Annotated in this window: 92 protein-coding genes, 2 tRNA genes and 1 pseudogene (1 of these 95 running past the window's edge); 47 read left to right on the forward strand and 48 right to left on the reverse strand. The window is 41.0% G+C overall.

Annotated features, from left to right (window positions below):
* From R2S08_RS25825 to R2S08_RS25850, 6 genes are all read right to left on the reverse strand, one after another.
* On the reverse strand, positions 1 to 1350 hold a 1350-nt coding region (locus R2S08_RS25825; protein WP_316837830.1), incomplete at its 3' end, for a RagB/SusD family nutrient uptake outer membrane protein.
* A 40-nt stretch (positions 1351 to 1390) separates the two neighbouring features.
* Complete coding sequence (locus R2S08_RS25830; protein ID WP_316837831.1) at positions 1391 to 4711, reverse strand: TonB-dependent receptor; 3321 nt, start codon at positions 4709 to 4711, stop codon at positions 1391 to 1393.
* Between the two features lie 175 nt (positions 4712 to 4886).
* Positions 4887 to 6017 (reverse strand): FecR family protein, encoded by a 1131-nt coding sequence (locus R2S08_RS25835; protein ID WP_316837832.1) that lies wholly within the window; start codon positions 6015 to 6017, stop codon positions 4887 to 4889.
* Between the two features lie 77 nt (positions 6018 to 6094).
* Positions 6095 to 6670 (reverse strand): RNA polymerase sigma-70 factor, encoded by a 576-nt coding sequence (locus R2S08_RS25840; RefSeq protein ID WP_316837833.1) that lies wholly within the window; start codon positions 6668 to 6670, stop codon positions 6095 to 6097.
* Between the two features lie 159 nt (positions 6671 to 6829).
* Positions 6830 to 7198, reverse strand: coding sequence for an STAS/SEC14 domain-containing protein (locus tag R2S08_RS25845; protein ID WP_108555331.1), 369 nt, complete (start codon positions 7196 to 7198; stop codon positions 6830 to 6832).
* 258 nt (positions 7199 to 7456) lie between these two features.
* The gene (locus tag R2S08_RS25850) at positions 7457 to 8587 is read right to left on the reverse strand and encodes an aldose epimerase family protein (protein WP_316837834.1); all 1131 of its coding nucleotides are present in this window, start codon (positions 8585 to 8587) and stop codon (positions 7457 to 7459) included.
* A gap of 279 nt (positions 8588 to 8866) precedes the next feature.
* On the opposite strand from R2S08_RS25850, the gene R2S08_RS25855 reads away from it, so the two are divergent.
* On the forward strand, positions 8867 to 9352 hold the full coding sequence (locus tag R2S08_RS25855) for an Lrp/AsnC family transcriptional regulator (protein WP_316837835.1): 486 nt from the start codon (positions 8867 to 8869) through the stop codon (positions 9350 to 9352).
* Here R2S08_RS25855 and R2S08_RS25860 read toward each other — a convergent pair.
* From R2S08_RS25860 to R2S08_RS25885, 6 genes are all read right to left on the reverse strand, one after another.
* Positions 9349 to 10854, reverse strand: coding sequence for a glycoside hydrolase family 10 protein (locus R2S08_RS25860; protein WP_316837836.1), 1506 nt, complete (start codon positions 10852 to 10854; stop codon positions 9349 to 9351). The genes R2S08_RS25855 and R2S08_RS25860 overlap by 4 nt on opposite strands.
* Before the next feature lie 103 nt (positions 10855 to 10957).
* Complete coding sequence (locus tag R2S08_RS25865; protein WP_316837837.1) at positions 10958 to 11404, reverse strand: KTSC domain-containing protein; 447 nt, start codon at positions 11402 to 11404, stop codon at positions 10958 to 10960.
* 164 nt (positions 11405 to 11568) lie between these two features.
* On the reverse strand, positions 11569 to 12705 hold the full coding sequence (locus tag R2S08_RS25870) for a redoxin domain-containing protein (RefSeq protein WP_316837838.1): 1137 nt from the start codon (positions 12703 to 12705) through the stop codon (positions 11569 to 11571).
* Positions 12706 to 12725: 20 nt separating this feature from the next.
* Positions 12726 to 14093 (reverse strand): RagB/SusD family nutrient uptake outer membrane protein, encoded by a 1368-nt coding sequence (locus R2S08_RS25875; RefSeq protein WP_316837839.1) that lies wholly within the window; start codon positions 14091 to 14093, stop codon positions 12726 to 12728.
* 13 nt (positions 14094 to 14106) lie between these two features.
* Positions 14107 to 17700, reverse strand: coding sequence for a SusC/RagA family TonB-linked outer membrane protein (locus tag R2S08_RS25880; protein WP_316837840.1), 3594 nt, complete (start codon positions 17698 to 17700; stop codon positions 14107 to 14109).
* A 145-nt stretch (positions 17701 to 17845) separates the two neighbouring features.
* Complete coding sequence (locus R2S08_RS25885) at positions 17846 to 19045, reverse strand: FecR family protein (RefSeq protein ID WP_316837841.1); 1200 nt, start codon at positions 19043 to 19045, stop codon at positions 17846 to 17848.
* Between the two features lie 190 nt (positions 19046 to 19235).
* On the opposite strand from R2S08_RS25885, the gene R2S08_RS25890 reads away from it, so the two are divergent.
* Positions 19236 to 19829, forward strand: coding sequence for an RNA polymerase sigma-70 factor (locus R2S08_RS25890; RefSeq protein WP_316837842.1), 594 nt, complete (start codon positions 19236 to 19238; stop codon positions 19827 to 19829).
* 2 nt (positions 19830 to 19831) lie between these two features.
* Here the strand turns inward: R2S08_RS25890 and R2S08_RS25895 are convergent, their stop codons facing one another.
* Positions 19832 to 22165 carry a family 20 glycosylhydrolase gene (locus R2S08_RS25895; RefSeq protein WP_316837843.1) on the reverse strand — a complete coding sequence of 778 codons (2334 nt, stop codon included), beginning with the start codon at positions 22163 to 22165 and terminating at the stop codon, positions 19832 to 19834.
* Positions 22166 to 22337: 172 nt separating this feature from the next.
* Between R2S08_RS25895 and R2S08_RS25900 the strand changes: the two genes are divergently transcribed.
* From R2S08_RS25900 to R2S08_RS25925, 6 genes are all read left to right on the forward strand, one after another.
* A complete protein-coding gene (locus R2S08_RS25900) occupies positions 22338 to 23018 on the forward strand; it encodes a response regulator transcription factor (RefSeq protein ID WP_133777822.1) in 681 nt (226 codons plus the stop codon).
* Positions 23015 to 24376: a HAMP domain-containing sensor histidine kinase gene (locus tag R2S08_RS25905; RefSeq protein WP_316837844.1), complete on the forward strand. Its 1362-nt coding sequence runs from the start codon at positions 23015 to 23017 to the stop codon at positions 24374 to 24376. Before R2S08_RS25900 ends, R2S08_RS25905 begins: the two co-directional genes overlap by 4 nt.
* A gap of 82 nt (positions 24377 to 24458) precedes the next feature.
* Positions 24459 to 25733 (forward strand): TolC family protein, encoded by a 1275-nt coding sequence (locus R2S08_RS25910; protein ID WP_316837845.1) that lies wholly within the window; start codon positions 24459 to 24461, stop codon positions 25731 to 25733.
* Positions 25734 to 25740: 7 nt separating this feature from the next.
* A complete protein-coding gene (locus R2S08_RS25915; protein WP_316837846.1) occupies positions 25741 to 26838 on the forward strand; it encodes an efflux RND transporter periplasmic adaptor subunit in 1098 nt (365 codons plus the stop codon).
* Between the two features lie 28 nt (positions 26839 to 26866).
* A complete protein-coding gene (locus tag R2S08_RS25920; RefSeq protein ID WP_316837847.1) occupies positions 26867 to 30007 on the forward strand; it encodes a CusA/CzcA family heavy metal efflux RND transporter in 3141 nt (1046 codons plus the stop codon).
* 158 nt (positions 30008 to 30165) lie between these two features.
* Positions 30166 to 30867, forward strand: a complete 702-nt coding sequence (locus R2S08_RS25925) for an SRPBCC family protein (protein WP_133777827.1) — start codon at positions 30166 to 30168, stop codon at positions 30865 to 30867.
* 56 nt (positions 30868 to 30923) lie between these two features.
* On the opposite strand, the gene R2S08_RS25930 is transcribed toward R2S08_RS25925, so the two are convergent.
* Positions 30924 to 31439 carry a DUF5362 family protein gene (locus R2S08_RS25930; protein ID WP_316837848.1) on the reverse strand — a complete coding sequence of 172 codons (516 nt, stop codon included), beginning with the start codon at positions 31437 to 31439 and terminating at the stop codon, positions 30924 to 30926.
* 127 nt (positions 31440 to 31566) lie between these two features.
* Between R2S08_RS25930 and ychF the strand changes: the two genes are divergently transcribed.
* Positions 31567 to 32661, forward strand: a complete 1095-nt coding sequence (gene ychF, locus R2S08_RS25935) for a redox-regulated ATPase YchF (RefSeq protein ID WP_316837849.1) — start codon at positions 31567 to 31569, stop codon at positions 32659 to 32661.
* A gap of 79 nt (positions 32662 to 32740) precedes the next feature.
* Here the strand turns inward: ychF and mgtE are convergent, their stop codons facing one another.
* Positions 32741 to 34114, reverse strand: a complete 1374-nt coding sequence (gene mgtE / locus R2S08_RS25940; protein ID WP_133777830.1) for a magnesium transporter — start codon at positions 34112 to 34114, stop codon at positions 32741 to 32743.
* 86 nt (positions 34115 to 34200) lie between these two features.
* Positions 34201 to 34353: a hypothetical protein gene (locus R2S08_RS25945; protein WP_316837850.1), complete on the reverse strand. Its 153-nt coding sequence runs from the start codon at positions 34351 to 34353 to the stop codon at positions 34201 to 34203.
* A 216-nt stretch (positions 34354 to 34569) separates the two neighbouring features.
* Here R2S08_RS25945 and R2S08_RS25950 point away from each other — a divergent pair.
* The 4 genes from R2S08_RS25950 to R2S08_RS25965 all read left to right on the forward strand — a co-directional run bounded on the left by R2S08_RS25950 (position 34570) and on the right by R2S08_RS25965 (position 38085).
* Positions 34570 to 34641 (forward strand) — tRNA-Arg (locus tag R2S08_RS25950).
* A gap of 66 nt (positions 34642 to 34707) precedes the next feature.
* Positions 34708 to 35196 carry a TspO/MBR family protein gene (locus R2S08_RS25955; RefSeq protein ID WP_316837851.1) on the forward strand — a complete coding sequence of 163 codons (489 nt, stop codon included), beginning with the start codon at positions 34708 to 34710 and terminating at the stop codon, positions 35194 to 35196.
* 64 nt (positions 35197 to 35260) lie between these two features.
* Positions 35261 to 37558, forward strand: coding sequence for a patatin-like phospholipase family protein (locus R2S08_RS25960; protein WP_316837852.1), 2298 nt, complete (start codon positions 35261 to 35263; stop codon positions 37556 to 37558).
* Positions 37555 to 38085: a hypothetical protein gene (locus tag R2S08_RS25965; RefSeq protein WP_108551817.1), complete on the forward strand. Its 531-nt coding sequence runs from the start codon at positions 37555 to 37557 to the stop codon at positions 38083 to 38085. Before R2S08_RS25960 ends, R2S08_RS25965 begins: the two co-directional genes overlap by 4 nt.
* On the opposite strand, the gene R2S08_RS25970 is transcribed toward R2S08_RS25965, so the two are convergent.
* On the reverse strand, positions 38082 to 40451 hold the full coding sequence (locus R2S08_RS25970) for a BamA/TamA family outer membrane protein (RefSeq protein ID WP_316837853.1): 2370 nt from the start codon (positions 40449 to 40451) through the stop codon (positions 38082 to 38084). The two genes, R2S08_RS25965 and R2S08_RS25970, sit on opposite strands and share 4 nt — an antisense overlap.
* On the opposite strand from R2S08_RS25970, the gene R2S08_RS25975 reads away from it, so the two are divergent.
* From R2S08_RS25975 to R2S08_RS25985, 3 genes are all read left to right on the forward strand, one after another.
* Positions 40442 to 41191, forward strand: a complete 750-nt coding sequence (locus R2S08_RS25975; protein ID WP_316837854.1) for an RNA methyltransferase — start codon at positions 40442 to 40444, stop codon at positions 41189 to 41191. The genes R2S08_RS25970 and R2S08_RS25975 overlap by 10 nt on opposite strands.
* A gap of 49 nt (positions 41192 to 41240) precedes the next feature.
* Positions 41241 to 41314 (forward strand) — tRNA-Cys (locus R2S08_RS25980).
* Positions 41315 to 41349: 35 nt separating this feature from the next.
* Entirely contained in the window at positions 41350 to 41526 is a 177-nt protein-coding gene (locus R2S08_RS25985; RefSeq protein ID WP_316837855.1) for a spore protein, read from the forward strand.
* A gap of 87 nt (positions 41527 to 41613) precedes the next feature.
* On the opposite strand, the gene R2S08_RS25990 is transcribed toward R2S08_RS25985, so the two are convergent.
* Complete coding sequence (locus tag R2S08_RS25990; protein ID WP_316837856.1) at positions 41614 to 42642, reverse strand: quinone-dependent dihydroorotate dehydrogenase; 1029 nt, start codon at positions 42640 to 42642, stop codon at positions 41614 to 41616.
* Positions 42643 to 42787: 145 nt separating this feature from the next.
* On the opposite strand from R2S08_RS25990, the gene R2S08_RS25995 reads away from it, so the two are divergent.
* Together R2S08_RS25995 and R2S08_RS26000 are read left to right on the forward strand one after the other, a co-directional pair.
* Positions 42788 to 44707, forward strand: coding sequence for an ABC-F family ATP-binding cassette domain-containing protein (locus R2S08_RS25995; RefSeq protein ID WP_316837857.1), 1920 nt, complete (start codon positions 42788 to 42790; stop codon positions 44705 to 44707).
* Positions 44704 to 45972, forward strand: coding sequence for a DUF5103 domain-containing protein (locus R2S08_RS26000; protein ID WP_316837858.1), 1269 nt, complete (start codon positions 44704 to 44706; stop codon positions 45970 to 45972). Before R2S08_RS25995 ends, R2S08_RS26000 begins: the two co-directional genes overlap by 4 nt.
* Here R2S08_RS26000 and R2S08_RS26005 read toward each other — a convergent pair.
* Positions 45969 to 47459 carry an alpha-amylase gene (locus tag R2S08_RS26005; RefSeq protein WP_316837859.1) on the reverse strand — a complete coding sequence of 497 codons (1491 nt, stop codon included), beginning with the start codon at positions 47457 to 47459 and terminating at the stop codon, positions 45969 to 45971. The genes R2S08_RS26000 and R2S08_RS26005 overlap by 4 nt on opposite strands.
* A gap of 80 nt (positions 47460 to 47539) precedes the next feature.
* On the opposite strand from R2S08_RS26005, the gene R2S08_RS26010 reads away from it, so the two are divergent.
* Positions 47540 to 48061 carry an acyl-CoA thioesterase gene (locus R2S08_RS26010; RefSeq protein WP_133778051.1) on the forward strand — a complete coding sequence of 174 codons (522 nt, stop codon included), beginning with the start codon at positions 47540 to 47542 and terminating at the stop codon, positions 48059 to 48061.
* A 16-nt stretch (positions 48062 to 48077) separates the two neighbouring features.
* Positions 48078 to 49265 carry a sodium:proton antiporter gene (locus R2S08_RS26015; RefSeq protein WP_316837860.1) on the forward strand — a complete coding sequence of 396 codons (1188 nt, stop codon included), beginning with the start codon at positions 48078 to 48080 and terminating at the stop codon, positions 49263 to 49265.
* Between the two features lie 3 nt (positions 49266 to 49268).
* On the opposite strand, the gene R2S08_RS26020 is transcribed toward R2S08_RS26015, so the two are convergent.
* The 4 genes from R2S08_RS26020 to holA form a co-directional block, all read right to left on the reverse strand.
* Positions 49269 to 49841 carry a hypothetical protein gene (locus tag R2S08_RS26020; RefSeq protein ID WP_316837861.1) on the reverse strand — a complete coding sequence of 191 codons (573 nt, stop codon included), beginning with the start codon at positions 49839 to 49841 and terminating at the stop codon, positions 49269 to 49271.
* Positions 49842 to 49921: 80 nt separating this feature from the next.
* Positions 49922 to 50326, reverse strand: a complete 405-nt coding sequence (locus tag R2S08_RS26025; protein WP_316837862.1) for an EVE domain-containing protein — start codon at positions 50324 to 50326, stop codon at positions 49922 to 49924.
* Positions 50327 to 50403: 77 nt separating this feature from the next.
* Positions 50404 to 52944, reverse strand: coding sequence for a zinc-dependent metalloprotease (locus R2S08_RS26030; protein ID WP_316837863.1), 2541 nt, complete (start codon positions 52942 to 52944; stop codon positions 50404 to 50406).
* A 101-nt stretch (positions 52945 to 53045) separates the two neighbouring features.
* Positions 53046 to 54071, reverse strand: coding sequence for a DNA polymerase III subunit delta (gene holA / locus R2S08_RS26035; RefSeq protein WP_316837864.1), 1026 nt, complete (start codon positions 54069 to 54071; stop codon positions 53046 to 53048).
* Between the two features lie 56 nt (positions 54072 to 54127).
* On the opposite strand from holA, the gene R2S08_RS26040 reads away from it, so the two are divergent.
* Positions 54128 to 54589, forward strand: coding sequence for a type I restriction enzyme HsdR N-terminal domain-containing protein (locus R2S08_RS26040; RefSeq protein ID WP_316837865.1), 462 nt, complete (start codon positions 54128 to 54130; stop codon positions 54587 to 54589).
* Between the two features lie 671 nt (positions 54590 to 55260).
* The gene (locus tag R2S08_RS26045) at positions 55261 to 55884 is read left to right on the forward strand and encodes a metalloregulator ArsR/SmtB family transcription factor (RefSeq protein ID WP_316837866.1); all 624 of its coding nucleotides are present in this window, start codon (positions 55261 to 55263) and stop codon (positions 55882 to 55884) included.
* A 46-nt stretch (positions 55885 to 55930) separates the two neighbouring features.
* On the opposite strand, the gene R2S08_RS26050 is transcribed toward R2S08_RS26045, so the two are convergent.
* Positions 55931 to 58597, reverse strand: a complete 2667-nt coding sequence (locus R2S08_RS26050) for a valine--tRNA ligase (RefSeq protein WP_316837867.1) — start codon at positions 58595 to 58597, stop codon at positions 55931 to 55933.
* Positions 58598 to 58719: 122 nt separating this feature from the next.
* The gene (locus tag R2S08_RS26055; RefSeq protein ID WP_316837868.1) at positions 58720 to 60873 is read right to left on the reverse strand and encodes a S9 family peptidase; all 2154 of its coding nucleotides are present in this window, start codon (positions 60871 to 60873) and stop codon (positions 58720 to 58722) included.
* 380 nt (positions 60874 to 61253) lie between these two features.
* On the opposite strand from R2S08_RS26055, the gene R2S08_RS26060 reads away from it, so the two are divergent.
* Positions 61254 to 63293 carry a M13 family metallopeptidase gene (locus tag R2S08_RS26060; protein WP_316837869.1) on the forward strand — a complete coding sequence of 680 codons (2040 nt, stop codon included), beginning with the start codon at positions 61254 to 61256 and terminating at the stop codon, positions 63291 to 63293.
* A 70-nt stretch (positions 63294 to 63363) separates the two neighbouring features.
* On the opposite strand, the gene R2S08_RS26065 is transcribed toward R2S08_RS26060, so the two are convergent.
* On the reverse strand, positions 63364 to 64059 hold the full coding sequence (locus tag R2S08_RS26065) for a LytTR family DNA-binding domain-containing protein (RefSeq protein WP_316837870.1): 696 nt from the start codon (positions 64057 to 64059) through the stop codon (positions 63364 to 63366).
* A 268-nt stretch (positions 64060 to 64327) separates the two neighbouring features.
* Here R2S08_RS26065 and R2S08_RS26070 point away from each other — a divergent pair, with 268 nt between their 5' ends.
* From R2S08_RS26070 to mazG, 5 genes are all read left to right on the forward strand, one after another.
* Positions 64328 to 64750 carry a hypothetical protein gene (locus tag R2S08_RS26070; protein ID WP_316837871.1) on the forward strand — a complete coding sequence of 141 codons (423 nt, stop codon included), beginning with the start codon at positions 64328 to 64330 and terminating at the stop codon, positions 64748 to 64750.
* 110 nt (positions 64751 to 64860) lie between these two features.
* Entirely contained in the window at positions 64861 to 65535 is a 675-nt protein-coding gene (gene mnmD, locus R2S08_RS26075; protein ID WP_316837872.1) for a tRNA (5-methylaminomethyl-2-thiouridine)(34)-methyltransferase MnmD, read from the forward strand.
* 81 nt (positions 65536 to 65616) lie between these two features.
* Positions 65617 to 66567 (forward strand): aldo/keto reductase, encoded by a 951-nt coding sequence (locus tag R2S08_RS26080; protein WP_316837873.1) that lies wholly within the window; start codon positions 65617 to 65619, stop codon positions 66565 to 66567.
* 88 nt (positions 66568 to 66655) lie between these two features.
* The gene (locus R2S08_RS26085; RefSeq protein ID WP_133777853.1) at positions 66656 to 67768 is read left to right on the forward strand and encodes an AI-2E family transporter; all 1113 of its coding nucleotides are present in this window, start codon (positions 66656 to 66658) and stop codon (positions 67766 to 67768) included.
* Between the two features lie 57 nt (positions 67769 to 67825).
* Entirely contained in the window at positions 67826 to 68632 is an 807-nt protein-coding gene (gene mazG, locus R2S08_RS26090) for a nucleoside triphosphate pyrophosphohydrolase (protein WP_133777854.1), read from the forward strand.
* Here mazG and R2S08_RS26095 read toward each other — a convergent pair whose 3' ends face one another.
* A complete protein-coding gene (locus tag R2S08_RS26095; protein ID WP_316837874.1) occupies positions 68633 to 69934 on the reverse strand; it encodes a DEAD/DEAH box helicase in 1302 nt (433 codons plus the stop codon).
* A 173-nt stretch (positions 69935 to 70107) separates the two neighbouring features.
* On the opposite strand from R2S08_RS26095, the gene R2S08_RS26100 reads away from it, so the two are divergent.
* Together R2S08_RS26100 and R2S08_RS26105 are read left to right on the forward strand one after the other, a co-directional pair.
* Positions 70108 to 70680: a zeta toxin family protein gene (locus R2S08_RS26100; protein WP_316837875.1), complete on the forward strand. Its 573-nt coding sequence runs from the start codon at positions 70108 to 70110 to the stop codon at positions 70678 to 70680.
* 2 nt (positions 70681 to 70682) lie between these two features.
* Positions 70683 to 70856, forward strand: coding sequence for a hypothetical protein (locus tag R2S08_RS26105; RefSeq protein WP_316837876.1), 174 nt, complete (start codon positions 70683 to 70685; stop codon positions 70854 to 70856).
* A gap of 2 nt (positions 70857 to 70858) precedes the next feature.
* Here the strand turns inward: R2S08_RS26105 and R2S08_RS26110 are convergent, their stop codons facing one another.
* Positions 70859 to 71101: a helix-turn-helix transcriptional regulator gene (locus R2S08_RS26110; RefSeq protein WP_316837877.1), complete on the reverse strand. Its 243-nt coding sequence runs from the start codon at positions 71099 to 71101 to the stop codon at positions 70859 to 70861.
* A gap of 681 nt (positions 71102 to 71782) precedes the next feature.
* Between R2S08_RS26110 and R2S08_RS26115 the strand changes: the two genes are divergently transcribed.
* The 5 genes from R2S08_RS26115 (at position 71783) to R2S08_RS26135 (ending at position 80032) form a co-directional block, all read left to right on the forward strand.
* Positions 71783 to 72355 carry an RNA polymerase sigma factor gene (locus R2S08_RS26115; protein ID WP_199079725.1) on the forward strand — a complete coding sequence of 191 codons (573 nt, stop codon included), beginning with the start codon at positions 71783 to 71785 and terminating at the stop codon, positions 72353 to 72355.
* Positions 72356 to 72488: 133 nt separating this feature from the next.
* A complete protein-coding gene (locus tag R2S08_RS26120; RefSeq protein WP_316837878.1) occupies positions 72489 to 73613 on the forward strand; it encodes a FecR domain-containing protein in 1125 nt (374 codons plus the stop codon).
* A gap of 264 nt (positions 73614 to 73877) precedes the next feature.
* Complete coding sequence (locus tag R2S08_RS26125; RefSeq protein ID WP_316837879.1) at positions 73878 to 77063, forward strand: SusC/RagA family TonB-linked outer membrane protein; 3186 nt, start codon at positions 73878 to 73880, stop codon at positions 77061 to 77063.
* A gap of 10 nt (positions 77064 to 77073) precedes the next feature.
* Positions 77074 to 78468, forward strand: a complete 1395-nt coding sequence (locus R2S08_RS26130) for a RagB/SusD family nutrient uptake outer membrane protein (RefSeq protein WP_316837880.1) — start codon at positions 77074 to 77076, stop codon at positions 78466 to 78468.
* 10 nt (positions 78469 to 78478) lie between these two features.
* Entirely contained in the window at positions 78479 to 80032 is a 1554-nt protein-coding gene (locus tag R2S08_RS26135) for a thioredoxin family protein (RefSeq protein ID WP_316837881.1), read from the forward strand.
* A gap of 24 nt (positions 80033 to 80056) precedes the next feature.
* Here the strand turns inward: R2S08_RS26135 and R2S08_RS26140 are convergent, their stop codons facing one another.
* The 5 genes from R2S08_RS26140 to R2S08_RS26160 form a co-directional block, all read right to left on the reverse strand.
* Positions 80057 to 81115 (reverse strand): hypothetical protein, encoded by a 1059-nt coding sequence (locus R2S08_RS26140; protein ID WP_316837882.1) that lies wholly within the window; start codon positions 81113 to 81115, stop codon positions 80057 to 80059.
* A gap of 55 nt (positions 81116 to 81170) precedes the next feature.
* Complete coding sequence (locus R2S08_RS26145; protein WP_316837883.1) at positions 81171 to 81401, reverse strand: hypothetical protein; 231 nt, start codon at positions 81399 to 81401, stop codon at positions 81171 to 81173.
* A 93-nt stretch (positions 81402 to 81494) separates the two neighbouring features.
* Positions 81495 to 81986: a MauE/DoxX family redox-associated membrane protein gene (locus tag R2S08_RS26150; protein WP_316837884.1), complete on the reverse strand. Its 492-nt coding sequence runs from the start codon at positions 81984 to 81986 to the stop codon at positions 81495 to 81497.
* Positions 81987 to 82149: 163 nt separating this feature from the next.
* Complete coding sequence (locus R2S08_RS26155) at positions 82150 to 82776, reverse strand: hypothetical protein (protein WP_316837885.1); 627 nt, start codon at positions 82774 to 82776, stop codon at positions 82150 to 82152.
* A gap of 119 nt (positions 82777 to 82895) precedes the next feature.
* Complete coding sequence (locus R2S08_RS26160; protein ID WP_316837886.1) at positions 82896 to 83420, reverse strand: MauE/DoxX family redox-associated membrane protein; 525 nt, start codon at positions 83418 to 83420, stop codon at positions 82896 to 82898.
* Between the two features lie 407 nt (positions 83421 to 83827).
* Between R2S08_RS26160 and R2S08_RS26165 the strand changes: the two genes are divergently transcribed.
* Positions 83828 to 84187, forward strand: a complete 360-nt coding sequence (locus R2S08_RS26165) for a hypothetical protein (protein ID WP_316837887.1) — start codon at positions 83828 to 83830, stop codon at positions 84185 to 84187.
* Positions 84188 to 84246: 59 nt separating this feature from the next.
* On the opposite strand, the gene R2S08_RS26170 is transcribed toward R2S08_RS26165, so the two are convergent.
* Positions 84247 to 85065, reverse strand: coding sequence for a hypothetical protein (locus R2S08_RS26170; RefSeq protein WP_316837888.1), 819 nt, complete (start codon positions 85063 to 85065; stop codon positions 84247 to 84249).
* 548 nt (positions 85066 to 85613) lie between these two features.
* On the opposite strand from R2S08_RS26170, the gene R2S08_RS26175 reads away from it, so the two are divergent.
* The 4 genes from R2S08_RS26175 to R2S08_RS26190 all read left to right on the forward strand — a co-directional run bounded on the left by R2S08_RS26175 (position 85614) and on the right by R2S08_RS26190 (position 91706).
* Positions 85614 to 87080 (forward strand): PLP-dependent aminotransferase family protein, encoded by a 1467-nt coding sequence (locus R2S08_RS26175; protein WP_316837889.1) that lies wholly within the window; start codon positions 85614 to 85616, stop codon positions 87078 to 87080.
* A gap of 54 nt (positions 87081 to 87134) precedes the next feature.
* Positions 87135 to 87581, forward strand: coding sequence for a DUF2059 domain-containing protein (locus tag R2S08_RS26180; RefSeq protein WP_316837890.1), 447 nt, complete (start codon positions 87135 to 87137; stop codon positions 87579 to 87581).
* 90 nt (positions 87582 to 87671) lie between these two features.
* Positions 87672 to 90080: an alpha/beta hydrolase family protein gene (locus R2S08_RS26185; protein WP_316837891.1), complete on the forward strand. Its 2409-nt coding sequence runs from the start codon at positions 87672 to 87674 to the stop codon at positions 90078 to 90080.
* Between the two features lie 108 nt (positions 90081 to 90188).
* On the forward strand, positions 90189 to 91706 hold the full coding sequence (locus R2S08_RS26190; RefSeq protein ID WP_316837892.1) for a glycosyltransferase family 39 protein: 1518 nt from the start codon (positions 90189 to 90191) through the stop codon (positions 91704 to 91706).
* Positions 91707 to 91708: 2 nt separating this feature from the next.
* Here the strand turns inward: R2S08_RS26190 and R2S08_RS26195 are convergent, their stop codons facing one another.
* From R2S08_RS26195 to R2S08_RS26215, 5 genes are all read right to left on the reverse strand, one after another.
* The gene (locus R2S08_RS26195; protein WP_316837893.1) at positions 91709 to 92929 is read right to left on the reverse strand and encodes an ABC transporter permease; all 1221 of its coding nucleotides are present in this window, start codon (positions 92927 to 92929) and stop codon (positions 91709 to 91711) included.
* 71 nt (positions 92930 to 93000) lie between these two features.
* The gene (locus R2S08_RS26200; protein ID WP_316837894.1) at positions 93001 to 93858 is read right to left on the reverse strand and encodes a hypothetical protein; all 858 of its coding nucleotides are present in this window, start codon (positions 93856 to 93858) and stop codon (positions 93001 to 93003) included.
* A gap of 56 nt (positions 93859 to 93914) precedes the next feature.
* Positions 93915 to 95603 (reverse strand): hypothetical protein, encoded by a 1689-nt coding sequence (locus R2S08_RS26205; RefSeq protein WP_316837895.1) that lies wholly within the window; start codon positions 95601 to 95603, stop codon positions 93915 to 93917.
* A gap of 11 nt (positions 95604 to 95614) precedes the next feature.
* The gene (locus tag R2S08_RS26210; RefSeq protein ID WP_316837896.1) at positions 95615 to 98494 is read right to left on the reverse strand and encodes a glycosyltransferase family 2 protein; all 2880 of its coding nucleotides are present in this window, start codon (positions 98492 to 98494) and stop codon (positions 95615 to 95617) included.
* Positions 98491 to 99816 (reverse strand): glycoside hydrolase family 2 TIM barrel-domain containing protein, encoded by a 1326-nt coding sequence (locus R2S08_RS26215; RefSeq protein WP_316837897.1) that lies wholly within the window; start codon positions 99814 to 99816, stop codon positions 98491 to 98493. The genes R2S08_RS26210 and R2S08_RS26215 overlap by 4 nt, the downstream gene beginning before the upstream one ends.
* Before the next feature lie 513 nt (positions 99817 to 100329).
* Between R2S08_RS26215 and R2S08_RS26220 the strand changes: the two genes are divergently transcribed.
* On the forward strand, positions 100330 to 101487 hold the full coding sequence (locus R2S08_RS26220; RefSeq protein ID WP_316837911.1) for a DUF1343 domain-containing protein: 1158 nt from the start codon (positions 100330 to 100332) through the stop codon (positions 101485 to 101487).
* A gap of 54 nt (positions 101488 to 101541) precedes the next feature.
* On the opposite strand, the gene R2S08_RS26225 is transcribed toward R2S08_RS26220, so the two are convergent.
* From R2S08_RS26225 to R2S08_RS26235, 3 genes are all read right to left on the reverse strand, one after another.
* Entirely contained in the window at positions 101542 to 101820 is a 279-nt protein-coding gene (locus R2S08_RS26225) for a hypothetical protein (protein ID WP_316837898.1), read from the reverse strand.
* Positions 101821 to 101856: 36 nt separating this feature from the next.
* Positions 101857 to 102126 carry a hypothetical protein gene (locus R2S08_RS26230; protein ID WP_316837899.1) on the reverse strand — a complete coding sequence of 90 codons (270 nt, stop codon included), beginning with the start codon at positions 102124 to 102126 and terminating at the stop codon, positions 101857 to 101859.
* A gap of 131 nt (positions 102127 to 102257) precedes the next feature.
* The gene (locus R2S08_RS26235; protein WP_316837900.1) at positions 102258 to 103298 is read right to left on the reverse strand and encodes a DNA topoisomerase IB; all 1041 of its coding nucleotides are present in this window, start codon (positions 103296 to 103298) and stop codon (positions 102258 to 102260) included.
* Between the two features lie 107 nt (positions 103299 to 103405).
* On the opposite strand from R2S08_RS26235, the gene fmt reads away from it, so the two are divergent.
* On the forward strand, positions 103406 to 104314 hold the full coding sequence (gene fmt / locus R2S08_RS26240) for a methionyl-tRNA formyltransferase (protein ID WP_316837901.1): 909 nt from the start codon (positions 103406 to 103408) through the stop codon (positions 104312 to 104314).
* Here the strand turns inward: fmt and R2S08_RS26245 are convergent.
* Complete coding sequence (locus R2S08_RS26245) at positions 104309 to 105148, reverse strand: aminotransferase class IV (protein WP_316837902.1); 840 nt, start codon at positions 105146 to 105148, stop codon at positions 104309 to 104311. The genes fmt and R2S08_RS26245 overlap by 6 nt on opposite strands.
* Before the next feature lie 3 nt (positions 105149 to 105151).
* Positions 105152 to 106183, reverse strand: a complete 1032-nt coding sequence (locus R2S08_RS26250; RefSeq protein WP_133777881.1) for an RluA family pseudouridine synthase — start codon at positions 106181 to 106183, stop codon at positions 105152 to 105154.
* A gap of 157 nt (positions 106184 to 106340) precedes the next feature.
* On the opposite strand from R2S08_RS26250, the gene R2S08_RS26255 reads away from it, so the two are divergent.
* Both R2S08_RS26255 and R2S08_RS26260 read left to right on the forward strand, forming a co-directional pair.
* Positions 106341 to 106517, forward strand: coding sequence for a hypothetical protein (locus R2S08_RS26255; RefSeq protein ID WP_316837903.1), 177 nt, complete (start codon positions 106341 to 106343; stop codon positions 106515 to 106517).
* A 38-nt stretch (positions 106518 to 106555) separates the two neighbouring features.
* Positions 106556 to 107443: a 1-aminocyclopropane-1-carboxylate deaminase/D-cysteine desulfhydrase gene (locus tag R2S08_RS26260; RefSeq protein WP_316837904.1), complete on the forward strand. Its 888-nt coding sequence runs from the start codon at positions 106556 to 106558 to the stop codon at positions 107441 to 107443.
* Here the strand turns inward: R2S08_RS26260 and R2S08_RS26265 are convergent.
* The 3 genes and pseudogenes from R2S08_RS26265 to R2S08_RS26275 form a co-directional block, all read right to left on the reverse strand.
* Positions 107440 to 107595: pseudogene (locus tag R2S08_RS26265) on the reverse strand (SDR family NAD(P)-dependent oxidoreductase); the annotation flags it as partial. The gene R2S08_RS26260 and the pseudogene R2S08_RS26265 sit on opposite strands and share 4 nt — an antisense overlap.
* Before the next feature lie 21 nt (positions 107596 to 107616).
* The gene (locus R2S08_RS26270; protein WP_316837905.1) at positions 107617 to 108651 is read right to left on the reverse strand and encodes a LacI family DNA-binding transcriptional regulator; all 1035 of its coding nucleotides are present in this window, start codon (positions 108649 to 108651) and stop codon (positions 107617 to 107619) included.
* Positions 108652 to 108735: 84 nt separating this feature from the next.
* Positions 108736 to 109785, reverse strand: a complete 1050-nt coding sequence (locus tag R2S08_RS26275) for a LacI family DNA-binding transcriptional regulator (RefSeq protein ID WP_316837906.1) — start codon at positions 109783 to 109785, stop codon at positions 108736 to 108738.
* A 111-nt stretch (positions 109786 to 109896) separates the two neighbouring features.
* Between R2S08_RS26275 and R2S08_RS26280 the strand changes: the two genes are divergently transcribed.
* The 3 genes from R2S08_RS26280 to R2S08_RS26290 are packed head-to-tail and all read left to right on the forward strand — an operon-like array spanning position 109897 to position 114424.
* Complete coding sequence (locus tag R2S08_RS26280) at positions 109897 to 111372, forward strand: xylulokinase (protein WP_316837907.1); 1476 nt, start codon at positions 109897 to 109899, stop codon at positions 111370 to 111372.
* Positions 111373 to 111394: 22 nt separating this feature from the next.
* Positions 111395 to 112726 carry a xylose isomerase gene (gene xylA / locus R2S08_RS26285; protein ID WP_316837908.1) on the forward strand — a complete coding sequence of 444 codons (1332 nt, stop codon included), beginning with the start codon at positions 111395 to 111397 and terminating at the stop codon, positions 112724 to 112726.
* Between the two features lie 9 nt (positions 112727 to 112735).
* Positions 112736 to 114424: a sodium/sugar symporter gene (locus tag R2S08_RS26290; RefSeq protein ID WP_316837909.1), complete on the forward strand. Its 1689-nt coding sequence runs from the start codon at positions 112736 to 112738 to the stop codon at positions 114422 to 114424.
* 652 nt (positions 114425 to 115076) lie between these two features.
* On the opposite strand, the gene R2S08_RS26295 is transcribed toward R2S08_RS26290, so the two are convergent.
* Positions 115077 to 115343, reverse strand: partial view of an alpha-N-acetylglucosaminidase gene (locus R2S08_RS26295; protein WP_316837910.1) — the 3' end only. It continues 1893 nt past the right edge of the window; 267 of the gene's 2160 nt are visible here — the last part of the coding sequence; its start codon lies beyond the right edge, outside the window; it ends in the stop codon at positions 115077 to 115079.

Consider the following 115343-nt stretch of genomic DNA (forward strand, 5'->3'; position numbering starts at 1 on the left):
GTAGCCTGGGTTTTGTAAAATAACACCTGCAGAAGCATCTACACTCACCTGTGGGATAGGCAGTATTAATTTATTTTCATCTTTCAGCGTAGCTTTAATGCTTTGTGCCTGTACATCCCCATTCTTGATATAACGGACAATATCAAACCAGTCTTCCCCAGATTCTGCACCAAGCTCCAGTTCCTTTTCCGTTCTGATCAGAGTCAGTAATTCCACTTTTCCAGAAGCTGAAACTATCGAAACACCACGTTTGATGCGCAAGGTATTTACTGCGCCAAGAGCATCTGTTAAATTTCCGCCATCTCTTCTGGCTTCTGCCTCAGCATAGATCAAATAGGCTTCTGCCAGTCTGAAATAGTATTCTGTATCGTTCCGGCTTCCATCTACACCTTTGCTAAACTTCCCATCTCCATGCCATTTTGTAGGGTCTGCAGGGTCTTTAGTCGTTTTAACAATGATGGCCTTTCTTGCATCATTGGCCAATAAAGTCGTATAACGATCTGAAAGGATGTAACCTCCCAGGGTATAATAATAGACCTTACCGTTTTCGTAATAGATATTGTTGTTATTGGCAAAAGTAATAGCGGCCAGGAGCACCTCATCAGAATGATATTTATCTATCTGGAACATATTCACAAAATTTGAGGTCAGTACAGCTGGTCCGGCCATCACTTCTTTCGCCAGTACCGCAGCACCTGAATAATCTTTTTTATACAAGAGCACCCTGGATTTTAAAGCCTTTGCAGCTAGCTTTGTCGCATAACCTTTATCTACTCCGACGGCATAATCCGGGCAATTTTTAATGGCCTCGTCCAAATCAGCCAGAATAAAATCGTAAGAAGTTTTCACGTCCGCCCGGGCTGTAATGGGAAGATTCGGCTTGTCTTTGATCTCTATTCCGAATTTGGAATTGATGTCCCAGAACTGCCCAAATAAGCGAAATGTATAAAAATGGCCCAGGGCTCTTAAAAACCGGGCTTCTGCTATAACCCCTGATTTTCGGGGATCATTGACCTTCAGCGCAGTTGTTCCTTCAATCACAAAGTTTGCGGTCTGGATCATGGCATAGGGACCAGCGTACAAATCACTGTTTAAAGTAGCGTTATTCGGTTTTACATCGTTATTGATGTAAGGAGCCCAACTTGGGGATATAGAAGTCAAATTTACGCCCATCAAACCTGCATAAGCGGGAAGATAAAAAGCCATTGGTTCATCTCTTAAACTATAATAAGTGCCGGCAAGCAATTTTTCAGCAGATGGAATATCGGTAACTACCGTAGATTCGTCCAGCTTATGGTCTGGTTTTAAATCCGTCACGTCTGTCAGTTTACAAGCTTGTATCATAACCATAAGGAAACAGGTTAAATATATGTAGGTCTTCTTCATGTCTTTAAAATTTTAAGTTCATACCAAAAGTGATACTTCTTGCCTGGGGATAAGTTGCGGTGTCCCTTCCATGGTCGGTAAATGAGTTTTCACTGTTCACTTCCGGGTCCAGCCCTTTATATTTTGTCCAGGTAACGAGGTTTGTCATCCCTGCAAATAGCCTCAATTGAGAAACATGCAGCTTTTTCAGCAACTCATTCTTCAGCAAATAACTGACCTGTACATTTTTTAAACGCAGGAAAGAAGTAGACTCTATGAACCTGTCGTTATTGGTATCTGAATTTTGTGCAGGTCCGTTAATGGCATTTCTGGGTTGATCTGTATTGGTATTCTGAGGTGTCCATGCATTCAGCACTGCTTCAGACACATTACTTTGATACCCCAGAAAAGAATCCGGATTTTGTTCTCTCTGCACTTTGCTGCCCACATCGAATTGAAACAAGCTACTCAACTCCAGGTTTTTATACCTTAATGTATTGCTCCAGCCGCCATAATATTTTGGGTTTTGGGCATAGCCTAGTATCACCCGGTCATTGCTGTTGATCACCCCATCACCATTCACATCTACATATTTTACATCGCCTGGCGAGGTTTGTGAATTTTGATAAAATGCATTTGGATTTCCGGTTTTAGCCCTCGCAGCGGCATTTAGCTGATCAATTTCTGCCTTCGTTTGATACAGTCCGTTGGTTCTGTATCCACGGATCCCATTCAAGGGTTCTCCTTCTGTGAGAAGTAGAGTACCGTAAAGTGCCGTTCCATAAGTTTTCTCTACCTTATTTTTGTTAAAGGTGATGTTAAAATTGGAACGCCAGGAGAAATCTTCACCATTAACTGGTGTTGCGCCCAATGTAATCTCCCAACCATGATTGCTTACATCTCCAAGATTTTTGGTCTGGAAAGTATAGCCTCCGGATACGGGGATACTTGGACCAGTGATCAGACCTTTGGTGTATTTCTTATAATAAGTTATACCTGCAGTTAACCTGGACTTTAAAAAACTCAATTCCAATGCAGCATCGATTTGCGTAGTGCTTTCCCAGTGAATGTCTGGGTTGGGCTGTCCGCTGTCGGGATTTGCCCTTAACCCATTAATACCATTGTAAAAATACCCGGTATTGAACAAGGTTAGGAAACCAAACCCTCCAAAAGCAGAAGTACCTGTTTTTCCAATGGTAAATCTCATTTTAGCGTCATCAATGAAGTCCAATCCTTTCATAAATTTTTCTTTGGAAAAACGCCAGGCTACACCCGCTGAAGGAAAATACCCCCACTGAAACTCTGGCCCGAATTTGGTTGAATTATCTGCTCTTCCACTTAGTGTGAAATAATATTTTTCATCATAATTGTAATTGGCCCGCATAAAATAGGACTCTAAGCCACTGCTTTCCGAATCACTGGAATAGCCGCTTATAGATCCTGCCGAGCCCAGGTTATTGAGGACATCATCATTCGGAAAATTGATGCTGCTTATATTGGTAAAATTGCTTTTATTTAAGGTCCAGGATGCCCCGGCAACTGCATCCAGGTGATGCCTGTTGAAGACCTTTGTATAGGTAAGTGTATTGTCAAAGACCCTGTTGGTGTACTTAAATATTCTATCCGTCCGGTTGCCCTTTTCACCATATTGAGATTCTTGCAGCATCCAGCTTGGTGTATATAGATACCCTGTATTGTCGTTAATATCATAGGACAGGGAAGACCTTGCTTTTAATCCGGATATAATTTCAAGTTCCGCATACAGCGTGGCCAGTAAACGCTGGCTCTGATTAACATCGGTGCTTTGTCTGGTGGCCAGCGGGTTATCAGACTGTCCGTCGTTTGCGTAACCTCCATCTGAATTAAAAATTGGCAGGTCTGGCCGATAGGTTGCTGTACCATAGTTGGCATAAATAATGGAAGAGCCTCCTGTTTGACGGATAGAGCTGTAATTCAAATTCGTCCCGACTTTAAAAATATCAAAGACTTTGGATTCTACATTAGCCCGTAAAGAGTATCGCTTAAACCCTGTATTCACTAAAATCCCCTTCTGATCTGTCAGGCCAGCAGAGAATCCATAATTCGTCCCGCCATCATTGGAAGCTCCAAGCAGACTCATATTTACATTTTGCACCACGCCGGTTTGGGTAACTGCTCTTTGCCAATCGGTGTTGCCTGTTCCAGGAAAAGTCTCATCATCGATGTTCTGACCTGCAGCCGCATACGTATCCTTCATGAATTTCACATAATCAGGGCCAGAAAGCACGTTGTAAAATTTATTTTGCTTGTCTATCGAGGCATCATAGTTGAAACTAAAAACAGGTTTCTGTCCTGCCTTTCCCCTTTTTGTAGTGACAATAATCACCCCGTTAGCCGCTCTTGAGCCATAGATCGCGGTTGCGGTGGCATCTTTAAGGATTTCTACGTTTTCGATATCGTTCATATCGATTCCAGCAAGCGGGTCCATCAATCCATTGGCTGGAGCAAATCGAAGCGCATCTGCCCCACCCCCATTATAGAGTTGCACAGGGATTCCATCAATAACAAATAAAGGATCGTTAACACCGGAAACGGTAGACATTCCCCTGATCCTAATGGAAGCGCCGGAACCTGGGATACCGTTGGGCCTGCTCACCTGTACACCCGCCGCCTGGCCGACAAGCCCCTGTGTAAAATTGGTCGCTACTTGTTTCCGCATTTCATCTGCATTTATGGTAGAAACAGATCCGACCAGATCCTTTCTTTTAGTCGTCCCATAACCAACAACAACAACATCCTCCAGTAAAGCGAGGTCTTCTGTGAGTGAAATGTTAAGATTGGTCTGGTTACTGACAGCCACTTCTCTGGTTTTGTAACCAAGAAAAGAAACCACCAAAACAGCATTATCCTCCAGGTCTTTAAATTCATATTGACCTTCGGCATTGGTTTTAACAACCCGATTTCCATTTTTAATTTTCAAGGTAGCACCCGGCAAAGGATTTCCTTTTCCGTCTGTAACCTTACCTTTTACATGTATCGTTTTAAAATAATCTAAAACAATACTTAGAATGCTTTTTTCTTTGACGCTGACCACAATAGTTTTATGGTCGATCACATAGGTATAATGATCGTGCAGTACCTGGTTCAATACCGTTTCCAGTGCTGCATTTTTAAAATCAGCATCTATAGCTTTAGCGCCTTTCAGTTTATCAGGCTGCCAAAGTACGTTGTAGTCGGTCTGGATTTTTATAACCCTAAATACCTCTTCCAGTGTGACATTTTTTTTACGCAGCGTAACCTGCTGCCCGTAACCGCTTGCACTGACCTGAAGTATAGTGGCGATGATCAAAAAGATGGTTAGTCTCATTACAAGCAGTATTTTTTTCACACAGCCATGCGGGCTGCATAAAACTCCATTATAAATTTTATACATTTGATTTTGGTGGTTGATTTAGTAGACAACATTAAATGAATTCGGCCAGACTGTTGACAAGCCCCGATCCCACTCGGGGTTTGTCTTTCCGGCGCATTTTTTTTTGCGCTTATTTCATAACAAAGATCCTCCTTCCTTCTATTTTGAATTTTACCGCGCGGGTAAAGCTCAGTTTCTTCAACACGTCACTGACCTGTTCAAATCTGGATATTCCTCCGCTGAATGTTTCCTGTTTCAATTCCGGATCCTCATATACGATTTCTACATCATACCATCTGCCTACCTTAAGCATGATGCTTTCCAGGCGATCATGATCGAATACAAACATAGAATTTTTCCAGGCCATAACGGCCTCCACATTGGCAGGAACCACATTGATCTGCTGATCTCTAAGTACAGATTCCTGTCCTGGTTTTAAGACCCTGCGTATACGGGCTGCAGAGATTTCCACACTTCCTTCCAGTAAAGTGGTTTTAATTTCTCCCTCATCTGCATAGCCATTGATGTTAAAATGGGTACCCAGCACCCTGATCTGCTGTTGCCTGTTCTTAACGATAAAAGGATGGGCCTGGTCTTTGGCTACTTCGAAATAGGCCTCTCCCAAGAGCTCTACAGTTCTGTTCTGATGACCTGCAAAGGAAACCGGGTAAGATAATTTAGACGCTGCATTGAGCCAGACATTGGTCCCGTCTGGTAAAGTAACCTGATATTGGCCGCCTTTGGGGGTTTCAATGCTATTGTATTGCCTGGATGAAATCCCTTTTGCATCTGAAACTTTATAAACCAGTTGTCCATCTGCAGTTTTATTAATCTCTACACCTGATTCCTTAACCAGGCGTCCATTAGCGGCTCCTGTCAATGCAAGTACAGCGCCATTGGCCAATGTGAGCATTGCACTGTTCTTTCCTGGTTTGATGTGGTTTTTTACAGCCTGTTCTTCCAGCGAAGATGCAGCGTTGGTTGCCCGGTAAATATACCATCCAGTACCTAAACAAAGGATCAGAACTGCAACAGCAGCAATACGTGGCCAAAGTACTGCGCGTTTCAATACAGGTTTGGTTTGTTTCATAACGCTCTCCCTCATCATGTCTTCAGCCTGTTGCAGATCGCTTTCACTTAAAGGATTAGGATTGTCCATATTCCAATTTGCATAGGCCGTTTCTATCCATAGGACTTCTTCGGGACTACACTGTCCCTCGCTATATTTTTTCAGAAGTTCTGATTCCTGTTCTTTGGTCATATTAAAACAAATCTCACTGACTTGCTTATTATATAACCGTTAACTTAAAGCCATCGGGGATAAGGAATTGAAAAAATTTAATGATGAAGTAAAAAAGCAAGAAAAGCAATCAGCCCGATGCGCAAACGGAGCGCCCTTAGGGACTTTTTAATCTGATCGGCCACCGTATGTTCTGAAAGTTGAAGTTGCTGTGCGATCTCCTTATTGCTAAGGTGCTGGTTCCTGCTGAGCTCGAATATTTCCCGCATCCGCGGCGGCAGGGCGGCAATTTCTGCTTCTATAATCTCCGTTAATTGCTTTTCTCTGATCAGATGGTCAGTTGCCCCGGTTTCTCCCGGCAGATATTTCTGAAGGTATTCGCTGTAATTGGAAACGATTTTGTTGTGGCTAAGCAGGTTGAGTATTTTATTCCGGACCATGGTAAACAGATAGCCTGAAAGATTGATGCCTTGGACTTCTCCATGCCTTTCCCAGAGTTTTACAAAAATATCCTGTACAATGTCTTGTGCTTCGTCTTCTTTGCGCAGTTTGTTATAGGCGTGGCTGTACAGCAGCTTATTGTAACGGTTAAATATTTCGCTGAAGGCCATATGGTCGCCTGCCCGTAAAAGTACAACGAGTTCCTGGTCGGTATGTGCTTGATATGGAGGCACGAAGGGTTGGTTTAGGATTGCTTGGTGAAAAGCCCAATAGTAACTAAATCTTTTCACATATGAAAATTTTGGATAGCTCCTCTGCGGCTACATATTCTCGCTGAAGGGCTCGAACACGTCAGGCCGCTCGGAGTATCCAAAATTTTCTGAGCATGGTGCTTAAGTTTTCGCACTAACCCAGGAAATGGCTTCGTCCAGTTCGGACAAAGAAAAACCTTTAGCTTCACCCGGACTTACGTAACTAAAAATATCTGTAAAACGTTCTACGCTTTTTTGGTCTGTTACGATGGCCATTTTTTTCCATCTGGTAAAATGCTTAATTCCAGCAATCATATCCTGGAGCCATGCTCCGGCAGTAAAATTTTCAATACGGGTCCGTAAGACCAGCAGATAGTAGATTTCTCCATATTTATCTACAAGTTTAGAGAGTCCTGGCAATAACGTGTTTTTTAAATCGCCTTCACTAACTTCTCCAGCTGCTTTCACGCCAAATACATGAGCTGGAAGGTTTTCGATAGGTGTTAACATGACAATTAGGTTTGATGTGTTCATATAACAACTCATCCATATGTATGTTTAAAGGAATTTACAGACTTTTTCCACAAAACATGTTTTTTAACAAGCTTGTAAATAAATAAGACATGGCTTCCCATCCAGGAACCGGCCATGTCTCTCACCTAAATTTAACATCTCCACAAATCCCCGAAGGGCGCTGCTTCAAATTGCTGGACAGTATGAATGCCCAGTATCTTTAACTCCAGTCCATTCCGGACAGGAATTTTATTTTTAATTAGAGAATTTATACACAGAGCTGCTTTGATAAGTTTGCCCGGCTTTCAACACAACAGAAGGGAAAGCAGGCTGGTTAGGGCTATCTGGAAAATGCTGGGTTTCCAGACAGAACGCTGTCCTGAAGTCATCATATTTACCACCTCTCATCTTATTTTTACTCTGCATAAAATTACCTCCATAAAACTGCAGTCCCGGCTCTGTCGTGTAGATCTGCATCACAATACCCGACTGATCTCCTTTAACTTTTGCTGCATACTTCCAGGACGCTTGATCACTCAGCACAAAGTTATGATCATATCCTTTCCCAAAACCTAGTTGCTCATTAGGCGTATTCAGGTCCTGGCCGATCGATTTAGTTTTGCGAAAATCAAATGGTGTACCTGTTACAGCCTCTATTTTTCCTGTCGGAATTAAAGTAGAATCTACTGGGGTGTATGCGTCGGCAAAAATCTGCAATTCATGCTTGTTAATGGTACCACTTCCTTCTCCATTCAGGTTAAAAAACGCATGATTGGTTAGATTTATAACCGTATTTTTGTCACTTTTGGCTTTATAGTCGAGCTTAAGTTCATTGTTTTGACTAAGGGTATAAGTGACCTGTGCTTCCAGCTTTCCAGGAAAACCTTCTTCACCATCTTTACAGGTATAATTTAATACAAGGCTGCTGTCACCTCTTTGCTGTGCACTAAAGAGTCTGTACTGGAATCCTTGCTTTCCTCCATGGAGCGTATTTGGCCCATTGTTCACGGAGAGTTGATAAGCTTTTCCGTCCAGACTGAATTTTCCTTTGGCTATTCTATTGCCATAGCGGCCAATAGTGGCACCGAAATATGGCTCTGTAGATTTTGTATAACCAGATACACTGTCAAATCCCAATACTACATTAGTTATTTTTCCTTGCTGGCCCGGAATTTCCAGGCGAACCAGTCTGCCACCGTAATTGGTGATTTCCGCACGCATTCCGTTTTTGTTTTTTAAAACATACAGATCTGAAATCTGACCATCAATACTTTCCTTAAAAGCATCGCTTTTTTGTTTTGTAGTGTTGTTCTGACAGGCAGCCAGCAAAAGCAGCAGAAGCAGCAGATTGGTCTGGAGCCATAGTTTTAAAGATAGCAGGTTCATTACAATGGTATTTGGTTGGTTTATTGGTTATGGTTTTCAATTTCCGGTTGCAAACATCATCTTTTTAAGGATAACCGTCAATCGTATGCCTCCAATTCCATAAGTTTTTAGTGTTTTCGACATCTTAACAAACTTATATTCGGAAATATAGATCAATTGAAACAAAAAATCAAATTTAATTTTGAACCCCTTGTTTATTAGCCCGACTTTAGTCTATATTTGTACTACCTGATTCCTTTATAATTGTAAATAAGTAAGCACGCCCTGCTAACTAATTTCATGTTTAAGATACCCGAATTAACTGCAACAGACATTCAGATATTAACCATTCTGCAAAGCAACGCAGAGTTACCACACAAACAGATTGCAAGACTGCTAAACAAGTCTGCCCCTGCCGTGTATGAACGGATTCGTATTCTCCGAAAAAAAGGATATATATGTAGTTCTGTTGCCCTTCTGAATTGCCAAAAGATTTCCAGCATGCTAACTGTATATACTCAGGTACAGCTCAAGGACCATTCAGCCGATTCACTGGGTTGTTTCCATCAGCAGGCAACCTTATTTGATGAAGTTATGGAATGTTACCATACTACTGGTCATTATGATTTCAACCTGAAAGTTGTCGTTCCGGATATGCCAGCCTACAAGAGTTTTATGCACAGGCTGGCCTTGATTCCCAATCTGAGTACGATGGCCAGTCATTTTGTAATTGCGGAACATAAACGGGATACGGCCTATAAACTGGAAAGTCCACCCGCGGATTAAAGCCCTGTCAGGATCTCTTTCAACGGGCTTTCGTTTCCTGTGCGGCCAATAGCTGTTACGGCAATCCTTTTCAGGCCAGCTTTAGGTTTAACCAGGAAACGATCATTCCTGTTAAGAATGGTATAGCCCCATTTTGTGCCATACTGGTAATAGACTACCCACTTGAAGATTTCCTTTTCTTTTGGATGCGTCCAGCTGATTTTCATTTGTGTTTGCTGAGATGTGGTTTCTATTATTGGAGGAGTGGGAACAGTCTGATCCAGCCACGGACTCGCAGGAACAAGTGCACCTTTCTGATAGGGACCATTAAAGATTCCATTGATGAGTTTTTCATTTTTGACCAGACTTCCGATGCTCCAGTGGGCAGCTCCGGTGCTCCTGGAAGGGGTTGCCCTGGTGATCATAATTTGGTTAATGATCTCGTCCGCCCCCAGGTCTACATTAATTCCCGGCCACAAATGACGGCTCTGGGTATTTTCTCCTGCCCACCAGTCCAGCAAAACGGGAAAACTATGTGGAATATCATTAATTCTCCAGTACAATTGCGGTGTAAAGTAATCCAGCCACCCCTTATTCAGCCAAAGTTTAGCATCTGCATATAATTTATCGTACTGGTCCATTCCTTGTATAGAAGCGGGAAAGCCTGGTCTCCAGATCCCAAAAGGACTGATGCCAAATTTCACATATTTCTTTTCTGCTTTGATTTCTTTGTATATCCTTTCTACAAAAGTATTTACGCCTTGCCGGCGCCAATCTGCACGTGATAGTTTTCCGCCACTTTTCTGATAGGCTGTCCAGCTCTCGTTGTCCGGAAAATCTGCTCCTCCATTATAAGACTCATATGGATAAAAGTAATCATCAAAATGAACCCCATCTATATCATAACGTTTTACGATGTCTTTAACTACAGCTGCAGAATAGTCCTGTGTCCCTTTTTTAGAGGGGTCCATCCAGTATTGTCCATCTTTGAGCTTAACAACCAGTTCGGGATGTTTCTTAACAACAGATTGATCACTAAGGCCTTTGGCCGAGGTATGATAAGCCCGGTAAGGATTAAGCCATACATGCAGCTCCAGACCTCGGTTGTGTGCAGCCTCGATCCAGAACTGAAGCGGGTCGTAGTAAGGGTAAGGTGCCTGTCCCTGCTTACCTGTCAGGAAATACGACCAGGGTTCAAGATCACTTTTGTACAAGGCATCGGCCTGAGGCCTAACCTGCAGGATCACAGCATTAAAATTATTCTTTTGTAGAAAATCAAGCAGGGCAATCGCTTCCTTCTGTTGTTGCTGGCTGGAGAGTCCGGGTTTTGAAGGCCAGTTGATATTAGCTACAGAGGCAACCCAGGCCGCACGGAATTCCCTTGTGGGGTGTATTGGTTGTTCGCCAGACACTACAACTGTTTTAGTGGCCTTCTTTTTTGTGCTGCAGGCAGCAAACAGGCAAAGCAATCCTAGGCTTAAAGCCAGTATGCTTCTATTAAAAGGAGAGGATAAAGATTTCAATTGTTCTGGTTTTGTTAATCTGATGCTAACAAAACTAGAACAATTAGATTTAAAAAAAGATTTTAGGATCAGATTAAACAGATCCATCTAAATAAGGATGTGCCTAGGCCGTTTCCTGCTTAGCTATATTCCGGTATGGAAATACGTTAAAAATGTGTCTGCGGGCAAATCTGCCTGGTGAATCAGCATTAACCAATTTAACATAAACTGCTCTTGGTACTTCAAAATATTCATATCCGCTTCCATCCAGGAAATAAACCTTTAATACCTGGCGTTCCCAGGTAAAATCAGCTATACCGCAGGAAGAAGTTGTTTGTGTATACTCTTCTAAAGAAAGTTGCAAAGTTTCCGGTGCAATACTTACTAAAAAATGATAGGCTTCAATAATATCCTTGCTTTTATTTTCGGCTTCTAATTTAGCCTCTTCGCTTTCCTGGAACTTATCCGGGTGCCAGTCTTTCATTAAATTCCGGTAAATGGTTTTTAATTCTTTTAGCTCGGCATCCTTCTGTACACCTAACAATTTTCTGTAATCGACGATCTTCTTCATAAAATTTGCGCAAAGGTACATACATTTTTTCGCTAATCATATTAAGTTTCAATTAATTATAAAATAACAATTGTATAAATGCAACGTAAAGACCACTAATCTTTTATAAACAAGGCCGGCATCCACCGGCCTTTGTTTTCTTATTATTCCCCTTTTGGTGAATTTTATTTCAGGACTTCAGCCAGCTTTTTCTCCAGCTCTTCTCCTCTTAAATTTTTAGCCAGAATCCTGCCCTGTGGATCGATCAAAAAGTTAGAAGGTATCGCCTTGATCGCATATAAGTTACCTGCCCCGTGTACATCGGTATGATTTGAATCGTTCAGTTGTGTCCAGGGCATCCCATCATCTTTAATCGCTTTCAACCATTTATCACGATCTTTTGCCTGATCAAGGGAAACTCCAAGAACCGTAAAGTTCTTATTCTTATAAGTATTATAAGCTTTGAGTACATTAGGATTTTCTGCCCTGCATGGTCCGCACCAGGAAGCCCAAAAATCCAGCAATACATATTTCCCCTTAAAGTCAGATAGTTTCACCGGCTGGCCATTGGTGTCATTATGAGCAAAGTCCGGGGCCATTTTCCCAGTGACCGTCGCCTTAGCCCCTGCAATAGATGCTGCCAACGCCAGGCCTTCTTTAGAATTCCGCAGCTGAGGAGATAAGCCCGCAAACAAGGGTTCTATTTTAGCCACATCAAAATAAGATCCGCCTATTTGCTGCAAAGCCATCAGGCTGAAATAAGATCCTGGATTTTTAACAACAAACTGACTCAGCACTTTCTGTTTCTCCATATCCGCTTTATCCATCTCTTTTTCCAGAACCTCAGTTACAGACTTGTCTTTCTTTTGCTCTGCCGAAAGTTTATAGTAAGCGCTTTTCAATTTTCCAATCGTTTTATCTGGTATTTCTATAACAGCTTTGTATTTCTTATAAGCAGTATTGATCGGAGACCCGCTGATCAGGGCGTTTTTTAGTGAGTCCTTAATACTAATGCTGATCAGGCCTTGATCAAGGTATAAAGAAAGTCCGTCATGCCCTTTTTTTTTCGCCAGTGTCTTCTCAGGTTTAAAATCCATCCATGCAGAGGTTGGCCCTTCCACACTACCCCTGATCTCAAATGCACCGTTCTTTAATTCAGTACTGTCCCGTTTGTTCTGCTGGTTCTCATAATAGCTCACATAGATTTTTCCCCGCGTTTGAGGGTCTGCGAATTTTCCTTTTAAGGTATAGCCTTGTTTTTGTGCGGCCGCCACTACCGGAACCAGCAATATGGCAGTGATATATAATTCTATTTTCATCATTATAAATTTAATTTTCCGAGTTAGTTTCTTTTGTTTGGTGTCAATTCCGGATTCAAATTGCTCAATTTTGGCGCAATAGGAAACAAATAGCAGTAATCATTGGGCTTCAATTCAAACTGCTGCCCGTTATAACTATGTGTAAGTGTTTTGGCAAAACGCGACTCCTTATTCAACCTTTTCAGATCAAACAAACGAAGTCCCCTGAAGCACAATTCTCTCCTTCTTTCGGCCAAAACCTTTAATAATGCGTCATCTGCAGAAGAGGCTGTTAAATCAGCATAACTAGCTTTAAGAATGCGCTTTTTACGCAACAGGTTAACATCCTGCATGGCTAGTCCTGGTTGATTGGTCCTGGCCTCACACTCCGCACGGATCAGGTACATTTCGGCAACTGTTGGTCCAACTGTTCGGGTATCGAAAGCTAGAAATTCGCCCATGTAATAAACATAACCAACAAAGGGTTCTTGAGTCGTACTAAACAAAATCTGAAAACGAAGGTCACCGGCTGAACTTGTAAATAGATTTTGTAAATCATGACTCATAGAAAACCATGAATATGAATTGGATACATTTTTCAACAACAAGGTTTCAGGATTATTCCTGCTCAGCGGAAAAGTACTGGCTGGAGATGAAGCATAATCATTATAATCTGCCAAAGCACCTTTAAGCTCCAAAGTTTTTGATGCATATTGCAGTGCATCCGGATATTTCCCGATCTGAAGACTAGCTCGCGCAAGCAAAGAATATGCAGCAGGAAGCGATGGCTCATAAGCAGAAGTACTTGTTACAGACAGCAGGGTTACGGCCTTGTTTAAATCTATAAATACCTGATCATATACGACCTGTACGCTTGCCCGGACCAACTGTGCACTGGTCGTTGCCTCCAACAACAATGGTACTCCAGGATCCGCACTTGCTGTAGAAGCATCGTATTGCGTCGCATACATATTAACCAGGGAAAAATAAGCAAAAGCACGATGGACCAATGCTTCACCGATCAATTGATTACGGTCTTTTTCCGAGCCACCTGTAGCCGTTTTCATGCCATCCAGAACTACATTGGACAGATAAATCTGTTTATACAAATTACTCCATTGTGAATCATTGTCTGTGCTTACATAAACATTGTTCTGCCAGGTATGCAGTTTATAGGTGGAATTATCCAGATAACCAAGTCCCTGAGTTTCGTAGAATTCTACATTGTCCGTAGCAAACTCATCTTGTCCATATGAGGCTGCCAGGCTATTTGTACCGTTCAGGAGCAGCCTGTAATCTTTGTACGTAGAAGGGATCACTTTCCCTTTTGGTTTAATATCGAGGTAATCCTTTTTGCAGCCGGAAACTAGGACTGCAAAGCATAAAAGATATAAATAAGTTTTTCTCATCATTCAAGATTTAAAATTAAAAGGAAGCCCTCAGTCCAAGCGCAAATGAAGCTGGGGTTGGCAGAATGGTATAGTAAGCCGAAGGCACAAAATCAGGATCAATTCCCTCCTTATTTTTAGCCCAGATCAATCCCAAATTACGGGCATAAGCCATTACAGACAATTGGCGCATATGCAATTGCTTGACCAGTGACGGTGCAAAGCTGTAAGAAAGAGAAACCTCTCTAAATCGAATATGAGACCCACTCTCGATCAACTGATTGGATGAGGTGTACCAGGTGGAATTATAGTTAACGCCACTGCTTGGCATTACGGGCACATTTGTTTTCGCCTCATCACCAGGTTGTCTCCAGCGCTGGCCAACATCACTATGTATGGTTTTTTGCGTGAAATAACTAAAGTAATCAATGGAAGGACGACGGAATACATAACCCAGTTTATAGGTAATCAGGAAAGACAAATCAAACTGTTTGTAGTGAAAAGTGTTCGTAAAGCCTCCAAAATACTTTGGAACAGTTGTTCCACTATACGTTAATGTAGAAAGGTCGTTTGAAATATCATTCTCAACAAACATTTGTTTTCCATCCCCTGTTAATACCGTTGGTCTTCCTTTACTGTCCAGGCCACCCCAATTGGTGCTGTAGATCCCATCAATAGACTTCCCTACAATTGGGTTATTTCCGGCGGGGCCACTGTTGAGATAATAACTTACATTATCACGCTGAAGGTTAGAAGAGACTACCTTATTCTCATTATAACCAAAATTCAATTGAGATTTCCATTGAAAATCACCATTCCTAAGTACATCTGCAGTAAGATTAAGATCTATTCCATGATTGTCGAGTCTTCCTGTGTTTACTTTAAGTGAGGTAAAACCATAGGTCGCATTAAATTCGGCTGGACCAAGCAAGTCATAGCTTCGTTTCTTATAGATATCAAGGCTAAGCTCTAACCTGTCTTTCAAAAGGGATACATCTGCACCTATATTGAAGGTTTTTGTTTTCTCCCAGCGAAGTAGGGGATTGGCAGGATTGGATATTACTGCGTAGTTTAAACCATTGTAAAAATCTGGAAATCCTGAAACTGTTGCGGTAAGAAATGGACTGGTTGTTTTATCGACATTTCCATTCACTCCATAAGTAACTCGCAGGTTTAGGCGATCGACAAAAGGCAGCTGAAGAAAATCTTCTTGCCCTAGTTTCCACATCCCACCTACTGACCATAGTGGTGTGGCCCGATATTCCTTACTAGCCCCAAATAGATTGGAATCATCTAATCTGGCACTTCCGGAAATCACATATTTTTCTTTAAAAGTATAGTTTGCATTGGTGTACCAGGACAAAAACCGGTCTCTCGTATCTGAAAGGCTATTCGGTAAAGCCGGCGTAGCCTTACTCCCTGTAACTGCCATGGAGTATTGCGTTGCGTAGTTTACAGGAAGAGAACTTAATGTCTGGTCATCATAACCGTACAACCTGTTGGTAGAGCCGGCTGTCCACAACTGCCTCATTTCTAAACCAGCTACTGCATCTACCCGGTGGTCACTGCCTAATTTCTTGTTCACAACCAACTGCCCACGTGCGTTATATTGTTCCATATCGGCATTGGCCAGGTCCAGAATTCCACCTACAGGCAATCCGTAAACTAATTTTGCAGGATTACTTCCAGCAAGTATAGAAGTCGCATTGTTAATTGTATTTCTTGCAGTATAGGAATCTGGGTTATAGTAATTTCGGCCGCGTTGAAAAGATCGCTCATACAAACCACTTACCTGAGCATTTACGCCCTCTATAATCTTATACTGCAAACTTCCATTTATCCTAAACTGACTGTATCTGATTGTGTTGTCTGCATTGGAATGCGCAGATAAATAATCATATCTCCATGGCAAATAGCCTTGTTTTTCTAAGGCATCCAGAGCAGGTCCATTAAATGCACGTGCGTATTGAACAGGTTTTCCATTATCGCTTACAATCCTATCGTAAGGCAAAATGGTACTTATTCCAGGCTGTAGCGGTGTTAAGCCCACTCCATTATTTTTGCTATTGTTCATGATGAGCATTAACCCAACGTTGGCCTCCAACCTTTTAGAAAGTTGGAAATTATTGTTAGAATTTAAAGTAAAACGCTCGGTCTGATCTCCTTTAGACACTGGTAATTCTTTACTATAGGAGCCTGAAATAAAATATTTTGCCAATTCATTTCCCCCGGAGGCAGACAAGTTGTATTGTTGAATCTGTTGTTTTTGCAGCAGGTAATCCGAGTATTGCGTTTTGTAATCGTAGCCGCTCAGTTGTTGTACCAAGGCATCACGTTGTGCAGCAGTGATCTCTCCACGCTTAAAGCGGTAGAAGATATCTGCACCCGATGATATTGCAGGCTGTGATTTGCCTTTGGGATCGGGGATAAGCGATTTATCTACAGCCTCTCTTTCGAAATCAAGGTAATCGGCAGAACTGGCTACCGGTCTGTAAGACAAATCTGGTTTTCCGCCAATCGTAAAACTGGTAGAGAAATTGATTTGGGATTTGCCCGCTTTACCATGCTTTGTTTCAACGACAACAACACCATTAGAAGCCCTCACGCCCCATATCGAGGCCGCTGCTGCATCTTTCAGAAAAGTGATTGTGGAAATATCTTCAGGATTGAGCAAGGACAAATCCGATTCATAAGGAAAGCCATCCACAATGATTAAAGGGTTTTGCGTTGCGCTGATTGTACTGCGTCCGCGAATGCTCAACAACGAATTTTTGGTTGGCCGGCCGCTCGCATCAGGAAGATTGCTTGTAAGGAGCAAACCACTGGCCATGCCTTCCATTTTATCAACCAGATTCAGGGTCAGCTTTCGCTCCATATCCTCTTGTTTGATCTGTGAAAAGGAGCCAGTTGCTCTGTCTTTGGCGATGGTTTGATATCCTGTAGATACCACCACCTGGTCCAACAGCTGCTGGTCCTCATCCAGTTTGATGACAAAAGATTCAAAATCAGATAAAAGGACCTCTTGTGTTTTATACCCCAGGAAACGGATAACCAAAATGGTACCACCCGTAGGCACATCCAGCGCAAACTTTCCATAATTATCTGTCTGAACCAGGGCTCTTGTACCTTTGATAACAACCGTTGCCCCCGGAATTGCTTTTCCATCTTTCCGGTCCAGTACCTGCCCTCTGATTCTTCTGTTCTGAACGGCACCAGCACGCTCTTTGATCACAATAGTTTTGTTCTGGATTTCAAAAGTAAAAGGCTGGTTGATGAAACACCGCTCCAGCACTTCCATTACAGAGGCATTTCTTGCCAGGATATCTACTTTTCTGGCCAGTTTAATTTGAGGCGTAGCATACACAAAATCATATCCACTCTGGATCCTGATCTCTTTGAACACTTCCGTTAAGGATATATTGTTTTTGGTTAAGTTGATCCTTTGGGCATATCCTGCAGCACTGACTTGCAGTAGGAAGGTGGTTAAAAGGATTACGGTTAAGTTGAATCGCATAATCAGTTTTCTTTTATCTGTCTTATGGATTTGTTCTAAAACCGAATCCATAACACGAACAAATGGTTGTGCCACACAGGCAAAATACCTGTGCTTAAATAGCGCATAAAAATTCATACATTTGGATTTAGCCCATGATAAAAATCATGGGGATGGTTTGGTTTAGTTAATTTAATTGTGCGAAGCATGCGAATTGATCACCAGACTACTATTCCAGGGGTGGTTCCAAGCACTCCTGGTTTTTCGTCTTTGTGAAGTAGAATTAATTCATAACGATTACCCTCCTTCCTTCAATAATAAAATGAACGGCCCCGGTTGTTTCCAGTACTTTCAATACTTCCGAGAGCTTTTTAGTTCTGGATATTTCACCACCAAAACCAAACTCAGGCACTTTCCCTTTATATTCCACCTCTATATCATACCAGCGGGAGAGTTTAAGCATGATGTTTTTAATGTTCTCGTCGTTAAAATAAAAATTCCCATTTTTCCAGTCCATAGCAGCTTCTATATCTGCATGATAGATTTGAAGACAACAATCTAAAACAGACTGCTGTCCTGGTTTAAGTATTCCTGATGTTCCAGTTCTTATTCCTGTAATTTTCACACTTCCCTCCATAAGTGTTGTTACAGTACGGCCTTGTTCAGGATAATTGTTTAAGTTAAAATGAGTTCCCAGCACTTCTGTTTCCTGCCCCTGACCAGAGCCGGAAGGCCCTGTAGAAACAATGAATGGTTTTGTTTTATCCTTGGCCACTTCGAAATAAGCCTCTCCGTTAAGCTCAACCCGGCGTTTAGCTGCATTCACAAAGCTTGCCGGAAACTTAAGCGAGGAAGCCGCATTGAGCCAGACTTTAGTACCATCAGGTAAATTAACCTGGTATTGCCCGCCTCTGGGAGTAGAAATCCTGTTAATAACGCTTGTTAGAACCTTATCTCCTTCATGTGGTGTCTGAGCGGTATAGATCAACTGACCATCTTTTGTTTTTGTAATGCTGACACCTGCCTGTTTGGCCAGAACACCCGGATCAGCATCGGTTAAGGAAACCTGGGACCCATCAGAAAGGGTGAGTACGGCTTTATTACTACCCGGTTGAACATCTTGTTTTTCGGCTGCCAAATGTTCTGAATTCCCTTTATTTGAAGGGCTAAAGAAAAGATAGCCAACCGAAAGTGTTATAAGAAGTGCTGCTGCCGCAGCGTATTTGAAAAATGCCGGACTTAACTTTCGTGATGGTTTGCTGAAACTACTATTCAGATAGATTTGCACCCGTTTAATACGTTCCTCAAGACGATCTTCATCCGTTTCTTCTACCGCTGGCGATTTAGCCAATGCTTCACGAATGGCTTGCTTTAACTCGGGACCTTGTTCTGCTGAAGAAAAATACCGCATCAGTACTTGAATTTCTTCTGTTGTACATTGATTCTGCAGGTAACGGTTAAAGAGTGTCCGGAGCTGATCCATAAATTAAGGCTTTTTATCAGAGATATATAAAAGCAATACGTAGCTGAACAGAAATACATTGATGCTAAAACAAGAAATACATACAACCAACTTATTTACAGTGAAATAAAATTTAAAAGCTGGATTTTGAAATAATTCACTGGATAAGATGATTTTTACTTAGTTTAGGCCCGATAAGGCCTAAACATACATGGATACTCTGAGCGAACCACAATTAAAAGCATTACTCCTGCAATTCAGACAGGGGGATGAACCTGCTTTTAATGCGCTCTATAGTACTTACGCCAAAGTGTTGTACCGAAAGATCAACAGCATCGTTAAAGATGATGATGTTGCAGAAGAACTTTTGCAAGATCTCTTTCTTAAAATATGGGACAAACGCCGGCTCATCAATATAGACCAGTCTTTTGTTGCTTTTCTGTATACTGTGGCCCAAAATCTGGTTTACGATTACCTGAGAAAGGTATCCAGAGACAAAAGGCTTCAGGCGAGTCTGCTGATCAATGCTGTTGATTATTATATGCAAACAGAAGAAGCTTTAATCGGAAAAGAAACTGCAGCGATCATTCAACAAGCAATCAATAAATTGTCTGAATCCAGAAAAAAGGTTTTCATACTCTGTAAAATAGAAGGAAAAACTTACCAGCAGGCAGCTGACGAACTTGGCATTTCTATAGCTACAGTGAACAGCCATATGGTGAAGTCAATCAGCTTTATTAAAGAATACTTATATAAGAATCCGGAAATTGGCCTGCTGCTTATTTTTGGAGTGATCTTATCCTAGATTTACATCGAACTGATTTCCTGATCCGTCAATACCTTGTTCCAGATTTGCAATTCATCCAGCTTACCTTTGAACCCTCCAACCTGCTGCAGTGGAAAGAATAAGGTTTCTACCTTACGTACCTTGTCCTTATCTGTAAATTGTATCCAGTTGTCGTACAATCGCTTTTGCAACTGACCATTAATATACAGACTAGTCCCTTTTGAAGTTCCTGAGATCACCACATGTGTCCAGGCATTTTCCGGAACGGCATAGTCAAAATCGTAGTCATACCCTTCCCTGGAGAAACCCAGTTTACCAGTATTGCCTTGTTTTAATTTAACCACGGAATTTGGTGATTTGAAAACAGGAACATTGTCCTCTGCATTACCTGAAGGATTAATCCAGAAAGAAACCGTGTAATCATAGCCAATCTCTTTATAAGGAAGTTCAGCAAAACTATTTTTCCCGGTAAAAGTTAAGGCTTTCCCTTTGGTCCCTTTTGAATATCCGGCCTGATGCAATACGATATTTTTACCCGGCTGATCAAAAGAATAAGAGGCCACTAATGCTTCTTTTATTTTTCCGATTTTGCCTCTCATATTTAAAAAAGGTCCCTCACCTATTTGTTTTCTTTTGGCATCAAAAACCTCAAAGGTATTTGTAGTTTGATCTCCGCCCCACATTTTTTCTGCCACCACCTGCATCGCCGGAAAAACACGGTCGTGTACGTCTTTTTCTGTAATTCCATTCCCCACAATATCGTTCCATTCTGCAAATGAACCGCCGATAATTCCCGGATCGCCTGCTGGAAAACGCACTTCACCAATCTGCAGTGGACTCCACTTCTCATAGATATTTTTATAGTCCAGATAGTCGTAATAATAACCTGCGGCAGGCACAATATACAACCATCCATCGGGTGTACTGATTTGTTTATAACCTAGCTTCTTCATATCCACAGGTTGAGCATAACCATTGTACCAGGTATTCATTGTGACATTTTTAACGGTTACAGGTGTTGTACCAGCGGCATGGGTCAATGCCCCCCATACCCTCACTTCTTTTCCATAGCCCTGGACGTATTTAATCATATGGTCTGTAAACGCACGGAAAGCTTCCGCTTCTTTTTTTGCGTATTCATCTGTTCCAATATGTACTTCATTCCCGGTAAACACGGGATGTTTCCCACCTAAATACTCTTTGAATACATTTTCAACCACTTCAACTGTTTTAGGGTTTTTCAGATCCAGATGATCCATCCCGTAAAGCTTGCTCCCTATTTCAGGAACAACTTTTGTAAAGGCAAGGGCATGTGCCGGGACATCTATTTCCGGTATAATGCGAAGATCATAATCTCTTGCCAGTTGCTGCAATTCAATAAATTCCTTTTTAGAATAAGATCCGTCTTTAGCCGTGAGGCCGGGATAGGTTGAATTTTCCAATCGAAAGGCGGAATAGGTATTGTCCCACTTATCCCCAAAATATTTCTTGAAACCATTGTCATTCAAATGGACCTGAAAATCATTCATCTTATAGTAAGACATGAGCTTTACATAATCCTGTAAAAACTGAAGACTAAAGAATTTACGGCCGGCATCCAGTACAAATCCTCTGACTTTAAATTCAGGATAATCTCTGGCCACACCTTTTGGAATATTTTTATCCTGTTCGAGTAGCTGAAGCAGTGTTCTTGTTCCCCAGAACAGCCCCTGATATTTTAACGCACTTATGCTTAGATAAGCATCAGATCTAAAGTAATACCCTTCATCTCCTATACTACGGTCTTTCTCTCCGAGGCTTAAATAAAGATCTCCTTTTTGAGGTTTGCCCGAGGTGATGTTTAAATTAAATCCGGTTTGTGCCTTCAATTCCTTTTTCAGGAGATCTGCCACTTTTTGCAAAGTATTTTTACTGCCTGGATCTAAAACAATCCGGCTGGAGGAATTCAGTATAAAGCTTCCCTGACCACCATGCCATTCGCGCAGTGCCGAGATGACAAAAGGTTGCGGATTGATACCCTTATCAGGGAATCGACCTGGAATCAGAACTTGTTTAGAAACATCATATTTGAGCGTATCAACAGCTGTACTGATCAACTGAAAGTAGAGATTTACTTTTGCATTAACCAATGGAGCCGTAATGGTGCCCATGCTATCGATCACAGGAGAACGGTCACTTCCGCGATAGATCAACTGATACCCCGCTGGTGCTGTTGGAAAAACAACTTTTTTATCCCCTGAATGAATGACACCGATTTCTGCAACCAAAGGCACATTTTGGTTGTTCTTTTGGGCAAATGCAGTTGCAGAAAGTAATAACAGGATACCAACAGGTATATTCTTTATTCTAATCATATATTAATTACTATTTTAATGTCAACAGATAGGAGTTTTCTTTCCATATTTGTTTCAATAACACAGTTTAAGGTAATTAATATCTGCACAATAAGAATAGGTTTCTTTGCGCAAACGATTGACCTGTTTAACTGTAGCAGATAAATCCGTAAATGATCTATATATTTGCGTTATGTTCAAAATTGGATTAGCAGAAGACGACATTAAAATTGCCAGCCTGATCAAAGCAGGTCTGGAAGAACATCAGTATAATGTAACGTCGATTGCCGATGGAACAGAGGCATTGATCGATTTTCAGGCCAACCCCTACGATCTGGTTATTCTGGACATTATGATGCCGGGTCTAAATGGTATCGAGGTATGTCGTCAGCTCAGAATAAACAACAAAGATCTCCCTATATTGATCCTTACTGCTCTGGGCTCTATTGAAGATAAAGTGATCGGGCTCAACTCAGGAGCAGATGATTACCTGCTTAAACCTTTTCATTTTAAAGAATTACTGGCCCGTTTGGAAGCTCTTTTAAGAAGAAGCCATAAAAATTTCGCTCCAAAAAACCAACTCAGTTTTGCTGATATTACAATTGATACGTATAGTAAAACTGTGGAAAGAGCTGGTAAACAGATTGAACTGACTGCCAAGGAATATACCTTGCTCGAATTGTTCCTCAAAAATCCAAACCGCCTCCTTTCCCGTCAGTATATTGCAGAAAATGCCTGGGATATTACTTTTGACACCGGAACCAATGTGATAGATGTCTATGTCAACTTCCTGAGAAAGAAAATAGACAAAGATTTTGACAAACGACTGATCCACACCAAGATCGGAATGGGCTACATTCTCAAAGAAGCATGAAGATAAAGGACCGTCTAGCCTTATATTTTACCTTAATCAGTACCTTGATTCTTCTTTGTGTATTGTTTGCAATCTATTTTACTTTCTTGAAATTTATGCAGGCGGAATTTTTTTCCAGGCTTACAGACCGTACCATGGTCACTGCGAAGCTCTATCTGGAAGCAGATGAGATTTCGAGTGACTCACTGAGCAGGGTTCGGGAGCAATACCTCGAAAAACTAAATGGCGAGGTGATCCGAATTTATAACGATAAAAATGATGCAACTTTTATCGGAGACGACCAGCAATACTGGAACATTGAAACCATTGAAAAAGTAAGGCATGCCAAAAAGCTGCAATTCAGAGAAGGCCTCAGACAGGTCGTTGGAATTTATTATAAGGACAACCAGGGAGACTTCGTGATCCTCGCCTCTGCTATAGATCAGAGCACCATCAACCGTGTAGAAAAACTATGGAAAATCATGGTGGTAACCTTTCTGACGATTTTTATTGGCTTGCTCCTTTCTGTGAGGTGGATCGCTAAAAGAATCCTCCTGCCATTAAATGAATTTATTGAACAGGTCAAACTCATTAAATCCAACAATCTGCACTTCAGAGTAAGCGAGGGCACCAATAAAGATGAGGTCCAACTGCTTGCTCAGAATTTCAACAATTTAATGGAGCACCTGGAACAATCCTTTATTTTACAGAAAACTTTTGTTGCCAATGCTTCTCATGAACTCAGAACCCCTATTACCAGGATGATTATTGGTGCAGAGATTTCCCTTTCCCAGGAAAGAAGCAAGGAAGATTACCAACGGGCTTTACATTCCGTTCTCGAAGATGCAGAAAAACTGGAAAATATCATCAGCAGCCTGCTCAATCTGGCGCAAACAGATCTGGAATATGGGGAAACCAATTGGGTTAAACTGAGGATAGATGAAATGATCTGGTCCATCCAGGAAGAATGGACTAAAAAACCGGGAAATTATCCGCTCCTGGTGGAGGTTAAAGACCTGCCAATGGAAGAGGAATTACTTACGGTAAACTGTAACCCCACCCTACTGCAGATCGCATTGGACAATATCATATCCAATGCCTTTAAGTTTTCCGACCAGCTTCCGGTAAAATGCATCCTGGAAATTAATGAAACCGGCATTCATATTTTTATTGTTGATCAGGGTGTGGGTATGGAGCCGCGGCAATTAGATCATATATTTAAACCATTCTATAGTTCTTCTTCTAAAACTGCACATGCGGGCAATGGAATGGGGCTATATATGGCTTATAAAATTGTGACTCTGTACAAGGGAAACATCACTGTAAAGTCACAAAAAGGTAAAGGAACCATCTTTGAGATCTCTTTTCCTAAATTTTAATTTCTTTTTAATTTCTCTTTAATTTCGCTTTAATACGCCCGGGGTAGGTTTGGTCAATAATTTTATAAATGACCAGATCCCAATGAAAATCTCAAAACTTTTAAGCTGCCTTGCACTGCTATGCCTGGCTGCAGGTGTATCGGCACAAAACACCGACTCGCTGAAATTAAGTTTGCCTGAGGCCGAAAAGCTCTTTGTCAAAAACAACTACCAGCTGATTGCTCAGCAATATCAGACCGACCAGGCCAAAGCTGATGTCATTACAGCCCGTTTGTTCGACAACCCTGAAATCAGCTATGAAAACCAGTTGTACAACCATGAAACCAAGAAGTTTCTACAGACCAACAGTACAACCGGAGAATACCAGGCTGCCCTGTCGCAGGTCATTAAACTTGCCGGTAAGCGCAATAAAAATATACAGCTGGCCACTGCAGGGGTAAAATTAAGCGAGTACCAATATTTCGACCTGATGCGGACGCTTCGCTTCAGCCTGACTTCTACCTTCTATAAAACTTACTATGACCAGCAATCTGCTAAAGTATACGAACAGCAGATCAATTCTTTAAAACTCCTGCTAACCGCAAATGAGCAGCAGTTAAAGATGGGAAATGTCGCTATGAAAGACATTATCCGGATAAAATCTCTATTATATAGTTTGCAGGGCGAATACAGCAGTCTGATGAATGATATTGAAGACCTGCAAACCCAAATTAAACTCCTGACCAATATCAAACCAGATGCAAAACTTGCCCTGGTCGTTTCCCCTGAAGAGGAAGAAAATGATCAGCTGGACAAACAGATCTATACCAACTTACTGGATTCAGCCCGCAACAACCGCGCTGATCTTCAGCTGGCAAAAACCGGGATTGTATATGCGGAGAACAATCTAAAACTTCAGAAAGCCAATGCCATACCTGATGTAGAACTTTCATTAACCTATGATCTTCAAGGCAGCTATCCAACAAAATATACCGGAATTGGCGTAAAATTACCCATTCCCTTATTCAACCGCAACCAAGGTGAAATTAAAAAAGCCAAAATTGCCATCGATGCAGGAAAGGCCAGCTTAAATCAGCAGGATGCCATTCTGGAGAATGAAGTGTACAACAGTTATGCATCAGCCTTGCGCACGGAAAATCTTTACCACGGTTTTGATAAGAATTTCAATGCGGATTTTGACAAACTGATCCGTGAGGTGATCAAGAACTTTAAAAACAGAAACATCAGTTTAATTGAATTCCTGGATTTCTATGATTCCTATAAGGCCAGTACACTGCAAATGAATACCCTGAAATACCAGCGTATGAACGCTAAAGAAGAAATCAATTTTGTGACCGGATCTAACATTTTCAAATAACGCACACATGCAAAAGATTATCCAAAACATCGGCGCACTGACTGCCATCTCCGCCGTCCTTATTTTATCTGCCTGTTCAGAACAGAAAAAAGAAGCGCCTAAAGAAGACAAGTTTGTTGTAACAGACTCTCTGATTAAAAGACTGGAAATTGACACCGTACAGGGAGCGAATAACCAGGCTGATTTGAATTTCTCCGCCAAGATCACGGCCAATGAAGAAAAAATGGCTAAAATCTATCCTATGGTGAGTGGACGCGTACAAAGTGCGACGGTAAAACTAGGAGATGCAGTGAGCAAAGGCCAGGTACTGGCCACGATGACCAGTGCAGAAATGGCAGGCTTTGATAAGGAAAGCATCAGTTCTTCTGCTGACTTGCGGAATGCACAGCGGAATGCAAAACTCACTGAAGATATGTATAAAAGTGGTCTGGCCTCTGCAAGAGATCTGGAACAGGCTAAAAATGACCTGATGGTTAAGCAGGCTGAAGAACGCCGTACCAGGTCTATCCTTTCCTTAAATGGCGGCAGCAAAAATGGCTCATATACTTTAAGATCTCCCATCTCAGGATTTGTGGTAGATAAAAATGTGACCACCAATATGCAGGTCAGACCAGATAATAGCCAGAATTTGTTTACCGTAGCGGATCTGTCGGATGTTTGGGCATTGATCAATATCTACGAATCGGACATTTCCAAAATCAAAGAGGGAGATGAAGTAAACATCTCCATTCTTTCCTATCCGGATAAATCATTTAAGGGTAAGATCAGCAAGATCTACAATGTAATGGACAATGACAGCAAAGTTATGAATGCCCGTGTGGTCATTAAAAACCCAGGGTATTTGTTGAAACCGGGAATGATGGCAACTGTGCAGATTGCCACAACGAACGGTGCTAGTTTGCCAGTGGTTAGCGCAGATTGCCTCATTTTCGACAACAACAAGTATTATGTGATGGTATTGGACCCGATAAAAAAAGTGCGTATACAGGAAGTTGAACTCGGTAGAAAGTTTGAAGATAAAGCCTACATCAGTAAAGGATTAAAAGCAGGAGACCGTGTAGTGGCTTCCAAGCAATTGTTCCTTTATGACAGCCTGAAACCTTAACCTTTCCTTATCACTTAATATTACTATAATGAATAAATTCATTAAGTCTATCATAAATTTTGCCCTGAAGAATAAGTATTTCATATTCTTTGCCACTTTCATTTTGGTTCTGGCCGGGTACCTGAGTTTTAAAAATACCACCATAGAGGCTTTTCCTGATGTAACCAATACAAATATCACGATCATTACCCAATGGCCCGGCCGCAGCGCCGAGGAGGTAGAAAAATTTGTAACCAGGCCACTGGAAATCGCCATGAACCCAACTGAGAGAAGGACCAGCATCCGCTCTTCTTCCCTTTTTGGTTTATCTGTAGTGAAAATTACATTTGAAGATAATGTAGATTACCAGTTTGCAAGAGTGCAGGTAAACAATCACCTCGATGAAGCTGATCTTCCTTCTGGCGCAAAACCAGAGGTTGAGCCTCCATACGGCCCTACAGGAGAGATCTTCCGTTACACCTTAAAGAGTGATAAAAAGTCGGTCAGAGAATTAAAAACACTTCAGGATTGGGTGGTGCAACGAGAGTTGCTTTCTGTTCCGGGAGTTGCAGATGTAGTGAGCTTTGGTGGTGAGGTAAAAACCTATCAGATCACTGTTGATCCTCAGAAATCTATACAATACGGTGTGACGGCAACCGAACTTTTTGATGCCGTATCCAAGAGTAATATTAATGTTGGCGGTGATGTCATTGAACAAAGTGGGCAAGCCTATGTGGTTCGCGGTATTGGTGTATTAAACAATATAGATAACATCAAAAACATTATTGTAGATAATTTTAATGGAACTCCTGTATATGTAAAAACCATTGCTGAGGTCACAGAATCAGCTTTACCAAGGCTTGGACAAGTTGGCCGTGACCGCGATCCTGACGTTGTGGAAGGTATAGTGGTGATGCGAAAAGGTGAAAACCCAAGCGAAGTGATCCATAATCTCAAGGAAAAAATCAAGGACGTGAACGATAACATCCTGCCGGGTGATGTGAAGATCAGTGCCTTCTATGACCGCGAGGACCTGGTAAACTTCGCTACGCACACCGTCATGCATAATATGCTGGAAGGGATCATCTTTGTAACACTGATCGTATTCCTGTTTATGGCAGATTGGAGAACAACCTTGATTGTATCCCTGATTATTCCTCTGGCCCTTCTTTTTGCCTTTATCTGCTTAAAACTAAAAGGAATGTCTGCCAACCTGTTGTCTATGGGCGCTATAGATTTCGGGATCATTATTGATGGTGCAGTTGTAATGGTGGAAGGGATCTTTGTGGCCCTTGATTACAATTCCCATAAGAATGGAATGGAGAAATTTAACCGGATGAGTAAACTTGGCATCATTAAAAAGGCCTGTCTGGAAAACGGAAAAGGAATCTTTTTTGCAAAACTGATCATTATTACCGGCCTAATGCCCATTTTCACTTTTGAGAAAGTAGAAGGTAAAATGTTTTCTCCACTGGCCTGGACGCTGAGTTTTGCTTTGCTGGGCGCCTTGTTACTTACTTTTACCCTGGTTCCGGCAATGGCCAGTGTACTGCTGAGAAAAAATGTAAAGGAAAAACACAACCTTTTTCTGGAATACCTTACCCGCGGTGTATTGCGCCTTTACAGCGCTTGCTTTAAAGCCCGTAAACTGGTGTTCTTTGGTGCGCTGATTGTTCTTGTTGTTGGCTTGTTTAGTTTTAAATTTCTTGGAACAGAATTTTTACCAACACTGGATGAAGGTTCCATTTATGTAAGAGCAAGTGCACCGCTAAGTGTTTCTTTAACAGAAACCAAGAAACTGGCCAATGAGATGCGAAAAATATTTTTGAGTTTTGAAGAAGTCAGACAAGTCATCTCTCAAACCGGGCGTCCAAATGATGGTACAGATGCTACAGGATTTTACAATATGGAGTTCCTGGTGGACATTTACCCAAAAACAGAATGGAAACGCAAGGAAACTAAAGAAGAGCTGATAGAGCGTATGCAGGAAAAACTGAAAGGTTATCCAGGCATTAGTTTAAACTTTTCCCAGCCCATTTCTGACAACGTAGAAGAAGCAGTTTCCGGGGTGAAAGGTTCTATTGTGGTGAAGATGTTTGGCAATGACTATGACTTCATTGAAAAACATGAGCAAAAAATATTTGACATCTTAAAAACAGTAAACGGAATTGAGGACTTAGGGATTTTAAAAAACTTAGGCCAGCCGGAATTACAGATCAAACTTGATCAGAGTAAAATGGCGCTGTACGGAGTAAGGACAGATGATGCCAACTCCATTATCGAAATGGCAATAGGCGGTAAAGCGGCTACTCAAATCTATGAAGGGGAACGTAAATTTGACCTGAGGATCCGGTACCCTGAAGATTTCAGGAAGGATGAGGCTTCCATTGGAGCCCTCCGTATCCCAACACTTTCGGGAGCAAAAGTACCGCTGAGTGAAATCTCTACCATCAGTAAAATTACTGGCCCCAGCATTATCTACCGTGACAGGCATCAAAGATATGGTGCCATCAAGTTCTCCATCAGGGGGCGTGACATGGGCAGCACAATTGCAGAAGCACAGGCCAAAGTAAATGCACAGATCAAACTTCCTAAAGAGTATAAACTGGAATGGGCGGGAGATTTTGAGAATCAGCAAAGGGCTACTGCCAGGTTATCCCAGGCTGTCCCTATCAGTTTACTCCTGATCTTTTTTATCCTGTTCGTATTATTTGGCAATATTAAAGACTCGTTACTCGTACTGAACAATGTACCATTTGCTTTGATTGGTGGTATTCTCGCACTATTAATTACACATGTAAACTTTAACATCTCTGCTGGGATAGGTTTTATTGCCTTGTTTGGTATTTGCGTACAGAATGGTGTAATCCTCATCACCAGGTTCAAGAGCAATATTACAGAACTCAAGCATCACCCAACCTGGACCTTTGCTGACGCCGTCAAAGATGGTGTAGCAGCAAGACTCAGACCTGTAATTATGACGGCTATGATGGCTGCCATCGGTTTGATGCCGGCAGCTCTGTCAACAGGAATCGGTTCTGAAGCTTCTAAACCCCTGGCTATTGTGGTGATAGGAGGTTTAATTACCAATACGATATTCTGTTTGTTTGTTTATCCAATAGTATTTTACTGGTCTTACCAGAAAAAAGTAAAAGAAACGATAAAGCCCATTGCTGAAGCAGGGGCATAAACGATAACCGGAGCGGGATCTCCGGTTGGTTAGGTCGTGTTTGCACAGGGGCGTTAAAGATTGGCAGGTCTTGACGCTCCCTGTCAAACACATTTTTTTTTAGGTGTTCAAACACAAATGCATTTTATCTGTTTATATCTCAATCAAACTATTCTGGTATGGCTGAGCTAAAACTTCACAACTTTAAACCCCGTTCGGGAAAATTTTCTATTGAAAAACAGCACTACGAGAACGTAGGAGCGAATGAGCGCCTGTTTTCTTTGTTACTTGGCGGCATCTTAATTGGAAGTACCCTCAAAAACCCTTTTAAATCCAGGATTCTGTATGGGGCTTATCTCGCCTATCGCGGCATCACCGGAAAATGTTTCTTTTACGATTACCTTGGCATAGACAGCAATAAACCCCATGCGGTAAATATTCGCGGAGAATTCGAAATTGATCTGCCGGCACAAGAGGTATATGCTCAATGGAGAAATTTAAACCATCTTCCTCACGGCATTAAACGTTTGCTTGATGTGAAAGTGGTAGACGAAAAACTCTCCACCTGGAAGTCCAATGTACTAGGCAACCTGTTTTCTGTAGAATGGAATGCAGAGATCGTTAAAGATGAGCCCGGACGTCTTATTGGATGGAGATCAGACCGTGGCTCTCTGTTCCAGCATGTGGGTCGGGTGGAGTTTGAGCCTTTAGCTGGCGGCCAGAATACCTTGTTAAAAATTGTACTCTCCTACCGCCCAATGGGTGGGGGACTTGGAATTGGATTGTCCAGGATACTTAATCCATATTTTGAGCACCTACTAAAAAAGGAAATTAAAAATTTCAAATATCATGTAGAAAACAGAACACCTGTTTTCATCTGATCAGCCATAAAAAAGGCCGGATAACCGGCCTTTTTTATCAAGACTATCTTCTTATTTTAATGCCCGCCCATAGCTGTGCCTGCAATACCAGCTATACCTGCAAAAACAAAAATCAGCACATACATAGCGATCAGCACAATCAGCAGGATACCCCAAAACTTAAAAAAAGACTTCAGATTGCTCATCGAAGTACTCAGACTAAGCTGATCACCAAATAAAACGGCTTTCTGAGCTGCGGTAGCATGCTTAAACAACATCAGGCTCGGATAGAAATATAAAAGTGCCAGGAATATAAAATACACCATAATAAATCCTGCACCTAAAGACCCCAACTGTGTTCCCGGACTGTATTTTGAAAGAACAGCAATAAAAGCAGTTGCTCCAAATGCAAACATCACCAGTAAGGCTGAAATAACAAATCCAAATATCCCCAGAAACTTGGTCCATTTTGCCATGTCATAAAGATAACTGCGAATATCTTCAGTTACAATGAGTTTGATCTCTGGCTGTTCAACAGGAGTTTCGTTCTCAGGCAATGCGTTCGTCTCTTCAGTTTCTTCGAAATTTTCCATAGTGATAATGTTAATTTATATTTTCAGTTTTATAAACATAATTATTATTTGCCTTCCCTGCAAGTTTATTCAGTGTCTGATTTCAAAAAAATTGGTACCTTTGCGCCAAATTAAGACAAAACTATTCATGGCATTACAATGTGGTATAGTAGGTTTACCGAATGTTGGGAAATCTACCTTATTTAACTGTTTATCGAACGCAAAAGCTCAGGCAGCAAACTTTCCTTTTTGTACTATAGAGCCTAATATTGGCGTAATCACTGTTCCCGACGACAGGCTAACCAAACTGGAAGAGCTGGTAAAGCCAAACCGTGTTGTTCCCAACACTATTGAAATCGTAGATATTGCCGGTTTGGTAAAAGGGGCATCCAAAGGCGAAGGTCTGGGCAACCAGTTTCTTGGAAATATTCGGGCAACCAATGCTATTATTCACGTGCTGCGTTGTTTTGATGATGGAAATGTGATCCACGTAGATGGTTCTGTTGACCCTATCCGTGATAAAGAGATTATCGATACTGAATTACAGTTGAAAGATCTGGACACCGTAACCAAACGTATACAGAAAGTGGAAAAGATGGCGAAAACGGATAAGGATGCCAAAAGAACTTTTGATGTACTGAGTATTATTAAAACCCATCTGGAATCTGGCAAATCTGTGCGTTCAGCAGCTGTTGATGCTGATGATTTTGAGTTTATTCAAGATCTGGGCCTATTGACACAAAAACCCGTAATGTACGTTTGTAATGTAGATGAGAGCTCTGTGATCAACGGAAATGCTTACGTAGACAGGGTTAAAGACGCCATAAAAGATGAAAATGCAGAAGTATTGGTCATCTCGGCTAAAATTGAATCTGAAATTGCCGAACTGGAAAGTTATGAAGAGCGTCAGGAATTCCTTGCAGATCTTGGATTAACAGAATCAGGTGTAAATAAATTGATCCGCGCAGCTTATCGCCTGCTGGACCTCTACACCTATTTCACCGCTGGTGTACAGGAAGTAAGAGCCTGGACCATTACCAAAGGTTTTACAGCTCCTCAGGCCGCAGGTGTGATCCATACAGACTTTGAAAAAGGGTTTATCCGTGCAGAGGTGATCAAATACAATGATTTTGTAACTCTGGGTTCTGAAAATGCTTGTAAAGATGCTGGTAAATTAGGCGTAGAAGGAAAAACTTATGTTGTGGAAGATGGTGATATCATGCACTTCCGTTTCAATGTTTAAAGCATAGAATTAAAACTTTATATACAAAAAAAGCAGTTCCGTATGGAACTGCTTTTTTTGTATATAATATCTCTGAAAATCAGAGCAGCACACCTTTTAAAAACATCACTGCAACAGAAAAATAAATGATCAGTCCGGTTACATCAACCAGTGTTGCCACAAACGGAGCAGAAGAAGTTGCCGGGTCGGCCCCAAGTTTCTTCAATAGCAAGGGTAACATGGAACCAGATAATGATCCCCACAGCACTACACCCACCAGGGCTACACCTACGGTACAACCAATTAAAATCCAGTGTGGTCCGTACATATCGGAGAACATGGTCCAGACAAAGATCCTTAAAAATCCAATTACACCCAATGCAATCCCCAGCATCAAACCGGAAAGGATTTCTCTTCTCATTACCCTCCACCAATCCGCTACCGTAATCTCACCAAGCGCCATAGCCTGAATAATCAATGTTGAAGCCTGAGAGCCACTATTCCCACCACTCGAGATAATGAGTGGCACAAACATAGCAAGCACAACTGCTTTCGCAATATCGGCTTCGAAATGTGCCATGGCTGTAGCAGTAAGCATTTCACCAAGAAATAAAATAACGAGCCAGCCAATCCTCTTCTTCACCAAACCAAAAAGAGGCATATCCAGGTAAGGTTCATCCAATGCCTCGGTACCCCCTATTTTATGCATATCCTCTGTATACTCTTCATTTGCAATCCATAGAATATCATCTACAGTTACAATACCAAGTAACACATCGTTATCGTCAACCACTGGTAAAGCCACGCGGTTGTTCATTCTGAAAACATTGATCGCTTCTTCCTGCGGATCGTTCACATTTAACGCAATAGAACGGTTATCCGCCAGATCTCCAATTTTTGCTTCCGGATCTGCCAGGAGAATCTCCCTGATCCGGATATCATCTAAAAGTACACCACCTTTATCAATAACGTAGATGACATCAATCGTTTCGGAATCTTTTCCAAAACGTCTGATATGTTCCAATACCCGGGTTACTGTCCAGTCTTTTTTTACAGCAACATAATCCGGTGTCATCAAACGACCCACACTGTCTTCTTTATAGCCCAACAGCGAAAGTGCCTCTACACGATCTTTCGCCGGAAGCAACTTAATCAGTTTCGCAACCGCATCACCCTTAAGTTCACTAAATAAGGCAGTCCGGTCATCCGGTGGCATCAGATTAATCAGTTCTGCCAGTTTAACACCAGAAAGTTTTTTAAGAATTCTTTCCTGTGTAGGAAAGTCCAGGATCCTGAAAACGTTTACCGCCCTTTTTATAGATAAAGTATCTATAAATTTTACTGCATGCTGGGGAAGCTCATCTATCAGATGTTCTACATCTGAAATGTTCAGATCATCCAAATAAACTTTTAATTGTGCATCGTCGCCCTTCTCAATCAGCTCAACTACTTCTTCAACAATTAATTCTTCCATAAAATAATTCGACTATTTTTTACATGCTTCTGTTGCTTTATCAGGATTGCAAAAGTGAGGTTTTATTTTCAATAATGCCATTTTTATTACCCAAAATTCATTCCAACCTTAAAGTTAATTATTAACAATTGCTGATAAAGGCCGCGAATTAAAACAGCACTGAACGCAAAAACGCCCAGGCCAACGGAAAACCAACTGCTTGCCCTGATCAGGTTGTCTATAAGTTTTTTTGACATCATAGGTTACAAATATAGAACGCTTTCCAAATATCCGAACTATCCGGCACTCTTCCAGGGCAACTCACCTTCAAACGGACAAAACAAACCCTGAAATCCTATATTCTTTGCAATTCCGCCTGGCAACAAAACGCAAAAACAGACAAAAAATGATTGTCTTTTACAATACTTTATAATTTAGATTTACAATTGTGTTTTTTTTATATCTTTGCGCAAATTGTCCCTGTAGTTCAATGGATAGAATTATGGTTTCCGGTACCATCGATGGGGGTTCGAATCCCTCCAGGGGCACATTTCTTACAAAAGCTGTCAATCCTGACAGCTTTTATTGATTATACAGGAATTAAACTTGTTTCCATGGCTGCACAGAACAAACCTTTTCATATAGGCGCTTTTCTTCTTAACCTGGCCATCCCCATTGCCATTGGCGCACTAGGTGGTTTATTGACAGCAACTTCTGTAAAAACGTGGTACCCCACATTAATTAAACCTTCGTTTAATCCACCCAATACCATCTTTCCACCGGTATGGACATCGCTCTTTATTCTGATGGGCATCTCAGCTTACCTGGTTTGGAGAAAAAGAGCGCAAATTGCACACTTCCCCCGCACTCTGGCCCTATATTTCATACAGCTGATCTTGAACTTAATGTGGTCTTTTATCTTTTTCTACGCCAGGGAAATAGGAATTGCACTGATTGAGATTTTCATTTTGCTGGCCGCCATCATCACCAACGCCAGGGTATTTTACAAGATCGATAAATTGGCCGGACTCCTTTTCATTCCTTATATACTATGGGTAAGTTTCGCAACACTCCTCACCTATAGCATCTATAGCTTAAATTAAAACAAATCAAGGATTTGATCATCGAAAATCCTATTTTTAGGATGTGATACCTTACAAATACCTCTTGCCCCTTTTATTCATTTTTTGTGCATTATATGGTCATGCGCAAAAAGTTGGTTTGGTATTGAGTGGTGGTGGCGCAAAAGGACTTGCCCATATAGGTACACTCAAAGCGCTGGAAGAGAACAATATCCCGATAGATTATATCACCGGAACCTCTATGGGAGGGATAGTGGGTGCCATGTATGCCGCAGGCTATACACCTGCACAAATGGAAAAAATAGCACTGAGCAAAGATTTTCAAGACTGGGTTAGCGGAAAATACACCAGCGATTACAGTCTCTTTTTCCAAAAAAACAATGTAAATGCCTCTGCCTTATCTGCAAAACTGAGTATAGACACCAGTCTGCGGATTAGCTTCAGGTCCAACCTTGTAAACGATATTCCTTTAAATTTTGCACTGCTCGAACTTTTTTCTCAGGCCTCGGCCGTTGCTAAAGATAATTTCGACAATTTATTTATTCCCTACCGTTGTATGGTTTCTGATGTACTGCTGCAAAACAGTATTACCCTCAAAAGCGGGAGTCTTGCCGAAGCGGTGAGGGCGACCATGACCGTTCCATTTGTGTACAGACCTATACGAGTAGACGGAAAATATGTTTTTGACGGAGGAATTTATAACAATTTTCCGGTAGACATTATGAAAAAGGAGTTTAAACCAGACTATGTTATCGGGGTAAACGTATCTTCTAAAACATTCAAGGAATACCCTAAAGACAATGGAGACCGCTTACTCAACCGGTCGCTGATCTATATGTTCCTGGCCAAATCTGATTCTACCATGATAGGAGAAAATGGAATTTATGTCCAGCCCAATCTTACTGACTACACCTCCACCAATTTTTATCCGGTAGCAGACCTGATCAAACAAGGTTATGATGCAGCAATGGCGAATATGGCCCAGATCAAAAAAGCCATAACCAGAAGAACAAAACCTGAAGATCTTAGCATCAAAAGAAACAACTTCAACAATAAAAAGCCAGACCTCTTTTTTAGCTCGATCAGCGTAAGCGGCGTCAATGATCAGCAAAAAAAATATATAGAGCGTTTGTTTAAGAAAGACAAAGCGACTTTTAATCTTTCCGACATTAAACAAGGCTATTACAAACTGGTTGCAGATGAAACTTTTGAAACCGTTTATCCGAAAATCTCCTATAACCAACCCTCAGACAGCTATACCTTTGAAATCGTAGCCAGGCCAAAAAGAAGCTTTAAAATAGACCTGGGAGGCAACATCTCCACCCGACCCATCAGCAATGTCTATTTAGGCGTACAATACAATTATCTCAACAGAAAAGCCTACACCTTTGGTGTAAATTTCTATTCGGGCAGGTTTTATGAGGCCGCCCAATTGAATGCCCGGGTCGATTTCCCAACCAGTTTACCTATGTTCCTGGCTGCTGAGATGACCTTTAACCACTTTAACTATTACAGCACCAGCTCTATTTTTATTGAAAATCCAAGCCCAACCTATATAGAACAAACCGACAGGAAAATAGATTTCAAATTTGGCATTCCTTTAAACAGAGGGACCAAAATAACACTAAGCGCTGCCGCATTCAATAATTCCGACCATTACAGCCCCACCAATACCTTTAATGTAGGCGATATACTTGACCGCACCACCTTTAATGGATTCAGACCGAACCTCACTTTTGAACAAAACACCTTTAACCGAAAGCAGTATCCCAACAAAGGGAGAAACTTCACTTTAAGTGTCAATTACTATACGGGTAAAGAGAATTATACCCCAGGAAATATCGCAAGGAATGCTTCTTTCTATGAGGAACTAGACGAACAGAGCCATAACAAAAACTGGGGCAGTGTTAAAATCAGTGATGAAAATTATTTTTTCCACAAGAACAACTATAGTCTTGGTTACCTGGCAGAAGCTGTGCTTTCCAATTTACCCTTATTTTCAAACTATTATTCCACATTACTGGTTGCCCCGGCTTTCTACCCATTGCAAGACAGCAGGTCGCTATTCCTGGAGAAATTCAGAGCGGCGAGCTATCTCGCCGGAGGGCTAAAAAATGTCTATACTTTAAAACGGAACCTTGACCTTAGGGTGGAAGCCTATGTATTTTTGCCCTACAAAGAAATACAGCAGGAAGGATTCCAGGACGTAGACAACAACAAAGCATTCAGCAAATGGCATTATGCAGGAACCGCAGGGCTTGTTTACCATACTCCAGTAGGGCCAATCAGCTTTAGCTATAATTTATACGATGACCGCACAAAAAGAAACGGCGTTTTATTACATTTGGGATATTTAATTTACAATAAACGATCATTAGAATGAGACCAGCTTACCTATTTTTCCTTTTGTTATTCCTGACCAGTACTGGTTTTGCACAACGTTCGGATATCAACAACTTTATTGTAAAAGAGAGTTTGCTGAAAAACAGCAAGCTGGCCATTATTGCTGCTGATTCCCTGGACAAGCCCCAGGAACAGATCAACGGGATCTATACCTTCAGCGTAAGTGGTTTTACCCAATCCTTAAAATTCAACGATGGTGTTGCCATATTGCCTCTTCAACTGGAACGTTCTTCTTTTGTCTACATTAAACACATCAATGATAAGGGTACGCACAGCAAACTGGTTTATGTCTATAAAAAAGACGGAGACCTGAGTCCTTATGCGTTTAATAGTATGTGGCTGGTCCTGATTCCGCTCATCATTGTCCTGCTGGCCTTTGCGTTCAGGAAATTCCTCATCTTTGCTGTCATTCTCCTGTTGATCTTCTTCTACTTTAACCACAGTAACGGTTTGAGCATACCAACTTTTTTTGAAACGGTATTTGATGGCCTGAAGAAGCTCTTTTAAAAAGGCATCCCTATCCCGAAATTATACTGCACAAAACGATAGGTATCGGGTGCATGGGTCGTATTATACTCATTCTTAAAGTCTTTTGCCCCACTCAGGTATTTGGCAATAACCCATTGGTCGGAGCCACTGAACTGAGGATCTTTAAGTTTTAATCCAATGTCAAATCTAAACACAAAATAATCGACATCATACCTTAAGCCCACACCCGTTCCGATAGCAATCTGATCGAATAACTTCTGAAACTTAAAATAAGTTTCCGCGGGTTGTCCAGATGAAACGTTCCATACGTTACCGGCGTCCAGAAAGACTGCTCCTTTGAGCTGTGCACCAAAAAACTTGTTGAGCATTTTATACCTGTACTCTAAATTGGTTTCAATATGCATATCACCCAATTGATCAAGTCCATACAAAATTGTACGCTGATCCTGGGTTAAAACAGCCCGGTTATAATTCCCTGGCCCTAATGTCCTGGCTTGCCACGCCCTTACCCCACTTGATCCTCCCGCAAAGAACTTCTTTTCAAAGGGTATTGCCGTAGAATTCCCATAAGCAACAGCAATCCCGGCGTTTATTCTTGCCACAAACTGCCTTACACCACCAAGGTTTTTATACCACCTCAAATCAATTTCCGGCCGCACATACTGATTATAAGGCAATCCGAGAATTTCAGAATAATCACCTTCTGAAGCATGATGTACACTTCCAAACAAGCGGGTTAGCCCCTGCAGCATATTTCCTGCAATATCAATGTTCCCCCTAAAGTAAACAAAGGTACCAGGAATCAACAGTTTGGCCTGATTCAGTGTATAGCTGTATTTCATTCCCAGAGTAATGTCCTTTCTGTTCAGCAACATCAGATTATAAGCATTGTCTTTGACCAGTGCAGCATTATCCGGGTTATTTACCGTATCCAGCAATAAGGAGCCCAGCCGGTATTCAAAGTTCAAAGGTGTAAAGGAATGCACTTTAAATTTGGTTTCATACCAATCGTAGGTGATAGAGGTCTGGAATACTTTTCTTGAAAAAACGTCTTTCTGAAGCCCATACACATAACTAATACCAAATGAAGTAAAAGGCATTCCATTTTTACCCATTATAGGAACATGAAAAGGAACCATAAGTCTTGGAACAGCCAAACTCGTACTTAAAGAAAAATCACGCTGATAAACGTCATTAAAAACAGATTTACCCTGCCCCAATCTTGATTGCAAGCCACCTTTAACCTGAAATTCAAAGCGTTCAGCCCCTCTAAACATATTGTTGTTAATGTAGGTGTTACTGAGCGTAAAACCAACCGTTCCCGCATTAAAAGGCAGCTCTCCCTCCACCCTGTTGCTCATCCGTTTTTGCGGTATTAACCGGATAACAGGATTTACCGTGTTCACACTATCAGCAGGCTTGATGTAATCAATCTTTACATTTTTAAAGACATTCAACTCATAAAGCCTATCATAGGTTAAGGTCTCGTTTTTATTGTCATACAACTCACCTTGTCTGATAAAATTATACCGCAAAATAGGATTGCGCCTGAAATGTCCGGACAGGTCTGTAAACCTTATCCCCCTAATAATTTTCGGATTAAACCGTATAGAATCAGGAAAACCATCAGTGCTTGGTGCAATAATGACATTAGTTTCTCCAATTTTGAATTGTGCATGTTCTGTTTTGCCTTCGGGATTGTCTACAATCAGCATCACCTTTGTCTGACCATGATTAGAATTCGAGTCCACTGTGAACTTAATATATGGCCTCGCAAAGTCAAAATAACCATGGTGCTTCATCAATTCATAGATCTGATCTCTTTCATAAGCAAGAGAGTCATCATCATATTGCATCCCTTCCCTTAAATGCGTAAATTTCTGTTTGCTGTTGAAATAGATATCTTTTATTTTGGCGTCTTCGATATCATAGCTTAATTTCTTAACAAAGAATGCCGGGCCAGGATTGGCTTTAAAATAGACTTTTGCCCGCTGCTTTTTTACCGTAATGTCTGAACTGACTTTCGCGTTAAAATAACCTTTACTATTTAAAAATTTCTCAATCTGATTACGGGAAATTTCTACCAGGGTGCTGTCCAGAAGAGGCGCCGGATTTCCAACAGACTTTGTTTTAAATAAAGTATAAAACAGATTGTATAAGCCAACATTAATGCCCAGTTTAGGCGCTGGCCTGATATCCTTTTGCACGTAACTGAAAGCTTCTTCCTGAAGTTTCGGAGGCAAACTATCTATATGCACCTCTTTTACAACGGATTGGTAATCCTGTATGTATTTTGTAGAAGAACATGCAGTAACAAAAAGAATAATAAATAGTAATATTGCAGGAAACTGGATCTTCGTTTTATAAATAGAGTATGCTTTCAAAATCACAGATAGGTTTTATTAAATCATTACATCAAAAAAAGTTCCGTAAAGAAAATGGAATTTTTATTATTGAAGGCATAAAATCAATAATAGAGTTCGTTCCATCCGCTTATCAAATACACAGCATTTATTATCTTGCTGAATATAAGTCTTTACTGCCCAATTTACCGTCAAATATAAAGTTATTTGAAGTAAACAATGCCGAACTGGACAAGATTAGTACTTTACAAGCCCCTCAAGGCATACTGGCACTGGTCCACATTCCCAAAAGTGTGCCAGTAAATGACAAAGTATTAAAAAATACATTTTCCATCCTCCTCGATGGCGTACAGGATCCCGGAAACCTGGGAACCATCATCAGAACCGCAGATTGGTTCGGTTTCAAAAATGTGATTTGTTCTTTAAATACAGTAGAAGTCTACAATCCGAAAACCATACAGGCAACGATGGGTTCACTCTGCCGGGTAAATATTTTTTATCAGGACGTTTCTGAGTTGCTGGAAAAGGTAAATATTCCTATATTTGGCGCATTACTGGAGGGTAAAAGCAGCTATGAGATGGAATGGGGAAACGAAGGAATTCTCATTTTAGGGAACGAAGGACAAGGAATTACAACGGAAGTGAAAAAATTTATTCAATTTCCTGTTACGATTCCAAGAGTGGGACTAGCTGAGTCTTTGAATGTTGCGATTTCTGCTGGGATTTTATGCTCAGATATTTCAAGAAATTTTAAGAAATAAATTGCATACTAACTTATAATTGCTATTTTTGCAACCTGAAATTTAACAGGGTCGAGTGGCCGAGTGGCTAGGCAGAGGTCTGCAAAACCTCGTACAGCGGTTCGAATCCGCTCTCGACCTCCAGATTTATTTAAATTAAAAACATAAAGGTTACAACCATGGCAGTTACAAGATTAAAAAGAAAAGACAGAAAAAATAAGACTACTTCACGTTTAGAAGTAAAACATTTGAAATTGGCTACAAATCTTGAATTAGGAAGCCGTTCAAAACAGTCTTCTAAAGATCAATTAGCAATCAACAATGCTGTTATCGCTAAACTTACTGCTCAGGCATAAGTAGATTCTTTAAGTCTTCTAAAGAAACAAAAAAGAGGCTGGATCATATGATCCAGCCTCTTTTTTGTTTAAGCCAATCGCTGTTGCTTACAAAAGGCCTTTACAAATTCTTTTAATGATTCCCGGGCCTTCATAAATAAAACCAGTATAAAGCTGGATCAGAGAAGCTCCTGCTTCCAGTTTTTCTTTTGCATCTTCCGGTGAATGTATCCCTCCCACTCCAATGATCGGAAATGAACCTTTAGATTGCTGCGAAAGATAACGAATCACTTCAGTAGAACGACTCGTTAAAGGCTTACCACTTAGACCTCCTGTTTCCTTGGTAATTGTTTCAGAAGTATATAACCCATTTCGGTCAATGGTGGTATTGGTTGCGATCACGCCGGCTATCCCAGTTGTCTGTACAATTTCAACAATATCGTTCAATTGGTCATTGGTCAGATCCGGAGCAATCTTTAATAAGATAGGTCGGCTCACCCCATTTTTTAAATTTCGGTCCTGTAAGGTCTTAAGCAAATTGGTTAAAGGCTCTTTTTCCTGGAGTTCCCTTAAACCTGGCGTATTAGGAGAACTCACATTCACCACAAAATAGTCAACTACATCAAAAAGACGGTCAAAGCATTTAATATAATCGTTAACCGCCTCTTCGTTAGGTGTTGTTTTATTCTTTCCTATATTTCCACCAATAACAATACTAGAATCTTTTTTCTTTAAAATCCTTAAGCGTTCGGCAAGGGTGTCTACACCTTTATTGTTAAAGCCCATTCGGTTAATGATCGCCTGATCTTCCTCCAGACGGAACATCCTTGGCTTATCATTACCTGGCTGAGGCATAGGCGTTACCGTTCCCACTTCAATAAATCCAAACCCAAGATTGCTCAAGGCCTCAATATATTCTCCATTTTTATCAAAACCAGCAGCCAGTCCAACAGGGTTTTTGAATTTGATTCCAAAAACCTCTCGTTCCAGGCCTTTTATATTCACATCAAAACTACTCCTCAGAATGGTTTTCCCCAGAGGGAAATAATCATTAAACCACTTTAGTCTTTTAACTACAAAGTGATGTACTTTTTCCGGATCAAACTGGAAGAAAACAGGTTTTATTATGCGATACATGCAGCGAAGATAGGAACGTTTTTACCGATCACAAAGCCATTCAGTTAACTTTTTAAAGAATCCACCAATAAAAAGCTATAAATAAGCATATTCTTACCTCTTCACAACAAATAAATGGAGGTAAAAATCGTATTTTTGCAGCCACATGATTTCGATAAACGACTTAACATTCCTTATAGGCTCCAGAGCTTTATATGATGAAGCAAACTGGCATATAAAACCCGGTGACAGAGTTGGCTTAATTGGCGCCAACGGAACCGGAAAATCTACCCTTTTAAAAATAATTGTTGGAGAATACGCACCTTCTTCAGGTTCGGTTTCCATGTCTAAAGATCTTAAAATAGGTTACCTGAACCAGGATCTTCTTTCTTACGATTCCCACCATAGCATTCTGCACGTGGCGATGGAAGCGTTTGAACGTCAAAACCAGCTTCATGATGAAATTGAAGCGCTGCTAAAAAAAATTGAAACAGACTATTCTGAAGAGGTCTTAAATAAATTGAGTGATAAACAACAGGAATTTGAAGCGCTGGACGGTTACAATATCGAATACAGAGCCAATGAAATCCTTGCCGGTCTTGGATTCAGTTCTGAAGATCAGCACAGACCACTAAACACTTTCTCCGGAGGATGGAGGATGCGTGTTATGCTGGCCAAGATCCTCTTGCAAACCCCAGACATCCTCTTGCTGGATGAGCCGACCAACCACATGGACTTACCTTCCATCAAATGGCTGGAGACCTATTTAATGAGTTTTGAAGGCGCTATTGTGATCGTTTCTCACGATAGATATTTCCTGGATAAAGTGGTCAACCGTACCGTAGAATCCCGCAAAGGAAAACTTACAGCATATGCCGGAAACTATTCGTTCTACCTGGAAGAAAAAGCACTGAGAGGGGAAATCCAAAAAGGAGAATATAAAAACCAACAAGCTAAAATCAAACAGGAAGAACGCCTGATCGAACGCTTTAGAGCCAAGGCAAGCAAAGCGAAAATGGCCCAGTCCCGTATGAAGGCCCTCGACAAAATGGAGCGTGTGGAAGATGTGGATGATGATAACCCAACGGTTAACTTCAGCTTCAAGTTTACCAAGCCTTCAGGCCGCCACGTCATTAGAATCGAAGAAGCGAATAAAAGCTATCCGAATGTACATATATTGGAAAATGCAGAAGGCGTAATCGAAAAAGGAGATAAAATTGCACTTATCGGAGCAAACGGTAAAGGTAAATCGACTTTATTAAGAATTATTGCCGGTGCAGAAGGCTTTGATGGTAAATGTGAAACTGGTCATAATGTAACCACCACTTTCTTTGCCCAGCACCAGTTGGAATCCCTGCACCTGGACAATACCATTCTGGAAGAACTGCAGGCCTTTGCTCCTAAACACACCGATACAGAACTCCGCTCTATATTAGGTTGTTTCCTGTTTACCGGTGATGATGTATTTAAAAAGATCCGGGTATTATCCGGAGGAGAAAAATCGAGGGTAGCTTTAGCCAAATCACTGACTACAGATTCCAACTTCCTGATCCTGGATGAGCCAACCAACCACCTGGATATCCAGTCTGTAAACATTCTGATCCAGGCCCTGACACAATATGAAGGGACTTTCATTGCCGTTTCCCACGACAGGTACTTCCTGGACAATGTAGCCAACAAAATATGGTTCATTGAAGACAGGGATATTAAAGAGTATCCTGGAACCTATGCAGAATACGAAGAATGGAATTCCAAAAGACCGCCTGCAGCCGCTACAAGCATCCCATATAAACAAGAGAAAGAAGCCAAACCAAAAGCTGAAGAAAAGAAGGCGGCGACACCAAATACACAACAGCAACTGAAGAAGCTGAATGATCAGCTTCAAAAAGCAGAAACTGAAATTGCAGTATTGGAAAAAAATGTAAAGAACATTGAAGAAGAACTAGCCAGCGACCAGGTTTACGGAGACCCGGTTAAATTAGCTGCAGCCAATAAAAAATATCTGGATGCCAAACACCTGCTCGACACTGCACAAAATGCATGGGAAGATCTGGCATCTGAAATTATGGAAATGGAAGGCAAATGATAAAAACAGGCAGATTGTTCTTTTTTTTAATGATCAGTGTCCAACTGGCTTTTGCACAGCAAACACTTGTCTATGATAACAAGGTTTATTTACCTCAAATTAAAACCGTACAGTGTTATAATAAACAAAAAGAACAATCTGCCCCTGTTATCGGCCTGAAATCTGGAGAGCAGCTCCTTTTTTCTTTTGACGACCTCAATGGAGGCAGCAAGAATTACTGGTATTCTGTTGAACATTGCAGCTCAGACTGGAAATCGTCCAGAATATCGACACTGGATTATGTAGAGTCCTTTGCTGAAGACCGGATTATAGATTACAAGTATTCCTTTGCAACATTGCAAAAATTTACGCATTACAATCTGAGTCTTCCAAACGACCAGATTAAATTGAAAATTTCCGGTAATTACCTGCTTAAGGTTTATGAAGATGGAGACCCGAAGAAGCTGGTGGTAACACAAAGGTTCTATGTCACAGATAACCGCGTAAATGCAGGAATTGAAATTACCCCCAGCCTGCAAATCCCAGAAAGACCTTATAATCAAAAGCTCAACCTGTCTATTTTCCATAAGGGACTGTCCGTACAAAACCCATACACAGATATTAAGGCAGTCGTTATGCAAAACCTGGATCCGGAAACGGCCATCATCAATACCAAACCCTCTTTTATCAAACCAGATAATTTGACCTATAATGACGTAACCACCAATGATTTTAAAGGTGGGAACGAATTCAGAAAGTTTGACCTCAGAAGCTTAAGGTATCCCGGAGAACATGTACAACAAATCGTTAAGGACAGCATCTACAATGCAGTTCTATTCCCGGATATCGTAGCCACTACCCAAAAGTACACCAGTCAGTTTGACGAAAACGGCAACTTCTTTATCAGGAACCAGGACGGAAGAGATGACAATACAGAAAGCGACTATGTTCAGGTACTGTTCACTTTAAATGTACAGCCTCCAAGTCCTAAAGGTGATGTTTATGTCGTTGGAAGATTCAACAACTATAACCTTCTTGAAGAAAATAAACTAAGCTATGATCCCGGAAAAAGAAGATATAATGGACATATCCTCGTCAAACAAGGTTTATACGACTTCAAATACATCTGGAAAGACCAGGAAACCGGTAAAATAAACAACACCGTTTTCGAGGGTTCTTTCTTTGAAACAGCAAACACTTATCAGGTATTTGTCTATTACCGCAGACCCGGCAGCCGCTGGGATGAACTCGTTGGCTATACCAATATCGATTCCGTAAAGCGTTAAACTTCTTTCCGTACCCAGACCGAGATATTTCCTGCTATACAGGCGAACTGTGCCCATCCTTCTTCATTGATCACCACCTCCTCTGCAATACGCCCCAATGCATCTATAAATACCTGGCCTGCATGCCTGGCACCAATCTCCATATCTTTAAATCCCTCGTTACTGTTGCTCATCACTACCGCAAAACCTGAGCCAGGCATTTCATCTGTCCCTTCCCTGGTCCAGCCAATACAACTTGGATAGTCAAAATAATCCCTTTGCAGACCAAAAGCCCGCGTTTTTCTGATCTGGCAAAGTACAGGCAGCTCTTCAAGGGCAACAAGCTCCACCTCCACATCCTCTCCCTCTTCATTCTTGTCCGTATATTTACACCCATACAGATCAGGATAAAATAAACAGGGAATCCCCTGTTCACGCAACAGGATCAGGGCATAAGCCATGGGCCTGAACCAAAAATCGACATAAGATTCCAATGCCTGAAGTGGTTGTGAATCATGATTATCTACAAAGGTGACCGATAATTCCGGGTGATAAGCCACCAATGTCCCCTCGAAGATTTTACTGAGGTCGTAATCTTCCCCCTCCTTACCAGCCAGATAAAGGTTATGGTGCAGAATAGAATCAAACAACTGCATCCTTCCGTCAGTACGCTGCAGGTAAACATCAAGCTCTTCCACATCCTCTATAATCCAGTTCTCTGCCACAACAAAGAACTCCCTTTCAAAGGTACTTTTCATATGGTCCAGCCATTCATTGAGAAAATCGGCGGATATGTGTTTTACCGCATCCAGCCTGAAGCCATCCATACCACAGGTCTTATAATACCATTCTCCCCAGCGCTTCAATTCCTCCCGCACCGCAGGATTCCTGAATTCAATATCATTGAACATCAGGTAATCATAATTACCATATTCTGTAGAGGGTACATCTTCCCAGCCCTCCCCATATTCATTCTGAATAGAGAAAATACCGTCTTCCGGCGGATTCTCTGAGCGGTCAATACCACTAAAACAACGATGATCCCAAACAAAATCAGAATACAAACCCTTTCTCCCCGGAAAAGTAAATTTCGTCCAGGCCTCGATATCCATCACATCAGAAATAAACTCCAAACGGTTATCAGGATCCACCTTCCTTACTTTTATGGTCTCCAACTCATCTGCACCCGCTTTATGGTTAAATACCACATCTGCTATCGTAGAAATCCCGGCATCCTTTAAGGCCTTGACCGCTTTAAGATAACTTGCTTTAGTGCCATATTTGGTGGGTATGCTGCCTTTCTGGTCAAATTCACCAAGATCAAACAGATCATAACAATCATAACCTACCGAATATCCACCTGATGTGGCCTTATAGGCAGGCGGCAGCCAGGCACCGGTTACACCAAGAGCGCTTAAATTTCCTGCTTCTTTCGCAGTCTTCTCCCAAAGTTGTTCATTTTCATTATAATACCAGTGAAAATACTGGATCAATAGTTGATTGGTCATGCTGTAATTGTGGTGCTTTTTTGATGCTTATGCAATACCATAACATGAAGTTGCACAATTTGTTTATTTTTGCAGAGATTATGAGTATAAAAGTTAAGACCCCTAAGGATTCATTCACCATTATGAATGAACTGGTATTGCCAAACGATACCAATACATTAAACAATCTGATGGGGGGAAGATTACTTCACTGGATGGATATTGCAGCAGCCATATCCGCACAAAAACATTGTAACCGGATCGTCGTGACCGCATCTGTAGACAATGTTTCTTTTAAACAGGCCATAAAACTTGGCGATGTGATTACGATTGAAGCGAAAGTGACCAGAGCTTTTAATACTTCTGTTGAAGTCCGCCTGGATGTGTGGGCCGAAAACATCCCTTCAGGAAGCCGCGTAAAATCTAATGAAGCCTATTACACCTTTGTCGCAGTAGATCAAAGTGGCAGAACAATTCCTGTACCGGAACTTGTTCCGGAAACCACAGACGAAATTGAATTATTTGAAGGTGCTTTAAGACGCAGGCAACTTCGTCTTATCCTTGGCGGAAAAATGAAAGCAAATGACGCCCTGGAACTCAAAGCCCTATTTTTTAAGGAATAACTAGCAGCACTTAATTATGACCACGTATACAACACTTATCATTTTAAGCGGACTGGTCATATTTTCATATCTGTTTGACCTGGTCGCGAGTAAAACAAAACTGCCCTCGGTTCTTTTACTGCTCCTTTTGGGGATTGGTTTAAGACTGCTGGTAGACAAACTGAATGTCCATCCCTATAACTTTATGGGCATCCTGCCGGCCCTGGGAACCGTTGGCTTGATTCTCATTGTATTTGAGGGCTCCCTGGAGCTTAAATATGACCGGCACAAAAACAAACTGATCAAAGGGGCTTTTCTCTCTGCTCTGATCATTCTCTTTGCCACAGTAAGCATCATTACCTTTATCATTTACCAGATCACCGGCAGGGAATTGTACGTTTGCTTTACCAACGCCATTCCTTTTAGTGTGATCAGCTCTGCCATAGCCATTCCTTCGGCAGCCGCGCTTACCGGTAAAGGAAAAGAATTCATTATTTATGAATCCTCCTTTTCAGACATTCTGGGTATTATCCTGTTCAACTTTGCCATTTCCAATCCCAACATCTCTATTTCTTCTTTTACAGGATTGGCCATGAATACCGCGCTGATCATTATCTTTTCAGCCATATCCTGTATACTACTGCTTTACCTGATGGGAAAACTATCTCATCACATCAAATTTTTCCTGATCATTTCTATCCTGATCCTGGTTTACGCCATCGGACAATCTTATCACCTCTCTTCCCTGGTGCTCATCTTATCCTTCGGATTGTTCCTGAACAATGCCGATGCCATAGAACACGCCTGGTTTAGAGGGATATTTATTTATAAGAACCTTTCAAATGATCTGACGCAACTCTATCAGCTCTCCGCAGAAAGTGCCTTCATTATCCGCACATTTTTCTTTGTGATCTTTGGGTTCACCATGAACATCTACGATCTGAACAATGTTGACATCATAGCCAATGGATTATTTATACTGGCTTCCATATTCGTAATCAGGTTTGTGTATTTAAAGCTGTTCAGGAAAGACAACAGCGGAGCAGAAGTATTTATAGCACCAAGAGGACTCATCAGTATCCTGCTTTATTTTAACCTGCCAGCATCCTTAAAAATGCCCCAGGTAGGACCCGCGTTCTTATTTATGGTTGTACTCGGATCAAGTTTAATCATGAGCATCGGCCTTCTTACCTCCAGGAAAAAGATAAAAACTATGGAGGAATAACCCTTAATTGTCTTTAATACTTACAGCAGCCCTAAGTTCCTCAGGTGCAGAAGCATTATGCTCCGGATCCAACTGGTAGGCCAGCGAACGATAGGTAAGGTCTTTGAATTCTTCTTTATAAATCCGTTCGTCGTAATTGATTTTAATATTAGCCAGACTTTTATTCATAAAGCCCCAGGAAGAGGTTAAGCCATTAAGTGCAGTATTGTAAAAGCTGGTGATGATCCTGCCGCTGAGTTCTTCTTCTATGGTTGGATCCTTTTCGCCCCATTTGCGAACCGGAACCATCTTGGTTGAAAATTTATCGTAACTTTTTGGTTCGTAGTTCAGGTATTTCTTATACTCAAAGCCTTTGATCTCTTTGAGTTTGATGTTTTTGATCTCTCCGGGTTTAAAAAAAACAAGCGAAGTATCTCCCTTGACGCCGATACTATCCGGAGTAACCTGATACAAAACACCTTTAAACACTTCTTTCCCGGTATTGATTAATGCCATGCAGGGCTTCACCTGTGCAGAGCTCTTTAATTTACTTACAATTAAAAGGCAAGTGAGAAGGGTACAGACATGTCTTTTCATAAGCAGCTATTTTATTCCAATTTAGGAAATAACCGCGGCAAAACAAATAAAGTTTGAAAATTGTCAAAAAAAAGTAATTTCTAACTTCCCATCTCCAGAATTTTGTCAAATTCTTCGGCCTTCAATTTCATCACAGACAATCTTCCCTGTTTAACCAGAGAAATCTCTTTTAAGCTTTCTTCAGCCTTGATCTGCTCCAGTGTAACCGGATGTTTTAAGGTTTCTACAGGCGCCAGATCCACGACTACCCAGTTGGCATCATCAGTAGTAGGATCCTGATAGAACTCTTTAACTACCTTAGCTACGCCTACCACATGCTTACCCTCATTACTGTGATAAAAAAGGACAAGATCACCTTCCTTCATTTCTTTGAGGTTGTTGCGCGCCTGGTAATTGCGTACACCGTCCCAAAAGGTGCGGCCATCCTGATTAAATTTTTCCCAGCTGTATTTGAAAGGTTCTGATTTAACTAAAAAGTAGTTCATGGAGCAAAAGTAAAAAATATGTTTAAAAAAAAGCATCCTGAAAAATCAGGATGCTTTTAAATCGGTATAAAAATAGATTAGCTTTTTGGATCCAACGCAGTATCTATCCGTTCAGAAAGATCCTGCAAATGGTACTTACTCAAACCAGATGCTTGTGCAGTTGCAGATTTTATTGCCGAATTCAACGATCTTAACTGGGCCTTAACCACAGAAACCACATCATTCCTTGAAGGACTCATTCTTCTGTCCATTCCTCCCATAGAAGATGGTCCGGAAGGCGCAGATGCAGGTGCAGGTTTCACTACCGCAATCAGGTTTTCTACATAGGCTTTCTGCAGGTTGCGGCGATAAACATCAATATTTCCGTTGCTTTGCAATTCAGTAAATACACTGCCCTGAAGGTCTGTAAACAGATCGGTAATCTTATAAGCAGACGCTCCATCCGCAGCTTCTGCCGAAATCAACTTTGATAAAGTTGCCGAACTCAATAACCTACCCAATACAGGTGCTTGCAACCTGTTGATCAATTCCACCGGATCTGCTCCTGTATTGTTCAGGATCTCCGGACTCAATAACCAGGAAGGGGTGCGGAACAAATTCTGATCTAAAAACACCATAGCTTCCTTCTGCATCGCTGCCGGGGTTCTTTCATAAACCGTTCCAACCTGCTCAACAGTTTTCGGAGTTTCATATATGCCTCCAATATTCTTCGCCACATGTCCCATATAGCGGCTAAACTGACCAGTCAGCTGACCATACATATTCTCCAGGTTGTCATAACCTTCATTCGAGCTTCTGGTCCATTCTGGTAATTTTGCCAGGATTACTTTCAGATTTTTAATCCCGTAAGTACTGGCGATCATTGCATTATCTCCTAAATCCTCATTTTGCGAACGCGGATCATCCGGATTCATTTCTGTACCAAACCACAAACGCTTATTTTTCAGTCGCTCCACCGCAATCTTATTCAGTACAGGAACTTCAGCTGACGGATTTTTAGCCTCAGGCAACAATTTATAACCCCATTCAATCGCCCATTTGTCATAGTCTCCTATCCTTGGATAGATTCCTTTAGGAGAAATTTTATCTTCAGGCTGTGCCACATAGTTAAAGCGGGCATAATCCATAATAGAAGGTGTATGTCCGTTGGCTTCCACAAAAGCTTTATCACGCAGTTTTTCCACCGGAACGGTAGAACTTGATCCGTAGTTATGACGCAAACCTAAGGTATGTCCCACTTCATGTGAAGACACAAAACGAATCAGGTCTCCCATCAATTCGTCGCTGAATTCCATTTTGCGTGCCCTTGGATCTATAGCTGCCGCCTGGATCATATACCAGTCATGCACCAGCTTCATTACATTGTGGTACCAGTTGATATGACTTTCTATAATCTCTCCACTTCTTGGATCTGCAATACTTGGCCCGCTGGCATTAGAGATTTCAGAAGGTTTATAAACAATTGCAGAGTGCGTTGCATCATCCAGGCTCCAGGTCGAATCCTGCTTGGCTGTAGGTGCCATTTTTGCCTGCACGGCGTTTTTAAAGCCAGCCTGTTCAAAAGCCTTCTTCCAGTCATTAACTCCAGCCATCAGGTAAGGCACCCATTTTTTTGGTGTGGCAGGATCGATATAGAAGACAATCGGTTTAACAGGCTCTACCAACTCCCCTCTTTTGTATTTGGCCATATCCGAAGGCTTAGGCTCCAATCTCCATCTTTTGATAATCTGAACTTCTTTTACCCCCTGAGGATTCAAATCAAAATCGGTATAACCTACCGCAAAATATCCCACTCTAGGATCAAAGTACCTTGCTTTCATAGGTACTTTAGGTAAGATCACCAGCGAAGTATTTAATTCCATTGTCGTAGAACCCGATGCCCCTCCTGAAGGTGCACCGCCAGGACCAGGTGCTGCCGCTAGAGAATAGGTTTTAACCGTACTGATCTCTACATTTCTTGGAAAACTGCGTACATTCTGGATATAACTTCTGTCTGCATTTGGCATTCCAATACGGAACTGGGTTTTAGCCTGTGCTGAACTAAAGTAAAAAATCTCATTATCACTGTTGATATAATCCGTCATATCAATAACACTTCCTTTCTTATCTGCTGTATAGGCTGCAATATTAAATGAAGCTGCAATCGCCTGGATATTGGAATTTTGCAGTGACTGGTACATCGCTGTTGTACTGTCCGGACCATAAGTCCTGAAAGACAGTTTACGCATAAAGATTTTGTTGTTAGGCCCTTTGTCAAAGCGGATCACGCTGCTACCAATTTGATCGCCTGCATATCCGGAGGCCGAACGCACTTCTGCACCTGCTTTTGAAATCCGGCTTACCACAAGAATTTCTCTTCCAAGCGTGGAATCTGCCAGTTCAAAGAAAAATTTATCGTCCAGTTTATGAACGGTGATCATCCCTTTACGGGTAACTGCCTTGTCGGTAATCACCGTGGCATAAGGTTTCGGTCCTGGTTTAGCTTTTGGATCGCCAAAAGCACCCGGGCCCTTTTTTGTAGAGTCTGTCACCGCCGGAGGTGTAACCGGCTTGGTTTGGGCATAAACAGAACATATACCGACCATTACCATGGCTGGTATTAATAAGGTTTTTTTCATGAATTCAGTTAGGTTTATTTGAATGTTCCCTGCAAAGATAAGCGGCCTGAATGGTATTTAGGCACACCTCTTCTATAACTTTACAGTTACAAAGCGATAAATTAATGAATCATTTTAAACAACAATTCTTTTAAGAGCTCCCCATCTGTTGTATTACCACTGCTGTCTACCCCCTTGCTTTTCAAATCATATTCCCTGAGCCAGGAAATAATATCAAAGGTTTTATTGAGGTTAAAGGTCCTGGCTGCAGTTTCGTAGTCTTTCACAAAGTAAGGATTTACCCCAAGTTCTTTAGCCGCATCATTCTTATTGGGCAAATAATGATATTTAAGGATTTTGGAAAAGTAAGAATTCAAATTGGCCATCACCATCACCATTGGATTAGCTTTTGGGTTATTGGCAAAATAATTTATAATCTGGTTGCATTTCAAAACATCTCTTACGGCCAGGGCTTTCTGCAGTTCAAACACGTTGTATTCTTTACTGATCCCGATGTTTCTTTGCACCAAATCGGTATCTATAGTAGTCTCCTTACTGATGTTGAGCATCAGTTTCTCGACCTCATTAGCGATCTTGGAAAGGTCTGTCCCCAGATATTCAGCCATTAAGGCCGCTGCCTGAGGCGCTATTTTATAGCCTTTTTCTTTAACCAGTTCCTCTATCCACTGCGCCAGTTTATAATCTCTTACCGGATCCGATTGAAAGACCAGGCCTGACTTCGATATTGATTTAAAAAGCTTTTTCCGTTTATCGAAATTGGCATATTTGTAGCCCAGCACCAGAATGGTTGAAGTCAGTGGCTTTTCAAAATAGCTTTGTACAAATTCTGCTTCTTTACTGCTGCCTTCAGTTTCTTTCCCCCATTTCAGGTCCTGTGCTTCCTTAATCACCACCAATTGGTAATCAGACATCATGGGATATCTCTTCGCTGCGTTCAGTATCGTAGCCATATCAGTATCTTTACCGTACAATACAGTCTGGTTGAAGCCTTTTTCCATATCATTCAGCACATGTTCTTCCATGTAATGAATAATCTGGTCTATATAATAGGGTTCTTCACCATGCAATAAATAAACAGGCTTAAACTTTTTGGCTTTGAGGTCTTTTATAATATCTGAAGCAGTCATATAATTATCCAAATGTAACGGCTAAAAACTAAATATTAAAGGTTATTTTTGCACAAATGGCATTTAACCCTATTCCGCTTAATCTTCCGGCCTATCCTTTCAAAATTACCAGGAAGGAAGAACAGCTCTATATTTTCGACGAAATCCGCAAAAAACATCTCGTCCTGACCCCAGAAGAATGGGTGCGCCAGCACTTTATCCAGTTCCTGATCCTGGAGAGAAAGTTCCCAAAATCACTCATCCAGATTGAAGGCGGCTTAACATTGAACAAACTCCAGAAAAGAACAGACATCGTGATCTACAACACCAGCGGCGAACGCATCATGATTATCGAGTGTAAAGCGCCCTCCGTTAAAATCTCCCAGTCCGTCTTTGACCAGGCCGCCAGATACAATTCCGTACACAAAGCCAAATGGCTTGTCGTCACCAATGGATTGAAGCATTGCTATGCGCTTATCAACCATCTGGAAAGCCGTTTTCTCTTTGTAGAAGAGTTGCCTTTGTATCCATCCCTGTAAACTGAATTTGCTTAAAAATATACTTGGCTTTGCTTAAAGCAATATACGTGCTTTGCTTAAAGAATAGAAAAAAAGAGGAATGCTGTTTCAAGGCTGCGCCGGCTTAGGCGCCCTGAAGAGGGCGCAAACCCGCCAAGGCCTCTCAACAGCATTCCTCTTTTTTTTGCAAAGTTTCATACCTGCAATTCGCAAACCCCATTCATACTAAAAACAGCACAAACACCTTTTCCTTCTCTGCACACTATCCAGATTTCACCTTCTTCTCTGCATCATACCCAGATCTCCCCCCTACTTATGGCGCGGTAACATAACACCCTCTGCATCATACCCGGATCTCCCCCCTGCTTATGGCGCAAGCAAAATCTACTGTGTCTGCGAAAAGGCCTTAGCGGGTTTGCGCCCCCTTCAGGGCGCCTAAGCCGGTGCAGCCTTAGAGTCAGACCAGCAGATTTTGCGGTAACATAACACCCCCTCTGCATCATACCCGGATCTCCCCCCTGCTTATGGCACAAGCAAAATCTACTGTGTCTGCGAAAAGGCATTGGCGGGTTTGCGCCCCCTTCTGGGTGCCTAAGCCGGCGCAGCCTTAGAGTCAGACCAGCAGATTTTGCGGTAACATACAACTTTAGTACTTTTGCTAATAAAACAACAACCACTTGTTTTATTAGATTATGAAGACAAACAAATTCTTAATGCTGCTGAAGACACGCGGTGCCTTAACTGCAGCTGAAATCGCCAAAGAACTGGGAATGACCAGTGAAGGCGCAAGATTACAGTTGTTAAAACTTACCGAAGAAGGACTGATACAGAGCCAGCATGAATCCCGGGGTGTAGGCAGACCAACACAATTCTTCACACTCACCGCCATGGGCAATGCTGGTTTTCCGGATACCCATGCCGAACTTACCGTTAAGCTGATCCAGCTCATCAAACAAAATCTGGGAGAAGAAGCACTTCAAAGCGTGATCAATGCCAATGAAATCAGCGGCAAAGAAAAATACCAACGCGAACTGGAGTCCCTAAGCGACCTGGAAACCCGAATTGGACGCCTTGCTGAGATCCGGACAAGAGAAGGCTATATGGCAGAGTACAGTAAAGACGAAGAAGGTTATTTACTCATAGAAAACCACTGCCCCATCTGCGCCGCTGCCCAGGTATGCCAGGGCTTTTGCAGCTCGGAACTCAATACCTTTAAATTTGTGTTGGGGAATACCGTAGACATCTCCAGGGTAAACCACATCATTGCAGGCGACAGAAGATGCGCCTACAGGATTACCCTAAAAAAAGCGAGCTAAAGACCCTCAAATCCTTAGCTCGCCGCTCTTTATTTATATATACCGTTTAGCTTACCAACGCAGAAAGACTTTCTTCAATAATCCTGATCTTGGATTCTGCATCCGCCTGCTTATTGCGTTCATTTTGAATAATCTCCGGTTTTGCATTCTGTACAAAACGCTCATTACCCAATTTCGCATTTACAGACTTCAGGAAGCCATGCAAATAAACCAGTTCCGCATTTAAACGTTCTCTTTCTGCATCCACGTCAATAGTCTCATTCAGCTGGATAAAGAACTCATCGTTCCCAACCATAAAGCTCGCAGCACCTGCAATCTTATCGTTTACAAACTCCACCTCATTGATATTCGCCAACTTGAAAACAATATTCAGCCATTTCTCATAATCCAGGGTAGAATTCACCTTAATATTCAAAGGCAAAGCCTCTTTAGGAGAGATCTGTTTTGTATTTCTGATGTTCCTGATCTCTGCAACCACCTGTTTAACAACCTCAACATCTTTTAAGATCTGACTTTCTGCAGTTGTAAAAGTTGGATAAGGCGCAACAATGATACAATCCAGTTCCCCTTTTTCACCAAACAGTTCATCATGCCATAATTCTTCCGTAAGGAAAGGCATAAACGGATGCAATAATTTTAAGATCCGCTCAAAGAAACCAATGGTCGCTTTCAAAGACTCTGCATCAATAGGATGCTGATACGCCGGCTTAACCATTTCCAGGTACCAGGCACAGAAATCATCCCAAACCAATTTATAGGTCGCCATTAAAGCTTCAGATAAACGGTATTGCTTAAAGTTGTCTTCAATTTCAGCTAAAGCCTCGTTGAAACGGTTTTCAAACCAGGAGATCGCCTGTGCATTTGGATTCTCCAGCTGATCGTTAACTTCCCAGCCTTTCACCAAACGGAAAGCATTCCAAATCTTGTTGGCAAAATTCCTTCCCTGCTCACAATAGCTTTCATCAAACATCAGGTCATTACCTGCAGGAGAACACAACAACATTCCTACCCTTACACCATCGGCACCATATTTTTCAATCAGGCCAATCGGATCCGGAGAATTTCCCAGAGATTTAGACATTTTACGGCCCAGTTTATCTCTAACAATGCCCGTCAGATACACATTGGTAAAAGGCTTTTTACCCATAAACTCATGGCCAGCCATAATCATACGCGCCACCCAGAAAAACAAAATTTCAGGTGCGGTAACCAGGTCATTCGTAGGATAATAATAGCTGATCTCTTTGTTTCCCGGATTCTTAAACCCATCAAACACAGAAATTGGCCACAACCAGGAAGAAAACCAGGTATCCATTACATCCGGATCCTGTTTTACAAAAGGCGACAACTGATTTTTATAACCCGCAGCCTCTTCTGCTGTAAAATCACCCGCTTTATCTTTTAATTTAAGAAATTCCTCTAATGCCTCTTCTTTAGTTTTGGCTACTACCCAATTGCCCTGGTGATCGTACCAGGCCGGGATTTGCTGCCCCCACCATAACTGACGGCTGATGTTCCAGTCGCGCACATTTTCCATCCAGTGACGGTAGGTGTTCACAAACTTTTCAGGAATCAGTTTAACATCTCCGTTCAGTACATCGTCTAAAGCCGGTTTAGCCATTTGATCCATCTTACAGAACCACTGCATAGACAGCTTTGGCTCAATCGCCGCATCCGTACGCTCAGAAAAACCAACCTGCGATTTATAATCTTCTACCTTATCCAAATGGCCTGCTTCATCCAGCAATACTGCAATTTTCTTTCTTGCAGCAAAGCGGTCTTCACCTACCAGAATAACAGCAAGCTCATTTAAAGTACCATCATCGTTCAGGATATCAATAACAGGCAATTTATGTTTAACACCCAGCTCATAATCATTCAAATCATGTGCAGGCGTTACCTTCAAACAACCCGTACCAAAGTCCATCGTTACATATTCATCTTCAATAACCGGGATTTCACGGTTAATTAAAGGTACAAATACCTTTTTACCCTTTAAATGGATATAGCGCTCATCATTAGGGTTGATACAGATCGCCGCATCGGCCATAATTGTTTCCGGACGTGTTGTAGCAATCGTAATAGAATCTTCAGAACCTGAAATGGTATATTTAATATAATACAACTTCTGGTTCACTTCCTTACGGATCACCTCTTCATCAGAAACCGCCGTTTTCCCTGCTGGATCCCAGTTCACCATACGGATCCCCCTGTAGATCCAACCTTTTTTATAGAGATGGATAAAACTGTCAATGACTGCAGCAGACATATCCTCTTCCATCGTAAAGCGCGTACGGTCCCAGTCGCAGCTGGCCCCCAGTTTTTTCAACTGATCAAGGATAATACCTCCGTACTTTTCTTTCCATTCCCAGGCATAAGTCATAAACTCTTCACGGGTAATGTTTTCTTTACTGATCCCTCTTTCCTTCAGCATTGCTACCACTTTTGCTTCTGTAGCAATAGAAGCATGATCTGTTCCAGGTACCCAGCAGGCATTTTTACCCTGCATACGCGCCTTACGGATCAATACGTCCTGAATGGTGTTGTTCAGCATGTGCCCCATGTGCAAGACCCCGGTGACATTTGGTGGAGGAATTACAATTGTATAAGGCTCACGTTCATCAGGCTCAGAGTGAAAAAACTTCTTTGAAAGCCAGTAACTATACCATTTGTCTTCGGTTGCTGCCGGATCGTATTTTGTAGAAATGCTCATTATATGCGAAAAAAATATCTGTATGAGTTGCAAAAATAAAGAAAAAAAGACAGATGACCGAAACAAAAAAAGGTCTGATGCACAAGTTGTACACCAGACCTTTTTCATCAACTAAAATACCTCTACTTTAAATTCTGCATAAAGTAATCGGTCACTTTCTGGTACAAATGCGCACGGTCTTTACCCAACACATTGTGTTCGTGTCCAGGATAAATCATATAATCTACCTGAACCCCTTTATCTACAGCGCTTTTCACTAAAGAAACCGTATTCTGCTGCAACACAACGGGATCCTGCATACCATGGATCAATAACAATTTACCTTTCAGGTTTCCAATTTTCTGCGTCAGATCTGTTGCAGCAAAACCTTCAGGATTTTCCTGAGGGGTATCCATATAACGTTCAGTATACATTACCTCATACAAGTTCCAGTTGATCACAGGTCCACCAGCAACTGCCGCTTTAAACACCCCTGGATGATTCAGCATAAAATCAACCGTATTGAAACCGCCAAAACTCCAGCCAAACAAACCCATCCGGTCTGCATCTACGTAAGGCAAAGCTTTCAGATAATCTACTCCGGTCATCATATCCTGCATCTGCACATCACCAACTCTGCGGAACATGGACTGCTCGAAAGCCTTACCCCTGTTGTCACTGCCATGCGTATCCATCACAAATACTACATAACCTTGTTCTGCCATATAACGGAACCAGTAATCACCAGCACCCGCATTCCAGCTGTTCAGGATCAGCTGCGCATGAGAGCCACCATACCAATACACCACTACAGGATATTTTTTACTGGCATCATAACCTACTGGCTTATATAAACTGCAGTACAAAGGATCTCCTCCGGCACTTTTAACTGTGAAGATCTCTGATGCTTTAGTATTGTAATCTGCCAAAGGATTTTTAGCCTGTAATAAAGTCTTTGAATGTCCGCCCGCAACTTCCGAAAGCAAGATTGTTCTTGGATCCTCTGGCGTACTGTAATTATCAATAATACTTTGTCCGGAAGTACTTACCTGCGTCACGTGCACGGCAAAACCACTGGTCAACCTTCTGGACTTAGCCGCTTTCACATTCAATGCATATAAATTCCTGGTAATTGGCGACTCCTCTGTAGAAACATAGAACAGGTTATCTCCTTGTTGGTCAAAGCCTTTTACTTCCAAGACTTCCCAGCTACCCTTGGTCAGTTGTTTCAGCAATTTGCCATTCACATCATACAGGTATAAATGATTCCAGCCATCGCGGTTGCTTTGCCAGATGAATTTTGAAGGATCATTTTTCAGGAATAGCATAGGCACCAAAGGCTCCACGTACTTCTCGTCTTTCTCTTCAAATAAGGTTTTTATAAAATCACCACTCACTGCATCATATTGATTCAGCTTCATATGGTTCTGGCCACGGTTCAATACAGCAATATAGATATATTTATCATCCGGGCTCCAGGCAATATTGGTCAGGTACTGTTCTGCCGGCTCCCCTGTTTTTAAATACACCACCGTTCCGGTTACCACATTATATACACCAACCGTAACATGATGACTCTTTTGTCCCGCCATCGGATACTTAATGTTTACATTTTTTGCAGGGATGCTTGTCCAGTCAATGATCGGATAATCGGCCACCATACTCTGATCCATTCTATAAAAAGCAAGCACTTTACCGCTATTGCTCCAGAATGTACCTTTAGAGATTCCAAATTCATCCCGGTGAACAGAAGAAGCATATACAATATCAGAACTGCCATCCTGAGTCACTTGCTTAGCATTTGCACCATTGGCAACAAATAGATTAAAATGATCCAGGTAAGCGGTATAGCCTGCTTTACTCTGCTCTACATTGCCTTTGGCCGTCGTTACTGCATCAATTAAAGTAGTAAAACTACCCGTAGCCGGATTATACGCTACCTTCTCTCCTTGAATATTTAAAATCCAGTCTGCCCCCTGGTTAAACTGAACCATAGGCATCGCTTTCAATTCTGTTCTGCCCGCAGCTTTCAGTTTTTGATTCAACTCCTCTAAAGTCAATAAGGTTTTTTCTTCCTTGCTTTTAAAATCCCCCGCAAGCCAGGTCACCTCGTTTCCCGAACGTTTTGCATACACATATTGTTCGGTTCCATAAACAAACTGGATCTGGGAGAGATTTTCAGGTGCCAGCGTTGTTCTTGCATTCAGCATTGCATCCTGCATTGTTAGGTTCTTATTTTGTGCACCCGCATAGAAAAACAGGCTCAAAAAAGGTAATACTAAAAGAAATTTCTTCATGCTTATAAATTAGTTGGCCAAATGTAGTGAATTTTAGAATGCCGGGGTAGAGCGCCCTGAGCGCCCATTCATATTAAATAAATTCAGATCTGCACAATAAATTATGTTAAAAAATGTTAATACTGTATAAATCACGAGATCATGAAGTCGCTTAAAGTATTTTCTTTTACAGGGCATATCATCAGAAAACTGGGCTTAACCAAACTCTATTATTGGTTCAACAAGTAAAATTTTCATTAGACAGGCTAATTGTTTAAATCTATTCCCTAATTTCAGTTTTTATTGTACCTCGTTGTACAAACTAACTTATAAATAAAGATTGACGTCAGGTTTTCACCTATTCCTGCCCCAGTCTTCTTTGAGACATAGATAAAACACGTATGAATTTACAAGAACTGAAAAGCTATTTTGCTATTTTGGGAATTGTGGCCGCCAGCTATTCTGCTTCCGCACAACAACATCCAGCTAAATTAATCGATCCGGCAAACATGAACCTGAGTGTAAAACCAGGAGATGATTTTTATGAATATGCCAGTGGCACCTGGATTAAGAACAACCCCGTTCCAGCCAAAGAAACCCGCTGGGGAAGTTTCAATGAACTCCGCGATTTCAATATCAATGCCGTAAAAGGTCTGGTACAGGACGCTGCCGCAGATCGATCTGCACCCGCAGGTTCTCCCAAAAGACGCGTTGGAGATTTCTATACTGCCGCAATGGACAGCCTGACCATTGAAAAATTAGGCTATACCCCCATCAAAGCAGACCTTGCCCGCATCAAAAAAATAAAAGACCTTCAAGGTGTGCTCCAGGAAACCATTACCATGCGCTCTGCAGGCATTGCCAGCCCGATGTTTGGCTTCTATGTTTCTCAAGACAGAAAGAATGTCAACAAATACCTGCCATCTTTGAGCCAGGGAGGCACTACACTTCCAGACCGCGATTATTATCTGAAAGACGATTCCCGTTCTGTAAAGATCAGAGAAGCCTACACAAAATATATGACCACCCTGTTTACCTTAACAGGAAGTTCTGAAGCAGAAGCTGCTCAAAAGGCCGCCACCGTAATGGCTATAGAGAAGCAACTTGCCCAGGCCCAAATGAGTCGCCTGGAGATGCGAGATCCTTATAAAACCTATAATAAATTTACGGTATCCGATCTCTCCAAAACGACCCCAGGTTTAGACTGGGCAGCCATTCTTCCAAAACTTAAAGTAACCGAACAAGATACCTTGCTGGTTTCAGCACCAAAATTCTTTACCAGCCTTGATGGCTTACTCAAAACCGTTTCCGTAGCAGACTGGAAAACCTATCTGGAATGGAACGTGTTAAAGAACAGCGCATCTTCCCTGAGTTCTCCCTTTGTAAACGCAAACTTTGCATTTACACAAGCACAAACCGGTCAGCGTGTACAAACACCAAGATGGCAAAGAATGTCTTCCTTAACCGATAACAATATCGGCGAACTCCTTGGACAGTTGTACGTAGCCAAATACTTTAAGCCTGAAGCCAAAGCCAGAATGGAAGAACTGATCAAAAACCTGCGTACCGCGTTTGAGATCAGAATTAAAAACCTGGAATGGATGAGCCCGGCAACCAAAGAAAAAGCGCTGGAAAAACTTCATGCGTTTACGCCAAAAATCGGTTATCCTGAACACTGGAAAACTTATGAAGGTTTAGTGATCACTCCAACTACCTATTTCCAAAACCTCCGCAATGCAGACGTATGGGCATATAACGATATGATCAGCCAATTGGGCAAACCAGTAGACCGTACCCGTTTCGGAATGACACCTCCAACCGTCAATGCCTACTACAGTCCAACCATGAATGAAATTGTATTCCCTGCCGGAATCCTGCAATTCCCATTTTTTGCCCCGGATGCAGATGACGCCGTAAATTACGGTGGAATCGGAGCCGTTATCGGCCATGAAATGTCTCACGGATTCGATGACAGCGGCAGCCAGTACGATAAAGACGGTAACCTGCGCAACTGGTGGACAGCAGACGACAAAGCCAAATTTGAAGCCAAGACCAAAGCACTCGGCGAACAGTTTGACAGCTATACTGTATTAGACACCATCCACGTTAACGGAAAACTGACCATGGGCGAAAACATCGGCGACCTGGGCGGCCTGAATGCAGCCTACACCGCTTTTAAACTGACCAAACAAGGACAGTCTGAAGAGAAAATTGATGGCTTTACTCCTGATCAGCGTTTCTTCCTTTCCTGGGCGCAGGTTTGGAGAGGAAATATCTTGCCGGAATCAGCTGCACAATTGATCAAAACAGATCCACATTCTCCAGGTCCTTACAGAACGATTGGCGCACCAGTAAATATGGATGCCTGGTACAAAGCATTTGATGTGAAACCAGGAGACAAACTGTATAAAAAACCGGAAGACCGCATCCGCATGTGGTAAGTAATAAATAAAAACAATGAAATAAAGGCATATAGATATCTATATGCCTTTATTTATTTAGTTATAAATATTATAGAATCTGCATTCGTTTATTTAATGCGGAACGGTAGGCATCAGAAACCGGAACCAGGCTTTTATTAATGATCAATGTTCCACCCTCCAGGGTATCTATCTTATTCACGTTGACGATAAAAGAGCGATGAACCCGCAGGAACATGCTTTGTGTAAGTTTTTGTTCTACTGATTTTAAAGAAGAGTGGATAGAATACACCTGATCCGGAACATAGATCTTCACATAGTCTCCCATGGCTTCCAGGTATAGAATATCTGCCGCTTTTAACCTTCTCACCACATTTGAATCCCGGATAAAAACAAACTCATCCTCTTTATGACCAATGGAGATACTTTTGGTCTTGTACAAATCCCTGGCCTTCTTAACCGCCTGCATAAAACGAACCGGAATAATAGGTTTGGTCAAAAAGTCCACCACATTCAAATCAAAAGCCTCCGCAGCATAATCTGTACGACCTGAGGTAAAAATAATCATCGGCCGTTTGTCACCAAGGTTTCGCACCAGTTCAATCCCTGTCATGCCAGGCATTTCAATATCCAGGAACAGGAGATCAATCTGGCCTTCCAGAACCTCTTTGCAGGCATCGATTGCATCTTCACATTCTTTAATGAGCGTTAAAGAAGAATCCATACTGATCATCTGCTTCAATGCAGTAAGTGCAATTTTGTTATCATCAACAATTAAGCAATTCATTAGGTATCAGATTTCTTTGTACTAAAATAATTACAATTACTAAGAAAAAGAAAACTAATCGACTTAAATAGCAAAGGAGCTTAAAAAATCTCAAAGCGTTTAATTCTTCATTCATCGTGCCTTTTTGCCTTTCTGCCTATCGCTTATATTATCCTATTCTCCGGCAAACTAATTTTGCTACCACAATAATAAACAAGTAAAAACATCTGGAAACGGCCATCAGTACATACGTGATCGCTTCCTAAAAAGATTCAACAATTTTTAATCTATGAGAACAATAAAAAACTTATTTCTAATCGTGATCAGCTTATTCGCAGCCCAATTTGCCCATGCCCAAACTGGCAGTATGAAAGATCCGGTAAGCTTCAAATTAAAAAACGGCTTAACCATTATCGTGGCTCAAAACACAGGAATTTCTAAAGTATATGCTAATTTCAAATCAGAAGATGATGCGGTTAAAGAAGCAGAACAAGAAGGCTTACAAAACCTGGTTACTGATCTTTTTAGTGCTTCTGAAAAAGAAACCAACGGCAAAATCAATGAAGTCAAAGCCTACAACAGCAATCAAATTGATTTGTCTAAAGCTTACCTCACCATTGCCGGAAATATTACCCCATCTGCCGCTAAAGCCATTGCGCAAAAAGCATTTGGCGACTGGAAAGGAAATACCACCACAGAATCCTCAAAATAAAGACCAAAGCGGTCACCTTCTCTGTACTCGCAGATAAGATGGCCGCTTTCTTACAACCGATAAGTAAAATATTCAGCAATTTAAACGGCTTTTCTGCTAATTTTGGAAAAATGAATACACTTATCCAAACCGCCGACGGCTCCAATACCCTGTATAATGAAACCATTGGAGAACATTATCACTCCAAACATGGCGCCGTACAAGAAAGCAAGCATGTATTTATAGATGCAGGCCTAAAATACGCAGAAGAAAAATTCCCTGGCAAAGCCTTGTCCATCCTGGAAATTGGCTTTGGTACCGGCTTGAACTTCCTGTTCACAGCAACATATGCTGCAGAAAAAAATCTAGACATTGATTATACAGGCATTGAAGCCTATCCCTTAAGCCAGGAACAACTCAGCAGCACAGGCTATGATCAATATGTTCCCGCTCCGGTTTGGGAAAGTTTGAGCAGCCATTATGAAGCTGCCCTGACAGCACCAGCCAGATTAAACCCTTTACTACAACTTTTCATTCCACATATCCAGCTGGAAAATTTCAAGGATACAAAATCCTACGACCTGATCTATTTTGACGCTTTTTCTGTACAGCACCAACCTGAAATGTGGTCGGATGAGATCATTGGCCATGTATGCTCCTTCTTAAAACCAGGAGGAATTTTTGTAACCTACGCCATCACCGGAAAGTTAAAACGTGCTCTAAAAAGCCATGGCCTGCAAATTCAAAAACTTCCAGGCGCTCCGGGTAAACGGGAAATGTTACGGGCTGTAAAAAACGAAGATTAATTCCTGATATTGACATATCCAGGACAGAATTTAAAACCTCCGGGCTATACATTTGTTATTCAATCTCGTTAATTATTGATCATGGATAAAAGAAAATTAGGTAATACAGACTTATTTGTTTCCCCAATTACCTTTGGGGGCAATGTTTTTGGATGGACCATAGACCAAAACAGATCCTTTGAGATCCTGGATGGCTTTGTAGAAGCCGGCTTTAATTTCATCGACACAGCCGATGTATATTCCAGATGGAACCCCGGAAACCAGGGCGGAGAATCAGAAACCATTATTGGAAACTGGCTAAAAGCCCGCAACAACCGCAAAGACGTGATCATTGCCACCAAAGTCGGCGCTGATATGGGAGAAGGCAAAAAACTCACCAAAAAATACATTACCGCAAGAGTAGAAGATTCTTTAAAAAGACTTCAAACAGATTATATAGACCTGTATCAGAGTCATTATGATGATCCTGAAACCCCAGTACTGGAAACACTTGAAACTTATGACGAACTGATCCGCGCCGGCAAAGTGCGCTGGATTGGCGCATCAAATTATTCTGCAGAACGTTTAAAAGAATCACTGGAAACCAGTAAAAAACACAGTCTGCCGGTCTATCAAACTTTCCAGCCAGAATATAACCTCTATGCCAGGGAACATTTTGAAAAAGAATACGAAGAACTTTGCCTGGAAAACCACCTGGGCGTGATCAACTATTACGCCTTGGCCAGCGGTTTTTTATCTGGAAAATACCGGTCAGAAGCCGACTTAAACAAAAGTAAAAGAGGTGGTGGTATAAAAAATTACCTCAATGAAAGAGGTTTCAGAATCCTGAAAGCACTAGACCAGGTATCGGAACAATACAACTCCAACCCGGCAAGTATTGCCCTGGCCTGGCTGATTGCCCGTCCATCTGTTACAGCCCCGATTGCAAGCGTAACCACAAAAGATCAGCTAAAAGATCTGATTAATGCAGCCGCTTTGAAACTAAACACAGAAGATATTGCTATATTAGATCAGGCAAGCGACTGGAAATAAAAAACAATTGATCATAAAAAGCGCCCTGCCAGAAAAAACTGGCAGGGCCTTTGTTTTAAAAGGCCTTTAACACATCAGGATATAACGCATGAAAAACATCTCTCTACCGTTCCACACCAAACTGGCCATGGTACTGGTCTCCATCATCAGTCTTATTTATATCGCTATTTTAGGAGAAACCATCCTTGCCCCATTTATGTTTTCTTTCCTGCTGGCCTTGCTCCTGCTTCCGCTGGCCAATTTCCTGGAAAAAAAACTCCGGTTTAAAAGAAGTCTTTCCTCCATCGTTTCTGTGGTGGTGATGCTGTTTGCCATTAGCAGTATCATGTATTTTTTCGCCAATCAGCTCAGCGATCTCTGGCAAGACTGGCCTTTGTTAAAAACACAAGTCACCAATACCTTTCATGAAGCACAGGAATGGATCAACCATACGTTCCACGTAGACGCAGAAAAGCAACTCAAATATATCAATGACACCGCTACCGGAGCACTGGCTAAGAGCGCTACGGTCTTAGGCACAACCTTGCTTACGGTATCGTCCACCATGCTGTTTCTCTCCTTTATCTTACTCTTCACCTTCTTCATTTTAAACTACAGAAGGATCCTGTTTACCTTTTTAACCTCTGTATTTAAAGAAGAACATGCAGATAAAGTAAAAGACATCATTGAGCAAATCCAGTACATCATCAAGAAATACATCACCGGGTTATTTCTGCAAATGGTGATTGTAACCATACTTATGGTGGGTATATTATCTCTTCTGGGTGTTAAATACGCCATATTATTAGGTCTGGTGGCCGGTATTTTTAACCTGATCCCTTACCTGGGTATCTTTACCGCCCTGGCCATTAGTGTACTGATTACTTTCGCTACCGCTGGTGGCGCCAAAGTATTGCTGGTGCTGATCACATTCATTGGCGTACATGCACTCGACGGTAATATTTTAATGCCCTTAGTGGTGGGCTCAAAAGTAAAAATCAATGCCCTTATTGCCTTTGTGGGGATTGTAGTGGGTGAAATGATCTGGGGTATCCCTGGTATGTTCCTTTGCATCCCCTATCTTGCCATGATGAAGATCATCTTTGAACGTGTTGATCCCTTAAAGCCCTGGGCTATCCTGCTAGGCGAAGAACAACATGAGAAGAAAAAGCGCCGGGTTTACCGGATCACCAAAAAGATAAAACTGGAAGAAAAAGACTAATAAAAGGATATTATCATAATGATGATTACCTTTAACGTCATTAAATTTTATAATAAAATGCCCAATAACATACCCCCAGTTACTGCAGCCGACCCTTCTTCCGCTTTTCAAAGACTATTAACCGTACTCGATACGTTAAGAACCCAATGCCCATGGGACAAAAAACAAACCATGGAAAGCCTCAGACATTTAACCATAGAAGAAACCTATGAATTGTCTGATGCCATTCTGGAAGGCGATCTGGAAGAAGTCAAAAAAGAACTTGGCGATGTTATGATGCACCTGGTTTTTTATGCCAGGATTGCTTCAGAAACCAATGATTTTAGCATTGTAGACGTACTCAACGGCGTTTGTGATAAACTGATCAGCAGACACCCGCATATCTATGGCGACGTAGTCGTACAGGACGAAGCCGATGTAAAACGTAACTGGGAGCAACTTAAACTAAAAGAAGGCAATAAATCAGTACTGGCCGGCGTACCTAAAGGCCTGCCCTCACTGGTTAAAGCCAGCCGTATCCAGGAAAAAGCAAAAGGCATAGGCTTTGACTGGGAAGATAAAACCCAAGTATGGGAAAAAGTAGAAGAAGAACTACAAGAATTTAAGGCAGAATTTAATGTCGTAGACAACAGCGCTATTGACATAGAAAAGGCAGAGGGTGAATTTGGAGACCTGCTGTTCTCGCTCATCAATTACGCACGTTTTATCAATATCAACCCTGAAAATGCACTGGAAAAAACCAATAAAAAGTTCATCAAAAGATTCCAGTACCTGGAAAGCAAGGCCAAAGAAAACGGCAAGGCCCTACAGGATATGACACTTGCCGAAATGGATGTTTATTGGAATGAAGCGAAACAGCTCTAATTAGCTGTGCTTCTTTTTCATGGTCATTTTAGCTTTCTGACCAATTCCATAGTTGTAATTTTTTGAATTGCTGTCTTTCTTCTGATGATAAGCACCTCCACCGCGGGGGTTCTCGTCTTCCTCTTCAGACAGATATTTATTCTTATCTGTTTTTTTAGATTTCGGAGGGGTAACAATCTGCACCTCTTGCGGAAGTTCCATCTGTTCAAACTTCTGTCCAATGGCCTGCTCCAATTTTCTAACCTGAGCCAGTTCCAGATCCGTTGAAAAAGTAATGGCCACCATTTCTTCCGTAGTTGGTCTTTTCAAAATGCGGTTAAGGAACACTTCCTTCGTTTCCGGCAGTTCAAAATGGAAAATAAAGGAAATACCTTCCAGATCCAATTCCGGACACCCCTCATTGGCGACCACCAATACACGGGCTTCAGGTACTTCTTTAAAATCACCAAAATCATCAAAGCCGCTCTCATCAAAGTGTAAAGGTTTCAGCATCGCATACTCCCCTTCTTTTTGACTTTCCAGACTTTTAACCAGTTTCTGTGCAGTTAATCTTGAATTCACAAAAACTACTACTTTATCAAATACCTCATCGTCCCTTAACAGGGTATGCAATAAATGAAGTTTTGTTTTATAATTTGGTACGTGATACAGCATTTGAGGAACAGTTTCCGCTTTATCACCAAAGTCTTCTACTTCAATCAATGCAGGGAAGTTCATAAACTGATCAATCATTTTATACAATTTATCGTGAACCACTTCCGTAAAGATCAGGTGCTGGCATTTACCAGCGCTTCTGGCCAGTTCTGCAACGGGCAGCTGCATGCCCTGACTTACAATCTGAGCCGCATCATCCACAATAAAAGTTTGCAGTTTACTTAAGTTCAAACCCAGTTTCAGGTATACCGCTCTGGCTCTTGTTGGTGTAGCCACTACGATATCTGTACCTAAAGCCAATTCATTTACATCAGATTCTAAACCTCCTGTGCCCAACAAGCCCATAATGTTCAGGTCACGGTTACGGCTTAGAGAAATGAACTGATCAATTACAGCATCGCCCCGCTCCTGATCAGCAACCAGGATCAAGACCTTAGGTGCATCATCTTTGGTGTATTTCAGTTTAGATAAAACAGCAAGTACATAGGTAGTTGTTTTACCTGCGCCTTCAGGGCCAACAGCAATAATATCTTGTCCACCAATAATTCTGGACATGGTTTTCAGCTGGATTTCTTTAGGGGTTAAGTATCCGGCATCAGTCATTGCTGTTACCAGACCTTTACTTAGTTTTAATTTATCTAACGACACAGTTTCTACATTTATAATAATTCTGCAAAGTTACGCAAAATAACCCTGTGATTTTTAAAGACTGTATCAACACATATTCACAGTAGTCGTAAACTGTTATTGTCCTATTATGATTATCTTTACAATTAAAGGCTATAAAGAACATCAGAAAACCCAATAATAAATAAAGTTAAATGCCTAATCTATATATAATAGCAGGGTGCAATGGTGCGGGTAAAACAACAGCAAGTTATACCATATTACCGGAGATCCTTAATTGCAAAGAATTTGTGAATGCTGACAGTATTGCAGCTGGCCTATCCCCTTTTAATCCTGAAAAAGTAGCGTTTGAGGCGGGTAGGATTATGTTGCATAGGATTAACCAATTGTTAGAAGAAGGAGAAGATTTCGCTTTTGAGACTACACTTTCTACCAGAAGTTACGTTTCTTTAATTAGAAAAGCCAGAACATTCAAATATAAAGTCACATTGATTTATTTTTGGTTGAGGTCGACTGAGGAAGCAAAAGCACGAGTTGCTATTAGAGTGAATAAAGGCGGTCACAATATTCCATCTAATGTAATTGAAAGAAGGTATTTTAGGGGAATTCATAATTTGTTTTCACTATATATACCCATATGCGATTTGTGGATGGTAGTTAATAATACTACTGAAAAACCTCAATTAATTGCGCGAGGCGAATATAACTCTTCAGAATTAATTTTTAATGACGATATTTGGAATACAATAAAAAAGCAAAGTATATGAATATGAAACCAGAAAATATTGAGCTTAGTGATAAAATCATGGCTGGTATACATAAAGCGGTACATGCCTTAGTTGTTAATAGTGCTAAAAAAAATGAGCATTTAGTTATCGCAGACAATGAAGGAAAGGTAAAATCTGTTCCTGCAAAGGAATTATTAAAAACATTGAACAAATAAAGTTACTCCTCCAGCTTACTGAAATCAATCAATTCATCCAAAGAAACCTCCAGACTCTCTGCAATCTGCATCAAACTATAAGCCGTAGGGTTCGCACCGTCCATTTCATACCGGTTCACCACTTGTTTATCCTTATACCCCATTCTTGAAGCCAATTGTTGCTGAGTAAGTCCTAGGCCGAGTCGCAATTGTTTTATGCGTTGACCAAGATTTTTCTTGAAATCAGGAACAGATATGTCATTCATCAACGCAAATTGAAGATTTAACCAAAAAATTGAGTCAACATATTTGTTGACTTTATAACATTTTCTACTATATTTGTCCAGACGCCTTAAATAATGTCAGTCAGCCTAAAGAGTTCATATCGCTCCGGCAAAAGATGCTGTAAAATCAAAACAGCCTTTGAACTCAGCTTTAACCAGTTGAATGAACAGAAACTCAAAACTATCCTTCCAAAATTTTGCATCCCTTTAAAAACCATGGAAAACGATTCATCGTATATACATTCAATAGCAGTTTCTAAAAATTTAAGTAGTTAAGAATGGTACATTACAACACCTTTCCTAATACTAAAAAGGGCCTTTCTCAGCCTCATTGGGATTGGCATGCCACTGCATTGACTACCCACCTGAACAAGGCCTGTTCACTTTATTCATATTATCTTACAAATACAAAAAATAAATTAATAAATAATTTACCAATATTAATACTAAATATATTAGCTTTACGTACTAAATATATTAGCGACGTATTACGTATTTTTTTCATTAATGAAATCAACTATATGGATAGGAAAGAAAGCCAGAAAACAACCCCTTACTCTAATTCAAGGGGCATGTTATATTTTTCAAACGAATTCTATAACTTCCATTATAATAAGACTTTAAAAGGTACTCCAGACACGCAAAGAAGTAATACCTACAGCAATGGACAGCTATAAAAACCTTCCGGACACTGAACTGCTGGCTCTTTTTCAGAACGGCGACAGAAAGGCTTATGAACAGATCTACTATCGTTACTGGGCCATTTTATTTCAACATTGCAGAAAAATGCTCCGCAACGATGAGGAATCAAAAGATCTTGTTCAAGACTTATTTTCTTTGTTCTGGCTGGAAGGCAAAGAACTAATCCTCAAAACCTCTCTATCTGCTTACTTATATACCGTGTTACGCTATAAAGTCTTTAACCTGATCGACAAAAACAGAGTCAGAGTAGATTATCTCTCCTCACTTCAAAGTTTTATAGAAAGCAATGAATCCTCCACTACCGATCATCTGATCCGGGAAAAGCAAATGAAAGAGCTCATTGAAAAAGAAATAGCCTCGCTGCCAGAAAAGATGCGTGAAGTTTTTGAACTCAGCCGTAAAGCAAACCTGTCTTACAAAGAAATTGCTGCCGAACAAAACATTACAGATAATACGGTAAAGAAGCAAATGAACAACGCGCTAAAGATCCTGCGTTCTAAACTGGGGACAATTCTATTTGGTTTATTCCCTTGAAAAAGCGCTAAGAATCTGTGTTCAAAAATTAAATTCACATTTTCTTAACTTTTTCTTCATATCGCATTACACAAGCGCCCGAGCTAACTTACTTACTAGTATAAAACCATAATTGTAAAAGGGCAATAACAAAATGAAAAACGAGGAAGCAAGCAGATTGATCAAAGCGTACCTGGATGATACCGCATCTGCAGAGCAAAGAGCTCAGGCAGAAACCTGGTACATCAAAGCCGCTGGTGCGCAGGAAGAACCAAAAACCTCTATTGATCTTTCCACTCTTGAATCAGAGACTTTACAATCCCTGCGTTCGCAACAAAAAATACAAAAACCGGTCAGAAAACTTTGGACAATAGGTATTGCAGCAAGCGTAGCAGCACTTGTTGTATTGGGTTGTTTTGCAACCTTCTGGTTCCGCACCAATCAAGGCTTACCCGCAAACTATGCCAACGATATTCCTGCAGGTGGTAACAAAGCAACCTTGACCCTCGGCAACGGAAAAACCATTAACCTAACAGACGTTAAAAACGGCAAACTAAGTAAACAAGGCGGCGTACAAATCACTAAAACAGCCGATGGCCAATTGGTCTATCAAATCATCGAAAATCAGGTATCCGAAATTAATGCCTCTACAAACACCATTTCTACCCCAAAGGGCGGACAGTACCAACTGATTCTGCCCGATGGAACCAAAGTATGGCTCAACGCCGCATCAAGTCTTAGCTATCCTGTTACCTTCACGGGGCGTGGGCAACGGGTCGTTAACTTGAGCGGTGAAGCCTACTTTGAGGTCTTTAAAAACAAAAAGCACCCCTTTATCGTAAAATCAGCAAAGCAGGAAATCAAAGTTCTTGGTACACATTTCAACATAAGTGCTTATACAAATGATCCTGTTGTAAAAACAACTTTATTAGAAGGAAGCGTAGAAGTAAACGCTAAAACCATTCTGAAACCCGGAGAACAATCCAGTTTTAGCGATGGCCAGATCAAAGTAACTCCGGTGGATACAGAAGTTGCAGTAGCCTGGAAAAATGGCGATTTCATGTTTAAGAATGAACCTTTGGAAAATATAATGCAGCAGATAGCCAGATGGTATAATGTTGATGTGGTCTATTCAGATCCTCAAGTCAGCAATAAACGATTCGGTGGAACAATCTCGAAATTCAAAAACGTATCTGAAGTTCTATGCATGCTGGAACTCACAGAAGAAGTCCACTTTAAAGTGGAAGGAAGGAGGATAACCGTACTCTCAAAGAAATAAAAGCAACCCTATAACCGACACAATACAACTAACCAACAAAAAAGGCTAGAAGTGTTTGCCCACTTCCAGCCAGTAGCCTGTCTCGCAACCGATTAGAGATCATCACTTAACAGACTAAAACAAATGTATATAATTTACTCCAAAATATTGGACATGAATTGTCATGTCCGTAAAATCCTATTCCTAATGCGCTTAACCACCGTCATTCTTTTAGGAACTATGTTACACTTGAGTGCCGCTACATTTGGCCAGAAGCTGAACTATGTGAATAAAAACGTAAGCCTTGAACAGCTTTTCAAAGAAATTAAGAAGCAAACCAATTATAATGTGGTTTGGTATGAAGGGAAGTTAAACACCGCCAGAACAATCAACGCGGATTTTAGCAATGCCTCACTTGACCAGGTGATGGACAAAGCGCTGAGTGGTTTACCCCTCACGTATACAATCAGGCAGAACAACATTGTGATCAAGGAGAAAACACCCTCACTCCTGGACAAGGTCATCAGCCATTTTAAAAACACTACACTATTCGGGAAAGTAAATGATGAAAAAGGCAACCCACTTCCGGGGGCAACGATTAGAATAAAGGATACCAAGACAGCTGTTTTATCTAACAAGGATGGAAACTTTAGTATAGAGAGTAAAGAGACAAGTGGTGTATTGCTTATATCTTTCCTCGGCTACAAGCCAACAGAGATCGGCTTCTCTCCTATTAACACAGGACCATTTAGTATTACTTTAAAAGAAGATGAAAGTATACTAAATGAAGTTCAGATCAATGCAGGGTATTACATGGTTAGTGACAGAGAAAGAACCGGGTCTATTTCTAAGGTCACGGCGGAAACGATTGGCAAGCAGCCTGTTTCTAATCCTCTGCAAGCACTCCAGGGAACAATTCCAGGGATTCAAGTTACGCAGCAAACAGGTATACCTGGTGGTGGCTTCTCGGTACAAATCAGGGGTAGAAACAGCATAAACAGTGGTAATGATCCATTATATGTTATTGATGGGGTGACATATCCTTCAACAAGGATTTCTAGTCAAAGCACCGGATCTCTTCTGGGAAGTAATGGAGCTAGCCCTTTAGCAACAATTAGTCCAAATGATATAGAAAATATTGAGATTCTTAAAGATGCCGATGCTACAGCAATCTATGGTTCCAGAGGGGCAAATGGGGTAATTCTCATTACAACAAAAAAAAGTGTGGCTGGTAACACGAAAATTAATATAGCAATCTCCAAAGGGATCAGTCATTTAGGGCATTATGTAGATGTACTTAATACCCAAGAGTATTTACAAATGCGTAAGGAAGCATTTAAGAATGATGGATTAGAGCCGGGTCCAACAGACTATGATATAAATGGAACTTGGGACCAAGAAAAATATACCAACTGGCAGAAATACCTGATAGGGAGTAATGCCCCTGTTACTAACGCATCTCTAAACATAGGTGGCGGCACAATTAAAAGTAACTATCTGATTAACGGAAGTTATTATAACGAAGGGACAGTTTTCCCTGGGGATTTTGGGTTGAAGAGAATAAGTCTTCGCTCAAGTATAAACACGGGGTCTGATGAAGATCGCTTTAACTCAAGTTTTACTGCAAACTACAGCCATACAAATAGCAATTTATTAAGCACCGATTTAACAAATTTTATCCTATTACCACCAAATGCTCCTGACCCATATGACAAATATGGAAAGATTAATTGGGCCGACAATACTTTCAACACCAACCCTATGGCCAATCTGCTCCAAACTAGCAATGCACAAACAGATAATCTGATAGGGAACTTAATTTTAAGTTATAAAATTTTAAAAAATCTTATTATTAAAACTTCATTAGGCTACACAACCATTAGAAGAGAAGAACTCCTTAAATATCCGTTAGCATCGAATTCACCAGCCAATATTTATTCATCAGCTCAAAGAGTAAGTTATTTTTCAAATAATCACACAAACAATTGGATAGCTGAACCTATGATTACCTATAAAGCAAAGATAATAGGAGGTAATCTGGATGCTCTATTAGGAACGAGTTTGCAGGACAATGATTATCAATTGAGTACAATTAGTGCTGAGGATTTTGCAAGTGATGATTTAATGGAAAATATTAATGCTGCATCCTTACTTACTGCAAATGAAAATGCCTCCTCCAAATATCGTTATTCTTCTGTCTTTGCAAGATTAAATTATAATTCAAGTGATAAGTACTTTATAAATCTAACCGCAAGAAGAGATGGGTCAAGCAGATTCGGACCAGGAAAACAATTTGCTAATTTTGGAGCTATAGGTGGTGCTTGGATTTTTTCCGAAGAAGAGTCAGTAAAAGAGGCTTTACCCTTTTTGAGTTTTGGGAAGCTACGCGCTAGTTACGGAGTCACCGGCAATGATCAGATTGGAGATTATAGATATCTTCAATTATGGAATATTAATACCTATGGCACATACCAGGGTAGCTCTACACTTTCAGCTGCCGGGGCTCCAAACGCCAATTTTGCTTGGGAAACAAATAGAAAATTAGAGACCGCACTTCAAATGTCTTTTTTTAAAGACAAATTGAATGTCGAAATATCCTATTACAGGAATAGATCTTCAAATCAGCTACTGTTAAAACCTCTCCCTCTAAGTACTGGATTAGCTGGTATCATAGCGAACCTTCCCGCCATAGTACAAAACAAGGGATGGGAATTTGCTACAAATATTAAAATCACAAATTCGACGAATGTACTCTGGTCTATTGGCATGAACCTGACTATTCCCAAAAACAAACTTGTATCTTATCCTGGACTAGAAAACACAGCAGATGCAATCAATTATCAAATAGGAGAACCATTATCAATACTAAAGCTTTATAATGTAACGGTAGACAAACAAACTGGGCTATATGTTATAGAGGATAAAAATGGCAACAAAACTATCGATAATGCGGATCGATACTTGACAAAATTTATAGGTCAGTCCTACTACGGTGGGATTAGCAATTCTATTAAGTATAAGAATTTTAATTTAGACTTTCTTTTTTCTTTCACTAAACAAACCGGCCGAAGCTATAGAAACCTAAATTCTTATGCTCCTGGATTTTGGTTCGATGGTTCACCTAATAATCAATTATCTGAAGTACTTACCAGATGGAAACAATCTGGAGATGAAACCTTAATTCAGAAATTCAGTACAACTATTGCCAATACGCTTCAAAATGTAAAAGTGGCAACTCAAGGAAATCTAACGATAGTAGATGCTTCGTACATACGACTAAGAAACGTTTCATTAGCCTATTCCTTACCGAAGGAATGGTTGTCTACTCTAAAAATACACAGTGCATCTATTAGCCTGCAAGGTCAAAACATATTTACGTTAACAGATTATATTGGGCTCGACCCAGAATCATCAGCTTTTAATCTTCCACCATTGCGTACAGTGACAATGGGACTAAATGTTACATTCTAACCCATTTAAAATGAAACACATTAAATTAAAAATACTTTTATTAAGCACTATTCTAATTCAAATTTCCTGCAAAAAATTTATCGACGTTGGCCCGCCAAAAAATAGCTTAGTACAACAAACAGTTTTTCAAAATGACGATCAAGCAATTTCTGCCGTCACAGGTATCTACGCGCAAATGGCTTTCTCCAACAGCTACGCTTCCGGTGGAAATCTAAGTGTTACCTGTCTATCCGGCCTTTCTTCAGACGAGTTATTTGGTTACAGCGCCGGGACGCTTCCTTTTTATGAAAATCAGCTCAATGCTGATCTTTTAGGGCCACAGTTATTATACTCTGGACCTTATGGATCTATCTATTCAGCCAATGCTATACTGGAAGGATTAGCAAATCAAAACGGGGTAACTCCACAGATAAAAATGCAGATCCAGGGAGAAGCCTTGTTTACCAGAGCATTTGCATACTTTTATCTTGTTAATCTATATGGGCCTGTTCCGCTACAACTCACCACAGATTACAAGATAACGGAGGTTTCCAGTAGGGCATCAGTCTCACAAATTTATGATCAAATTTTATTAGACCTAAAGGCTGCTGAAAATCTGCTTACTGATTCTTATCCTACAACAGAGAGAGTCCGACCAAATAAATCCGCTGCACAGGCAATGCTGGCCAGAACATATTTATATTTAAACGATTGGAAAAATGCAGAAAAGTATGCATCCATCGTAATTGCTAAAAAGGACACATATGCCTTAGTTGATTTAAATTCTGTATTCTCAGCAAATAGTAAGGAAGCTATTTGGCAACTTATGCCAACGGCAAACAGCAATACTCAAGATGGATTTCTATTTATTCTTAATACAACCCCGACTGCTGTATCCTTAAGTAAAAATTTGGTTCAAAATGGATTTGAAATAAATGACAAAAGAAGAACTTCATGGACAAATAGCATAACAATTGGTTCTTCTACATATTACTATCCTTACAAATACAAAATCAAGTTTTCAGCAACTGTTACGGAATATTCGATGGTCTTACGTCTAGCTGAACAATATCTCATTAGGGCGGAGGCAAGAATTAATAATGGATCAATAGATTTGGGAATCACAGATTTAAATTTATTAAGAGATAGAGCACGACCAGAACCAACTACAGATGTTCCAAACCCTATTCCAGCCCTTACTAGTACCCTGACTAAAGAAGCAGCGTTGCTAGCAGTTGAAAAAGAAAGAAGGGTTGAACTCTTTTCTGAATGGGGCCACAGGTGGTTTGATATAAAGAGGACCAAGCGAGCAGAAATCTTACTCGGTTCAATCAAATCTCATTGGAAACCCACCGCTATTCTCTACCCAATTCCACAAGAAGAATTGAATAGGAATCATAATATCACACAAAACAATGGTTATTAAACAACCTCTTATGAAAAAAGCAATTATCTATACAAAAGTAATTTTATTGATTATTATATGTTGTAATACTTGCATTGCACAGATCCAAAATACAATCAAATTCTCAGGAAGGATAAAAGATCTAGTTAAAAAAGATATCTATCAGGAAGTTGTTGTCGATTACAATTCTGATAATGGGTTTGATCCGACAGGACATCATTCCTCAACTTTTACAATAAATAATTCAGGGTATTTTCAATTCGAATTACCTGATCTTAATAAACCATACAAGATAAGTATGAGTATTTATAACAATGATGGGACTAAATTACTATGGAGCAATAGTTATTATACAGAACCGAAAGATAATATTTATATGCAAATCGTAATCGATGAAAGTGCAGACTCAATTGTATGTACAGGTATTGGCATGAATAAATATAATTTAGCTCAGAAATTAAATAAACAATATTTCAATGATTATTATACTGAACTGAACCTAACGACAAAAATAGATAATAATGGATCTATGATTTTCACAAATCCAGATGAGTTAACTCGCAGATTAAAAAGATTGGTGAGGCTAGTAAAAAAGTTCGAATCAAAAAAACAAGAATTAATTAGACATACAAAAATCACCAATCAAATTAGAACTATTCTTAGTTACGAATTCGCCTCATACTATGACGATTGGCGACTAAGAATAGGAATTCTTTACGCAAACAACAAAAATTACTCTACTCAAATAATCAGCAACTACCTACACTATAAAAACCTCTTCTTTAATGATCCTAATCCCATTGCTGAGCTATGTCCAAAATATCTAAGTAAATTATCGTCACGGCTGATATTAGAACTGAAGATGAATAGCAAGTCTGATAAGGTAAAAATCAATTCACTTTATGACACAATTAAAAATAACTATACCGGTAGCATTAGGGATAGATTAATCGGTGAATGTATTTTTAGTAATGTTGTATTTCACGATCTAGAATCTTCTAGTGAAAATTATAGAGATTCTATATATAAAAAGGCACTTAGGGATGTTTCTATTCCATATGTAAAGAGAGCAATTGAAAATAAAATAAATGAATTAAGCAAAATATCCGGTAAGTCTTCATTAATCGAATCAAAATTCTATGCTCTTGATGGGAGTAAGTTTGATTTAAAAACATTAAAGGGAAAAATTATTCTGATAGACACCTGGTTCTTAGGTTGCCGTGGTTGTGCTATGTTTCACGAGGATTTTGAAAAAGAAATTTACCCAAAAATTAGAGAATACAAAAACTTTGTTCTTTTAAGTATAAATATTGACGACAAGGCTGAAAGTTGGAAAAAGGGACTTGAATCGAATCTTTATACATCAATAAATAACACTAATATAATTAACGTCAATACCGGTTCTGGTATTGGTCTAAGCCATCCATTTCTGAAGTATTATAGTGTTAGTGGGGCACCATATCTAATGCTAGTAAATTCGAATGGTGAAATTTACTATCAACCAAGGATCTTTGATAAGTCTGAGCTCATAAATAAGATCAACGAATTAATAGATCAGAAACAATACAGCTATTCCTCTAAATAGTTTTCATAGCTATCATTTATTCTCTCAACTTATTCCTTTAAAATTATATGTAATCAAATTCTTTTCGAAAATTGCTAAAATCTTATTTCCAACTATTTTAAACTGATATAATTTATTCCCTTTGTATTTTGGTATATAAAAGCTGTATAAGTATTTTCCGTCTTTTATGCTATACACATCTATCGGTTGATTCTCAGCAAAGTCAGATTGTTTTTCGTTATCTGCCTTTAAGCGCGAAATAATATAAACGTATTCATCACTTGTTGTTATAAAATCATTAACAACAAGTGGTGGCGTTGTAGGAGTAATCTTCTTTACTGTTTTGCCATCAGCTGTTTTCGTACTAAAAATACTCACTTTTATTTTTGCTACGTTTACTGTATCAATCGTCTTTGCTTTGTATGCCAGATTTAAGTTAGTGTCTAAACTTAGAAACTCTCCTTTGTAAAAGTACATGTAAAGTATTCTGGAATACTTTTGATCATAAAACAACCAACCATCATTAGAAAAAATTCCATTTACAACTTTAGGCAGGGGAAACGTCTTTTCTATTTTGACTTGCTTTAATAACTTCAACTTCATTAGAGCAAGATTCTGTTCTAGCCCATAATCATTACGTGCCCTGACAACAATTGTTTTATTGGAAATTCCCTTCAGGTCATCAAATAATACTCCCTTAACTTTATACAATACTGTTCCAGATTTATTTGAAACAGAAATATCACCCATTGTATTTCCAGAATATATATTTGGCGATTGAAAATCATTAAATATATTGTGACAATTAACATTAAAATTAGCGGGAAACTTTATTGAAAGGGTATCGAGCCGATTAAGTGAGTAATCGACTTTGAACAAATTAAAATGATCAGAATAATTTCCTAATATTATATTTTCAGTTGTCTTTCCAGCAAAAGAAAATAATGGATTTGGTATATCAAGGACATTTTCCATTTTGATCTTCATATCTGTAAAATTCCTGGTAAATGAATTTTTTGCATTATTCTGATTTTTAGTCCAAATTTTGAATATTAATAAACAAGCTATAAGAATAGCAACAATATAAAATATAGTTTTCCTCATTTCAGAATTATATTAATAAGAGCTATCCAATAACAGATAGCTCTTAATTTATCAGTTACAGATGTTTTTCCAAAGCATATTCACTTGGATCAACTGGTGCACCTTGGCCATTTGGATTTGAAGCAGGAAATTTATATACAGTACTACCTCCGATAAAGGAAGCACAGGTTTTAGTTCCAGAGTTACAAGCGATTGGAGTGCTGGATCCAGCAAGATAATAATTAGTTGCATTAGCGGCGCCGATGGCTACAATAGCCAATGCTGCGGCAAAGAATAATTTTTTCATTTTACTAAGGTTTTTTGTTTAAGTGCCTACTCTATTCCAGGTTTTTGGCATCTCCTGATTCAAATTGCGCAAAGAATATTTTATATAAACTCCTTACAGAGTCTTGTTTTCTACTACTTTAGACTGTAAAAGAATCCCCACAATGGCCAGCACCAAAAACACCACATTAAACACCAGGTGCTGCTCCCAGCTCATCGCCGCCAGTACTCCCCCACAGCTACAAGGAATCGAATCACTAAAATTCAAAATGGCTATAATATATGCCGTGAACATGGCCATCAACAACAAACAACCATACAAGCCCAACATAATAGTTCGTGGAAAGATCAGCAACAAACAAACGCCAATCTCAACAGCTGGCACCAGCCAAACCAACACCCCGGCAAAATCTGTCAAGATTGGAGACTTGCCGATCTGGATCTGAAATTTATCATAGTCCATTAACTTACTGGTTGCTGCATAAAGGAACAATAAGAAAAAAAGGCCGGATATAACTTCTACGATTACACCACGGCCAATCTTGCCCCTATTTGCGAGAATTTTAAAACAACAGTCAGATATAAAGTTCATTTTCTTAGAGTTCATAACAATTACTTTGATTACCCAAATTTCGCTAGGAAAAGCAAGGCAGTGTTATATACCCATATACAGAAAAATTGTATACCTGTATACATTTCAGCTGTATACAGGTATACACCTTACTAACTAAGGATCAACACCATAGAAAAATAATCGCTTTCAAAATGGTTTAGATTAATTTTAAGCTGTTCAGCTTTTCCAATTGCCGCACATAGCCTACCCTGGTCAGATTTACATGTAAGGCCTGAACCTCCTGACTGGTGCAATAAATAAAACTCTGATTTTCAGCGACAAACTGTTTCACCCGTTCCATCGGCGACTGCAATAACAAAGCATTACGTTTACGATACTGTACCCCTTGCCGAACTGCCAATATCCGAATGGCATTATTGATATCAGGATAATACTCCATCAAATCCAGCAGATCAGCATAGCTGATCGACAACACCTCCCCACTCTCCAGTATCTCTATATAATCAGTTCTCGGTTCGCCATCCAGCAATCCGGAATCATTAAATATGAACCTGCATTTGCTCCAGATATTGGTACCATACCTGCAACTTTTATCCATACTATAATAGTAGCTATGTACCATGGCCTGAATAGAAAACAGCAAATGTCCCTCCCATCCTGGGCCGGGACTTTCCAGCTGCTGGTATTTCACCGCATTGTGAAGCCTACATCGCTTCACAATTTCATTGATCTTGCTTTCTTCAGCACTGACGAGCTGTCCGAAAGCAGGCAGCACATATCGGGTGATCAATTCCCTTTTATAATCTTCTGCATAGTAATTCATAGGTGTAAATTGAGGGGCGTTGTATATGGCAAAATTTTGCTGTATAGCTGCAACAAAGTTCTGTGTTGAAAAAGACTTTTTACTAGGCCAGCAGTGCAAATACGCACTAGGCCAATATTCTAATCATGAGAATATTTACTCACAGAAAGCAAACAAACTCCTGCTGCGGCCAGAATTACGCCAGTCACATTAAAGATCAGTTGTTCTTCCCAATCCCATGCAGATAAAATACTACTGCAACTACAAGGCATAACCGAACTAAAATTCAGTACAACCATGATATAGACTGAAAACGAAGTCATTAAGGCCAGACAACCGTATAAACCAAACCTTCTTTTTCCTGGGCGGATCAGTGCTATACAAATCAAGAGCTCCCAAGCCGGAATCAACCATACCAGAATACCGGCATAATTTCCAAGTACCGGCAACCTGGACATCTGAGTCCTAAATTGATCACTATTGAAAAGTGCGCTCAGGCCAGCATAGAGAAACAATGCAAAAAAGAGCAGCGAAATTAAGCCTATAATCAGGTTATACGACCTCTTTCGTTTAAATACAAAAAATTCAAAATCATTAAGTTTCCTAAAATTAAAGCCCCGGATGATAATTCCCCGAAGAAAGTTTATTGACAGCTGAGTTTTCATTTATAGTATCCACTAATTTTTGTTAATTTAATTCTATATAAAATTCAACAACTGGAATGAAATTGCAGCTATGCCAGTTCAGTTAATTACTACTGTGCCAGTAAGTTGACACCAAAACATATTTCCTACCATAGCACTCAACAAATCACACAGCAGATTTAATGATTAAACCTAAAAATATTGTAACAATATATTATATATCTTAATAATAAAAATATTTACAATTTTATTTGCATTTAGAACTAAAATACATAGTTTTGCTAACTAATAATTTTAGCGTAAAAAATTAATTAACCCATAATATGAACCAGAAATACATCCTGATCATCCGCCCGCCAGATTAGCTGGTTTACTGAAAAACAGAACGCCCCAAATTTTACGCACAGAAACAATTTAAATTCAAAAAAATGATACGTGTTAGAGTAACTCCCATCAAAGGGCAAATTCTTGAAAGATTAAAAAAAGACCTAAGGCGAGAACAAAAGGAAAAAATGATGATAGATAAAATCGCAAAACAGTTTGCAGAAAGTGGCCTTCCACTGGAAAACCTGGATGTATATACCTCAGGTTTTTATGCGGCCTTAAAAACCACTAAAAAAAGAAGCAGAAAAAAAATGGTCAGAAAGATCATCAACAACTTGGATTATCCAGAAAGTCAAAAGCAAGAAATTGCACTAAAATGTAGCGGGATATCGAAAGAAAAATACGATCTCCTTCTTGCAAAAGAGCAAGAGAAGACAGACGCTGCTGAGGCAAAAAAAAATTAAAAACAGATAGGGTTTTGGTCTCTCTTTTTAATGCATCTATTAAAAAGAGAGACTAAAATTTAATCTTCGTAAATTATCGACTTCCGTTTTATGTACTTTGGAGAAAATCTCATCCTCTGCCATTTTTTTGTTTTTGCTTCGTCGATTTCTCCGCTGCTAAACACCGTCTCTAAAATTGCCGCCGGGCTAAATTTCTGACTGTTTATAATCACCAGGCCTCCCATTTTATGCTTCATAAAACCTAATGACAAAACTGGCACCGTTAAACAACCCGGCTCTGTTTCAAATGTCCATTGTTGTGGCGCTAAGGTTTTATCCGTAAAAGAGATATCTGCGGTATGTACCTCCTGCAGCAGCATCCTTTCATTTTTAAGATCGAAAGACACCACGGTACAGTTCAATCTGCAATATGTAGCACCCTTAAGGAATTTCAAGTCTTGCGGCAACTGCAGCTCCGGGAGCTCTATCTGTAAAATATTCCCTGTAACCGTCACTTCTGGCTTTACCAACAAGGATTTTTTCAACGGAGAACAAAGATTGAAGTCAAAACCATCCAGTGCAGAAAAATTAAGTTCCTCCAAAATCACCCGGTTTGTTTTCTCATCTAAATCCTGGCGCAACGACTGCAATATTTCTGTAAGAAACCTGGTGTTCATATCTCCATCATGAAAACCAGCAACAACCGTGTTAAACGCTTTTCTTATTGCACAAGCAAGGCTACTCCCGTAGCCAAAAACTTCTGCGGCATTTTTTGTACCTTTAGTACGGGCACTTTTAGGAGTTACCGCTTTTGATTGTATAATCTGTTTGCCCCGATGTACCTTTGAAATTGTTGGGCCTACCAGGCCCCTTAAGTGTTTTCCATCAAATCTTGCCATTTCGATTTATATTTTGGTTAAAGGATATACTATGTTCCGGCATGGTTCAATCCTGGTTCCTATTTACTCCTGAGTTAATACCCAGTCAGAGCAGAGTAAGTCCGGGTTTTCCTGTAAAAACCCGGACTTACTCCGGACTAACTCCGGACTAACTCTGCCCTGAATACGAACGAAGACCAGACCATTCCTGGTCTTGTTACGGTCTGTAATTAAATCAATTAACTTTAAGCTTATAAAAAGGGCCGGGCATCACCTCCCTTAGATAATACCACGGCCCATTCTGGTCTGCATGAATTAAAAGAGTCTTGTTTTTCTAAAAAATAAAGTCCCTAACTTTAATCTCTAAAAAATGAGTGTAATTTCTTTTCTCACTTAGCCTATTCAGCAAAATTTTGCTATTTTAACACAACGTAAAGTTCTAGTTCGAAAATCACTTTTTACTAGGCCAGTTGTAATTATATGTACTGTGCCAGTTTCCGATCCTCCCTACTTACCAATCAGTCCTTCTTACTTTGCTAAAAAAATTAAGTTAATCTCATCTCAAAAAAATGACAAAAATAGACGCTCAATTGTGGAAAATACCTGGTCTGGCGGAAGGATTCTACATGGCACAAGTGTATGAATTCATTATTGAAAACATACAGGAAGGTATTTTACTGCCTAACACCTATTTACCGCCTTACCGGGAATTTGCCCAGTTAAACGGCATCAACAGAAATACCATTTTACGTGTATTCAATAAGCTCCAGGAACAGGGCTGGGTGATTGCACAGCCTGGAAAGGGTATTTTTGTATCCCCTACTTATCCGGGCCATGATCCACTTCATCCGGCTTCGGCAGCTATTGATCGTCTGCCGATCAGACTAAGATCACCTACTCCAATACCGCTGGACCCGGAAAAACCAAGGCAAAACTTTACGACCATAGGTTTTGACATCCCCAGCCCCTACTATTTCCCGGTAAGCTTGTATTACAAATACATGCGGTACCACACCAAACGCTATCAAAACGTAAAACAAATCCAACAGGTTATCGATGCCCAAGGCTTCGATTTTAAGGATGCGATCCTGACCCACTTTAATGTGATGCGCGGATTTAACCTCCATCCGCAATCTTTAGAGGTGATCATGGGCAGACGGGAAAGCCTCGATGCTTTACTTAACGTACTGATAGAACCGGGTGAAACTGCCATCAGCACAGCACCTCAAGACCTCGTTCTCCAGGAAGCACTGAACAGATCTGGTGCAGAAACAATAGCCATGAGCACTGTAGACCCAGGGTTTATAGATCAACTATCGGACTTGCTGCAGCATAAAAAAATCAAGGTACTCCATGTACGTCCTCAATGTGGTTATCCTGAAAACAACCACCTGAGTCCGGAAATTTGCAGACAACTCATTGGTCTTGCCAAAGAACATCAATTCTATCTTCTGGAGGAAGATGAATACCATGAATTCTGGTACAAACCCCAGCCCTATATCCCATTGGTGAGATACAACCACAAAGGACATGTGATATATCTGGGCGTATTGAGCTTACTGACTCCTTATATGCAAAACACCAGGGTCATTGCTGCAGCTGCAGAATTTATTGCGCTGCTGAAAAAGGTACCCATGGAGCCATTCCGTTACCGGAACATTATTGAAGAGAAAGTGATTGCAGATATTTTACGGAGCGGAGAACTCTGGAAATATGCAAAAAAAGCCAGAATGGCGAAAGAAATCCACCGGTACGAAATCAGTATGGAGATGCAAAATTACCTGCATGGAATTGCAGAGATCTATACTCCGGATAGCGGCTTAAGCCTTTGGCTTGAATTTGGACATGCTGAAAGTCTGTTGGGTTATATGCAGGCTATTGAAAATCAGGGTATCGAAATCCCCTATCCTCTGGGCAGTCAAATGCCGGGAACCGGCGTAACCAATATCCGGCTGGGCTATGGTACCTGGGACGTAAAGGAAGCAGAAGAGCCGGCTAAACTGATCAAAGAAAAGTTTAATTCCAGGGAGATTTGAACCCAATTTGTTATCTTGAGCCGTCTAATTTTAAAAAAACATTCAAAAGATTTTATGAAAAAAACGCTATTAATTTTCTCCTTTTTACTGCTTGCAGCCAGCTCTTCCTTTAGCCAGGACAATGCGGCTTACAAAACCGCTCTGGGAAAGATGATGCAAGCCTCCGGTGCTGAAACCATTTATAAGGCAGCTATTTCACAAATGATGACCATGATGAAACAGCAAAAAAACGAGGTCCCTGCAGAAGTCTGGGAAAGTTTACAAACCGAAATGTCAAAAATTTCAGTGATCGAACTGACCGACATGCTGGTACCGGTTTACCAAAAACACCTGACCATCCAGGATATTAATGACCTGACCAGCTTTTACAATACCCCGATAGGAAAGAAATTTGCAGAAAAATCGCCCCTGATTATGCAGGAATCTATGCAAATTGGACAGCAATGGGGTCAAAAGATTGGTCAGCAGGTGGCGGATAAGCTGAAAGACAAGGGCTATTAGGATTGTATCAAGAATTTGATACGGAATAGGCCAGATTCCCTGCCTCATTCGCTATTTTTACGAATTAACCGACTTATTAATTCGTAAGGCATGAAGAAACTCTTACTCAACCTTTTTTTCCTTACTGCATCCTGTGGTGTTTTCGCCCAGGATGCAGTAAATTATCAAACGCCTCCAAAAGCTATTGCAGATCTGCTCCTGGCTAAGTCAACGCCTTCCGTTAAGCTGGACGGCAAAGCAGAATGGATGTTGCTGAGCAACCGCAACTCGTATCCTTCTGTAGAAGAACTGGCCATGCCTGAATTGCGGATTGCAGGGCTACGCATCAACCCTGGAAATTTCGCGCTCAGCAGACAAACTTTTATCAATGGGTTTACCCTTAAAAATATCAAAACCGGTAAAACGCTGGCTCTAACTGGCCTTCCGGCTCCATTGTTTGCCGGTTACGTAAACTGGAACCCTGCTGAAACCAAGATTTCTTTTACCAATACAACAGCAACTGGTGTAGATCTGTATGTCATTGACATCGCTACGGCTAAAGTAGCAAAGGTGAACAAACAACACCTGAATGTTATTCTGGGAAGCGGCATCAGCTGGCTGGACAACAATACCCTTTTATACAGAACGATTGTAAGACCTGCAACTGAAGCACCTCCTAAATCTTTAATGCCAAAAGGCCCTGCAGTGCAACAGAACCTAGGCAAAGTGTCTCCAAGCGCCACTATCCAGGATTTGATCAAAACACCTTATGATGAACAGCTTTTCGAGTTCTATGCGACCTCCCAGCTGGTGAAAAACAGCAATGGTCAGGAGTCTCCAATTGGAAAACCTTCCATCTATTTAAGTGTAGGCAGTTCTCCTGACAAAACATACTTATTACAACGCAAGATCAGAAAACCATTTTCATACCTGGTTTCTGCTGGTGGTTTCCCTTCTGTGGTAGAAATTACAGATCTAAACGGAAAAGTAGTTAAAGAACTGGCGCAGCTTCCTTCTTCTGAGGGTACACCATCCGGGTACGACAATTTGCAGAATAAGCCAAGAGGCTTTGAATGGCGTGGGGATGAGGCGGCTACAATTGTATGGGCCGAGCCTTTGGACAGTGGTTTGATCAAAAAACAGGTACCTTTTCATGATGCAGTTTATGCGCTGAATGCACCGTTTACTGCAAAGGCCAAAGAACTCTTCAAAACCCAGACCCGTTATCGGGGTACCACCTGGGGCGATGCGACTTTAGCCCTGGTACAGGAAGGATTGCGCAGTAAACAAACTTTCCGGACAAGCCGTTTCAATTCTACAAGCGGTCAGCTGGAAACCTTATACGAAGGAAATCAAACCGATGCTTATAATGATCCTGGAGATCCGGTATTGACCAGGAACAAATATGGGAAATATGTAATCCAAACGGTAGACAATGGCACTAAAATACTGATGAACAACCAAACAGGTTCTTCACCAAAAGGAGATTTACCTTTTCTGGCCAAGTTTGACCTGGCAAGCAAAAAGAACGAAATCTTGTGGAGAAGTGCTGAAGGTACTTTTGAATACGTAGAAGATGTGATTGATCCGGTAAAATTGGTTTTACTGACCAGACGAGAATCTCAGAAAGAGGTACCTAATTACTTTATCAAAAACCTGGTGCTTCGCGTTGCCGAGCGCCAGATTACCGATTTCAGCAATCCTTATCCTGAACTGAATGGGGTCATTAAGGAGAAAGTGGCCTATAAGCGTGCGGATGGCATAGACCTGACTGGTAATTTATATTTACCTAAAGGCTATGACAAGACTAAAGACGGCCCGCTTCCTTTGCTGATCTGGGCTTACCCGAGAGAATTCAACTCTGCAGCAGATGCAGCGCAAATCCGTGGCTCTAAAGACAGGTTTACAACCATCAGCTGGGCTTCGCCTATTTATTGGGTAACCCAGGGTTATGCTGTTCTGGACAATGCAGAGATGCCAATTGTTGCTGCCGAGGGTAAAAAACCAAACGATACTTTTGTAGACCAATTGAAAATGAATGCCGAAGCGGCCATCAATAAACTGGCAGATATGGGTGTGGCTGACCGTAACCGCATTGCAGTTGGCGGCCACAGTTACGGCGCCTTTATGACGGCTAATTTACTGGCCCATACCAATTTGTTTAAGGCGGGTATTGCCAGAAGTGGTGCCTACAACAGGACCTTAACGCCTTTTGGCTTCCAGAACGAAGACCGCACGTACTGGGATGCTCCGGAATTGTATTACCAGATGAGTCCTTTCAGCTATGCGAATAAGATCAAAACGCCCTTATTGCTGATTCATGGAGATTCTGACGACAACCAGGGTACTTTCCCGATCAACAGTGAGCGCTTGTTCAATGCCATTAAAGGATTTGGTGGTACAACAAGATATGTTTCTCTTCCTTATGAAGCCCACAGCTACAGAGGCAAGGAAAACCTGCTTCACATGCTCTGGGAAATGAACAGCTGGCTGGATACCTATGTAAAGAATGCTAAATAAAAAAGAAAGCGGCTGATGGGCCGCTTTTTTTATGCAATTTCATCTCGTTATATGTAATATTACATGTACAACGCTGTCTAACAGATGTGTTCCATTTAAGCTGTTTCTATGTCAAAGAAATCTATTGTCCTCTGGTCGTTCATTCTGCTAAAATTCATCATTCAATACTTCGTCATTCACCCGGTTTACGACCTGCAAAGGGATGAATTTCTGCATCTTGATCTTGGAAAACACCTGGCCTGGGGCTATACCTCTGTTCCTCCGCTAACCTCCTGGACATCCTGGTTGATGTTATCGTCTGGCCATACCCTTTTCTGGTTGAAGTTTTTCCCGGCTTTATATGGTGCCCTCACCACATGGGTGGTCTGGAAGATTATAGAAGAGCTGAAGGGAAACTGGTTTGCACTGATATTAGGGGCCATTGCAACAACCTTTTCTATATTGTTCAGGATCAATTCGCTCTACCAGCCCAATTCATTGGATTACCTGTGCTGGACGCTGTTGTATTATACATTGATTAAGTACACCAATACCCAACACCGCAACTGGCTTTTTGCCGCTGCTGTTGCGTTTGCAATCGGCTTTTTGAACAAATACAATATCCTGTTCCTGGTGTTCGGCTTATTCCCCGCATTGCTGCTTGGAGAACAGCGAAAATGGTTTTTAAAGAAAGATTTTTACCTCTTCCTAGCCTTAGCTCTGCTGCTCATTTCGCCCAATCTGATCTGGCAGTTTCAACACCATCTTCCTGTGATCAAACACATGGCAGAACTGAGGGCTACACAATTGGTTAATATGAACCGGATGGATTTGTTTAAGGACCAGTTGCTATTCTTTGCCGGAGCAGACTTTGTAATGATCGCGGGTTTGATTGCCTTGATCATCTACCCCCCTTTCCGCCCTCATCGTTTTGTATTGTTCTCTTATATTTTCACCCTGCTGATTTTTTCCTATTTTCAAGCCAAGTCTTATTATGCCATTGGCCTGATTCCTGTATTGCTGGGTTTTGGAACGGTTTATCTGGAACAGTTGTGCAGCAAAGGCTGGACCCGGCGGCTAAGGCCGGTAGCAATAGTGCTTCCGTTAGTGGTGTTCCCTTCTTTTGCAAAACGTACTTTGCCGCTCTATAGTCCTGAAGAAATTATTAAAAAGCAGGCTACAGATAAAAAATTTGGAGTATCCAGATGGGAAGATGGAAAAGATCATCCTTTACCTCAGGATTATGCGGATATGCTCGGCTGGAGAGAACTGGCCGAAAAAGTAGACCGGGTATATGGAGGTGTCGCAGATAAAAAACATATACTGGTGATCTGTGACAATTATGGCGAGGCAGGTGCAATTAATTTTTATTCCAGGTACAAGAACATAGATGCAGTGTCTTTTAATGCCGATTACAAAAACTGGTTTGATCTGGATAAGAATTACGATACAGTGATCAGCATCAAGGAAAATTCTCTGCCAAATCAGGGTAATCCCGACGAGAAAGTTTTGTTCCATAAGATCACGGTTATGGGCAGCATTGAAAACCCTTATGCCAGAGAAAAAGGAACCTATATCCTTTTGCTGGAAGAACCCAAAACGGATATTAATCTCTTGCTCAGAAAAAGAATAGCTTCGTTAAACTAAGCCTATTTAAACCTGATCGCTTTTAGCGGAGAAATTTTGCTGACCAGCAAAGAAGGCAGGATCAGAACGATGAGGCAGATCACCAGGGTAGCCACATTGAGTAAAATCACGTCTGCTGCATGAATCTCTACCGGAACATATTTCAGGTAGTAAGAGCTTTGATCAAGGGTGAAAATATGGGTGTGATTTTGAAAATAGGCCAGTCCAAGCCCAAGGAGGTTTCCAAGCAGCAATCCAATACCCACCAGGTAGGCGGCATTGTACAGGAAGATCTTCATAATGCTGAAATCACTCATACCAAAGGCTTTAAGTACGCCGATCATATTGGTCCTTTCCAGGATCATGATCAGCAATGCAGTGATCATATTGATCACGCCCACAATCATCATTAAAATGAGCATTACCCTGGTGTTCACGTCGAGCATGGACAGCCAGGAGAAAATATTGGGGTAATAGTCTCTCACTGATTCTGACTTTAAACGGGCATCCAGGTGATCATAAATACCATCTGCAATCTGATCAATTTTAGAGAAATCTTTGACCCGGACTTCTATACCACCAACTTCATTCGCTTTCCAGTTGTTGAGTCGCCGGATGACGTTGAGGTTCCCAATCACAAAACTCTTATCAATCTCCTCTACGCCAATATCATAGATCCCAACGATCGTCAATTTACGTTTCCTTGGCGGATCCTGCACAAAATGCATAATGAAGGAATCGCCGGTTTTGAGCTTCAAACGGCTTGCGGTATAACTGGAAATCATAATTTCCTTGTTAGACTGCGCACTGTCTTTAAAAGACATGACCCGGCCGCTCACCAGGTGGGTTTTGATATAATCCCAGCGATAGCTGGAATCTACGCCTTTGAAATTAATGCCTTCTACTTCGTCATTTGCCGATATAATGGCTGGTTTGGTAGAATAAGGCTGGAAATATTCTATCTGCGGATTATTTTTAAGCGCTTTCAGTGTCTCTGCACTGGGGGCAAAAGGGGAAAGCTCAAACGAATTGTTCAGGTCCAGTTTAAAGATCCGGATGTCTCCAACATAACCTCTTACTTTATCCTGGATCTCGGTTTTAAAGCCTTTTATAATGGCTACAGACAGCATCATAACCGACAAACTGAGCATAATGCCCGAAATTGCAATGCGTACAATCAGTTTGGAAAAGGTACGCTCTGCTTTTACAGAGATCTTTTTGGCTATGAAATATTCTATATTCAATGTTTTGCAATAAATAGGTCTTCAGAGGGAGTGTAAAAATGCAAATATTAAACCAATTATAGCTGATCTGGTTATTTATATTTGGATATAAGTTGCTTTAGCGCTGGCTCAATTGCCAGGGCATGGCCTAGCCCAAAAGTAACCATTACACGATCATGCTGTTTTAAGGCAAGATCTATCTTGTTCAGCAGCAGGCTATCCCTGACCATTTTTGAGCTACGTCCAATTTCGCAAAAAGAACATTCACCACCGTTTATGTAATCAAATTTTTCGATGTCCTGCGTCAGTTTAAGTTCAAAGTCGTGATCCGTGTATTTACGATATAACTGTTTGAAATAGGCAAAAGATTGCTGCTTGTCGTTTAATGGAAATCCTTCCTGTACAAACCATTTTTTTACCACTTTCAAATATAATCCCTCAAAGGGTACTTTACCATAGGCTCCTGACAGATAAGGAATCACCAAACGTTCCATCATGTAATATAAGAAAAGCTTGTCCGCAGGATAGCGTTTAAGGGTGATCGCAAATTCCTGGCTATCTGGCATGTCTCCATTCATCATTTGAATGCCTGCTCTATCGCTCCAATACTTCAATACACCCGTTTCTGCTTTCCTTTGAAAGCCATCGGCGGCAGAAACAAAATGAATACTGTCGGCCATCTGACCACCTTCATTGAAGGCAATCTCTGGCTTAAGATCGTTAAAATAGCGACCGATCACCTTAAAAAAACCAGACGTCGTATCCCGACTATGATCGCATCCAATGAAGACCAATCGTTTCTGGCCAGCTTTCAGGTCGATTATGTAGGGTACTTTGACCGTATCCATCATTTTACCTACCGTTATATAATCTACTGTTTGGCAGTTCGCGGTGTAGCAGTAAAGCATCAGCATGACAAGGAATATAAACCGACAATATTTTTTCACCATAGATCTAATTTAGCAAGAAATAAAGAAATTAAAGGTGATGTCCTGTCTTCCTTCTCCTATTGTTCCAATGAACTATAAAACCTGCGCATGGAAGCAGTAGTTATACTCCAGTCCGGGGCTTTGATATGACCCCATGCCTTAGGATTATCATACAAATTGAAATAACAAACTCCAAAAATCTGTGGATAAGCATTGATGGTTTTTGCTGCGTCGCTTAACCATTTGTCCTGAAATTTTTCCGGGCCTTTGACACCAAATTCTGTAATGAACAGGGGCTTGTCTGCAAACCTCATTCTATGGTACTTTCGTTCAAAAATAGCACGAAATGATTCTTGTTGTTCGGGATCTGTAATATTCTTATCCGGCAAACCATAAATGGCGATACTGATATCATCTACAACATCGTCGCCCGGCCAGAAATCGATGGAGCCTCTATCGCCCGCGGGTCCCCATATTTTTTTCACATTACGACCTGGTCCGCCTTCAAATTGCATAAAATAGCGGAAAGTCTGGATATAGGTTACCGGGTCCTGGCTTTGCCATGGGTACCTATGTATGGGAATTTCCATCTCGTGCATCCACCTTAGATACACTGTACGTTGAACAGAAGAAACAATATGAAACAATTTTCTGATCTCCGCATCATGCTTGCCCGACAAGATGGCTTCCAATGCATTATTTTCTGCTTTTCCATCGATATCATGCCAAGGTTCCATGGTAACTATCGGATCGTGGTTCCGGTCTATAACCTCCCGGAATTTCCGTTCAAAATCTCCGCGTTTTAGTTCTCCCCAATCGGTAAAAAGGTGTTCGACCGTTATAAATTTTTGTTCTATCAACTTCTTATTTGGATCAAAAGCGCCAATATCCAAATGTTTCCTTAAGGGCTTTACTTTTCCGGTATCCACATAATTGCTTGTCGCATATATAAGATCTTTGTATTTGTCCATATAAGCTTGCTGGTCGGTAAGCCAGCTGGCTTTAAAATCTGAGTGACTTACATGGGAAGATCTGATCACCAAAACAGGTTTATTGATGAACCTTAACCGATGCAACTTATGCTTTAGCATTTCAGGTATAGTCTGATCTTTTGGATATACATTAAGGCTGTACTCAGAATTGCTCCCCAGGGTAATACTGGCTAAATCAACGGCCTGGCTACCTGGCCAGTATTCCGTATCGCCCGGATAGCCCGAAGGTCCCCAGACTATTTTTACCTTTGGCGCATACTGCTTTATCTTTTGAGCGAAATAAACAAATGCCCTGTTGTAGGCATCAGAAGATTGAAATTGCCAGGGATATTCCTGTACAGGTACTTCCATATCCGGAGCCCAGCGAATATAAACCTGATGTTTACCTTTGGAAGCTAGTTTTGCCAATTGTTTGATACCGAAGTCAAACCTGCCATGTACGATTTCACTTAAAACATTTTTATGATAAGAAAGTCTGTTTGGCCAGGTCTCCACCGTGATCAGCACATCGTGATCTGCCATTGCAGCTTCAACTGATCCGCTGGAGGAAAACAATGCTGTGCTCCGTAAAATAGCCTTATAATGCTGTACAGCTCCCGGATGAAATGTCTCAGACTTAGAAGATCTATCAAAAATGGCAACTACAGAATCATCCGACTGATAGTACTCATTGATGAATATTGATTTAAGAAATGATCTTCCAAATACACAGAGTGTTATGATGAACAGGACTCCGAGACCAGAAAACAAATATTTACGGACATTTCTTCGCATGTATTCAAAAATTAGTTGTTCAATGGAGTATTTAGTGTCGTATAATCATCTGCGGAATTCTCCCCTTTTCTGGCCACGAGGTATATCCTGTACCTTTCTTGTCTGGGAGGAATCGTAACCTGAACCGCAGGGCCGTTGCCTATAGCATTAACTGCAACTGCATCTCCCCAGGCATCTGTTTTTACAAGGTACCATTCAAATTGAAGGTCTGCTGTTCCGGGGCCTGCCAGATTCCATTGATCATTAAGATAAACCAGCGCACGATAAGAAAGCAAAGCTCCTGTAGTTGTAGTTAAAGCCGGCCTTAAAATTTTAACAGGTGGCAGTTTATAAGGAGAAATTTTGCCGTTCCAGCCTGCGCTGATTCTGGAAAGTGAAGATTTATTACCTCCCCAAATATCCTTTAACCCATCGAAAGTAACGGTAGATGCGGATTGCTGGTCTTGCCAGTTCGCATAAAAAATACTGGCCGGAGGGAAGCTTGCATCTCCAAATACTTTTGGATCGGCACTACTGATAAAATATGGCATCTTCAAACTGGCAGAAATATTTTTCAATGCGCCTTTATTTTTAATCACCAATCCGAAAGCATTGAGTTCCGGTATTTCCCGGTGGATCAAATTCATCGTTTCTGTTAAATCTGCCGAAGCCAATATGTCGATGGTCACCGTTCTGCTCTGATCGGCCAGTTTGATCTCGTGTACTAAATCTTTAAGCCATTTCAGGTAGCTGGACCGGGCTTGGTTTACCTGTTTTTTTTGATAGTATTGCCCGAGTTGCTGAAAGGTTATATTACCCAAATTCCATGATTTTATAGAAGGTATTGATTTATAATTATTTACGGTTTTCAGTATCTGTTCCGATAATTGTGTCAGATGGTCTTCATTATTGATAAAATGAGAGGGATCCGGAATCCAAAAGCTATAATAAACTTCAAGACCATTCTGTGCTGCCTGGTCAAGAATAGAGTGATCATAGATGTTCGGCCCATATATTTTTATAGAGTTGAACCCCGCCTGCCTTATTTCCTTAAAGTCCTGAGTAATGATCTTTTTTGTTAAGGGGTATATATTTTTATACCAGTAACTTCCTTTGGAATAAATCACCCCCCTGACAGCATTAAAATAAGAGAGACTCAAAACCTGTGGATGATTTTCTGGTTTCCCTGGTTTATTGTCGCTCCCAACCGCACGACTGCTGTAGGATCTAAATGAAACACTGGAAGCTTCATCATTACCTGTATGTTTTGCAACATACACACTTACACAAACGACTAAAATGATCAATAACAAACTCAGTCTTCTGACCCCGGTGTATACCTTTCGTCTCAACAGCCAAAATTGCTTTTTGATCAGCTTTATATTTTTAGCAACGGCGTACATACCGGCCTGCTGTTTTACATATACATCCATTTTCAACTCAGAACTTGCAATGAGTATAAAAATCATAAACAGGCAATTTAAGCCGGAAATTCCGGCCATAAAAAGCGAAAATGGATTCCAGTCACTGTACAATCCATAGGCGATCGCAGCTACGGAAATAAGCAATACAGAAATATTTGGAAGGTTATATTTTAAATTTTTCTCATCTATAACTTCCTTTGGAGTGGCAATATAGGGAACGTTTTTTCTGATAAATGTATAAACCACACCTAAGATAAAAACCCACCATGTTCCAATCAGCAACAAGCCTCCCACCACATGAAAGCCTCTTTCATCATCTTCCATTACCCATTGCTGCACAAAATGCCTGATTACAACAACTGCAGCAATAAATGGCGTTCCGATGATTAGAAACTCTGAAAAATCCATCTTCAATGGAAATGTTCCGGTAAGCAGGCTAATGACCGGGATCAGGAAATTGATTAGAAATATGAAGCCAGACAGGTAAAAAAATGGCAGCAGCCCGTAATGTAGCTTTTGTCGCCAGCTAAATTTGGTAAATAAGGAAATGTACGATGTAATCAAAAGTTCAAAGACTCCCCGCGACCATTTTAACTGTTGTTTGTAATAGGCTGATAAAGTAGCCGGAACTAAACCTTTTGTTAAGACCTGGGGTACATATATTGATTTCCAGCCACGTGCATGCAGCTGCATTGCGGTATGCATATCTTCAGCAAGGCCTGCTGCATGTCCTCCAATAGAATCCAGTGCAGCACGTCTGAAAGTACAGTTTGCTCCGATAGCCTGTACTGTTCCATAGCTGTTCATGCACATCATCATCGGGCCATAAAACTGGTAGGTCTGTTGAGCTGCCCCTTTGGCAATCCAGCCTATATCCTGATTATAGTAAGCCTGAACGATCTGTACGTAACCTATTTCCGGACGATCAAAATGAGAAACGATAGGATCAAGAAAACCCGGTACAGGAATATGATCTGGATCAAGTATGACACACAATTCGCCCGTAGTTTGCCTCAGTGCATGGTTGATATTTCCCGCCTTTGCATTGATCTTTTCCTTTCGGGTCATATGATGTACCCCCAGTTCCTTGCACATCGACTTTAAATAGGGATCATCAGCCTCGTCACACAAATAACTTTGATGAGGATAAGTTATCGCCTGCATGGCCCGAAGGGTTTCTATGATCATCTCATAGGGCTCACCCGCACAAAAAGTGGTTAAAATATCAACGGTATAGGTCCGCGTAGTGGCTGGGGTTTCAGGAATACTTATTGACCAGTAGTGATACCATTCATAAACAATTTTAAAAAAGGTATATACAAAGGTAGAGATCAGCAACCAGTATAAAGGTTTGTATCCAACTACATTGTCCCTGAACAGGGTGTTCATAAAAAAAAACATGCATATCAACCCAATCACGATCATTAACCGAAGGGTAAACAATTGTTTTCGAGTAGGCGGTTTTACTGTACTTTGACTATGCTTCATGGATTACTGATCGCGTAAAATGGTGTATTTGCCGTTGCCAAATAGCCGCTATGGTTATAGATGTAGACGAATAAGCGGTATGGTCCTTCCTGATCTGGTATTTTGAATTTCACCCCAGCCCCTTTATTCTCCAATATTAAGCCTTCCAGTTTTTCTGGTTTCTTTTCACTAAATATACCATTCGGTTTATGCCAGTCTTCTTTCATCAGCTCCCATCTGTAGCTTAATTCTTCCTGATTTGACTGGGTAAAGAGAACCTCTCCATTGGCTACGGCACCAGGCTTTAAAAAGATATTGTCTTTGGCGCCTTTGCCATTGAGCAACATATAATTTAACAATGGCCCTGTTGCTGTTGCTTTTTTGCCGGTCCAGATATATTGCATCACATTTACAGCTTCCGTCTTTATTCCATTTTCATCAAACAGGCTAAACCATGTAGGGGTAAGTTCTTGTTTTTGCCCCCAGTAAAACACCATGGACCCCAGGTACCGGGGATCTTTGTATGGCATATATTTTTGATAAAGTTCGAGATATTGTTCAGCCTTTTTAGTACTGGTGCTTTCGATATAAGCCCCCCAGGCATTTTGAAAATCTGTAGTCCAGGGGCCTTCAATACCCCATTCTGTAATCAGGAACGGGCCTTTCCAAAACCAGTCAATACTTTTTATGTCTGTACTGAATGTTTTTAAGGCCCCAAATATATTGAACGATAAGAAGTCAATTTCGGTTCGGAAAGTAATGTTAAATATATTTTTTTTCTGAACTGAAAGTAAGGTGGTCGTCACCGGGTGATTGGGATCATTTACATGGATCAACGATACGATCTTATTAAAGGTTTCATAAAACTTATTGTACTTAGGCCTGTTTGGAAACACCAGCTCATTGCCCAGGCACCAAAACAAAACTGATGGATGGTTTTTAAATTTATTAACAATAGTCAATATGTCTTTTTCAAACCTCTTTGTCTTTAAATCATCATTGTAAAAACCATCAACATATTCACTGGAAAGCATGGGCAAACCTACCACAACCGCAATCTGGTAATGACTTGCAGAATCCAGGATATCCTTCAGATGCAGTGTATCCCATACTCTTATCGTATTACCTCCAGCTTCTTTTAAAGCCTTAAAATTTGTAAATCCTGAGGCACCTTTAATAACAAAGGGCTCTCCATTTCTATAAACGGTGTATTTTTCGCTATCTTTCTTAATATAGACACTGGACTTTTCGTCAAATGCCGCTTTCTTCTTTTGATTGCAACTCATAAACAGAAAGCCGAGTACAGCAAGGAATAAGATTGAATTAAGAAAATTTTTATTCATTATCTATGGGGATCATTTCAAAATAGTCTAGTAATTCACCCAGAATACCTGATTATTTTCGTTTAAAACTATGTATAAATATTAATATTTTCCTTTTCCTGCAAGGAAATTAACTAAAATGGCCGCCAGCTCTGATTTGAAGAACAAGAAGTTTATAGCTACCTTTAAGTTGTTCAAATGAAACCATCATAAGCATACCGCTTACAAACAGCAGTGAATATGCTTATGATAGCATCATAACCATTAAAAAACAAACCGAGTTTACGAGTTCATTAATACTAATGAAACCATCATAAGCATACCGCTTACAAACAGCAGTGAATATGCTTATGATAGCTTCATAACCATTAAAATTAATTATATACTAATGAAAATCCAAAGCCTATGAAAGCGACCGCATCCCTGTTTATATATTTGATTTTAAGCACCCTGGCCTTAAAAAACTGTGCAGCTAAAACACCTGATCAGTTTCATTCTGACACCCTGGCCACCTATAGCGTCCAGTCGGTACCTATGGGTAAGAAACACAAGCAGGTTCCTCTGGAGGATATTCGTACAGGTGCAGAGCAAACGGAATTGTACCTCCCTTTACTGGAAGGAAAACGGGTAGGTATGGTGGTAAACCCAACTTCGATCATTGGCCAGGAAAATTCTGTAGACAGCCTGCTTAAAAGAGGGGTAAACATTGTAAAGATCTTTGGCCCGGAGCATGGTTTTAGAGGGAACGCGAGTGCCGGCATTCATGTAGATGATGATGTAGACGCCAAAACTGGTATCAAAGCAGTTTCCTTATACGGAAAACACGAAAAGCCTACAGCAGAGGAACTCGCAGATATAGACATCATGGTTTTTGATATTCAGGATGTCGGTGTACGTTTTTACACCTATATCAACACCTTGCAGCATGTAATGGAGGCCTGTGCGGAGCATGGAAAAGAATTAATGATCCTGGACAGACCAAATCCCAATGGTTTTTATGTGGACGGTCCCATCCTGGATCCGAAGTTCAAGTCTGGCATTGGCTTAAAACCTATTCCTATTGTGCATGGGCTTACTGTAGCCGAATATGCGCAAATGCTAAATGGTGAAGGCTGGCTGGACAATAAACTGACCTGCAAACTCCAGATCATTAAGGTGGCTAATTATACCCACGACACGCCATATGAACTTCCGGTAAAACCTTCACCAAATCTGAATACGCCACAGTCCATTTTATTATATCCAACAACCTGCTTGTTTGAGGGTACTTACCTCAACCTTGGCCGGGGTACTCAGTTTCCTTTTACAATTGTTGGGTCGCCGGCGCTTAAAGGAAAATACAGCTTCTCTTTTACACCAATCAGTATTAAGGGCATGGCTGAAACCCCTTTGTTTATGAACCAGGTGTGCTACGGTTTGGATTTAAGGAAATACGACACGGATAATTTCAGAAAGGATAAAAAGATCAAACTCAGCTGGCTGATTGAACTGTACAAAGCCTCTCCTAATAAAGCTGACTTTTTCAACTCTAAGCTGAGCAATCAAATGGGGGTTATTGAGCGTTTGGTTGGCGTAGCGGACTTCAGACAACAAATTATTGCAGGCAAATCTGAGAAAGAAATCAGGGCCAGTTGGGAACCTGGCTTAAGCAAATACAAAACAATGCGCAAAAAATACTTGTTGTATCCTTAGTTAAAACACCGCCAAAGAAATAAGAAATGCCCTGTGTAATACAGGGCATTTTAGTTAAATTTTCACCTCAGCAAGGTCCTTTTTTGCCTCTGGCTCTTTTTTGACTTCCGCTTTTTCGGGTCTGTAAATGGCTCCGGTTGCAAAATCTATAATAATTCCCGGCCAAAAGAACAGATCTGCGATAAGTGCGACAGGTCTGATGGCTCTTGATGGTTGCCCTGGAAGAGGTCTGGTTCTTTGTGCCTCAGTTATTTTCCCGCCAAATACAGTGGCGCAGCTCGAAAGCATGCAAACAGCCAGTAACATGGCTATTGAGGTGTTCGTTTTCTTCATAAATGTGGTGTGCACCTATCGGTACAGAGAGCTTAGTTAATTGTTTTGTGCGGTTTGTTTAGGGGTTTCTGTCGGTTTCTTTACCTCAGGTTTGTAAATAGCTCCGGTTGCAAAATCTACAATTAAACTTGGACAGAAGAGAATGATGTCTGCGATCAATGCTACCGGCCTGATGGCTCGCGAAGGTTGTCCGGGGGCGGGCTTAGTTCTTTGGGCTTCCGTTACCTGCCCACCAAATACTGTTGCACAGCTGGAAAGCGTGCAAACGACCAATGTCATTGCGACAAGATTTGTTAATTTTTTCATTTGTGTGTGTGTTTGTGTGTATTACACCTTCTGATTGGAGAGGGCACATTCAAATTTTATAATTTAATTTCAGATAAACAATAGCACACAGACAATTAATTCAACTATTAAAACTTTCACAAAAGAAAAACCTATTTTCGTATAGACTTTAAAAATTTCATTAAAACCTTTTCATCATTTTCCATAGCAGACTGGGTCTGCGCCTTATCAATATGAACCTGTTGAAGGTATTTCGCCAGCTGGTCTTTTTCAAAGGTCTCCAGCAATAAAGGATAAACGTAAGAGCTTTTACAAACTGCACGCGTATTTCCAAGTTTTCCGGCAACGCAGTCCAAAACCTCAACAATGACCTTTTTCTTCGGGCGGTCATCTTCTACATTGGTACATCTGGCCAGTTGCCGCAAGGCTTCCAGCGTACCTCCCCAGGTACGAAAATCTTTTGCAGTAAAATCGCTTCCGCTGATTTCCCTGATGTAGTTATTGATCTGTCCGGAATCTACAGACTGATGCGCCTTACCGCTGGTATAATATTGAAAAAGTTCCTGTCCGGGGATGTCTCTGCACTTTTTAACCAATCTCGCCAGTGTCCGGTCGTTTAGGCGGATGTCTTGCTGGACCCCTTTTTTCCCCTTGAAACTCAGGATCAACTGATTCCCCTCAATCTTTGCATGTTTATCCCGCAGTGTACTTAATCCATAGCTGCCATACAACTGTTTATAGGTTTCATTACCTACACGGATAAGGGTTTTCAACATGACCTGTACACAAATGGCCAGAACTTTTTGTTCATCAAACTGCTTTCGTCTAAGATCTTTGGCAATTCTTTTACGCATCTGCGGCAAAACTTTCCCAAACTCCAGCAGCCTGAAATATTTTGTATCAGAACGCCGCATGGTCCATTTCTGGTGGTAGCGGTATTGCTTCCGTCCGGCGGCATCAATTCCAGTAGCCTGGAGATGAGCGTTCTTTTTAGGGGCAATCCAAACAGATGTCCAGGCCGGGGGCAGTACAAGTGCTTTGATACGGTCCAGCTGGTTTTCATCGGTGATCCGCTTTCCTTTCTGATCGGTGTAATAAAATTTACCAGGCTTTCCTTTTCTGTAAATACCTGGCATACTATCGGTAAGGTAAACCAAACCGCTTTCTTTTATTTCTTCTATTGTCTGAACCATAAGCAAAGGAAGGATATACGTTAAATTTTTAGTTATTTTGCTTTTCAATAAAGCCAGGGGTCTTTAAATTTCCAGGCTTTGATTATAGGTACAATAAACATATCCGGATGAAATTAGTTTTTATGGGCACGCCCGATTTTGCAGTAGCATCTTTAGATGCTTTGGTTAAAGCAGGTTTTGAAATAGCAGCAGTAGTTACTGCGGCAGACAAGCCAGCCGGAAGAGGGCAGAAACTTAGTGAAAGTGCGGTAAAAAAATATGCTGTTGAACATGGAATTAAAGTACTTCAGCCTGTTAAACTTAAGGACCCGGAATTCATTGCCGATCTTCAGGAATTAAAGCCTGACCTTCAGGTGGTGGTTGCCTTCCGGATGCTGCCGGAAATGATCTGGAACATGCCGCCAAAAGGCACTATCAATTTACACGCTTCGCTCCTGCCCCATTATCGCGGTGCAGCGCCAATCAATCATGCGATTATTAACGGGGAAAAGGAAAGCGGTGTAACCACCTTCTTTTTAAAACATGAAATAGATACGGGTGATGTGATCTTTTCCGAGACTGTCAACATCAGTGACGAAGATACCGCTGGTGACCTGCATGATAAACTGATGGTTGTAGGCGCAGGCCTGCTAGTGAAGACCGTTAAAGCCATTGAAACGGGTGATTACCAGGAAATCCCTCAACCTGCGGCAGAGGAGCTTAAACACGCGCCCAAGATTTTTAAAGATTTTTGCCAGATCAATTGGGACCTGCCAGTTCAGACTGTGTACAATCTGATCAGAGGATTGAGCCCTTACCCTACTGCATTTACCAAACTAAACGATAAAACACTTAAAATATTTAAAGCAAAAATAGAAAACCAGGTGCCTGATGTGGCACCCGGGAGTTTTTTAACAGATGGCAAAACCTTTTTGAAATTTGCCACCCGTGATGGCTTTTTAAAATTAACGGATCTGCAATACGAAGGCAAAAAAAGGATGTCTGTGGAAGAATTTTTAAGAGGTATGCGCTTATAAATTATTCAACATTGTACTTAATCCTTTGGAAACTTCATTGAAATATCTTTTTCTTCCATAACCCATTACCCAGCGGATACCGCCAAGGGCATTGGTGATAAAAACTTCTTCGGCTTCTCTCAACACTTCGGGATTGAGTTGAGCTTCTATGATGGAAATGTCGTTGGCTTTGGCCAGTCCCATCACCACTTTGCGCATGACACCAGAAATACATCCCTCAGACAATGCCGGCGTATAGATTTGCTTGTCGTACACAACAAATACATTAGAACTGATGCTCTCACAAAGAAAACCGTTCTGATTGAGAATAATCGCCTCGTCCAGTTTGTGTTGTTTTTTAAACAATCCTGCCATCACATACACCAGCGCACTGCTGGTTTTATAATTGGACAAGGGATTGATGGGCTTGGTGATCTCATCAAAGACATCTATGATCAAGCCTTTTTTATTCAGTTCATAGCCACTCTCGGTAAGCGGACTGGCTTCCAGGATATAACCTGATTTATTGCTGTTTGGGGTATACAGGCCATCACCGTTACGGTAAATCGACAACCGGAACCGCACATTATCTCTTAATTTATTCTTTTTACAAAGCTCTGCCGTTTTCTGTTTCAGAAAATATTCATCCAGTAAAACACTGCCTTCTATTTTAAGGGCCTTCATCCCTGCACGAAGCCGGTCGGCATGCAACTCAGGGAACAACAGCTTACCACCGCTCATGCGCATGGTTTCAAATAAGCCGTCCCCGTAACGGAAACTGCGGTTACTGGAAGTCAGTATCGGATGGTGAATTGTAAAAAACTCGTCGTTGTGTAAAATATACTCGTGTTGCATGTATTATTGTGGCTGTACGATGTAGTTTCTCCATTTGTTCAGTACCGCATCAAAATCAGCCGGCAAAGGTGCTTCAAATTCCAGATATTTTTTAGTGCTTGGATGAATAAATCCTAAAGTTTGTGCATGAAGGGCTTGTCTGGGCATCAGCTCAAAACAATTGTGAACAAACTGTTTGTATTTGGCAAAGGTTGTTCCTTTTAGAATTTTATCTCCTCCGTAATTCGTATCGCTGAATAGTGGGTGTCCAATATGCTGCATATGTGCTCTGATTTGATGTGTACGGCCAGTTTCCAGCTGGCAGCTGATTAGGGTTACATATCCTAAACGTTCCAGAACGGTATAATGTGTTACAGACCACTTGCCTTTTTCTTCATCGTCGTAAATGTCCATGATGATCCGGTTCTTCGCGCTTCTACCGATATAACCAGTAACTGTGCCATTTTCTTCCAGATCTCCCCAAACCAAGGCCAGGTATTTACGGGTAATGGTATGGTCGTAAAATTGTTTGGCCAGTTTGGTCATGGTCATTTCATTCTTGCTGATCAGCAGCAATCCTGATGTATCCTTATCTATACGGTGCACCAGACCAGGTCTCCCCTCATTTCCGGGAAGCTCGGGCAATTGTTCAAAATGAAAAGCAAGCGCATTGACCAGGGTTCCGGTATAATTATTATATCCAGGGTGCACCACCATACCCGCTTCTTTATTCACCACCAGCAAATCGTTGTCTTCATAGACAATGTCAAGGGGAATATCCTCCGGATAAACTTCGGTATCTCTTGGTGGATGAGGAAAAACAATGGAAATCTCATCAGCTGGTTTTACTTTATAACTTGGCTTTACCGTTTTCTGATTAACCAAAACATTCCCGGCGTCTATAGCATTTTGTATACGGTTTCGTGACGCATTTTCCATACGGTGCATCAAAAACTTGTCGATCCGGAGCAAAGATTGCCCCTTATCTACAACAATATTAAAATGTTCATATAAATCCTGCTCCTCTAATTCTACTCCGGCGTTGGTATTTTCCATTTTACAAAACTAATCTTTAACAATTACATATTTAAAAAAGAAATTGGCTTACTATTTGTTAGGGTAGGATGCAAGCCTGCAAAACCCACTTTGTTACAGGGCAAAAGGGCTTCAAAACCACAGAAAATAAATTTTTTAAAAAAATAACGCCGATAAAATGAAACTGCACAAAATGAATGAACAAGCCCACCGCAATTTCATCAGTACAAGAAACGATACCTACCCTACACAAGAGAATATAAAATCAATACCTATGAAAGCCTTTACCCAAAATGTTAAAATCGTTCTTAATTTTTTTCCTTACCTGATTAAAAAAATCTATTTCAAAGCTTAATCGGGCTGGAAATGTAAAATGGACTTTATATTTGCCTCATGTTTGAAGCGATACATAGTCCGTTACACGAATTAAAACATCCCTCTGCACGTTTATACGTCAAGAGGGATGATCTCATTGATCCCTATATCTCCGGGAATAAATGGCGTAAGCTCAAATATATCCTGGCTAAAGCACTCCATTTAAAAAGAACACATCTGGTTACTTTTGGAGGCGCCTATTCCAATCACCTTATTGCCACTGCCGCTGCCGCCGCTCGTTCGGGTTTACAATCTACTGGTTTTGTGCGCGGTGAAGAGGTAGAAAATGACACCTTGTTTCTTTGCAAACTTTATGGAATGAAATTGATCTTTATCAGCAGAGAAGCTTATAAGGATAAATATGGTTTGTTCAAGGTCTATTTCGGTGGAGACCCTTCCGCTTATTTTATTGATGAGGGGGGGGCTTCTGCAGAAGCCGTAAAGGGTTGCGCAGAAATCATTCAGGAGCTTCCTGGAGATGTCGATCATTTATTTTGTGCTGCAGGAACAGGAACAACTGCGGCAGGTCTTTTAAAAGGCATCCGCCAGCAGAATCTGAAGACCCAGCTCCATGTTGTACCGGTATTAAAAGGTGGCGATTTTATTGCCGGGGAGATTTACAATTACACGAAAACCATAGAACAACTGAACCTGCATACGGATTACCATTTTGGGGGTTACGCAAAAACTTCGCCTGAATTGCTTCAGTTCATGACTGGTTTTACAGCGCGGGAAGGCATGCTGATTGATCCCATATATACAGCGAAGATGTTTTATGCTATTGATGATCTGGCAAAACAAGGTTATTTTAATCCAGGAGAGAAGATTGTAGCCCTTCATACCGGTGGGCTGCTGGGCATCCTTGGTAAAAAGCAACAGTTATCTGATGCAGCTCGGTTACTTTAATGTTCCGTAAATGTGTTTTGCCTCCTGAGGTTGATGATCGATCCCTTTCCGGCAGCAATCATCACCTTGCTCACTTCCCTGCTGATGGCAAATACAGACAGGACATTGGTTTGGATCACATTATAAAATTCGGCATCAGTTACCTCAGCAAAGGGCTTCTTATATTTTTGTACTCATATCGTATTCTTTTTTAAGGAGGATGGCCGGATCAGCAGCTGTGATTTTAGAATAATGGTATTGGTCAATGCCGCATCATCTTCTCCGTTAAGCTGGCTAACCAGGTGTCTTGCTGCAATTTTCCCCATCTCTTCACCTGGATAATTCATGGTGGTCAGCATAGGTTCTGAAATCCGGGAGATGATGTCGTTGTTGAATCCGGCAACTGCAATGTCTTCCGGAATTCGAAGTCCTGCATCTTTAAAAACTTTCATACAGATCACCGCAGAAAGGTCATTGGCCACAAAAAGTGCATCAGGTCTGTTCTTCATTTTCAACAGCTGTTTAGCAACTAATATGGAAGATTCTTCTGTAAGGTCTGTTTCAAAAATCAGCTCTTGCTGCTTAGGGAACTGATGTTCTGCCAAAGCACGTTCGTACCCCAGTTTCCTTTCCTGGTAAACATTCAGCATACAGTTGCCTGTAAGATGGGCAATGCATTTACAGCCCTGCTCTATTAAATGATTGGTGATTTCATAGCCTGCCTTTTCATTATTGATCACCACTTTACTAAAATCATCTTCCTCGATCACCCTATCCACAAAAATCAGGGGAATCCGGTGACGGATGTATTCTTTATAATGATCAAGGTTACGGGTATTGGCGGCTAAATTCACAATCAGCCCATCTACCCTATTTTGGAGCATTTCCGCAGCATACTTAATTTCATTCTCTTCCAGTTCCAGAGACTGACTAATCAGCATGTTATAGCCAGATACATTGAGTTCTTTTTCTATACCAGCCAGAATATCGGAAATAAAATAACTGTTTAACCTGGGCACAATGACCCCAATGGTATTGGTTTTCTGTTTGCGCAGGTTGCGGGCAAAGGTATTGAAGCGATAGCCCATCTCTGTGGCCGCATCAAATATTTTCTTCCTGGTTTTAGCCGTAACGGCAGGATTGTCCTGAAGCCCCCGGCTGATGGTAGAGGGGGCAAGATTCAGTCGTTCTGCAAGATCGTAGATCGTGACTACTTTCTCATTTTTCATATTTGGCCAGACATTTTTCCGGCCCTAAAGTAATCATTTTTCTAAAAAATGCAATCCATTGCATTTTTTAGAAAACGCAGGGAATCAAGCGGTCGTATTTACGCCTGGAATTCGTTGGGTTGACTTTCTGACGATGACTTTAGGTTTTATACTTACAATTTTAGGTTCTACATTGAATTCCAGTCCTTCCATCTCCTGGAAATAAAGGTTTGCGATGGTTTTTCCCATACTGATGCTGTACTGATCAATAGTGGTAATAGACGGACTGGTCAGTTCGGTAAAAGGTTCATTGGAATAGCCGCAAATCCCAAGGTCTTTAGGAATCTGGATTCCTTTATTGGTAGCTACTTCAAGAACACCCAGAGCAGAGAAATCGGAAGTGGAAGCGAATATTGCATCTGGAGGGTTCTCCAGGCCCAGCAACTGAGCGGTGGCTGCTGCACCCAATTCCTTGGTCCATGCATTTTCGCACATCAGTTCTTCCAGAACCGGAATATTATGCTTACGAAGCGCAGCCAGATAACCTTCTTTACGCTGACGGAAAATATCCAGCTGTTGCGGGCCTTCCAACAAGGCTATCCTGCGGTAACCTTGCTCTATCAGATGTGTTACGGCTTCATAAGAGGCCTTTTCATTGTTATTGATCACTTTAAAAGTATCCAGTTCCTCTACCACCCGGTCAAACTGGATGAGCCTGATCTGGTGATCCAGCACCTGTTGCAAGTGTTCATGGGGTCCGTTTTCAGCGGCGATAGAAATGATGATACAACTCACATGCTGGTTCACCAGTGCATTGACACAATCCACCTCGCGCGCATGCGATTCGTTGGACTGACAGATGATCAGGTTATAGCCCTTTTTATAAGTAACTTCTTCAATTCCGGCGATAATATTGGAAAAGAAAAACTGGTTGATCCTGGGCACCACCACACCAATAGTTGGGTTATTCCCTTTCCTCAGGTTGGAGGCCATCGCATTGTGCTGGTAATTCATTTCTGCAGCAGTTTTGAGCACCAGTGCTTTTGTTGCAGCATTAACTTTATTACTGTTACTAAGTGCCCTGGACACAGAAGAAGCTGCCAAATTCAGCTTTAGGGCAATATCATAGATGGTTGTTCTTTTCTGACGCTGCATAATAAATACAAAAATATAAAAAAAAATAGGGCAATCGATTGCAAAACAAAATTATTCTCCTAAATTCGTTTCTGCTAACCAGATTTAAACAACCATGAAACAAAAAATCATATGCTGTTACTAGGAATAGATATAGGTACTTCCTCTATAAAAGTAGCCGTTATCAATGTAGAAACACAACGGGTAGTTACTTCAGCACAATATCCTGACGAAGAAAGCCCCATCCTATCTAAACAAACCGGCTGGGCAGAGCAATCACCTGACATGTGGTGGGAACATACACTGCAGGCTTTTAACAAATGTAAAACACAAGCTTCGTTTCAGGCCAGTGATATTGCGTCTATAGGCATCGCCTATCAAATGCACGGACTGGTGCTGGTAGATAAAGAACAGAACCTGGTACGCAACAGTATTATCTGGTGTGACAGCCGGGCTGTAGAAATTGGAAACCAAGCTTTTGAAGCCTTGGGAGAGGAATATTGTCTGGCTCATCTGCTCAATTCTCCAGGGAATTTTACGGCTTCCAAACTGGCCTGGGTAAAAAAGAATGAACCAGAGGTTTACGCCAGGGTGGATAAATTCATGCTTCCAGGTGATTTCATTGCGATGAAACTCACTTCGCAGATCAGCACCAGTATTTCAGCTTTATCTGAAGGGGTATTCTGGGATTTTAAAACAGATAGCTTATCCGCAGCGCTGATGGACTATTATGGCTTCAGCAGAGATCTTATTCCGGAAATCAAACCTGTATTTGCAGAGCATGGCCGGGTGACGGCAAGTATCGCGCAGCTTACCGGTTTGGCAGAAGGAACTCCGGTTACTTATAAATCAGGTGATCAGCCCAATAATGCGCTTTCTTTAAATGTACTGGAGCCTGGAGAAATTGCGGCAACGGCAGGTACTTCAGGTGTAATCTATGGTGTAAGCGATCAACTGGCCTTTGATCCTCAATCGAGGGTAAACACTTTTGCCCACGTCAATTATACACAGGAGCAAAAACGACTGGGTATTTTACTCTGTATCAATGGTACAGGAAGTATGAACCGCTGGGCCAAGCACAATATGGGCCCTACAGATTCTTATGCACAAATCAATGCCGCTGCTGCGCAGGTGGCCATAGGTGCAGATGGTTTGCGTATACTGCCCTTTGGAAATGGAGCGGAGCGTATGCTCAACAACAGACTGATCGGTGCTCAAATGAGCCATATCGATTTGAACATACATCAGAAGGCGCATATATTCAGGGCGGTACAGGAAGGAATTGCTTATGCTTTCCGTTATGGACTCGACATTATGCGTTCCAATGGCCTGGCTCCTACCGTTATCCGTGCCGGCAAAGCGAATTTATTCCTCAGCAACCTCTTCCTGGAAGCTTTTGTAAACAGTACAGGGGTTCCGGTAGAATTGTATGAAAATGATGGCAGTACCGGGGCAGCTCTAGGCTCTGGAATTGGGGCGAAAATTTACAGCAGCCCTTCCGAAGCCTTCCATAACCTGAAACCCATTCAATTTGTGGAGCCCACATTAACCAGCCAATATGAGCCTGTATACCAGGACTGGCTACAGCTTTTAAATCAACAACTATAACCAAAATCAAAATATAATTAAGATGACTAAAGTAATCACAGGAGAAAAAGAATTTTTCAAAGGCATTGGACAAGTAAAGTTCGAAGGACTGGAATCAAATAACCCACTGGCTTTTCGCTGGTATGATGAAAATAGAATCATTGCAGGTAAAACCATGAAAGAACATTTGCGTTTTGCTTGTGCTTACTGGCATTCTTTTGTAGCTACAGGTGGCGATCCTTTTGGAGAAGCAACCATCATTCACCCATGGAATGAAAAAGCAGATGCAGTAGAGCGTGCAAAAGATAAAATGGATGCAGCGTTTGAATTCATCACCAAAATGAACCTGCCTTATTACTGTTTCCATGACGTGGATCTGGTAGATTATACCAACGATGTACTGGAAAACGAAAGACGTTTACAGGCTATTGTAGACTACGCCAAACAAAAACAAGCAGAGAGTGGTGTAAAATTACTTTGGGGAACAGCCAATCTGTTTTCTAACCGCAGGTACATGAACGGCGCAGCAACCAATCCTAATTTCCATGTACTGGCTCATGCCGGCGCACAGGTTAAATCGGCATTGGATGCGACTATTGCACTGGGCGGAGAGAATTATGTATTCTGGGGTGGACGCGAAGGCTATATGAGTTTATTGAATACCAAAATGAAACGGGAACAAGAGCATTTGGCTAAATTCCTTCATGCTTCAAAAGACTATGCACGTGCACAAGGCTTTAAAGGAACCTTCTTCATTGAACCAAAACCTTGTGAGCCGACCAAACATCAATATGATTATGATGCGGCAACAGTAATTGGTTTCCTGCGCGAATACAATTTGCTGGAAGACTTTAAACTGAACCTGGAAGTTAACCATGCTACACTGGCGGGCCATACTTTCCAGCACGAGGTACAGGTTGCTGCTGATGCAGGTTTACTGGGCTCTATGGATGCCAACAGAGGTGATTATCAGAATGGCTGGGATACAGACCAGTTCCCGAACAATGTCAATGAAATTACAGAGGCGATGTTGATCGTTCTGGAAGCAAATGGCCTGCAAGGTGGTGGAATCAATTTTGATGCGAAGATCAGAAGAAATTCTACAGATGCTGCTGATCTGTTCTATGCGCATATCGGAGGGATGGATACTTTTGCACGTGCATTGGTTACAGCCGACCAGATTCTGCAGCATTCGGATTATAAAAAGATCAGAACCGAAAGATATGCTTCTTTTGATGGCGGAAAAGGTAAAGATTTTGAGCAGGGTAAACTGAACCTGGAAGATCTGCGCGCTTACGCTATAGAAAAAGGTGAACCGGCTACCCTGAGCGGACAGCAGGAATTATTGGAAAACATCATCAACAGATTTATTTAATCTACGCTTATGAATGCATTAGGCACATACGACTATGTCGTTTTCCTGGTCTATTTTCTGATCGTAGCTTTATACGGATGGACGGTATACCGCAAAAAGCAGGCGCATAAAGAAAATTCGAAAGATTTCTTCCTGGCCAAAGATTCTTTGACCTGGTGGGCGATCGGTGCTTCTCTTATTGCCTCCAATATCTCTGCAGAGCAGTTTATAGGGATGAGCGGTTCCGGTTTTACCATGGGCCTGGCCATTGCTACTTATGAGTGGATGGCTGCTGCTACACTAATTATCGTGGCTGTATTTTTTATCCCGGTTTACCTCAAGAACAAGATCTATACCATGCCCCAGTTTCTGGGGCAACGCTACAACAGCACAGTAGCGATGATCATGGCCATCTTCTGGTTGTTGCTCTATGTGGTGGTGAATTTGACTTCGATCCTGTACCTTGGTGCTTTAGCCATCAATAGCATTTCAGGCATCAATACCACGGCTTGTATGTATGTTCTGGCTGTTTTTGCCATCATCATTACCCTTGGAGGGATGAAGGTCATTGGTTACACCGACGTGATCCAGGTCTTCTTCCTGATCCTTGGCGGACTGGCTACCACCTACCTGGCTTTACAACTGGTATCAACCCATTTTGGAACCTCGGGCGTATTAAATGGTTTAAATCTGGTGAAAGAAAAAGCGACAGACCATTTCCATATGATCTTTCATAAAGAAAATGCGCACTATATGGACTTGCCAGGTCTTACGGTGTTAATTGGCGGAATGTGGATTGTGAATCTAAACTACTGGGGCTGTAACCAGTACATTACCCAAAGGGCGCTTGGTGCAGATTTAAAAACAGCCAGAGGCGGCTTATTATTTGCGGCCTTTCTTAAATTGCTGATGCCGGTGATTGTGGTCCTTCCAGGTATTGCAGCCTATGTGTTATACAAAGAGGGTTATGGGAATTTTCATCATGATATGATGAAAGACGGATCGCTGAACGCGGATTCTGCCTACCCTGTATTGCTGAACCTGCTTCCTGCCGGATTGAAAGGCTTATCTTTTGCAGCACTTACAGCAGCTATTGTGGCTTCACTTGCTGGAAAAGCCAACAGTATTGCTACCATCTTTACACTCGATGTGTACAAGAAGGTGATCAATAAAGAGGCCAATGAGCATAAACAAGTGGTGATTGGAAGGGCAACGGTAATCATTGCCATGATCCTGGCCATCATCATTGCCCCTCAACTAGGTATTGATAAAAAAGGTGGCTTCCAGTTTATCCAGGAATATACCGGCTTTGTATCACCAGGTATCTTTGCCATGTTTATTTTAGGGTTTTTCTGGAAAAAGACCACCTCCAATGCTGCTCTTTTTGCAACTATAGGAGGTTTTATTCTGTCAGTTCTGTTTAAGGTCCTTCCGGCTTTTACCAATCTGGAATGGTTAAGTCCTTTTGGTTTCTCCAAACTGGCCGAACAAAAGGATGGAACGATGCTTTATGAGATTCCTTTCCTGGACAGAATGGGCTTTGTATTTGTGATTTGTATACTGGCCATGTGGATCATCAGCACACTGGAAAACCGAAAAGGTGTTAATCCTAAAGGTTTGGATGTAGACCGCAACATGTTCAAAACCAATACTGGTTTTGCGGTGGGTTCACTGATTGTTTGCGGGGTGATTGTAGCTTTGTACACGATCTTCTGGTAACTCGTACCTTATGACCAAAAAAGGCTTGTGTTCTTCTGGAACACAAGCCTTTTTTTATTTATGGATTTCAGAGGCTCCATCTGTCCGGAAAGCCGAGGCAGGCAAACCTTCTTTATTGTACAGGTTTGCACCTTCAGGATTATCGGCCCAGGCATACCGCACAGCCACTGGCTCTTGAACAGCCGCACTCCATACTTCTACCTGCTTTCCTGTAATCCGGGCTTTTGCCCATACAAATTTGCCATCTTTACCAGCAATAGAAAAGAACCGAAGTCTGTTGATTGTCAGAGGGCTGCAATCGGTTGAATATACTTTTTATCAGAAATCTGCATTATTTGGATAAATAGAGCACAAATGAGATACACTGAGGCTTAAATGATAACAATTAAACCGTTCATGAAAAACAGCCTTAAACTGCAACCGATTGCTTTTATAAAAAAGAGCGCACATAATAATAAATACTATCTTTTTCATATGCTAAGGCAAAATTAGACACTCTCGCCCGGAATAAGAAGGACATAGTCACGTCTTAAAAGGACAGCCCCCACAGACCATCTGACTGGTAGTGTGGGGGCTAAAATTGAAACTGATGTAGCAATGCACATCGTCATCCACAAAGCTTACAGGCACCTGTAATGTTAAAACAAGGCATTTATTTCAATATCCGATTGATCAGTTCTTTCAGTGTTTTACCCGGAAGCAATGTCGGCACATACAAATCCGGCCTTTCTGCCCAGGTAGTTTCCATTTTGAAATAATCGGGTACTTGTACGTCAGGCTGTTCCATTTTAGCTAGCTGCTCCTTTGTAAATTTCTCCCATCTATGCAGGTATAAAGAGCTCAGCAAACCAGCCCATTCCTTATGTGCATATTCATGCAGATCAGTTTTTGGATTGGTATCCGGACCCCAATACGTAAG

Origin of the sequence: Pedobacter nutrimenti (assembly GCF_032678445.1) — a bacterium.
GTDB lineage: Bacteria > Bacteroidota > Bacteroidia > Sphingobacteriales > Sphingobacteriaceae > Pedobacter > Pedobacter nutrimenti_A.

Coding starts and splice junctions, on each gene's coding strand:
- xylA (WP_316837908.1), top strand. CDS start 111,395: ATGACTAAAGTAATCACAGGAGAAAAAGAATTTTTCAAAGGCATTGGA.
- R2S08_RS26140 (WP_316837882.1), bottom strand. CDS start 81,115: ATGAGGAAAACTATATTTTATATTGTTGCTATTCTTATAGCTTGTTTA.
- R2S08_RS26275 (WP_316837906.1), bottom strand. CDS start 109,785: ATGCAGCGTCAGAAAAGAACAACCATCTATGATATTGCCCTAAAGCTG.
- R2S08_RS26280 (WP_316837907.1), top strand. CDS start 109,897: ATGCTGTTACTAGGAATAGATATAGGTACTTCCTCTATAAAAGTAGCC.
- R2S08_RS26225 (WP_316837898.1), bottom strand. CDS start 101,820: ATGAAGAAAACGAACACCTCAATAGCCATGTTACTGGCTGTTTGCATG.
- R2S08_RS26070 (WP_316837871.1), top strand. CDS start 64,328: ATGAGAACAATAAAAAACTTATTTCTAATCGTGATCAGCTTATTCGCA.
- R2S08_RS26260 (WP_316837904.1), top strand. CDS start 106,556: ATGTTTGAAGCGATACATAGTCCGTTACACGAATTAAAACATCCCTCT.
- R2S08_RS26065 (WP_316837870.1), bottom strand. CDS start 64,059: ATGAATTGCTTAATTGTTGATGATAACAAAATTGCACTTACTGCATTG.
- R2S08_RS26235 (WP_316837900.1), bottom strand. CDS start 103,298: ATGGTTCAGACAATAGAAGAAATAAAAGAAAGCGGTTTGGTTTACCTT.
- R2S08_RS26010 (WP_133778051.1), top strand. CDS start 47,540: ATGAGTATAAAAGTTAAGACCCCTAAGGATTCATTCACCATTATGAAT.
- R2S08_RS25875 (WP_316837839.1), bottom strand. CDS start 14,093: ATGATGAGAAAAACTTATTTATATCTTTTATGCTTTGCAGTCCTAGTT.
- R2S08_RS25930 (WP_316837848.1), bottom strand. CDS start 31,439: ATGGAAAATTTCGAAGAAACTGAAGAGACGAACGCATTGCCTGAGAAC.
- R2S08_RS26215 (WP_316837897.1), bottom strand. CDS start 99,816: ATGAATAAAAATTTTCTTAATTCAATCTTATTCCTTGCTGTACTCGGC.
- R2S08_RS26180 (WP_316837890.1), top strand. CDS start 87,135: ATGAAAAAAACGCTATTAATTTTCTCCTTTTTACTGCTTGCAGCCAGC.
- R2S08_RS25905 (WP_316837844.1), top strand. CDS start 23,015: ATGAAGATAAAGGACCGTCTAGCCTTATATTTTACCTTAATCAGTACC.
- R2S08_RS26190 (WP_316837892.1), top strand. CDS start 90,189: ATGTCAAAGAAATCTATTGTCCTCTGGTCGTTCATTCTGCTAAAATTC.
- R2S08_RS25830 (WP_316837831.1), bottom strand. CDS start 4,711: ATGAGACTAACCATCTTTTTGATCATCGCCACTATACTTCAGGTCAGT.
- R2S08_RS25895 (WP_316837843.1), bottom strand. CDS start 22,165: ATGATTAGAATAAAGAATATACCTGTTGGTATCCTGTTATTACTTTCT.
- R2S08_RS25965 (WP_108551817.1), top strand. CDS start 37,555: ATGAGACCAGCTTACCTATTTTTCCTTTTGTTATTCCTGACCAGTACT.
- R2S08_RS26110 (WP_316837877.1), bottom strand. CDS start 71,101: ATGAATGACATATCTGTTCCTGATTTCAAGAAAAATCTTGGTCAACGC.
- R2S08_RS26290 (WP_316837909.1), top strand. CDS start 112,736: ATGAATGCATTAGGCACATACGACTATGTCGTTTTCCTGGTCTATTTT.
- R2S08_RS26080 (WP_316837873.1), top strand. CDS start 65,617: ATGGATAAAAGAAAATTAGGTAATACAGACTTATTTGTTTCCCCAATT.
- R2S08_RS25855 (WP_316837835.1), top strand. CDS start 8,867: ATGTTTAAGATACCCGAATTAACTGCAACAGACATTCAGATATTAACC.
- R2S08_RS26210 (WP_316837896.1), bottom strand. CDS start 98,494: ATGAAGCATAGTCAAAGTACAGTAAAACCGCCTACTCGAAAACAATTG.
- R2S08_RS26055 (WP_316837868.1), bottom strand. CDS start 60,873: ATGAAGAAATTTCTTTTAGTATTACCTTTTTTGAGCCTGTTTTTCTAT.
- R2S08_RS26050 (WP_316837867.1), bottom strand. CDS start 58,597: ATGAGCATTTCTACAAAATACGATCCGGCAGCAACCGAAGACAAATGG.
- R2S08_RS26160 (WP_316837886.1), bottom strand. CDS start 83,420: ATGAAAACTCAGCTGTCAATAAACTTTCTTCGGGGAATTATCATCCGG.
- R2S08_RS26025 (WP_316837862.1), bottom strand. CDS start 50,326: ATGAACTACTTTTTAGTTAAATCAGAACCTTTCAAATACAGCTGGGAA.
- R2S08_RS25925 (WP_133777827.1), top strand. CDS start 30,166: ATGGCTGAGCTAAAACTTCACAACTTTAAACCCCGTTCGGGAAAATTT.
- R2S08_RS26020 (WP_316837861.1), bottom strand. CDS start 49,841: ATGAAAAGACATGTCTGTACCCTTCTCACTTGCCTTTTAATTGTAAGT.
- R2S08_RS25995 (WP_316837857.1), top strand. CDS start 42,788: ATGATTTCGATAAACGACTTAACATTCCTTATAGGCTCCAGAGCTTTA.
- R2S08_RS26015 (WP_316837860.1), top strand. CDS start 48,078: ATGACCACGTATACAACACTTATCATTTTAAGCGGACTGGTCATATTT.
- R2S08_RS25900 (WP_133777822.1), top strand. CDS start 22,338: ATGTTCAAAATTGGATTAGCAGAAGACGACATTAAAATTGCCAGCCTG.
- R2S08_RS25985 (WP_316837855.1), top strand. CDS start 41,350: ATGGCAGTTACAAGATTAAAAAGAAAAGACAGAAAAAATAAGACTACT.
- R2S08_RS26115 (WP_199079725.1), top strand. CDS start 71,783: ATGGACAGCTATAAAAACCTTCCGGACACTGAACTGCTGGCTCTTTTT.
- R2S08_RS26245 (WP_316837902.1), bottom strand. CDS start 105,148: ATGCAACACGAGTATATTTTACACAACGACGAGTTTTTTACAATTCAC.
- R2S08_RS26250 (WP_133777881.1), bottom strand. CDS start 106,183: ATGGAAAATACCAACGCCGGAGTAGAATTAGAGGAGCAGGATTTATAT.
- mgtE (WP_133777830.1), bottom strand. CDS start 34,114: ATGGAAGAATTAATTGTTGAAGAAGTAGTTGAGCTGATTGAGAAGGGC.
- ychF (WP_316837849.1), top strand. CDS start 31,567: ATGGCATTACAATGTGGTATAGTAGGTTTACCGAATGTTGGGAAATCT.
- R2S08_RS26200 (WP_316837894.1), bottom strand. CDS start 93,858: ATGGTGAAAAAATATTGTCGGTTTATATTCCTTGTCATGCTGATGCTT.
- R2S08_RS26230 (WP_316837899.1), bottom strand. CDS start 102,126: ATGAAAAAATTAACAAATCTTGTCGCAATGACATTGGTCGTTTGCACG.
- R2S08_RS26175 (WP_316837889.1), top strand. CDS start 85,614: ATGACAAAAATAGACGCTCAATTGTGGAAAATACCTGGTCTGGCGGAA.
- R2S08_RS26255 (WP_316837903.1), top strand. CDS start 106,341: ATGAAACTGCACAAAATGAATGAACAAGCCCACCGCAATTTCATCAGT.
- R2S08_RS26105 (WP_316837876.1), top strand. CDS start 70,683: ATGAAACCAGAAAATATTGAGCTTAGTGATAAAATCATGGCTGGTATA.
- R2S08_RS26205 (WP_316837895.1), bottom strand. CDS start 95,603: ATGCGAAGAAATGTCCGTAAATATTTGTTTTCTGGTCTCGGAGTCCTG.
- R2S08_RS26185 (WP_316837891.1), top strand. CDS start 87,672: ATGAAGAAACTCTTACTCAACCTTTTTTTCCTTACTGCATCCTGTGGT.
- R2S08_RS25915 (WP_316837846.1), top strand. CDS start 25,741: ATGCAAAAGATTATCCAAAACATCGGCGCACTGACTGCCATCTCCGCC.
- R2S08_RS26060 (WP_316837869.1), top strand. CDS start 61,254: ATGAATTTACAAGAACTGAAAAGCTATTTTGCTATTTTGGGAATTGTG.
- R2S08_RS25850 (WP_316837834.1), bottom strand. CDS start 8,587: ATGAACCTGCTATCTTTAAAACTATGGCTCCAGACCAATCTGCTGCTT.
- R2S08_RS26005 (WP_316837859.1), bottom strand. CDS start 47,459: ATGACCAATCAACTATTGATCCAGTATTTTCACTGGTATTATAATGAA.
- R2S08_RS26150 (WP_316837884.1), bottom strand. CDS start 81,986: ATGAACTCTAAGAAAATGAACTTTATATCTGACTGTTGTTTTAAAATT.
- R2S08_RS25890 (WP_316837842.1), top strand. CDS start 19,236: ATGGATACTCTGAGCGAACCACAATTAAAAGCATTACTCCTGCAATTC.
- R2S08_RS26170 (WP_316837888.1), bottom strand. CDS start 85,065: ATGGCAAGATTTGATGGAAAACACTTAAGGGGCCTGGTAGGCCCAACA.
- R2S08_RS26045 (WP_316837866.1), top strand. CDS start 55,261: ATGAAGACAAACAAATTCTTAATGCTGCTGAAGACACGCGGTGCCTTA.
- holA (WP_316837864.1), bottom strand. CDS start 54,071: ATGACTGCTTCAGATATTATAAAAGACCTCAAAGCCAAAAAGTTTAAG.
- R2S08_RS25910 (WP_316837845.1), top strand. CDS start 24,459: ATGAAAATCTCAAAACTTTTAAGCTGCCTTGCACTGCTATGCCTGGCT.
- R2S08_RS26000 (WP_316837858.1), top strand. CDS start 44,704: ATGATAAAAACAGGCAGATTGTTCTTTTTTTTAATGATCAGTGTCCAA.
- R2S08_RS25865 (WP_316837837.1), bottom strand. CDS start 11,404: ATGAAGAAGATCGTCGATTACAGAAAATTGTTAGGTGTACAGAAGGAT.
- R2S08_RS25990 (WP_316837856.1), bottom strand. CDS start 42,642: ATGTATCGCATAATAAAACCTGTTTTCTTCCAGTTTGATCCGGAAAAA.
- R2S08_RS26030 (WP_316837863.1), bottom strand. CDS start 52,944: ATGAAAAAAACCTTATTAATACCAGCCATGGTAATGGTCGGTATATGT.
- mazG (WP_133777854.1), top strand. CDS start 67,826: ATGCCCAATAACATACCCCCAGTTACTGCAGCCGACCCTTCTTCCGCT.
- fmt (WP_316837901.1), top strand. CDS start 103,406: ATGAAATTAGTTTTTATGGGCACGCCCGATTTTGCAGTAGCATCTTTA.
- R2S08_RS25885 (WP_316837841.1), bottom strand. CDS start 19,045: ATGGATCAGCTCCGGACACTCTTTAACCGTTACCTGCAGAATCAATGT.
- R2S08_RS26165 (WP_316837887.1), top strand. CDS start 83,828: ATGATACGTGTTAGAGTAACTCCCATCAAAGGGCAAATTCTTGAAAGA.
- R2S08_RS26270 (WP_316837905.1), bottom strand. CDS start 108,651: ATGAAAAATGAGAAAGTAGTCACGATCTACGATCTTGCAGAACGACTG.
- R2S08_RS25945 (WP_316837850.1), bottom strand. CDS start 34,353: ATGATGTCAAAAAAACTTATAGACAACCTGATCAGGGCAAGCAGTTGG.
- R2S08_RS25955 (WP_316837851.1), top strand. CDS start 34,708: ATGGCTGCACAGAACAAACCTTTTCATATAGGCGCTTTTCTTCTTAAC.
- R2S08_RS25835 (WP_316837832.1), bottom strand. CDS start 6,017: ATGACCAAAGAACAGGAATCAGAACTTCTGAAAAAATATAGCGAGGGA.
- R2S08_RS25975 (WP_316837854.1), top strand. CDS start 40,442: ATGCTTTCAAAATCACAGATAGGTTTTATTAAATCATTACATCAAAAA.
- R2S08_RS25845 (WP_108555331.1), bottom strand. CDS start 7,198: ATGTTAACACCTATCGAAAACCTTCCAGCTCATGTATTTGGCGTGAAA.
- R2S08_RS26085 (WP_133777853.1), top strand. CDS start 66,656: ATGAAAAACATCTCTCTACCGTTCCACACCAAACTGGCCATGGTACTG.
- mnmD (WP_316837872.1), top strand. CDS start 64,861: ATGAATACACTTATCCAAACCGCCGACGGCTCCAATACCCTGTATAAT.
- R2S08_RS25870 (WP_316837838.1), bottom strand. CDS start 12,705: ATGATGAAAATAGAATTATATATCACTGCCATATTGCTGGTTCCGGTA.
- R2S08_RS26040 (WP_316837865.1), top strand. CDS start 54,128: ATGGCATTTAACCCTATTCCGCTTAATCTTCCGGCCTATCCTTTCAAA.
- R2S08_RS26135 (WP_316837881.1), top strand. CDS start 78,479: ATGAAAAAAGCAATTATCTATACAAAAGTAATTTTATTGATTATTATA.
- R2S08_RS26145 (WP_316837883.1), bottom strand. CDS start 81,401: ATGAAAAAATTATTCTTTGCCGCAGCATTGGCTATTGTAGCCATCGGC.
- R2S08_RS26130 (WP_316837880.1), top strand. CDS start 77,074: ATGAAACACATTAAATTAAAAATACTTTTATTAAGCACTATTCTAATT.
- R2S08_RS25920 (WP_316837847.1), top strand. CDS start 26,867: ATGAATAAATTCATTAAGTCTATCATAAATTTTGCCCTGAAGAATAAG.
- R2S08_RS25880 (WP_316837840.1), bottom strand. CDS start 17,700: ATGAATTTTTATGCGCTATTTAAGCACAGGTATTTTGCCTGTGTGGCA.
- R2S08_RS26220 (WP_316837911.1), top strand. CDS start 100,330: ATGGGTAAGAAACACAAGCAGGTTCCTCTGGAGGATATTCGTACAGGT.
- R2S08_RS26155 (WP_316837885.1), bottom strand. CDS start 82,776: ATGAATTACTATGCAGAAGATTATAAAAGGGAATTGATCACCCGATAT.
- R2S08_RS26100 (WP_316837875.1), top strand. CDS start 70,108: ATGCCTAATCTATATATAATAGCAGGGTGCAATGGTGCGGGTAAAACA.
- R2S08_RS26120 (WP_316837878.1), top strand. CDS start 72,489: ATGAAAAACGAGGAAGCAAGCAGATTGATCAAAGCGTACCTGGATGAT.